Genomic DNA, 111,594 nt, shown 5'->3' on the forward strand with positions numbered 1-111,594 from the left:
TTTCTGTTGCCGCGATGGCGATGCCCCGGCCGATCGGTGGAGACGCCCTTCATCAACTCGTCCAGCAGCTCGTGCTTCCACCCGGTTGGCGGACCGCCTCTGCACCCGGGGCTGATCCATCACACTGTGATTGACTTGCGCGTGTGGCCATGGTCGTCCGTACGTCCGACCGAGTGTTGCCGTGACGTCAGGGACGGGCGCGGCCACCCGCCCGCGCAACCGCAAGCAGTTGATCATCGAAGCCGCCAGCCAGGTGTTCAGCGACCGGGGTTACCACGCGGCGTCCATGGAGGAGATCGCCGCCGGAGTGGGCATCACCGCGGCGGCCTTGTATCGGCACTTTCCGAACAAGTACGCACTGTTCGCCGAATGCGCGGACGGGATGGTGGAGAGACTCGTCGGGGCGCTCGACGGCGTTCCCCCCGAGGCTTCGCTGGCGGAGGTACTCAGCGCGCTCATCCGGGTGACGGTGGCGTACCGGACGTCGGGAGGCCTGTACCGGTGGGAGGCTCGATACTTGAACGATGCCGACCGCCGACGGGTCGGGGGCAAGTTCGCGCGGGTCGTCGAGCGGGTGACGGTGTCGGTGCGCCGCGAACACGCGCTGCCTTTGGAGGGGCTGCGTACTGTCGCGGCCCTCGGCGTCATCGGGTCCATCACGACGCATCACACCTCCATCGCTCAGCGTCGGCTCGAAGATCTACTCCTTTCCGCCGCGCTCCGGGCGGCGGCGACCGATCCGGCTTCGGGCGGGCGCGTGCGTTCCGCCGACCTGCCCGCCCAGCCCGTACCACGTACGCGACGGGCGGAGATCCTCGCGGCGGCCATCCCGCTGTTCGCTCGGGACGGATTCGCCAATGTCACGAACGGGCAGATCGCGAAGGCGGTCGGGCTGGCCCCTTCCGCGCTCTACCGGCACTATTCCGGCATGGTCGACATCTTGGTCGCAGCTTGCCTGCAGGCCGCCGGAATCCTGGCCCAGGCCGTCGACCAGAACCTGCACGATGTGGCCGACCCCCACGAAGCGGTGCTCGCGCTGGCGGCGACCTATGTGGCCTACAGCTTCGAGTACACCGCGCTGACCAGCGTCGCCAGCGCCGAGATCCCTGGCCTGCCGCCGGACGTACGCGAGCCACTTGCCCTCGCCCAGCGCGAACACATCACCGTCTGGGAACAGCAACTCCGCCTGGCCCGCCCCGACCTGGACCGGCGCCAGGCCCGAGTCCTGGTCCACGCAGGCCTCGGCGTAGTAGCCGAAGCCGGCCGTGCCCTCCGTTGGGAGGACACCCCCGACCACCGAAACGCCGTCACCGCCCTGATCGTAGGAGTCCTGGGCCTGTAATGGGACCCGCTGTCTGGGGCCGCCCGCTACCGGGCCACGTCGTCGGCGCTTCTCGGCTCCCCCATCATGCCCGTTCTTGATCACGTCCCAGGCGGGGTTGCCCGTCGGGGACATGGTGTGCGCGGAGTTCGACGGCGGGGTCGGGTCGCCGAGCTGCGAGACGTGCACGGTGGTCTTGGCGGGCAGCCTGTTCTGCAGCCAGTAGGCGTCGAAGTAGGAGTCGATGCCGCCCGGACGGGTGTCGCCGCGGTGCACGATGCAGTGCGTGCGGTCGCCGTCCTGGACGACCATGTGCGAACCCTTCAGGATCTTGTGCAGCTCCAGCGCGTCGGCGTACGGGGTGGCCGCGTCGTTGGTGGCCTGGAACAGCAGGATGTTCTTCGGCAGGTCCCGCGTGTGGCCGACCTTGACCGGTATGCCCGGCTTGGCGTGCCAGTACTTGCAGGGCGCGTTGTACCAGACGTTGAACCAGGCGTAGAACGGCGCCTTCCGGTCTACGCGGGCCGCGTCGGTGTGCCACTTCCGCCAGTTCAGCGGCCATTTCACGTCGGTGCACTGAATGGCGTGGTAGACGGCGAACTCGTTGTCGTCACTGCCGCCGGTGGTGTTGGCGCCGAAGGTGTCCAGGAAGGTGTCCAGGTCGCCGGACCGGTAGGCGGACAGGCCGACGGCGTAGCTGTGCCACACGGCCTGGCTGCGCCGGTACGCGGCATTCTGGATGGTGTCCACGAGCTCGGACGCGCCGACCGCGACGCCGTTCTTGACGATGGGCGCCTTGGCGAGCTCGGCCTCCAGGCCGTAGTAGAACTTCCGGACCGCCGCCTGGGTCCTGCCCAGGTGGTAGCGGTCGTCGTACTTGGCGATCCAGCCGAAGTAGTAGTCCATGTTCTCGTTGAACGCGACGTCCTGGGGCCGCTGGGCGTCGTACCAGACGTTGCCTGGGCCGACGTTGCCGTCGAGGACCATCTTGCCGACGCGCTCGGGGAACACCGTGGCGTAGACCTGGCCCAGGTAGGTGCCGTAAGAGCCGCCGTAGTAGTCCAGCTTCCGGTGGCCGAGTGCGGCACGGATCGTGTTCATGTCACGGACCGCGTCGATGGTCTTCATGTGATCGAGCAGGTCGACCTTGGAACCCTTGCCGTACTTACGGTCGCAGGCGTCCGCGTACGCCCGCGACCGCTTCAGCCAACTCGCCTCGAACTTGGCGTCCCCGTGGCCGTAGGCCGGCCGGGGAGCGTTGCTGTAGTCGGTGTCACAGCTGATCGCGGGCTTGCTGAAGCCGATGCCGCGCGGGTCGAACCCGATGACGTTGTAGGCCGCCTGCATCGGGGCCGAGTTCAGGGCGTAGAAGGCAGGGCCGAACAGGGCGCCCTCGCCGCCCGGGCCACCCGGGTTGACCACGATGTCGCCCTTGGCCTTGCCGGTGCCCTGGTGGGGGGTCCGGGTCAGCTGGAGCGTGATCTTCTGGCCGTTCGGGTGGGCGTAGTCCAGTGGGACCCGCAGCTCGGCGCACTGGATGATCGAGGAGACCTCGACCGGGCCGACGTGGTCGTAGGCTTTCGCGCCGTTCACGATGTCGCCGCTGCACGCATGCCACTTCAGGCTCGCGGGACGGAACGCGTCGGACGCGTCCGTGGCCGCGGATGCGCTTGTGGCGCCGGGTCCGGTGATGCCCAGAGCGGCCGTCGCGGCCGCGACGACAAGCTTCTTCACAAAACCCCCTTTTAGGTCGGACCGTCATTAGCGACAAAACGCTACGGCGCAGTGGCGACGACCGCCCATGTGGCTGGCAGGCCGGACCCGGGTGGGGTTAACCCCATCGGCACACGCCTTGGCACCGCAACGACAGGGAGCCGGGGTCACGCCTTCGTACGGGTGCGTCCCAGGCGGAGGGCGGAGACGAGGAAGAAGACGCCGCCGAGGAAGGCGTAGCCGGCCAGGTTGCTCAGAGAGGCGCCGTCCTCGCCCGCCTGGGCGACGAACGAGGCGCCGGCAAGGATGGAGATGGAGCCGCTGGCGATCATCGCCCACTGACCGCCGAGTTGGCGTCGGACGGCGCCGACGATGAGCTGGACGATGCCCGCGGTGACGGCCCAGGCACCCCAGACTCGCAGGACGGCGGGGATGCCGCAGGTGGCGGCGATGGCGAGGCCGATGCCGGTGAGGGCGCTGAGCGCGATGTTCACGTACAGGCCGCGCACCGGTCGGCCGTTCACCTGGGCGGACCTGATATCGATGACCGCGCACGCCACGTCGAACAGGGGGTAGATCACCAGCAGCGTGGCAGTGAGCGGGCCCAGTGTGTCGGCGGTTGCGAACAGAAGGACCGCCCATACAGCGGCGAACGCGAAGCGCAGGAGGTACAGCTTGCGCAGGACTGCGGGAGCGCTGGTGGGAGCGGTACCGGCGAGGGTGTCCACGGAAGTTCCTTTCAGTGACAGCGTGTTGGTGCCAGTCGGCTGGGTCATCGAGTGCTCCTCCATGGAGGTAGCCCCGACCTTTGAAGGAGAAAGAACGTTCGGTCTCGCTGTGTATCCAAGAGGACGGAGTCGGCGCCTGTCAAGACCGAACGTTCTCCCTCACTGGCGGGATAGTCTGGCCGCATGAGTGAGGGCACAGGAGGCGGTGGCACGTCGGCGGCGCGAGCGCGGCTGCTCAGCACGGCAACCAAAATCTTCTACGCGGAGGGGATCCACTCCGTCGGCATCGACCGGATCATCGCGGAGGCGCAGGTGACCCGCGCCACGCTGTACCGGCATTTCACGGGCAAGGAAGAGCTCGTCCTCGCCTACCTCGACCAGGCCGACCGGGGAATCCGGGCGGGGATCGAGGCCGCTCAGGCAGGCGAGCAGTCGGCAGCCGACACGGTCCGGGCGGTCGGCCGGTTCATCACTGAAAGCGTCCAGGGTCCCGGGTTCCGCGGCTGCGCATTCCTCAACGCGGCAGCCGAATACCCTGACCCGACCCACCCGATCCACCAAGCCGTCCTGGCCCACCGCCAGTGGTTCCTGGACACCGTCACCGAGGTGCTGGCGCAGGTCGGCGACGCTCCCGCCGACGAGGCCGGCCGGCATCTCGTCATGCTCCGGGACGGCGCCATGGCCGCCGGCTGCCTCTTCGACCCGAAACTGATCTCCGAGACCTTCCTGCTGGGCGTCGAAGGAATTCTGCGGGCACGCGGCGCCTGAGCGGCCTTATACGTCTTAGCGGACTCGGTGCCCCCTCAGCCCTCCCCGATCCCGCTCTGAAAGCGAAGCGGCCCCCGGTGAAGGGGGCCGCCCGTTTGGCTCATGACCGTCGCCACGGCAATGCCGTCATAGGACGATCCGGGCCCCCGACTGAGCGGTCGAAGCCGTCAGGAGCGGTTGTTCTCGCTGTGCTTGGCGGCCCCACCCGCGGCGGCGCCGACTGCAGCGCCGATGACAGCGCCACCGACCTGGCCGGTGAGGCCGGCACCGGCGACAGCACCGGTGATGGCGCCGTTCTTGGTACCGACCTTGGCCGCTCCGCGGACGGCCGCGTCCTTGGCCGCTCCCGCGGCCTTGCCCACAATGCCCATGAGAATCAACTCCGGCTCTTTCTTCTGTGCACCGCCTGAGCGGGACGCTCCTGGTTGTCCCAGGGCGTACTTAAGAGCGTCCGGAGCGCGGTCCGGTCGGCAAGGTCAGGGGCCGCCGTTCCAGGCATCAGTCATCGTCGGTGGCGGTCCAGCGTGTCTGGCGGGCGGAGGGCCGCGGAAGTGTGCCGTGGGCGAGGATCTGCTCGTGGATCTGGTCGAGGGCCAGGTGCAGCGGTGCGAGCAGGCCGGGGTCGAGTCCGTCGAAGAACATCTGCTTCACCAGGGCGGCGTGGCCCGGCGTGGCCCGGCGAAGCGCGTCCCCGCCCTGCGAGGTGAGCACGGCGTCGGTCGCCCGGGCGTCGGTGCTCGACGGGGGTCTGTCCTCGGCTTCGAGGCGGCCGGTGTGGTGGACGCGGTCGGCCCCTCGGTGAGCGACGTGCGGCCAGGCGACACGGTCGCGGTCTTCCTCCCCGAACTCGGTGGTTACGCTGGTCAGGTGCTGGCCCGCTACTGGGTGCGGGTGGCGCAGTCAGTCAGCACCCAGGACGCCGCGGCGCTGCCGGCCTCTGGTGAGGCGGCGGCGCGGGTCGTCGACGAGGTCGGCGTCGCCGCAGGTGAGACCGTGCTGATCGCCGGAGCGGCCGGATCGGTCGGGTTGATCGCCAGCCGGCTCGCCGTCGCCCGCGGCGCCCAGGTGCTCGCCGCGGTCCGCCCCGGTGACTTCGACCTTCTGACGAAGGCGGGCGCCACCCCGGTCGCCTACGGTCCCGAGATGGCGGCGAACGTCCGGGCGGTCGTCCCGTCGGTGGACGCGGTCATCGACGCCTCCGGCGCCGGGGTCCTCGGCGCCGCGGTCGAGCTGGCCGGCGGACCCGGCCGAGTGGTCACGCTGTCGGACCCGCACGCCGCCGACTTCGCGGTCCGGCTGTCCGGACCGGACGGCCCCCGCATCGCGGAACGGCTGCAGGCCGTCATGGCGCTGCTGGCCGCCGGGAAGCTGACACTGCGCTCGCAGACCGTCGCCCCGTTGGCGGACGCCGCGCAGGTCCACCGCGACCTGGAGAACGGCGGGCTGCGGACCAAGGTCCTGCTGTCCGCCCAGGCCTGAGACCTTCGGCCCTTCTTCCACACACAGATTCCAAGGAGAATGATCATGACCGACCAGGTCAAGCCCGTGCTCGAGCCCGTCGCCCAAGCGTTCGCCGATGCGAACTCCACGCCGCCGTTCCTGTTCCAGCTGCCGCCCGAGAAAGGGCGGAAGATCGCGGTGAAGGTGCAGACCGACCCCGTACCCACGGTGGCGCCCGCCGATGTCGAGGACATCGAGGTCGACGGGGGCCCGACCGGCAGCGTCCGGGTGCGCATCGTCCGCCCGGCCGGCGCAAGCGGCGTCCTGCCCGTCATCGTGTACGTGCACGGCCTGGGCTGGGTGTTCGGCGGCCCGGTGACCCACGACCGGCTGATCCGGGAGTTGGCCGCCGGGACCGGTGCCGCCGTGGTGTTCCCCGACTACGACCTCGCGCCGGAGGCGAAGTACCCGACCCAGATCGAGCAGGTCTACGCCGTCGCCGAGTGGGTCGCGGCCAACGGCGCGGACTACCGGCTCGACAGCTCGCGGATCGCCATCGCCGGGGATTCCGTCGGCGGCAACATGGCCACCGTCGCCACCATCCTGGCCAAGCAGCGCGGTGGCGTGCAGTTCGCCGGGCAACTGCTGTACTACCCGGTCACCAACGCCGACTTCGAGACCGGCTCCTACCATCAGTTCGCCAGCGGCTACTTCCTCGCCCGCGAGGGCATGCAGTGGTTCTGGGACCAGTACACCACCGACCCCGCTCAGCGGGCCGAGATCACCGCCTCGCCGCTCCGCGCCACCGGTGACGACCTCGCCGGTCTGCCCCAGGCCATGGTGATCGTGGCCGAGGCCGACGTACTGCGGGACGAGGGGGAGGCCTACGCGGCCAAGCTCCGCGCGGCCGGCGTGCCCGTCACCGCGATCCGGTACGGCGGGATCATCCACGACTTCGTCGGCCTCAACCCGCTGCGGCACACCTTCGCCGCCCAGGAGGCGATCCAGCAGGGCATCGCCTTCCTCTCCCGCGTGCTCGGCACCGACTGAGCCCGGCACCGGGCAGAACGCCAGGGCCGGTGTCCCACGGACACCAGCCCTTCGTGATGTTCGGTCTTGATCGCCCCGTCATGACAGGCCGGAGCCGAGCCTCTCAACCCTGCCCCTTTGAGCGGGTCTTTCACTCGTGCTCGTTGTGTTCGGGCCTACCGGTCACAACGCGGTCACAGGTTCTCGGACCGTGGCGTGACCGTCCGCTGCGTACAACGCTCACGACGTGAACTCCGAGCGAAGGAATCATCGTTTGTGAAACGTGCGACAACGGTCCGGCTCGCCGGTCTGGCCTGCCCGTGCGCTGACGATGACGCGCGTCATCCCAGTCCCACCGGACCTTCCTGCCCCGCAGGGGCAGGCCCTGACGGCTCGGCCGTGGTCAGAGCAGGTCGGCCAGCGCGGGCCTGAGCTCCGGGAAGGCGAACGTGAAACCCGCGCCGCTCAGGCGGGCGGGTACACAGCGTCGGCCGAGCAGCGCCAGCGCCGGGTCGGTTCGCAGCACCAGTGCGCCCAGCCGCAGCAGGGGCGTCGGGGTCGGTGGGGCCGGCGGGCGGTGCTGGAGCAGCCGCAGCGTCGCCATGAGCTCGTGGTTGCGGACCGGATGGGGGCTGGTCGCGTGGACGACGCCGGTCATCGACGGATCGTCCAGGCACCGGCGCACGATGGCGAGCAGGTCCGTGATGTGCAGCCAGCTGATCCACTGGCGGCCGGAGGCGATCCGGCCGCCGAGTCCCCAGCGCACCAGGCCGGTCCGGCGATCGAGCGCCGGGGTGTCGCGGTCGAAGACCACCGCCGTGCGCAGGATGACCTGACGGTCGGCGGCCGCGTCGGCGGCGGCCGCCTCCCAGTCCCGCGCCACGCCGACCATCTGCGGCGGCTCGTCGGCGGGCGGATGGTCTTCGGTGATCATCTCCTCACCGCCGTCGCCGTAGATCGCCAGCGTGCTCATCTGAACCCAGGCGATGGGCGGCTCGTCCAGGCGGGACGCCGCTTCGGCGAGGGCCCGGGTCGGCTGAACACGTGATCTGGTGAGCAGTTCGATGTTGGCCGGGGTGGGCCGGCGGTCCACGAGTTCGCCCGCCAGGTTCACGACGGCCGCGCCCGCCAGCTCCGCCGCCCACGAACCCGGGTTCGCGCCGTCCCAGCCGACCTGCCGACCGGGGCGACCCGGGTCGGCCGGGCGCGGCGAACGCGTCAGCACGACGACCTCATCACCGCGCGCGGTCAGGTCGGCGGCGATCCGTCGACCCAGCGCGCCGGATCCTCCGGCGAGTACGACCTTCATGAGAGCCCCCATTCGACGCGGCGACAGTCGCCACCGCGTGAGGGACCAAGTTAAGCGGTCGTGGACGCGGGTGCCGGTCCCCTGGCCGGGAACCGGCCGGGGGACCGGCCGCTCCGACCGGGCGCCGCGACTCGATGAACGATCGCCGGCCATCCGATCACCCCAGCTCGTCAGTCGCCCTGAGAACGACCACCTGCTCTCGCAGGTTTCCGAGACTCACGGATCGCTGGCGTTCGGTGCCCATAGAGCGCAGTGAATGCCAGTGATCACCGGCTGCTGACGCCCAGCACCGAGCGGACCACCCTCTCCGTGTCGCTCAAATTCTCCAGGACCAGTTCGGCGCCGGCGGCGCGGAGGGTGGCCTCGTCGCTGGCGCCGGTCGCCACGGCGACGACGCGGGCGCCGCCCTGGTGGCCGGCGAGCACGTCGTGCGGCGTGTCGCCGATGACGACCGTGTGCGCGGGGTCGAAGGAGTCGCCGTACTTGTCGGTGGCGCGTTTGCGGGCGATCCCGACCATCGGCGGGCGCCGGAGGTCGTCGAAGCCGAACGCCCCGACCTCGAGGTCCACGAAGGTGTGCAGGTCGAAGGCGCTGAGCTTGCCGAGGGCGATCGGCGACAGGTTGCCCGTGAGGACGGACTGTACGACCTCGGGCCGGGCCGCGAGCGCGGACAGCGCCTCGCGGGCGCCCGGCAGGGGCGCTCCCCTGCGTCCGATCTCGTCCGCGCGGTCGGCGAAGCCCGCCACGAGCGCGTCGTGGAAAGCCATCAGCAGGCTCTCGGTCGGCGTGATCCGGTGCAGGCGCAGCGTCTCGGTGATGATCGCGCGGTCGGTCTTGCCCGCCAGGTCCGCGAGGCGCTCCATGGCACGGCCGGTGACCTGGCGGAACACCGTCGCGTAGATCTCCGCGCTCAGTCCGCGGATCCGGACCAACGTGTGATCGACGTCCCACAGGACCAGAGTGCGCACGCCGGAATCGTAGATGCTCAGGTCGCCGCGCGGCGCTCGGCACGGAGGCGGAGGAGGTCGGCGGTCGCCTGGTCGGCGGGCAGGAACGCCTCCAGGTGAAGCTCGGCGAGCGTGACGTCCGTGGCGGTGGCGAACGACGTCAGCGTGGTGATCAGGCGCAGCTCGCCGTCCGCCGAGGCCAGGCGCATCGGTACGGCGAAGCCGAGGTGGTCCGGGCCGACCGGGGCGTCGGGCACGTATCCGGCCAGTTCGGCGACGAACTCGTCGAGGCGTGGGTCGGGGCTGCGGTGCGCCCGGGCATTGAGGCCCTGGATGACGTGCCGCCCCCACTCGGCGAAGTTCCGCACCCTGGGCGCCATCCCGTCCGGGTGCAGCATGAGCCGGAACATGTTCACCGGAGGCGTGAGCAGCTCGGGCGAGGCGCCCTCGGTGAACACCTCGACGGCGTCGTTGGCCGCGACCACCCGGCCGTGCGGTCCGACGACGAGCGCCGGATACGGCAGGTGGCCGTACAGGATCTGCTCCAGCGCCGTACGGACCGGGCGCAGGGCCTCCTCGTCGAAGCCGGACTCGCTGAAGACCGGTGCGTAGCCGGCCGCGGCGAGCAGGCCGTTGCGCTCCCGCAGCGACAGGCGGAGCGACTCGGCCAGCCGGATCACGATCGCGCGGCCCGGCTGGGATCGGCCGCTCTCGATGAAGCTCAGGTGGCGTTGCGTCGTGCCCGCCAGCACGGCGAGCTCCAGCTGGCTGATCCGGCGGACGCGTCGCCAGCGCCGCAGCTCCGCCCCGATGCCCGTCCGCTCGGTCGTAATGGTCACGAGGCAGTTCTATCGGGCGTTCCGCGCGCCGGCGATTCCCTGGGAGGAATTGCCGCGTGTCATGGCCGCTCCGCAGGATCACCCGACGGGGGCGGACCATGTCGCCCTACCGCAGGAGACTCCGAGAGGCGTTCGATGAAGAGCTATCACCTCGACATACCGGGCCGGGGCGTCGCCGGGTTGACCGTCCGGGACCATGCGCGGCCCCAGCCGGGGCGGGGGCAGGTGGTGGTCAGAGTGCGCGCGAGCGCGCTCGGCTACCGCGACCTGATGGTGCTGGCGGACGACTACCCGCTGCCGATCCGGCCGGGCGTCGTACCCGGCTGCGAGGGCGCCGGAGAGGTCGTGGCCGTCGGGGAGGATGTCGGCCGGGTCGCGCCGGGCGACCGCGTGGCGGCCACCGTCTTCCCCCGCTGGCTCGACGGCCCGTTCCGGCGCGACGACGCCGCGCAGCTCGGGACCATGATCGACGGCATGCTGACCGAGTACGCGGTGCTGAGCGAGGACGGCGTGGTCCCCATTCCGGAGCACCTGTCGTTCGAGGAGGCCGCGGCGCTGCCGCTGGCGGCCGTGACCGCGTGGAACGCCCTGACCACCGGAGGCGCGCCGCGTCCCGGCGAGACCGTTCTGACCCTGGGGTCGGGCGGGGTGTCGCTGTTCGTCCTGCAGTTCGCCAAGCTGGCCGGGGCTCGGGTGATCGTCACCACGTCGAGTGCCGCGAAGGCCGAGCGGCTGCGGGCGCTCGGGGCCGATGAGGTGATCGACCACCGGCGGAACCCCGAGTGGTCGGAGGAGGTACGGAGCCTGACCGGCGGCCGGGGGGCCGATCGCGTCGTCGACGCGACGGGCCCGCTGGAGCAGTCACTGAAGTCGGTCGCGGTCCGCGGTGAGGTGGCCTTCGTCGGCTACTGGCTCTCCGGCGCCGCTGGGGCCCGGCCCATCGACCCCGGGACGCTGTTCAAGGCGGCGGCGGTGCTGCGTCCGGTCGCCACCGGAAGCCGGGCGCACTTCCTCGAGCTGAACCGCGCGGTCGCGGCGCATCGGCTGCGTCCCGTCATCGACCGGGTCTTCCCGTTCGACCAGGTCCCCGAGGCCTTCGCCTACTGCGAGGCCGGCGGCGGCTTCGGCAAGGTGATCGTCGGCCACGGCTGACGTCGACGGCGGGCCGGGCGATCAGTCGTCGCCGGGGCAGCCTTCGTCGTCGGCGCCGGGCCTGACGCGCTCAAGGAGGCGTTGCAGGGTGGCGAGCTCGCCGGCGGTCAGGTCGGCGAAGAGCTCCGCCTCGACGGCGGCGACGGCGGTGTGGACATCGCCGACCAGCTCGGTGCCCCGGTCGCGGATCTCCACGATGTGGCGGCGCCGGTCGGCGGGGTCGCGTCGGCGTTCGGCGAGGCCGTCCTTCTCCAGGTCGTTGAGGATGGCGACGAGCACGCTGGGGTCGACGCCGAGCTCCTCGACGAGGGCCTGCTGTCCCCTCGGCCCCTCATCGGAGAGCAGCATGAGGACGTGGGCGTGCGCGGGCTTGAGGCCGTGCGCCGCCAGCGCCTCCTTGATCCGACCGCCGGCGAGCTGGCCTGAGTAGGCCAGGACCATGCCGGGACGGTTCGGAATCACAGCTCGATCATACAAGCGTTGAACGATCCATCATTCTAGATAGTTGAATGTTTTCAATCATCTGCTAGCGTCCATGCTCCCGTACCCTCAACCGTTGGGAGCTTTCATGTTCGTCGCCTATGCCATCGTCGGGGTGCTGCTGGCGATCATGTTGCTGGCATCCGCAGCGGCCAAGCTCACCAAGAACAAGCAGATCGTCGAGGGCCTCACCGGCATCGGCGTGCCGATCGGCATGTTCCCGTTCCTGGCCGCCTGCGAGATCGCCGGTGCGGCGGGGCTTGTGATCGGACTCTGGTACGGCCCGCTGGGCGTCGCCGCCGCGATCGGCGTCGTTCTCTACTTCGTCGGCGCCGTGGGCGCCCACCTGCGCAAGAGCGACTTCAAGGGCCTGCCCAACGCGCTGGTGATGCTGATCGCCGCGGCCGCGGTCCTCGTGCTGCGGGTGCTCTCGCTCTGACCGGACACCCCTAGCCGCGGCGTTCGGTGCACCAGCCGAGGAGGGCGAGGATGGGGAGGGCCGCGCCGAAGGCGGTCAGGGCGCCCCAGCCCCAGTCGTGGTAGGCGAACGACCCGAGCTGCGACCCCGCCGCCCCGCCGACGAAGAACGTCGCGATGTACGCGCTGTTCAGCCTGGCGCGGGCGGTGGCGTCCAGCGCGTAGACGGTGTGCTGGCCGAGGACCAGGGTCGTCTGCACGGCCATGTCGATGAGGACCGCCGCGAGGCCGAGCAGGATCACGTTGTGCCGGCCCAGCGCCGCGACGCCGAAGGACACGGCCGCGCCCGCCAGGCCGACGGCCGTCATCGGCCGGGTCAGCCCCCGGTCGGCCCAACGCCCGGCCCACGGTGCGATCAGCGCCCCGCCCGCGCCGACCAGGGCGAACAGTCCGACGCCGAGCTGGGAGTAGTGGAACGGCGGGCCGGTGAGGACGAAGGCGATCGTCGTCCAGAAGGCGCTGAACGCGCCGAACATCGCGGCCTGGTACAGCGCCCGCCGTCGCAGCGCCGGGTGGACGCGCACCAACTGGACGGTCGTGCGCAGCAGGCGACCGTACGACAGACCCGTCTTCGCGGGATGCGGCGGCAGGGTCGTACGGAGGACGAGCCCCAGCACGGCCATGAGAACGGCGGACGCGAAGTAGATGACGCGCCAGCCCGCGAGGTCGGCCAGCAGGCTGCTCAGCGCGCGGGAGAGCAGGATGCCGGCGAGGAGCCCGCTCACCACCCGGCCGACGATGCGGCCCCGCGTGGCGTCCGGCGCCAGGTCGGCGGCGAACGGGATGAGGATCTGGACGACGACCGAGGTCGCCCCGCTGGCGAGCGAGGCGACGAGGAGGACGGGGAACGCCGGGGCCGTCGCGGCGACGAGCAGGGCCGCACAGGTGATCCCCAGCAGCGTCGCGACGAGCCGCCGGTTCTCCAGGCGGTCGCCGAGGGGGACGAGGAAGAGCATTCCGGCCGCGTAACCGAGCTGGGTCACCGTGATCAGCGCCCCGGCGGCGACGCCGCCGATGTGGAACGAGCCGGTGAGCTCGGCCAGGAGGGGCTGGGCGTAGTACAGGTTGGCGACGGTCAGCCCGCACGACACCGCGAGCAGCAGCACCAGCCAGCCCGGCGGGCCGGACTCCGGCGTGGAGCGGGCGGGAGACGCCTCGGTGTCGGGAGAGGGGCGGAGAGACACGGAACCTCACATGCGGGGGACGGTCCGGGAGTTCCTGCAAAAGGTACCAGTTAAACCGGTTCCCCCGTTAGGGTGGGTCCATGACGACGACGAGCGTCCGGTTCCGCGAAGGAGCGGGCCGGCTGTGCCTGGACTTCATCCGCACCCTGCGGTACCGCGGGACGCCGACGGCGTCGGAGGAGCTGCCCGACGGCCCGGCCCTGGCCGCCTGGGTCCGGCAGTGCGGGCCCTGCTCCCTCGACGGCGTGGCCGACTCCACGCAGGCGGCCCGCGCCCGCGAGCTGCGCGAGGCGGTCCACGCGCTCGTCATCGCCGCCGTCCGTACGGGCGACCCGACGGCCTGCGGCGACGACGCGCGGCAGCACCTCAACCGGGCCGCCGCCGAGCCCGTTCCCGTACCCGTCCTGGACGCGTCCGGGGAGATCCGGTGGCGGGCGGACGACCCGGTCACGGCCACGCTCGCCCTGATCGCACGGGACGCGCTGGACCTCGTCACCTCGCCCGCCGTCACGCGCGTCCGCGAGTGCGCCGGCCCACGCTGCGGGGCGCTGTTCCTGGACGGCTCGCGGCCCGGCACCCGCCGCTGGTGCTCGATGGGGACGTGCGGCAACCGCGCGAAGAAGACGACTCAGCGCGCGCGGCGAAGGGGATCCGAAACCGAGGTTTGACCTCCTTCCTCCGGGAGATCACTTGGGCGTCTCGGGGGACGCGGATCAACCTCAGGAGGCACTCATCATGTTGGCCATCGTCGCGGCGATCTGCTTCGCGGTCGCTCTCATCGCCGACTGGCTCGGGGCCAGTTCGGACTTCTTCAACTACCCCACGCTGGACACGCTCGGGCTGCTGCTCCTCGCGCTGCACTTCGCCGGGTTCGGCGCCGGGTACGACTGGCGGGCGCGCGGCCGGTCCTGGCGGGGCAGGCGCCGCTGAGTCCGATCCTCCTTCCGGCACGGCGTCCCTGACGCCGTGCCGGGCTCGTCCCACGGGGCCCGCGGCGCGGATCGCCCACCGCGCCCCACAAAAAAGGCAAAGGTCGGCCGGTGCGGCACTAAACTGCATGGGGTGATCTTCAAGGCAGTAGGCGAGGGGCGCCCCTACCCGGAGCACCGGTTCAGCTCCCGGGACTGGGCGAACGTTCCCCCGCGCCAGGTCCGCCTCGACCAGTTGATCACCACCAAGGCCATCCTCGACCTGAACTCCCTGCTGGCCGAGGACTCCACCTTCTACGGCGACCTGTTCCCCCACGTCGTCCAGTGGCGCGGCCAGCTCTACCTCGAGGACGGCCTGCACCGGGCGCTGCGGGCGGCGCTGCACCAGCGTCTCGTCCTCCACGCCCGCGTCCTGGACATGGACGAGGGAACTGCTCAGTAGCAGGTCGCGCGGCCGGGGGTCCGCGTACACGGCACCGCGCTCCACAGCCGCGGCGTCGCCCACATGAACATCTTCGGGAACGCCTCCCGCCACGCCCCGTAGTTGTGCTGGCCCCCCTTGACGATCAGGAACGGCACGTCCGGCTGGTACCGCTTCACCAGGTCGACGAACGCCTGCGCCTGCACCAGGTCGACCTGCACCCCGCTGCCGGTCATCACCCAGAAGTGCGGCAGCCGGCGGTCGACCCCGGGCTTGGCCAGCACCTTCAGCGGGGAGTTCGCGTCGCGAAGCGCCTTGTTACCGCCGAACGGGTCCACCGGCTGCGGCAGCCGGTTGTGCCGCAGCGGCTCGTAGTAGCCGCTCAGTGAGGCCGCGATCCCGTACCGGTCGGGATGGCGCAGCGCGAGGTTGGCCGCGCAGTACCCGCCTTCGGAGAACCCGGCGATCTCCCACGCGGGACCGGGCGGCTGCACGCGCAGCCGGGCGGCGACGAGATCGGGGACGTCATAGGCGGTGTACGTCTCGTCCTGCTCGCCGCGCACCGTGTCCAGGCACTGCGTGGCCCGGTCCCGGCCGCCGCCGACGTCGGGGATGACGAGCACCGCGGGCTTGGCCTTCCCGGCCGCGATCAGCCCGCGGAACATGCCGGAGATCTTCAACCGGCCCTCGTAGTCACCCGGGTTGCCGGGGGCGCCGTGGATCAGCTCGATGACGGGGAACCGCTCCGCGGCGTACTGCCGCTGGAAGTACTGGGGCGGCAGGTAGATCATGCCCTGGCGGACGATGTGACTCTTCGCGCCGGTCAGCACGGTCTCCATGGCGAAGCCGTTCTTGCGCGCCTGCCGCTTCTTCACCGCCTCACCGAGCACCTGGTCCAGGCGGTCACCGAGGTCGGGCACCCGCGCGACGCTCGCCGGCGCCTGGTTGGTGAGGTCCCGCCACGCGTCGTCCCAGCTCTGGTAGTAGCCGTAGAACTTGTTCACCAGCGCCACGCCGAACAGCATCGCCGGGGCGAACGCGACCACTCCGGCGACCGCCTTCAGGGCGAGCATCCTGGTCTTGACCAGCCAGTAGAGCGCACCCATGAAGCCGATCACGAGCACGGTGAAGGTCAGGAAGCCTTGCGGACCGAACACGCCCCTCCCTACCCGTGGCCACCTCGCCAGGCCGGATGTCTCCGGTCAGTAAGCATGACGTCTGCGGCAACGCGATAGATCCCGCTGGAGGCGGGCCGAACACCAAGTTTCCTTTACCCGCTCACCATCGGCTCAGCCGCGCGTGGCCGATCTCCGCCACGCCTCCCGGCCGCGGGCGGTCACTCCCTCAGGACGTCACCCGGGCGGCGAGCAGGCCCAGCACGCCCTTGACGGCGTCCTCGAACGGCTCGACGGAGGCGGCCGCCCGGGCAAGCACATAGCCGCCCTGCAGCGTGGCGACGATCGCCGCCGCCGTGGCCACGGGATCGAGGTCGCTCGCCAGCTCGCCCCGCTCCCGCCCCTCCGCGAGAACCCGGCCCAGCCGGCGCCGCAGCCAGTCGAAGGTCTCCTCCAGCGGCTGCCGGAGCACCGCATCGGTGATCACGTCCGGATCCTGGGTCAGGCGCCCGACCGGGCACCCGCGCAGCACCGCCCGTTCGCGGAGCAGGTAGGCCTCGATGCGCTCGTACGCGGTGCCGGGCCCGGACAGCTCGCCCTCCGCCTTGGCCCGCATGTCCTCGGCGGTACGGCGCACGGCCGCCAGCGCGAGGTCCGGCTTGCCGGTGAAGTGGTGGTACATACTGCCCTGACCGACCCCGGCCCGCTGCTGGATCGCCCGCGGGCTCGTCCCGACATACCCGCGCTCCCACAGCAGCTCGCGCGTGCTCTCGATCAGACGTTCCCTGGTGTCCATGCGACCATCGTACAAACCAGTAGGTACAGGGGCTTCCGATCGAACCTCATGGCTGATAGATCTGCTCCAGATAGGTGATCCGCCCGTCCGCGCCGATCCGGATCTCGAAGCCGATGCGCGGCAGTTGGCTCTTGTTCCGCGCCAGAGCGGCCGCGAAGGTCGCCGGAGTCACCGAACTGCCGGCCGGCCCGCCCCCGTGCAACGGCACCGTCAGCAGAATCCGGGCATCAGGTCCCAACTCGAGGGTCGCCTGCGGGCCGGTGGCCGTGACCTTGAGGTACTCGGTGTACCCGTCGACGACATGCCTGACCTTGGCCGGCCGGTACGTCACCCGCGTATGACCGCCCGTGCTCTCCGCACTCACCATCACCCCGGTAAAGCTTCTCGGCCGCACAGACGGACTCGCCGCAGGCGAGGTTCGGTCGACCGACGGACCGACCGCCGAGCGATGACCGGACCGGCCGGAGCCGCAGCCACCGCACAGAACACCGACAAGCACCGCGAACGCCGCGAGCCGTAGATGGATGACGCGCACGGACCTCCTCGATCGTCCGAATGTCCGCCGTTGAGATCCCGTGATGAAGCCCCGGGTTCCACGAACCTTGATCACGATCGAATCACGCCGCGCCGCGCAGCCGCGCCTCGGGGGTCATCCCCCCGAAGGGGGCTGCCGAGCCCCCGCGGAGCGCGCGGCGAAGCCGCGCACCGGGGGGTCCGGGGGGTCGTCCCCCCGGAAGGAAGCGGAAAAGCGGGAAGGCGCCCCCCAAAGGGGGGCGCCGAACATGGCGGTGGAGGTGGGATTTGAACCCACGGATGAGTTGCCCCATCACACGCTTTCGAGGCGTGCGCCCTCGGCCACTAGGCGACTCCACCAAGAGGGCAGCCTACCGGAACTCGGACGGTCCTCGGTCACGTCGGGCGGTGAAGAACTCGGTGAGCAGCGCGGCGCACTCGTCGGCGAGGACGCCGGAGACGACCTCGGGGCGGTGGTTGAGCCGCCGGTCGCGTACGACGTCCCAGAGTGAGCCGACGGCACCGGCCTTGGGATCGTGGGCGCCGAAGACGATCCGGTCCAGTCTGGCGAGGACGGCGGCTCCGGCGCACATGGTGCAGGGCTCGAGGGTGACGACGAGGGTGCAGCCGGACAGGCGCCACTCGCCTCGGCGCGCGGCGGCCTGGCGGATGGCGACGATCTCCGCGTGCGCGGTGGGGTCGCCGGTGCGCTCTCGCTCGTTGTGGCCGGCGCCGATGGCCTGACCGTCGGGCGCGAGCACGACGGCGCCGACGGGCACGTCGGCGGCGGCCCGCCTCGCCTCCTTGAGCGCGAGCCTCATGGCCTCGGCCTCGTCCATCGTCGGGCCTCCGGCGTCCGTCACGGCCGCGGTCACCGCAGCCGGTCGTACTCCTCGGCGAACCCGGCCCCTTCGGCGATGACCGACAGCGCGTCGCCGGGGAGGGTGCGCTCGCCGAGTGCGGTCAGGGCCTCGGGGCTCGTTCCGAAGTCGGCGAGGAGCTCCGGGTCGCCGATCGGCTCCTCGCTCGTCGTCTCCGCGGGGGTGTCGAGTTGCTCGCTGAGCATCTCGGCCAGCTCGCTGCCCTGGGGTGCCCTGCCGTCTGAGAGGAAGACGCGGGGGTCCTCGCCGTCGTCGAGACGGACGACGGCGAACCACTCGTCCTCCTGCTCGACGAGGAGGACGACCGTGTCGGCCGCCGTCTCGACGACGGTCTCCCGCATGATGTCGGCGATGTCGTCAAGGCCGGTGACCTCGGTGAGGTCCGGCTCGGTCCCGATCCATCCGGCGTCGCTGCGCGCGAACACCCCGCAGAAGTACGGCACGGTTCCATTCTCTCCCGAAACCGGCGCTACTCGATCGCGCGCTCGAAGGCCGCGGCGAAGCCGAGTCGTTTGGCGATGCTCGACAGCATCTCGTCGGGATACAGGTCGAGGTCGCCGGAGAGGGCGCCGAGCTCCATCTCGTCCAGCCCCAGGTCCGCGAAGATCGACATGTCGCCCGCCGGGAGGACCTGGTCGAGTTCCTCGTCGTCGGGGATGTCGAGCTCGAGGAACTCGACGATCTGCCTCGCCAGCTCCCAGTCCACGGACGCGGTGACGTCGGAGAGGAAGACGATCACCTCGTCGCCGAGCACCCGTAGTGCCGCGAAGAAGTCGTCGCCGACCGCGACCAGTCCGACGGTGCCGCCCAGACTGGGCTGTTGCCTGAGGGCGTGGATCAGCCCCTCGAGGTCTTCCGTCAGTGCGATGGGAAGCTGCTCCACCTCCCACGCGTCGTCCTCGCGATAGACCACGACAGCGAAGTCCGCCGTGTCCAGTTCAGTCATCTTCACCCCACCCGCGCGCGTCCTGCTCGGGCATCTTGGCAGATGCAGGGGCCGAAGGATCGCGGCACGGGAAAACCCGGGTTCTGTCAGTTGGCTCGGAAGGTGCGCATGCGGACCGCCTCGCGGACGCGTTCATGGCGTGCTCGACGTGGGGTCACGCGCTTGCGGAGCTCCCGCGCCTCGGCCAGCTCGCGGAGGAAGACGGCCCTGCGGCGCAGTCGGTCACGGATCTCCTCGGGGCTCATTCGGTCGTCGGGGTTCGTCCCTTCGCTCATGGCCGGGTACGTTCCCAATGCTCAGACATCCATTCAGATACCGTTTCGGACATGAAGACCCTCGTCGTCGATCACCCCCTCGTCGCGCACAAGCTCACGACGCTCCGCGACGCGACCACCGACTCCCCCACCTTCCGCCGGCTCGCCGACGAGCTCGTCACCCTGCTCGCCTACGAGGCGACCCGTGACGTCCGCGTCGCCGATGTGACAGTCACCACACCCGTCGCCCAGGCCGAGGGCGTACGGCTGACGCGCCCGCAGCCTCTGGTCGTGCCGATCCTGCGCGCCGGCCTCGGGATGCTGGACGGGATGACGCGGCTGCTGCCGACCGCCGAGGTCGGTTTCCTGGGCATGGTCCGGAACGAGGGAACGCTCCAGGCGACGACGTACGCCACGCGGTTGCCGGACGACCTGTCGGGCCGGCAGTGCTACGTCCTGGACCCGATGCTGGCCACCGGCGGCACGCTGGCGGCGGCGATCCGGCTCCTCATGGGCCGGGGCGCCGACGACGTCACCGCGATCTGTCTGCTGGCGGCTCCAGAGGGCATCGCGCACATGGAGGAGAAGCTCGCGGACTGTCCGGTCCCGGTCCGTGTCGTCACCGCCGCGGTCGACTCTCACCTGAACGAGAAGGGCTTCATCGTGCCGGGCCTCGGCGACGCGGGGGACCGCCTGTACGGCGTGGTGTGAGCTCTCGACGCGCTCTCGACGCGCGGCTCTTTGCTACTGGATCGCTGCGTGGTGTACAAATTTAATGGGTCAGTGTGTCGGCCTTCGGGAGGCGGGGTTTCCTTGAAGAAGTACCTCACTCGGACGGGCGGGGCCTTGACGGGCTCGCGCTCGCCGAAGTCCGATGATGCGCCGCACATCCCCCGGAACGCACGCGGCGGCCCCGCGTCGGCGAGCGTTTCGGTGGCCGAATTCGTGACCGCGCTATGAGACTGGTGACGCCGGGCGATTCGGCGCCCGCATCCATCCACCGCTACCTCCTGCCGCACGAGCATCAAGTGATCACGGTTCGGCGCCATCCCGCGGTGCTGATGACCCCGATCGGCTTCGTGCTCGGCGGCCTCATCATCGCCGGCGTCCTCAGCAACCTGATGGCGAAGCAGGGCGGGGCCGTCGTCAGCTGGATCTGGTGGGCCTGGCTCCTGCTGCTCGCCTGGTTCGTCCTGAAGGTCGCCGAGTGGTCGGTCGACTACTTCGTGATAACGAACCAGCGCATGCTCCTGACCACGGGCCTGGTGACGCGTAAGGTGGCGATGATGCCGTTGTCCAAGGTCACCGACATGAGCTTCCAGCGGTCCATCACCGGGCGGATGCTCGGCTACGGGGAGTTCGTCCTGGAGTCCGCGGGGCAGGACCAGGCGTTCCGCGTCGTCAGCTTCCTCCCGTACCCCGAACAGCTCTATCTCGAGGTCTGCAGCATGATCTTTCCGAGCAAGGACGACGCTGACGACTGATTCGACCCACGACTTGACCAAAACTTATCCATGTTGTCCTTGTTGTTTGGGTTACTCTCCATGTGTGAGGTAGTGCACCCCACAAACAAGACGTAACCCATTACGGGTGAAGCCCTTCGGTAAGTGAGTCGAGATGCCGGGTCAAGGAAGCGTCGGTGAGCGGGTCCGTAACCTACGCCTGAGTAAACATCTATCTCAGGCGCAGCTTGCCGGGACGGAGCTGTCCGACAGTTACATCTCATTGATCGAGTCGGGGAAGCGCACCCCGACGCCCGCCGTGGTCCGGCTGCTCGCGAGCCGACTGGGCTGTCTCCCCGAGTACCTCTCCGAGGGCATCGAGCCGGAGGAGCGCCTCCACCTGCAGGTGCGCGTACGCCACGCGGAGCTCGCCCTGCTGGCCGGAGACGCCGACCAGGCGCTCAGATTGTTCACGGACATCCTCTCCGCCATCGACAACGACCCCGACCTGGCCAAGCGCGCCCGCTGGGGACAGGCCCGCGCGCTGGAGGCCCGGGGCGACGGCGAAGACGCGATCAAGGCGCTGGAGGAGCTTCGCGAGGAGGCCGCGCGCGACCGCGGCCGGGCTGGCTGGCTGCCGGTGATCGTGGTCCTCGCCCGGTGCTACCGCGCCGCCGGCGACCTCGGCCGTACGATCGCGCTCGGCGAGTCCGCGCTCGAGCGTCTCGCGGAGCTGGGCCTGTTCGGCGGCGAGGAGGCGGCCGAGGTCGGGCGCACGCTCATCGCCACCTACCTCGACCGCGGTGACACGGCGCAGGCGCGGGCGCTCGCCGATCGCCTGCTCGCCGCGTCCGAGTCGGACCCCAGCGTCATGATCACCGCGTACCGCAAGGCCAGCCAGCGCGCGCTGGATGAAGGCGCGGGCGGGGAGTCCCTCTACCTCGCCGACCAGGCCCTCGCGCTGCACGCGGGCGAGACCCTGGCCAGGGCGCAGGCCCGGCTCCGGGTGGCGTCGGCGCGCAGCCTGCTGCCGGGTGACGCCTCGGCGGAGTCCGCGGCCAAGGCGCTGGAGCTCCTGCGCGCGGCCGAGGAGTCGCTGAGCGGTGTCGACGCGGCCGAGTGCCTCATCGAGACCGCCCGGTCGAAGATGGTGCTCGGCGAGCCCGGTGCGGCGGTCACGATCGCCCAGCGGGTCCTGACCGAGCTGAGCGCCCACCCCGGCGGCTCGGTGACCGGCATCCGGGCCCGGCTCATGCTCGCCCAGGCGTTCGTGGCCACCGGGGACCGCGAGGAGGCGCTGGCCGCGCTGCACGCCACCGGGGACCAGCTCCGCATGCTCCCCCCGTCGCGCGCGACCGCACGGGTGTGGCGCGAGCTGGGCGACCTGTTCGGCGCCGCCGGCGACAGCGAGGCGATGATGGACGCCTACCGGACGGCGCTCGAGTCCGCCGGCCTGCGCTCCAGCCCGCAGCACTCCAGCGTCGTCGCCAACCTCGGCAGCCACTGACCCGGCGGGCCGGCCGATCCGAGCGGCCGGCCCACCCGCGGTCAGCCGGTGGTGACGAGGCCGACGCCGACGACCGCGATGACCAGGCCGACGCGCTGGACGCGCCGCAGCCGCTCCCCGTACACCACGCGGGCGAGCAGCACGGTGCTGGCCGGGTAGAGGGAGCTGAGGACACCGGCCACGCTGAGCGTGCCGGCCCGGGCGGCGAGGACGTACAGCGTGTTGCCGAGCATGTCGAGGCCGCCGGCCAGCAGGGCGATGCCGAACGTCCCGCGATCCCGGACCAGCGCACGCGGGCCGCGCCGGTTCACGGCGGCGACGATGACGACGACCAGCAGCCCCGACACCTTGGAGGCCGCCAGCGGCCAGAGGGTGCCGTCGTCGCCCAGCTTGAGGATCACGAAGAACAGACCGAAACTCGTCCCCGCGAGGGCGGCGAGGACCGGACCGCCGGTCAGCCGGACCGGCCCGGACCCGCGCTCGACGCTGACGAAGCAGATGGCCACGAGGCACAGGACGATCCCGGCGATCGTCGTGAGGCTGAGCCGGTCGCCGCGGGCCACGCCGACGACCGCGGGGAGGATCGCGGCCATCAGCCCGGACACCGGCGCGACGACGCTCATCGGCCCCATCGCCAGCGCCCGGTAGAAGACCAGCAGTCCGCCGCCGCCGGCGAGTCCGGCGGCCGCGCCCCAGGCGAGCGGCACGGCGTGCCAGTGCCCCGAGAAGACGGCCACGGGCAGCAGCAGGCACAGTCCGGCCGGGAGGCTGGCCAGCAGGACCCTCAGGTCGTCGGAACGACGGGTCGCCGCTCCTCCGCAGAAGTCACCCGCGCCGAACGCGATCGCGGAGGCGAGAGCCAGGAGGATGGTCACGGTTCGAGCAGGCGCGTGCGGATGACGACGTCGGGGGAGATCTCGGCGAGCATGCCGCTCAGCGCCTCGCCGGCCGCGCGCAGCCGGTCCAGCGGGTACGGCTCCAGCCGCTCCAGGATGAACAGGGCGTTCTTCGTGTCCTCGGTGATGCGGGTGCGGGTGCACTGGCGCCAGTTCCAGCGGCGGCAGGTCACGCCCGTGTCGTCCCGCCAGATGACCTCGCCGGACTCGGGGTGCTCGATGACGGCCTCGCCGTTCTTCATCGTGTCGAAGGGCTCGTCCCCGGTCGCGCGCACGAGCCGGGCCGGCCCGTCGTACGCGTCGAGGTCCTCGCCGCCGATGGGCAGCTCGAACCGGACGCTGACCACGTTGTAGGCGTCCACGACCCGGTTGATCTCCGGCAGGTCACCCCGGCGCAGCAGGGCGTCCACCGACGGCCGGGCCCGCTTGGGATTCACGCCGAACCCGCGGTAGGCCTCGCGCCAGGCCTCCACGTGGCCGCCGGCCACGTCGTCGGCCGGCGTGACGTCACCGGTACGGCCGTCCGAGGGCCCGTTCGCGAGCCCCTCCGCGGTCATCAGCAGGACCGCGAAGTCGGGACGCAAGGCCTGAACCGCCTCATCGATGACGATCTGGTCGAGCATCGGACAACTCCCTCTCCTTATCGGTCGGTTCAGCATACCGTGTGGTGCAATGAAATGACCCTCTAGGGTGTCCTCCGTGACGGACAAGGTCGGCGACGCGGTCGCCCGCACCGTACGCTCCCTCCGCGCGGCCCACGGCTGGAGCCTCGATCAGCTCGCCGCACGGGCGGGGGTGAGCAAGGGTGTCCTCGTCGCGCTCGAACAGGCCCGCGGCAACCCCAACCTCGGCACGCTCATCCGCGTGTCCGAGGCGCTCGGCGTCCCCCTCACCAGAATCGTGCAGGTGGAGGAGGAGCCGCCGATCCAGTTCTTCCCCGCCGACCGTCAGGTCGTCCTGTGGCAGGGGCCGTCCGGCGGCACCGGCACGCTCCTCGCCGGCAGCGACCCACGCCCCTCGGTCGAGCTCTGGCGCTGGGTGCTGCGCCCGGGCGAGTACCGCGACAGCGAACCGCACACCCCCGGCACCCGCGAGATCGTGACGGTGGACTCCGGGCGGCTCGCCCTGACCGTCGACGCCAGCCGTACGGAGATCGGAGCGGGCGACACGGCCGTCTTCCACGGTGACCGGCCGCACTCGTACGCCAATGAGGGCGACGACGACGTGCGCTTCGTCCTCGCCGTCATGGACCTGTGAGAGCGGCGGACGCTCAGCAGCGGCCGCCGACCGGCGGGGGCGCGGCGTCGAGTTCGGCCAGGTCCTCCTCGGTGAGGTCGACGCCCGCCGCCCGGGTGTTCTCGTACAGGTAGCGCTGCCGCCTGGTCCCCGGAATGGGGATGACGTGGCCGCCCTGGGCGAGCGTCCAGGCGATCGCGACCTGCGCCGGGGTGACCGCGTGCCGCGCGGCGACCTTCCGTACGACGTCGACGATGCGCAGGTTCTGCCGGAACGCGGTCGGCTGGAAGCGCGGGAGCCTCCGGCGCAGGTCGCTCTCCTCGAACTCGGCCGTCGCGACGGCGCCGGTGAGGAAGCCCCGGCCGAGCGGCGCGAACGGCACGAACGCCGCGCCGTTGGCGGCGCACCAGCCGACGACGTTCCCCTGGCCGTCCGCGCCGAGCGCGTCCCGGGTCCACAGCGACAACTCCGACTGGATCGCCGCCACGGGGTGGAGGCGGTGCGCCTCCTCGGCCTGCGCGACGGTCACCTCCGACAGGCCGAGGTACCGGACCTTGCCCTCGGCGACCAGGCCGGCCATGGCGCCCCACGTCTCGGCCAGCGGCACGTCCGGGTCGACGCGGTGCAGGTAGTACAGGTCGATGGCGTCGACGTTCAGGCGCCGCAGGCTCGCCACGGCGCCCGCGCGGACGTGCTCGGGCGTACCGTCACGGGTCGCCCGGCGCGTCTCCGGGTCCACGACCAGGCCCACTTTGGTGCCCACCACGACGAGGTCCCGGATCCCGCGCAGAGCCCGGCCGACGAGCGTCTCGTTGTGCCCGGCGCCGTAGACGTCGGCGGTGTCCAGGAACGTCACGCCCAGGTCCACGGCCTCCCTGACCAGCGCGACCGATCGGCGATCGTCCCGCTCGGACTCGCTGTACGCCCAGCTCATCCCCATGCAGCCGAGCCCGACCGCGCCCACCTTGCGGTCCGCGAATCTCCTCATCCCGGGTCCCTCCTGGGGTCAGGCCACGGCCTCCCGCGCGGGCGCGGCCGCGTCGGGCGCAGGGAGTCTCGGTATACCCGGGGCGCGCGGATTCGACGCCGAGGGCCGCGCGCGGGCGGGAGGCCCGGCCGTTACCTCCCACGTAATCGATCTTCCGACGGCGCACCGGCATTGTTAAGGCCATCGGATCCGACGGGGGTCGGATCCATGAGGGAGAGGGAACACCATGAGCGACATCAACGAGCTGGTCGGCCGCTACATCGACACCTGGAACGAGAAGGACCCCGCCGCCCGCCGCGCCGCGGTCGAGGGCCTCTGGACGGAGGACGGCACCTACGTGGACCCGCTGGCGGACGTGGCGGGCCACGACGGCATCGACGCGGTCATCGGCGCGGTGCAGGGACAGTTCCCCGACTTCGTCTTCCGGCTCGGCCCGACGGTCGACGCCCACCACAACCTGGCGCGCTTCACCTGGGAGCTCGGCCCGGAGGGCGCCGAGGCGATCGTGATCGGCTTCGACGTGGCGGTCATCGCCGAGGACGGCCGGATCCAGCACGTCCACGGCTTCCTGGACAAGGTCCCCGCCGTCTGACCGGGGCACGCGGCCGGCGCCGACGCGTCCGACGCGCATGCCATGGGCGACCTGCGGATCGCCTACGCTCTTCGAACATGCGCATTCTCGTGACCGGCGGCGCCGGGTTCATCGGCTCTCATCTGACGGACGCCTTCGTCGCGGGCGGTGACGAGGTCACCGTTCTCGACGACCTGTCCCGGGGCCGGCCGGGGCGTCTCGACCCGTCGATCGCCCTCCACAAGGTGAGCATCACGGACGCTCCGGCGCTGCGGGCCGTCGTCGAGAGCGTACGGCCCGAGCTGATCTGCCATCTCGCCGCGCAGATCGACGTACGGGTCTCGGTGGACGCCCCGGCCGACGACGCGGTCGTCAACGTCGTCGGCACCGTCAACGTGCTGGAGGCCGCCCGCGCGGTCGGCGCCCGGGTGCTGTTCGCCAGCACCGGCGGCGCGATCTACGGCGTGGACGCGCCGGTGCCGACGTCCGAAGACGTCCTGCCGGGCCCGGAGGCGCCGTACGGCACCGCGAAGTACTGCGCCGAGCAGTACCTCGGCCTGTACAACCGGCTGTACGGCACCCGGCACGCGGCACTGCGGCTCGCCAACGTCTACGGGCCCCGGCAGGACCCGGCGGGCGAGGCGGGAGTCGTCGGCATCTTCTGCGGGCGCGCGTTCCGCGGCGAGCGGCCGACGGTCTTCGGCGACGGCCACCAGACCCGCGACTACGTGTACGTCGGTGACGTCGCCGACGCGTTCGTCGCGGCCGCGCGTACGGACCGGCCGGGCGTCTGGAACGTCGGGACGGGCCATGAGACCAGCGTCCGCGAGCTGATCGACCTGCTCGGCCATGCCTCGGGCCGGGACCTGGACCCGGAGTACGCGCCGGCCCGCCCCGGCGAGCTGCAGCGCAGCGCGCTGGCGAACGACAGCGCGGCGCGCGACCTGGGCTGGACGCCCCGCACGACCGTCGCCGACGGCCTCGCGGCCGTCTACGCCTGGGTGGCGGACGGCTCCCCCGACCGCGCCGGCCGCTGACCGGTCAGGGGGGTGCCGCCAGGACGAAGATCCACCGGACGCCCCCCTATGGCGCGATCCGGTAGTGGTAGCCGTACGACCGGGTGAAGCCGACCCTCTCGTAGAGCCGCCGGGCCGCGTCGTTGTCCATCTCGACCTGGAGATACATCCGGTGCGCGCCCTGGCGGGCGGCCCAGCGGGCGCCCGCCCCGAGGATGGCGGCGCCGAGGCCCTGGCGCCGCCGCTCCGGATGGACGGCCATGCAGAAGGCACCCGCCCAGCCGGCGTCGGCCACGAACAGGCCCATGCCGGCGGGCCTTCCGTCCTGTACCGCGGCCGCGAACCCGGCCGGTGCGGCGATGCGCGAGATCACCTGCCGGCCGACCGCCACCGAGTCGGCGTGGCCGTCGAGTTCGGTGAAGACCGGCAGCCACGCCTCAGGGCTCTCGCCGATGCGGACTCGTGCCGCGGCGTCCTCTGTCGCGGCGACCACGTCCTCGGTGAACGCCGTGAGCACGGCCACCGGCGCCTCGAGCCGGTACCCGCGGTGGTCGAGCAGGGCGTCGACGCTCTCGAAGCCGGTGGGGATCTGCACGATGACCGGCCGGGAACGTTCCCGGTAGAAGCGCTCGACGTCGCGGACGGCCGGCTCCGCGCCGGTCGGCGGCGGCACGGCCGAGTTCGAGCGGCGCCGCCGGACATCCGAGGTGTGCCGTAGCAGCCAGCCCGCGCGTTCCTCGATGAACTCGGCCGGCCAGGCCGCGCGGGCCCGGCGTTCGACCAGGTCGACGACGGACGAGCGGCAGGCGTCCGCGATCGGCCCGACCAGGCCGGCGAGGAGGTCCTGATCCTCCGGCCGCGCGGGCTCGTACTCGGTGACGCCGAGACCGGCCACCTCGAACCGCCGGGCGAGGGCGCGCACCATCGCGAGCAGCCGGTCGGGGGTCAGCCCCCCTGGGGTGGGCAGACCGACGGAGCGGAAGACCGACGGGTCGAGGACGTCGAGGTCGATGTGCACGTACACGGCCGACGCGTCGCCGACCGCCTCGACGAGCGCCTCCGGGTCGCCGACGACGGGGATGCCGGCGGCGGTCGCGTACTCGTGTTCGGCCGGGTCGAGGTCCCGGACGCCGGCCAGCACGACCTGGCCCGGTTTCAGCGGGCGGTCGGGCACCAGGTCGGCGGGACCGTCGCCCAGCAGGGTGCGCAGGACCATGCCGTGGAAGGCGCCGGAGGGCGACGAGGCCGGCGTGTTGAGGTCGCCGTGCGCGTCGAACCAGACGACGGCGAGCCGGTCGCCGTACCGGCGTGCCGCCGCGGCGATCGGCTCGAGCTCGACGCCGCAGTCGCCGCCGAGTGTGACGGCGAACCGGCCGCCGGAACGCTCCAGGGCGGCGCGGATCCGCAGCGCGTTGCCGGAGAGTGCCGCCGCGCCCGCGCCGTCCGCGACCTCGACGCTCATCCGGTCGGCGGTGGGCAGGAGGTCGGCCAGGAGGCGGGCCCCGGCGCGGAGGCGGTGCGCCGTCGCGGAGGACGACCCCTGCCACTGCGGCACCTCGATCACCGTCGTCTCGGGCCGCGTCGGCTCATCGTTGTCCATCGGAGGCAATCCTAGGGAGCCGACCGGCGCCGGGCCGAGCGAGTTCCAGGATTGGCCCAATCGATTCCCGCCCTATTGGTCCTTACGACCGGCCATTGCGCTCCCTACGCTGACGGCGTGATCGATGTTGAGATGTGGTTCGACCCCAAGTGCCCGTGGGCGTGGATCGCCTCCCGCTGGCTGCTCGAAGTGGAGAAGGTGCGCGACGTCCGCGTGCGCTTCCACGTCATGAGCCTGGCGATGCTCAACGACGGCCGCGAGGGCCTCGAGGAGTGGTACGCGGAGTGGCTGCGGGACACGTGGGGCCCGGTGCGCGTGGCGATCGCGGCCGAGCAGAAGTACGGCGGCGAGGTGCTGCGCGACCTGTACACCGCGCTCGGCACCCGGATCCACCACGACAAGACCCCGGTCGGCCGCCCGCTGTACCTCGACGCGCTGGCCGAGGTGGGCCTGCCCGCGGACCTCGCCGACGCGGCCGATGTCACCGACTACGACGAGGCCCTGCGGGAGAGCCAGCACGCGGGCCTGGACCCGGTCGGGGAGGACCTCGGCACGCCGGCGATCCACGTACCCGGACCGAACGGCGAGCGGATCGCCTTCTTCGGGCCGGTCGTCAGTCCCATCCCCCGCGGTGAGGAGGCCGGGCGGCTGTGGGACGGCGTGCTCCTGGTGGCGGGGACCGACGGCTTCTTCGAGCTGAAGCGGGCGCGGACCCGCCGCCCGATCACCCGGTGACGGTGGCCGGACTCGCCCGGCGCGGCGGCGTCCCCGCGACGCGGCGATGCCCGGCGAACTCCGACAGGAACACCCCCTCGCCTCGGGTCTGCCCCGGCAGCCGCCGCCCGAGCTCGTGCACCCGGCCGAGGGGGAGCACACCGGTCACGTACGTGGTGTCGGATCGAACGGCCAGGTCGTACGGGGTCCCGGCCAGCTCCGCGAACGTGGCCAGCACCCCGCTGACGACGTCGGACGGCACCTCCAGTTCGAAGCGGACGACCGGCTCGTACACGTGGGTCCCGGCACGGCGCAGCGCCCGCTCCACCAGGCGAGACGTCAGCGTCCGGAAGTCACCGGCGGTGGTGACCGGGCTCGCGTAGCCCGAGTGCGTCAACGTGACCACGCAGTCCGTGACCTCCCAGCCGTACGGCCCGCGCAGCAGGGCGGCGCGCACGCTCTCCTCGATGGCGGCGTGGAACGCCGCGGGCAGCGATCCCGGCTCGACCTCCAAGCGGTACCGCACCCCGGCGCCCGCCGCGGCGGGCTCGATCCGGAGGCCGGCGGTCGCCCACACCTCGTGGTCGCCGTGCCGATCGATCTCGTGGACCGCCGCACCGACGCCGGCCGGCCGTTCGAGGTACACGATCCGCGTCTCCGCGAAGGCGACGGCGATGCCCTCCTGCTCCTCGAGCTGTGCCTTCAGCACCTCCTTCTGCACCTCCCCGTACAAGAGCACGGAGATCTCGCGGCTCCGGTCGTCGAAGCGGACGCCGACCAACGGGTCCTGCTCGGCGAGCCGCTGCAGCGCGGCGTGCAGCAGCGGACCGTCGGACGGCCGCACGCTGCGAACGACGGTCTCGAGGGCCGGCGGCGCGAACTGCGCCTCGCCCGGCTCGTCCCCGGGACCACCGCGTCGATCTCCGGGATGGGCGAGCCGGTCGCCGATCCTGACGTCCTTCAGGCCCCAGAGCTTCACGATGTCGCCCGCGCCCGCCCGGTCCGCCGGCGCCGCCCCGCCCTGGTCGAAGACCTCCAGCGCTGTGATCTTCCCCGGCCGTTCCTCCCACCCGGCGGCGTCCGACCGTCCGCCGACGCGGCGGTGCACACTGACGTGCTCCCGGACGCCGACGGACCCGGTACGGAGCCGCACGTACACGGTCTTCCGGCCGGAGGGGTCATGCTCGATCTTGAATACGGTGCCGGAGAGCGGTTCGTCCCGGCCGCCGCCGGCCGGCGGGAGGAACGCACGGATGCCGCGGACCAGGTCGGCGACGCCCACACCCGTCACGGCCGAACCGAAGAACACCGGATGCGCCGCCGCCCTGCCGGTCCGCTCGACCAGCCGCCGCCGGCAGTCCGCCGCGTCGACCCGGCCGTCGGCGCGGACGTAGGCCGCCAGGAACGCATCGTCGCCATCGGCCAGCACCTCCACCACCCGTTCGAGGTGCGGCGGATCCGCCGGGGCGTACGGCCGTACGGCGGCGTCACGGGTACCCAGGCCGGTGACCGTGCTCATCGGCACGGCGCCGGGCGTCAGCCGGCGAGCGATCTCCGCCAGCAGGTCGTCGTACCTGGCGCCGGTCCGATCGACCTTGTTGACGAAGATCAGTGTGGGAATGCGCAGCCTGGTCAGCACGCGCATGAGGATCCTGGTCTGCACCTGAACGCCCTCGACGGCCGACAGGACCAGCACCGCGCCGTCCAGGACCCGTACCGCTCGTTCGACCTCGGAGACGAAGTCGGAGTGGCCGGGAGTGTCGATCAGGTTGACCTTCAGGTCGTCGATGGTGAACGAGACCACCGCCGACCGGATGGTGATGCCGCGCCGCCGCTCCAGCTCCATGGAGTCGGTCTGGGTCGTGCCCCGATCGACGCTGCCGGGCTCGTCGATTACCCCCGCGTGGAACAGCAGCCGCTCGGTGAGCGTCGTCTTGCCCGCGTCAACATGCGCGAGCACCCCCAGGTTCAGGGTCGTCATAGGGTGTCGTCCTCGATGCCGCCGAGTGATCTTCCGTCGTGATGACCTCTGACCACTGGCGCATCGCAAGCCCCCTGACTCGTACGGACGACGGCGCCCGCACCGACGCCGATGCGGCCGGACACTAACAAGGGGAGCGGGAGACGGCAGCTCATTTTCCGGCGGCCGATCCGGCGCGCCGCGTCCCGGAGGATCTGCAGCTCCTCCGGGCGGCCTGCTCAGCTCAGCCGGGCGCGGGCGTACGCGGCCATCGCGTCACGCTGGAACTCGGCCAGACCCGCGGTGATCTTCTCGTAGTTCTCGCGGAACCTCGGGTCGTTCACGTACATCTCCCCGAGCTTGGTGAACGCGCACGCGTCCGGCTGCCAGAACCGGCTGACCGCGCGGTAGTTCCAGTCCACCTCGTCCAGGACGACGGGGTCGTCGGGCGCCGCGCCCGCGACCTTCAGCTCGGCCATCCGAACCATCTGCGCGGTCAGGTCCCGCTGCCAGGCCTCCGCCTCCTCCGGCGTGAACTCCTGAACGGCCTGCCGGCTCTGCTCGTACTGCTCCGGCCACCGCTCGCGGGCCTCGTCCTCGTACTGCGCGGAGTCCATCCCGGCGAACAGGTTCTCCGGCCGATTGATCTTCGGCGACACGGTGTCACCTCCTTCTCCCTCGAGTTCGGCGATGGTGCGGGCCACGGTGTCGGCGAGCACGCCGAGCCGCTGACGCTCGGCCAGCAGGCGGGCGTGGTGGCGGCGCAGCGCCGCGACCGTGCTCGGTTCCGAGTCGATCGCCTCGGCGATCTCGGCCAGGCCCACCCCCACCTCCCGGAGCACGAGGATCTGCTGCAGCCGCAGCAACTGCTCCTGCTCGTAGTAGCGGTAGCCGTTGTCCCCGACGTACGCCGGGGTGAGCAGGCCGATCCCGTCGTAGTGCCGGAGTGTCCGCGAGGTGACCCCCGACATGCGGGCCACCTGAGCGATCGACCAGGCCATGACCGTCCCATCCACCGGTGCGGCCGGACGTTCCGGCCACGACTCCGACGATAGGAGTTGACGTAACGTCAAGGTCAACCGCGATCAGACCGAGGGCACCTCCCAGATCACCTGGGCCGCGACCCGGCAGAGCCGCCAACCGTCGGGTGTACGGGCGGCCTCGAGCCGGTACCGCTCGCCGAGGACGCGCCGGTCCGTCGGGGACGCGAAGACGACGAGCAGGTTGGCGTCGATGGTGGCGCGGTCGCCGTCCACCTCGATGAGGGGGTTGGTGATGAAGTGCTGGGTCGCCACGTCGGCCGGGTGGTTCCGCCGTGCCTGCGCGGCGAGCGCGTCGATGCCGCGCACCGAGCCGCCCACCGTGTCGGCCGTCGCGTCCTCGGTGAAGACCGTACGCGCCTCGTCGAACCGTTTCTCGTCCAGCCACCGCCCCAGGCGAGTGACCAGGTCGATGAGCAGCGCGGGGTCGTTCTGTGCCATGACACACCTCATTCGTTGGCACTTCCAACATTGGTGAAGCCAACGATATCTCGGATCGTGGGCCGTGCCAACGGTTAGACTGCGGGCCATGCCGGTCGACGACACGACGCCCACGCGCCTGAAGGGCACCCCCAGCTGGCTGATCGGCCAGGCCGCGATGCACGGTCACCGGATCCTGACCGAGCGGTTCGCCGCCGCCGGCGCCCGGGGCTACCACTACCGGCTGCTCGCCGCCCTCCAGGAGTTCGGCCCGGCCAGCCAGGCCACGCTCGGCCGCTGCACGGCCATCGACCGCAGCGACGTCGTCGCGGCACTCAACGAGCTCGCCGCCAAGGGCCTGATCGAACGCTCACCCGACCCCGACGACCGCCGGCGCAACATCATCACGCTCACTCCGGCCGGCGCCGACCACCTCGACCACCTGACCGCCGCGCTGGCCGAGATCCAGGACGCCCTGCTCGCCCCGCTCTCAGCCCCCGAACGCGAGCAACTGACCCATCTCCTGGCCCGCGTCGTCGCCCACCACACCACCCGCCCCTGACCAGCCGCTACGCGCCGTCGAGCGAGACGGGGCGGCCGAATTCCCAGAGTTCCGCGACGTGGTACGCGAAGCGGTCATAGAGCCCGTCGTCCTGGCACCGCCGGATGTGCAGCATCGGGGAGTCGTGTCCGACGAGCCGCGCCAGATGCGGGGTGACGAGCATCTCCTCGTCGAATACGAAGACGCTCATGGCGATGTGGTCGTCGCTGAAACGAGCCTCGATGCCTGGAATTCCCGCCAGCTTGGACAGTTCGTCGAGCGTGACCCTGATACGCGTGCCGACCGTCAGCGGAACGGCCTCCGTCTCCTCACGGTGCCGGGTCACCTCACTCTCCGGATCTCCGATCAAGAATCGGATTGAACACCCGTTTTCGGCCTTGCGACGTAGGACGTTTCGCAGGCTCGGATGTTCCAGCCAGAGGAAGTAGTTCGTGTAGCCCGCAAAGGTCAGCTCGCTCGTTGCCTTCGTGATCAGACTGCGCCACACGGCTTTGGGGCACCCTGACCGGAAGGGGTACACGCTGACCACCTCCCGATCCGGCCCGGTCTTGACGGTGTTTCGGATGGCATCCGGCCAGAGCATGGACTCCTCAACTCCCAGGGCATCACAGGCAGCCCAGCGGTGACGGGGATGCGGTGTGCGCCCGGTGCGCCCAGAGGCCAATGCCGCCCAGATCGCCCGTGAACTGGAGCAGAAGTGTCCCGGATGGGTCGTCATCTGGTCGGCTTGGCGGCAGGCGTTCACCGCCTTCTCGGCCGTCACCGCAGAGGCTTTGGTGATCGATGACTCGTCGGCGTACCGGCTCCTGCAGCGCATTGGCGAGGCGCAGCGGACGCGTCCTCGCCTGGTTGTCCCGGCCGACTCCGGTCGGGGCGCGGGGCCGTCGGTTGCGGGAGGTGAGGGACCTGTGGCCGGCGGCCTCGTCAGGCCGCGTCGGGAGCGATGAACACTCCTCGAGGCGTACGGAAGGCTCGGTAACTGCGGCCTAAGAAGGGGCCAAAGCTCACAGATCGACACCGCGCGGGGGGCTTCTCCGAGCATTCGGAACGGTCTCGTCTGGCGCGCGACGGACAAGCGTCTCAAATCGTACGCCGGAGTGGCCATTTGTCTTCCACAGGTGTCTACTGAGGTGACAATTTTCTACTCTCAGTGGACGGCGCGGAACGCGACGCCTCAGGCAGGAGGGGACGGTCGAGGTGGCGTTACGACTTGGCGGGCTCCGTCATTCCCTCCGTGGCTGTGTGCCGCGCGGAGGGAGACGGAGGCCGCCTTGGCGTGATGCTCCTATCGCCCGGCGATCAGCTCGCCTTCGTGGCGCTCTTGGCCGTGGGCGGGCAGCGCGGCGTTTCGAAGGTCACGCCGTCGATGAAGTTGCCGAGGTTCGGTTGTCCACCCGCTGCCGACACCGACTCGAAGGAGAACCGTGTGATGGTCTGTCCCGGCGGGACGACGTACACCCCGGTGTAGTGGCGCCAGGCGGTGTTGCCGTCGGAGATGTCCGGGGAGGAGGCCCCGGTCGGGGTCTGCGCCACGGTCGAGCCGGGGGCGCCGATGAGCACCCGCATCACGTCGGTACCCAGGCGGCCTCGGTGGTACAGCGACCAGGTCAGCCGTGTTCCCGGCACGGTGGGCAGGTCCTGGTAGAGCGTGGAGACCTGGTTGGCGTTGAGTTCGGCGAACTGCTGCCCATCAGCTGATGGGACCCCGCTGAGGCCACTGCGCCAGAACTCCAGCAGGTGGTCGGTGGCGGTGGTGTGCCAGCCGATGGCCGGATTGGTCGAGGCGTCGGGGAGCATCTGGTACCCGGTCACGGGTGGTGCTTCGAAGCTGCCGTTGACCAGGTGGACCGGCGCGTCGGTGCACGGGACCGCGACGGTGACCTTGGCGGTGCTGGTTCCGCAGTCGGTGGTGATGGTGTAGGTGAAGGTGTCGGTGCCGACGAAGCCCGGAGCGGGTGTGTAAACGACGTTGCCGCCGGAGATCGTCGCGGTGCCGGCCTTGGGCTGGGTGACGCCGGTGATCGTCGGTGCGTTTCCGGTGTCGTTGGCCAGGACGGGCACGCTGACGGGTTTGCCCTGGGTGGTGGCGGTGTCGTCGGCGGCGTTGGTGGGCGAGATGGACTGCCCGTTCACGATCTGGATCGGTGGAGCGGGCGTGTTGGTGCCGAGCTGGCCCGGAGCGGAGTTGTTGCTCCAGATCCCGACCGGCCGGATGGTCATGCTGCGCCCGACGGTGCCTTGGCGGACCCGGAAGGTGATGACCTGCGGGGGCGCGTCGGCCTTGCCGCCCGGTGAGGGGATCGTCAGGGTGGTGCCGCTGATGGAGCCGGCCCCGGACTGGCCGACCACGTCGGCGCTGGCCAGCAGTGAGGACACGTCCCACGTGGTGCGGTACTGGGAGACCACCAACGGCCACTGGATCGTTTGGTGCCTCAGCGTGAGGGTGAAGGTGCTGCCCGGTGCGATCTGCCCGCCCCACAGGGACGGGGAGGTGGTGACCGAGATCGAGCCGCGGCCCAGCCGCATCCCGATGAAGTTCTTCCAGTAGTACTCGACGGGGTAGTTCGCCTGCCCCTGCCGGACGCAGGGCGCGTAGACGGTCCGCGTGACCGCGTGCCGCGCCCCAGCGGCGGCGTGCGCATCGACACCGGCCGCCACCTGCGCGCCCGCGGCCAGCAGCGCCGACAGGGCACAGGCCGACGCGGTGAACGCGGATCTGGATCGCTGTGACATCTGCATTGAACTCCCGCTCTGCCGTGAGGGATGTCCTCGTAGATCGACTTCACGGGCGACGCTACTCTCCGCGCCAAGATAGTTACGCTAAGCATCGGCGAGTCGATCTCCGTGTCGTACCCCGGGCGTGTCGCCTGCCGGCTGTGCGCCCGGCAAGCAGGCCGGTCCTGGCTTCCACAACCGGACGGTGGGCTCGTCAGGCCGGATTGAGGACGGTGATCGCTCGGCCGAGTGCGGTCTGGTCCTCCTCGGGTAGCCAGCGGGCGGCGTGGACCATGTGCAGCGCCGTCGCCAGGCGGACCCGGTCGTCGTCGGTGCCGAGGTCGCTCAGGTAAGCGGGCAGGATGAGGCCGAGCGCCTTGAGGTCGCGGCGGGCGCAGAGCCGGGACAGCAGGTCCGCCAGGAGGTCGTCGGCGGGGCGACGCGCCGGGCCGCCGGTCGAGCGCAGGCCCTCCGCGATCGCGAAGCGGTTCCAGTCGCCGTACTGGCCGGCCGGAACGTCATCGAGGCACGCGGCGGCGCGTTCGAAGTGGGCTCGCGCCTCGTCGATCCGGTCGAGGTCGCGGTACGCCGTGGCCAGGTTGAGGTGCAGGGACGTGTAGAAGCCGCGGACGCGTTCGTCGCCGACCCGGTCGGCTCGGGCGAGGCACTCGCGGTTCCAGTGGAGCGTGTCCTCGGGGGCCGGCTGATGGCGGGCCAGGTAGTGCGCCGCGACGCAGGCCTCGTAGTCGTCGGTGGCCGTCTCCCATGCCTGCTGGAAGAGGTCGCGCGCGTCGGCCGGCCTGCCCCCGGCCTCCGCGCGCATGCCCTCGGAGCACAGCCGTACGACCGGGTTCGCGGGATCCATCTCTCTCCTTCAGCCGAGGACGGGCATGACGAGGGTGGTGAAACCGCCTTGATCGGCGGAGCGGACGACGACCGGGCGCGTTGTGGAAGAGATCTCCAGCAGCACGTCGGGGCCCACGCTCGCCTCGACCGCCGGCAGCAGCACCTCAGGGGCGAAGGCGATCCGCACCGGCGGTCTCGTGTCGATCGCGGGGACCTCGGCCTCGGTCGTTCCACGGGAGACGACGAGCCGATGTCGCTCGTCGGTCCGGAGGATGACCGGCCCGCCCTCGTGGTCGGCGAGCACCGCACGGAGGGCGTCGCGATCCACGATCAGCCGGTGCCGGACCGCCGGAAGGTCGTCCAGGACGATCCGGTAGTCGGGGAACGTCCCGTCGACGGCGGGGAGCGACCGCTGCTCGCCGCCGCCGTGGACGCGGGCGCCCCGGTCGTCGACCTCGATGACGACCTCCGGCAGGCGTACGGCCCAGGACGCGATCTCCTTCATCGTGTCGGCGTCGACCAGCAGGTCACGCGGGGCGCTGGTGATGTCGTCAGGGCGCAACGCTCGGACGGCGAGCCGGTAGCGGTCGGTCGCCACCAGCCGTACCTCCTGGTCGGTGAGCTCGACGAGCACGCACCCCAGCACGGGGAACTCCGCCCGTACGGCGTCGCGGGCGACCGACGGCGCCACCTGCCGGACCGCGCCGGCCAGCTCCGCCCCGCCGACGCGGGCCGCCGCCCTCTCGCCATCACCGGAGAGATCGCGCAGGAGGCCGTCGATCGCGGCCTGGGCCGCCGCGGCGGTGTCCCGGGTCCGGCGCGCGTGCGCCGCCAGCACCGCGCGGGCCTCCTCCGGATCGCCGTCGAGCACCACCGACGCGTCGACCAGCGGCAGCCCGGCCTCGCGGAGCCGCCGTACGAGTACGGCGCGCGGCTCCTGGTCCGGGGCGTAGTACCGGTAGCCGGTCGCGCCGTCCACGTGGGCGGGCCGAAGGATGCCGCAGTCGTCGTAGAACCGCAGGGCGCTCGGCGTCAGTCCCACGCGGCGGGCGAAGGTCCCGATGCCGGCCAGCGCTTCGGTGTCGTCCATGCCGGACATCGTGGGCCTTCGAGCGGCTCGAAGGTCAAATCCCGGGTCAGTCGGCGGAGCCGGTCAGGCGCTCGTACGTCTCGATGGTGCGGACGAACATCGCGCGCTCGTCCGGGGACAGCGGGTCGAACGCCGCGCGCCAGGCCTTGGCCCCGCCGGCGAGCCAGCTCTCGATCGCGGCACGGGTCTCCGCGTCCTCGGTGAGGTCGACGATCGTACGCCGGGCGTCGGCCGGATCCGAGCGCCGGACCAGGACGCCCTGCTTGGTCAGGTCGCTGACCATCAGGCTGACGGTGGTCGGGGCGACCTGCAGGCGGGAGGCCAGCTCGCCGACCGCCATGGGCCCGTCGAACAGCAGGGACGACAGCAGGGACAGATGCCTGGGCGCCAGGTTGAAGGAGCGCAGCCGCTCGGGGATCGGTGTGCGCTTGAGCCTGGCGGCCAGCCGAGGCATCAGCAACAGCATGGCCCGTACCGCCTCGTCCGCGCGCAGGCCGGGCTCTGGGAGTTGCTCCGTTGACATCCCCGAGATCATCCCTATACGTTTGCGATCAAATCAGTTTTGCTTTCAAAGCAAAGCCTTCTCTTCGTCGCTTCACCGTACCCGGAAGGGGTCGCCCATGCCCGCTCCACGCCCCTCGCCCGACGCGTACAACCCGCACCGGTGGGCGGCCCTGGTGGTGACCATGGCGGCCACGGTCATGGACCTCGTCGACGGCACGGTGTTGCAGGTCGCGCTCCCGTCACTGCGCGGCGAGCTGCACGCGTCCTCCACCCAGCTCGAGTGGACCATGGCCGGCTACACCCTCGCCTTCGCCGCCGGAATGATCACCTCCTCCCGGCTCGGCGACCGCTACGGCCGCCTGAAGGTCTTCCAGGGCGGACTGGCCGCCTTCGTCGTCACCTCACTGCTCACCGGCCTGGCCACCGGCCCGGCGATGCTGGTGGTCACCCGGATCGCCCAGGGAGCGTCCGCCTCGCTGATGGTGCCGCAGGTCCTGTCCATGCTCCGCGTGGAGTTCCCGCCGGAAGAGCAGCAGAAGGCGGCCACGGTGTACGGGCTGACGTTCTCCATCGGCGGCGTCGGCGCCCCGTTGCTCGGAGGCGTCCTGCTGAACGCCGACCTGTTCGGCTGGGGCTGGCGGCCGATCTTCTTCGTCAACGTCCCCGTGGGCGTCGCCGCCTTCATCGGCACCGTGCTGCTGTGCCGTGATTCCCGGTCCGAGCACGCGACGGGCATCGACGTCCCCGGCATGCTGCTCGCCACGACCGGCCTGCTGGCGTTGCTCTATCCCTTGGTGGAGGGCCGCACCCTGGGCTGGCCGTGGTGGGCCTTCGCGATGATGGCGGCCTGCCCGCTGACGCTCTGGCTCTTCGTCCGGTACGAGCGGGCGGCCGTCGCACGGCGGGGCGGCGCACTGATCGACCCGGCGATGCTGCGCGAGCGGTCGGTCGTCGGCGGGCTGACCGTCGCGGTGTTGTTCTTCGCGGGCGCCGCCTACCCCGTGGTGCTCACCGTCCACCTGCAGAGCACCGTCGGGTTCTCCCCGCTGCACACCGCCGTGACGCTGGTTCCGGCCGCGGTCGGCGTGGGCCTGTTCTCTCCGTTCGCCACCAGGCTGCGGCGCCTCGGCCGGCCGCTGGCGATGACCGGCTGCCTGGTGCTGGCCACCGGAATGGGCCTGACCACCGCGACGGTCGTCCACTACGGCCGGGACCTGCACTCCTGGCAGCTCATTCCGGGACTGCTCGTCGGTGGGCTCGGTATGTCGATGGCCTCCGGAGTGCTGATCGCCACGGTCCTGGCCAAGACGCCGGGCCGGCACGTGGGCTCGGCCGCAGGGCTGGTGAACACCGCACTGCAGATCGGTGCCGCCTCGGGCGTGGCGCTGATCGGGACCGTCTACTTCGGGCTGCTCGACGGCGGTCATCCACCCGTCCGGTCGGCCGCCGTCGGCCTGCTGGTCGTCACCGGGCTCTACCTGCTCGCGGCGCCCATGACCCTGATCCTGCCCGCCGGGCGTCTGCACTTCACCGCGACTCGGCCGCAGCGGCCGTCGCCACGGGAGGCATCCGATGCCGGCTCAGGCGACCCGGCACCCGGTCCCGCCGCCTGACGGTCTGGCGGCGGAACCTCCGCGCTCACGACGGCGATCAATTTCTCTTCCCCCTATCGAACACTCACCGACGGAGGTCTCACTCCATGAACGCGACAGCCTCGAACACGAACCCGAACGTCCCGATCATCAGGGAGTTCCGTGCGAACAACGGGAAGGTCGGCGGGATGTTCGACGGCGTCCCCCTCCTGCTGCTGACCACGGCCGGCCGGAAGACGGGCAGGCCGCACACCACCCCCGTCGTCCACCTGCGCGACGGCGACCGGTACCTCGTGTTCGGCTCGAACGCCGGCCGGCCGCAACATTCCGACTGGTACGAGAACCTCCTGGTCAGCCCGCAGGCGACGATCGAACTCGGCACCGAGAAGGGCCACGTCCGTCCCTTCGCCGCCCGCGCCGTGGTCCTCGACGGCGACGAGCGGGACCACTGGTACGAGCGCCAGTGCGCCGTCAACCCGGCGTTCCGCCAGTACCAGGAGCAGACCACCCGGACCATCCCCGTGGTGGCCCTGCACCTCCTCGACCTGTCCGCCGACACGACGCGCGCCCGGCTGATCGGCGAGCAACTGGTGCGCCACCACGACGAACTCCGCGCCCAACTGCGCGACGTACGGGCACGGCTCGACGACCTCCTCACCGGCGAGCCGGGGTCCGCCGTCCCCGCTCCTCCGGCGGACCTGGCCGTCCAACTGCGCGGGCACTGCCTGACCTTCTGCCACGGCCTGCAGTTGCACCACACCCGCGAGAACGGCGCGTTCTCCGCCTTCGAGGACGAGTTCCCGCACCTGGTTCCCGTCATCGAACGGCTGCGCGCCGAGCACCACGTGATGGAGGAGGCGCTGGAGGACTTCGAGGCCCTGCTGCGGGAGGCGCCGTCCGGCGACGACGTCGCACGGTTCCGCGCCGAACTCGACCGCGTGGTCACCGGCCTGGAGGACCACTTCGCCTACGAGGAGGCGAACCTCCTTCCCGCGGTGGGCGCGACGCCTCCGGAGCGATGAGCTCCCCCGCTGTGATCATTTTTTCCAGGACTCCGAACAACCTTTGCTGACGCGGAGTCGTATAACCACTGACGGAGATGATCTTGGGCTGATCTGTGAAGGAGTGCTTCTATGCGTTCAGCTCGGCGCACGCGCCGTTTCGTCACCATCCTCGCCGCCGGAACGGCCTTGACCTGCGGTGCGTTGACCGGGACGGCGACCGCCGCCCCCACGCCCGGCGGTGGACCGGCCCACCCCGACCAGGCCGACAACGGCGTCTTCCCCGGCGACCAGGACGTCCTCAACACCGACACCTACAAGAAACTGCTCGCCCAGAAACGCTGACCGATCCGCGTGGCCGCCCGAACGAACTGGCCGTTGACCCTCTTTTGAAAAGCGTCGGCTGCTCTTAGCCTTGGCCGGGCAAGTGAGTGAAAGCGCTATGGCACGAGCGTCAGGATGACCGAGGGGCTTGGGCAATGGACCTGCCGACCAAGATCGCCGCATTCTGTCGTGAGCTCGGGGAAGGCCGGCTTCTGGAGATATCGCGCCGGCAGCAGGTCGAGGAGGTGTTCCGCGCCGCTGAGGAGGCCCTCAGGTCCGGCCGGATCGGCCCGGAGCTGGAGGCCGACCTTGACCAGCTCGACCAAGTGGTGGCCCAGGTTGAGGGACTGGGGCTGTACCCGGCCCCGTTACGGGCATACCAGCCGCTGCCCGGCCCGGTACGCCAGACCGGCGCACGGTGGTGGACGTGCCCGCTGGTGCAGTGCGCGGGCCGTGGCAGGGTGCGCCCTGGCCAGCAGGCGCCGACGTGTGCCGCTGCGGGCAGACCGCTCGTCGCAGGGCCACTGCCGGGATGATCGGCTTCCTGGGACAGATCGGCCAGAAGCTCGCCGACCGGTGGGTGGCCCTGGTCGCCATGCCCGGGCTGCTGTACGTCGTGGCCGTCACTGTCGCGGCCGTACTCGGCCAGGATCATGCGCTCAGCTATCCGGACTTGAGCCGGAAGCTCACGGCATGGGCCGCCGGCCCCACCCTGAAGTCGCCAGGCGGCGCGGCGATCCTCGTCGCGGTGGTACTGGTCGGCTCGGTCGGCGCAGGACTGGCCGCGACGGCAGGCGGTCGGGTCGTGGAAGCGACATGGACCTTGTCGGGCAGGCACGTGCCCGCCCGGTGGCTGGCCGGGTGGCGGCGGGACCGGTCCGCGCGCCTGAAGGAGATCGCGGACACCTCCGCCGATCCGGCCGTGGTGCGCCGGGCCATCGAGCGGGCCGACCGGATCTGTGTGATCGAGCCTGACTGCCCAACGTGGATAGGGGACCGGCTGCGCGCCTGCCATGTCCGGATCGACAAGGCCTACGGCCTCGATCTCCCGTCCGCCTGGCCGCGCTTGTGGCTGGTGTTCCCCGACGCCGTCCGGGCCGAGCTCGGCGCTGCCCGCGATGGGTTCAGCGCAGCCGCCAGGCTCGCCGCATGGTCCGTCCTGTACCTGTTGCTCGGCTTCTGGTGGTGGCCTGCCGTGCCGGTCGCCGTGGCCGCCGGAGCCACGGCGATGGTCAGGGGCCGCCTGGCCACGGGCAACCTCGCCGACCTCATCGAGGCGGCAGTGGATCTGCACGGTACGGATCTCGCCGCCCGCCTCGGCGACCGGCCTTCGGTGACGCCGGAGACCGGGGGACGGCTCACCACCCGGATGCGCAAGGACCGCTGGGACCCGGACTCGCCGTTGGCCGACTGACGCCGGCGGCGGCCGACTGCGCTGTCCCCTGGCCGACTGCTGCGGCGCGGCCGATAATCGGGGCGTGAGGAATCCGTTCCGCCGGCGGCGGGCGCAGGCCGGGCAACCGGCACGACCGCTGGTGCGCATAGAGCAGCCGTCACCGACTCGGCAGCCGTCCGCGTGGGCGGCCTTCGAGATTCTTCGGGCCGGGCAGTTGATGGAGTCGGCGGACGGTGACCGCACCGAGAACCTCCTGCACGCCCTGGACATCCTGGCGGGCGCGCGAACCGTCGCCGCGAACGGTGAAGACGCCGCGACGATAGGGCTGGCCATGGCGTTCACGGCCGACGCGCACATCGCCCTGGATCGGGACGCGGACGACCTGGAGAACGCGGTGGCCTGGTACACCGTGGCCGCTCACCAACTGCGGCACAGCAACCCGCGCGAGTACGTGTCCCGGCTGATCGACTTGAGCGAGGCCTACCGGGCACGGGTACACGACCTGCCGTGGCGGAACGCGGAGAAGGCGGTATCGGTGTTACGTGCCGCCATGGTCCGGGCCGCTAGGCATGGCTGGCCTGACCTGTGGGCAAGAGCCGCCCTCGGCCTGGGCGCGGCCTACGACGAGAGGATCGTGGGCGACCGCAAGCGGAACCGGTGGCACGCCATCCGGGTCTTACGCGGCGCGGTCGAAGGCTTCACCGCCCTTGGAAACGACGCACGCCAGGCACAGGCCCGCGTCGCGCTTGCCCAGGCGCTGCTGAATGGTGACCACATCACGGTTGCCGACTGCGACGAGGCGATCGCCGCCGCCTCCGCGGCGCTGGACTGGTACCGGCGCGGCGGCGACCTCTATCTGCAGGCGGTGAGCCAGTCGATCCTCGGTGGCGCGCTCACGCAGCGCGATTCCCCGGATGCCCCCGGCTTCGCCGCGGGGATCAGCCTGCTCGCCGAAGCAGCGCGGCTGCTGGCCGCCGATCCCGACCCTGGCGCTCGCCAGGCCGAGGCGTCCGCGCTCATCAGCCTGGGTCATGCCTGCACCGACCGGGCTGAAGCCGGGGATGCGGCCGAGGGGCAGCGCGGGGTCCAGGCCCTGTCACGTGCCCTGGAGATCTACGTCGAGCTCGGCCGTCCCGTGGAGTGCCGTGGCATCGGACTCGATCTCGGCCTGCTCCAGGCCCGTCACCTCGGGGACTGGACAGGCGCGACCAGGGCCTTCGAGGCCGCGGCCGAGGCACACGATGTGCTCTTGTCGTTGTCCCCGGACCAGGACACCAGGGTGCTGGAGTCGCCTCTCGGCCAGCGGGTGGCGGGCCTGCTCGCCTACGGCCACGCGGTGACCGGGAATCCCGGCGCGGCGGCCGTCGCGTTGGAGCGAGTCAGGGTACGGGCCGCCCGCCAGGTGATCGACATCCACAGGACGTGGGACCCGCAGTTCCCGGCGGTCCCACCCGTGCCGGCGGATGCCTGGCCGCTCACCGAGTTCCGTGCCCTGGTGACCCGGATCCGCACACTGGCCCCCGACTTCTTGCGACCGCCGGGGCTCGCCGACCTGCAAGCCGTCGCCGAGTCCGGCCCGCCCGTCGCCTACGTTGTGATCACCGAGTTCGGCAGCGCCTGGATCGTGCTGCATGAGCGCGCGGGCGTGCTCCTGGTGCCCGAGGTGACCTCGGAGGCGCTGCGGCAGATGCTCGTCAACGGCTACGTGCAGGGGCAGTTCTTCGGAGAGCCGGGCTTCGAGGATGCCCTGGCAGACTGTCTGGAGCGGCTCGGCGCACTGACCGGCCCGCTGCGCGCGTGGCTCGACGAGGCGGGGATAGGCGAGCTGGTCGTCATCCCGACCGGGTACGCGAACCTCGTCCCGCTGCATGTGGGCCTGGCAGGGGCCGACCGTACGATCACGTACGTGCCCTCGGCTGCGATGCTGCGGGACGCCCGGGAGAACGCCGCCGTAGCCTCCGGGCGGCCGGGCAGGCTCGTCGCCGCGGCGGTCACCGACGGCATACCGCCGCTGCCTTATGCCGACGCCGAGGTGCGGCAGGTCGCGACGCACTTCGATGACAGCGTGGTCCTCAGCCGGACCGGGGGCGGGGGCATCGAGTTCCTCGCCGCCGCGACCAGCGCTACGCATCTGCACATCGCCAGCCATGGCTACGCCAATGCCGCCCACCCAGAGTCCTCTTACCTCGCGCTGCCCGGCGGCGCCCGCCTCCACGTCGCCGACATCATCCGTCAGGCGGGCCGGCTGGCAGGTACCCGGCTGGCGGTCCTTTCCGCATGCCAGTCGGCCCTCACCATGAACCAACCTGACGAGTTGCTCACGCTGCCGACCGTGTTCGTCGTCGCCGGCGTCGGCGGGGTCATCGCCACTCTCTGGCCGGTCCCCGATCTCAGCACGGCACTGCTCATGGACCGGCTGTACGCCCGCATGACGGACGGCACCTCCCCTGCGTGCGCGCTACGGCAGGCCCAGGAAGACCTGGCCGCGATGACGCCCGAGGACGTGCTCCGCTTCCGGCAGGCGCACGGCTTCGGCCCGCAGGCCGGGGCGGGGCGATCCACGTCAGCGGCTTCGCGGGCCCGGACACCGGCGGATCCCACAGCGAGCCCGGCGGCTTCATCCACGCCTGGCCCGGGCCGATCGCCACGGCGACCGTTCGGGCATCCCTTCTACTGGGCCGGCTTCGTCTACATCGGCGCGTTATCCAGGTCTGTCATAGTCGAGCAGCCTCCTGGTGGCCGCGTCGAGGCCGTCCCGCCGACCGTCCGCGACGATCCGGTGAATGACGGCCAGCCCTTCGAGCGTTCTGGTGTCCCGCGTGTAAGCGGCCGCGTTGATCAACCGGTCGAAGAGATCGTCGACCTCGGGCCCGAGCAGTTCAGGGTGGCGTAGCAGCACGTTCCGGGCGTCCGCGGCCGTCTTGCTCTGCACGAACTCCACGATGATGTCGGCGAGGTCGTCGAGAGTCACGTCCACGCTCCTGTCTGTCACCGCGCCCGTACCGTGACAATAACCGGAAGGCGCCCGAGAAACAGGGGAAGATGTAGGGTCCGTCGGCCCACGAGCAATCACGGGTCGGGTGACCTGCGGTGTTTCGGTCGTGAGCGGCGTCAGGTTGTCGAGATTCCGCGTGATCATGAGCAATCGCGGCTGTCGGCGGTCGATACCTCGGGGTGATCCAGGGACCAGTCGTAAGCCTATTGGTTCATGATCCGGTTCTCCCAGGACCACACGGCGATTTCTACCCGGTTGCGGACGCCAAGTTTGTTCTGGATTCGGGTGATATGGGTCTTCACCGTGCTGAGCGAGATGAATAGTTCAGCGGCGATTTCCTGGTTGGTGCGTCCCTGGGCGATGCTGCGGGCGACGTCGAGTTCTCGTTCCGAGAGTTGGTCCCGGGCTACGGCGGCCGGGGGCCAGGTGGAAGCGAGCCGGCGGAGGAGGCGGACGGTGACTGACGGGGAGATCAGGGCGTCACCGGCGCCGGCGGCGCGGACGGCTTCGATGAGGAGTGCGGGTCCGGCGTCTTTGAGCAGGAAGCCCACCGCGCCGGCACACAGCGCGCCGTAGACGTATTCGTCGGTGTCGAAGGTGGTGACGATCACGACGCGGAGCGGGTCGGCGACGCCTGGGCCGGCCAGCGCGCGGGTGACCTCAATGCCGTCCAGGCCCGGCATGCGGATGTCGACGAGGCATACGTCCGGGCGGAGTGCCTGGGCGAGGGCTACGGCCTGGATGCCGTCTGCGGCCTCTGCGGCCACGGTGATGTCGGGCTGGCTTTCGAGGATCAGCCGGAAGCCGCTGCGGACCATGGCCTGATCGTCGGCCAGCAGGACCCGTAGGGTCACGGCCGGCCTGGCGCGGGGAGAGGCAGGCTGGCTTGGACCGCCCAGCCCGCTTCGGGCAGCGGCCCCGCGCGGAGCTTTCCGCCGAGCGCCTCGACGCGCTCTCGCATCCCGACGAGCCCGTAGCCGCCTCCTGGGCGAGAGTGTCGGGAGGCTGTGGTGGGGGCGTTGTCGGTCACCTCGACACTGACCTGCTGGGGGGCGTGGGTGACGGTAACGGTGACTGAGCGGGCGCCGGAAGCGTGGCGGGCGATGTTGGTCAGCGCTTCCTGCACGACCCGGTACATGGTGCTGGCCACCTCGGGCGGCCAGGCGGAGGTTGGTATGCCCGGGGGGAGCCGTAGATCGACAGCTGGGCCGTGTTCGGCGAATCGCTCCACGAGCTTGCTGATCGGTTCGGGTGTCGGCGGGACCGTGCTCATGTCGTCCGGATCGCGCAGCAGCCCGACAAGCTGCCGGATCGCGGCCAGCGTGTCAGTGCCGGTGGTCTCGATGTTGCCCAGCGCCGACCGTAGCGTCTCAGCGTGGTCGTTTCCGGCGAACCGGGCAGCCTGGGCCTGGACGACCATGCCGGTGACGTGGTGGGCGACCACGTCATGCAGTTCCCTGGCCAGCTCAAGGCGCTCCTCGTGCCGTACGGTCGCCAGCGTCTCATGGTGGAGGAAGTCGAGATAGCGGAGATAGAGGCCGACAGCCAGCGCGGCAGACCACAGGGTGGCTCCGGCCAACGCCCAATAGACCCGGTTGTCGAACAAGCCGTGGGGCCCGGCGGTCTCACTTATCCCGATCACGAGCGTGCCGGCAACGCCGACGATGGCGGCACGGCGCGGCGGCAGCGTTCGGACGGCCGCGGCGCCGAGTACGAGCATGCCGACGAGCCCGCCGCCGAACAGCGGTCCCGGGGGGATGGCCCCCAGCGTGATCGCGAGTCCGGCCCCGCCGAACAGGGCAAGGCCGGTCACCGCCGCCAGTGTCCGGTTCCGTCCGCGTAGCAGGGCGGTCGCGCAGATCACGATGCCGACACCGGGGCTGAACAACCAACCCCTGCCGGCTTTGGCGACCAGCAGTGCGTTGAGGGCGATCATCATGGCCATTGCCACGCCCAGCGCTACTTCGGCGCCTGTCCCGGCCCGCCGGGCTAGGGGCTTGAGCACGTCCATGTCGCAAGGTTACGGCCGCATGCCACCGCGGCCGTGTCGGTCGAAAGTACGAATCCGGGCCGCGCAGGAAGCAGACTTCCAGCCGATACCGTGACGGGCCCCGCGTGGCCAAAGTGGTCACGTGATCGCAGTTGACGGCCATTCAGCCGGGCGTTCACACCTGTTTGTCCGGTACCTCACCCAGGCCGCCGGGCATCCGCCGCCCGACCTGCCGGCGGTCACCGTCGTGCCAAGCGATCCGCTAACGAGCCACCGGGTCATCGCGACCGGACCACCCGAAGCCGGCGCGGTACCGGCCGGCCCCGCCATCGAAGACGGCTATGTCGCCCAGATCCGCGTCCGCCGTCCCCGCCATGTGCCAGAGAGGAACCCATGAGACGACAGAGCGTGCCTGCCACCGGCGTGGAGTTGATCCGGTTGGACGGCGTGACCAAACGGTACGGCAACGGGGCGGCGCCGGCGGTCGCGGACGTCGACCTGGCGGTGCATGCCGGCGAGGCGGTCGCGATAATGGGGCCGTCCGGCAGCGGTAAGTCGACGCTGCTCAACCTGATAGCGGCGATGGACCGGCCGACCACCGGCACGGTGCAGGTCGGCCGGGACCGCGTGGACAAGATGAACGAGACCGCCGCCGCCAAGTACCGGCGGCGCCAGGTCGGCATGATCTTCCAGTTCTTCAACCTGCTCGACGACATGACCGTCATGGACAACATCCTGCTGCCCGCCCAACTCGCCGGGGGCCGGTCGGACGCCGCGCGGCAGCGGGCCGACCAGTTGCTGGACAGGCTCCGGCTGAACCACCGCCGCGACGCCTACCCGGCGCGGCTGTCCGGCGGTGAGCGGCAGCGTGTGGCGATCGCCCGGGCCCTGATCAACCGGCCCGCGCTGCTGCTCGCCGACGAGCCGACCGGTGCGGTGGACACCAGGGCCGGAGAGGAGATCGGCGCACTGCTGCTGGATCTGAACTCGACCGGGCAGACGCTGATCCTGGTCACCCACAACCCGGAGCTGGCCGCCAGGTACGCGAGCCGGGTGATCTCTGTCGCCGACGGCCGGATCAGGTCGGACTCGGCAAACCCGGCAGGTCCCACGGGCGCGCCCGGCATGGGAGTCCAGCGATGACCGCGGTCCTCCGCACGGCCCTCAGCGGCCTGCGCGGACGCCGCCTGCAGGCACTGATCATCGGTGTCGTCATGCTGTCGGCCACCGCGACCTCGACGGTCGCGCTGGGGCTGCTCGCGGGCGCCCACGGCGCATTCGACCGCGCGTTCGCCGAACAGAACGGCGCCCACGTCACCGTCACCGTGAACGCCTCGGTCGCCGGCACCGACCAGCTTGCCGCGACGTCCCGGCTCTCAGGTGTGACGGCTGCATCGGGCCCGTTCGGCGAGGTCGAGGTGAATGCGCGGGTCACGGTTCCCGGAGTACCCGGCTCGTCGACGACGCCGCTCCGGATCGTCGGCCGGTCCGCCTCGAGCGGCCCGGTGGACGACATCACGCTGCTCGACGGCCACTGGCCGGACGGCGACGGGCAGATCGTCGTCGACCGAGGCAACGGGGTGTTCACCGGGTCGGCTCTCACCATCGGCTCACAGACGCTGACCGTGGTCGGTACCGCGAACTCGATCACCCACACCGCCGCCGGCTGGGTGACGCCATCCCAGATCGCCGCGCTCCGGAGCGTGGGGGGAACCGGGGAGGCTCAGATGCTCTACCGGTTCACCCACGCGGAGTCGCACTCCGCGGTCGCCGCCGACATCACCTCGGTACGGTCGGCGCTGCCGAGCGGCGCGGTGCTCGGCACCGCGTCCTATCTGGACGTTCGGCAGGCGGAACGGGCTGGGATCCAGCCGTGGGTGCCGTTCATCATCGCGTTCGGCGTGATCGCGCTGGTGATCTCGGTGCTGATCGTGGTGAACGTGGTGGCCGGTGCGGTGATCGCCGGAACCACCCGCATCGGTGTGCTCAAGGCGATCGGCTTCAGCCCGGCGCAGGTGGTCGCCTCGTACGCGCTGCTGGTGCTGGTTCCGGCGATGGTCGGCTGCGTCATCGGGGTCGTGGTCGGGAACCTGCTGGCGATACCCATGCTCGAGGTGAACGCGCACGTCTACCAGGTGGGGACGCTGAGCGTCCCGCTGTGGGTCGACGTCCTGGTTCCGCTGACGGCACTCGCGCTGACCGCGGTCGGCGGGGTCCTTCCCGCACTGCGGGCGGGCCGGATGAGCGCCATCCAGGCGATCGCCACCGGCCGTGCCCCCCGGCCGGTCCACGGCTTCTTCGCGCACCGGGCCGCGGCGCGACTGCGGTCACTCCCCCGGTCGATCACGCTCGGCCTGGCCGCGCCGGCCGCCCGGCCCGCCCGGACGGTGACGACCTGGGTGGTCATCGTGTTCGGCGCCGCGGCTGTGACGTTCGGCATCGGGCTGGGGGCAACGCTGATCCGGGTCGGCGACGACTCGCCCTACTCGCGCATGCCGGTGCAGGTGTCGGGCCGCACAGGCGGCCAGGCCCCCTCCCTGAGCGACGCGCAGCAGCACGCCGTCGCGACGGCGCTGAAAGCACAGGCCGGAACGCGGTACTACATGACTGAGACCGACGACGAGTTCAGCGTGCCCGGCGCGGCGCAGAAGGCGGCCGCCATCGCCTACGGCGACACCCCGTCCCTGAGCGGGATTCCGCTGATCTCCGGCCGCTGGTACTCCGCCTCCTCGGGAGCCGCGGAGGTGGACGTGAACACACTGTTCCTCACCGACACCGGCACCTCGGTCGGGTCGACGTACACACTGATCTCCGGCCGGCACCGGCTGACGGTCCAGATCGTGGGCGAGGTGTTCAAGACCGGCAGTCAGCCCGACCTGTACCTGAGTCCGGCCACGCTCTCCCGTTTCGACCCGGGTGCGCTGCCGCAGTACTTCGACGTGGCCCTCCAGTCCGGCACCAGCGCGCAAGCGTACGCCAACAACGTGTCGGCGGCGCTCGGCCACTCCTTCCGCGCCACCTCTTCCCAGGCTTCGACCACGCAGTTCCTCGCCGTGCTCACCTTGATCACGATGCTGACGATCCTGATCACCGTGGTCGCCGGCCTCGGCGTGCTGAACACCGTGGCGCTGCAGATCCGCGAGCGAGCTCACGACATCGGCGTGTACAAGGCGATCGGCATGACGCCGCGGCAGACCCTCCTCATGGTGGTGTGCTCGGTCGCCAGCGTCGGTCTGGTCGCCGGAATCGTCGGAGTCCCCGCCGGAGTCCTCCTGCACCATGCCGTGGTGCCGGTGATGGCGCACGCCGCGAACTCCGGGTACCCGCTGTCCCTGCTATCGGTGTACTCCCCGTGGGAGCTGATCCTGCTGGGACTCGCCGGGTTGGTCATCGCGATCGTCGGCGCGCTCGGCCCGGCCGGCTGGGCGGCGAAGGCCGGAACGGCATCCGCCCTGCGCGCCGAGTAGGGCAGCCGGCGCCCGGATTTGCTCGGACAGTGCTCATGATCTGCCGTCAGTGCTCACGAAAACGCGGACCCTACAGGAGACCTGGCTCAGTGGGCCATGTCGACGAAGCGGCTGTAGTGGCCCTGGAAGGCGACCGTCACGGTGGCGGTGGGGCCGTTACGGTGCTTGGCCACGATCAGGTCCGCCTCACCCGCCCGCGGGGACTCCTTCTCGTAGGCGTCCTCGCGGTGCAGCAGGATGACCATGTCCGCGTCCTGCTCGATGCTGTTGTGGAGAGCGATCCCATCCGCGACGAAATTATGGGTGCCAAGCACGGTCGCGTCGTAGACCTGCTGTTCGCCAAGGCTTTCTATACTGGCGATTTCATCCCAGAAGATGTCGTTGGTAGCGACCATCTCAAGGTCGGCGTCACCGAGAACGCCAGCGATCCGTTCAAGGCGCTCTCTGCCCGGCGCATGCTTCCGCAAGGTACTGCCACAGAACTGTGTGCCGATGGCTCTCGCGAACTCGCGATGGGTCATCTTTCGCTCCTCGAGCACGAGACGCACTCGATCCCAGACTTCCCGTGGGATTGTGTCGAGATTCGTGTTGCCCTTAATGGAGCGCAGCTTATGTTGTGCGAGCTCGGCCATCGCCGCCCGCTCCCCGTGGACACCGATCTCATCCAGGAAGCGGAGCTGGTTCTCGGCACCATAAATATGAAGTTGATATCCGGGACGATGATTGCCCTTGCGGACTTCTTTGATACGCGTCATGACGTTGAAGCGCAGCAGCAGACGCGAGACATCATCGATCAACCGGCGGCTGGTGGACGCATAGTAGATCCGCGCTTGGCCCGCATTGTCGTCCCACCAGACACAGCCGTCCGTTGCCCAGAGGTGGCGGAGGAAGGTTGCAAGCTGTCGCCTTGGCAAAGAGAAGATGCTGGCTGGAACGAATTTTTCATGGCTTCGTAGACCGAAGAGGCCCATCGCGTCCAGCCATGCAGCGATCGGATTACGTTTTCCATGAGTCAGGTGATAAGGGGCCGGAAGGCGCAGCGTCGTGCACCGCGCAGCCTCGCCCTGTTCACGCACTGCAGTTATTCCGAAGTGTTCTGCGGCTTCTGCCACAGCAGCGAGATTCGCCTCATCCCTACTTGCGTACCTGATCGGTTGACGCTTTACGAAGGACCCATCACCGATGAGATGAGCCAACAACCGGACTTCCGCTTCCGGCCGTGCCGTCTCTTCACGTGGAGCGGGCACATGCCTCGGCACACCCACCCGATCCCCAGGGCTCATGTCACGCAGCGCCTGCCATCCGCCGTACGTCAAGAAGGGATGGTTCGTGGTGGCCTTGACCTGGCGCCCGGACTTAAGCGTGACCCTGAAGACCTCTTTCGTACCGCTCGGGAAAGCATGGCTCAGATTACGACTCACCAAGCGAAGCTTGTCATCCAGGGACCACACCGGAACGTTCTTCTCTCCGGACGCCATGAGCTCGCCTAGTGAGACCTCGGCCCCCGAGTCAGCACGAAGAATCCGAGTGTCGGCGGTGAGGCAACCCGATTCGCGCAGATCGGACACCATGGGCTTCTTGTCGGTTCGCTGCTCTGGGCCACGGTTGAGCTGGGAGAGCGCGATGACCGGGACCTCGAGTTCCTTGGCGAGGAGCTTGAGCGACCGGGAGAACTCCGAGACCTCGACCTGGCGGCTCTCCACCCGCTTGCCGGACTGCATGAGCTGCAGGTAGTCGATGATGACCAAGCGCAGGTCGTGCTGCTGCTTCAGCCGCCGGCACTTGGCGCGGATCTCCATCATCGACATGTTCGGCGAGTCGTCGATGAACAGCGGCGCCTCGGCGACCTCGCTCATCCGCCGGGCCAGGCGCGTCCAGTCCTCGTCGTTCATCGAGCCGGACCGCATGGCGTGCAGCGCGACCCGCGCCTCGGCCGAGAGGAGCCGCATCGTGATCTCGTTGCGCCCCATCTCCAGCGAGAACACAACCGTCGCCAATTGGTGCTTAATTGCCGCAGCTCGGGCCAAATCTAGGGCGAGTGTACTTTTGCCAATGGCTGGACGAGCGGCAATGATGATCATTTGCCCGGAATGGAGGCCGTTGGTGAGGGCGTCGAGGTCGGTGAAGCCGGTGGGGACGCCGACCATCTGGCCGCCGCGGCTGCCGATCGCCTCGATCTCGTCCAGGGCGCCGGGCATGATGTCGCTGAGCGGCGCGTAGTCCTCGCCGGAACGCTTGTCGGCGATGGCGTAGACCTCGGCCTGGGCCCGGTCGAGGAGGGCGTCGGCGTCGGCGCCGTCGGTGCTGTAGCCGAGCTGGGCGATGCGGGTGCCGACCTCGACGAGCCGCCGCAGGACGGCCTTCTCCTGCACGATCTTGGCGTAATAGCCGGCGTTGGCCGCGGTGGGCACCGAGGCGACCAGGGTGTGGAGGTACGGCGCGTCGCCGATGCGGCTGAGCTCGCCACGCTTGAGCAGCTCGTCCTTGACGGTGATGGCGTCGACCGGGTCGCCCCGGCCGTACAGGTCGAGGATCCGGTCGAAGACGGTCTGGTGCGCCGGCCGGTAGAAGTCGCGGCTCTGGACCATCTCGATGACCTCGGCGATCGCCGTCTGGGACAGCAGCATGCTGCCCAGGACGCACTGCTCGGCGGCCAGGTCGTGCGGCGGGGTGCGCTCGAACTCCTGCTCGTGTGAGGGCATATCGGTGACGCTCATTCCGACACCCCCAACGGTCTCAGTCGCTCACGTCTTCCACGTCTATCCCACAGGTCTGACAGTCTGCGGCCGGTCGGGGAGGGAAGGCAAAATGATCTGTGGAGGGCGCTGTGGACCACCTGTGCATACACGCCGATTCGGCTGTGCACATCACCTGTGGATAACTTGTGGATACTCGGATCGACCATCCGAATCATCCCTCTGAACTGGGGATACTTCGTCCACCACCTGTGGGCACGAGAAAGTTCGGACGACGGTCATCCACAGGGTCGCCCACAGGAGCAGGTAAGCGTTAAGTCCCGTTTGCCGGTTACAGTGGCACATCATGACGTTCCGGCACCCCCATGACCGGGAGATCCTCCGCCTCGCGATCCCCGCGTTCGGCGCGCTCGTCGCCGAGCCGCTGTTCCTCCTCACCGACTCGGCGATCGTCGGTCATCTGGGGACGGTCTCCCTCGGCGCGCTCGGGATCGCCGGGCAGATCCTCGGCACGCTGGTGAACCTGTGCGTCTTCCTCGCGTACGGCACGACCGCGTCCGTCTCCCGCCAGGTGGGCGCCGGCAACCATCGCGCCGCCGTACGGCAGGGCGTGGACGGGATCTGGCTCGCCGCCCTCATCGGGATCGCGCTGATCGTCGTCGGGCGGCCGCTCGTCCCGGTGGTGGTCCGCGCGTTGGGCGCGTCGGCGGTCGTCGCGCCGCAGGCGGAGACGTACGTGCACATCAGCCTCCTCGGCGTCCCGGGCATGCTGATCGTGCTGGCCGGCACCGGGGTGCTGCGCGGGATGCAGGACACGAGGACGCCGCTGGTCGTCTCGGTGGGGATGTTCGTCGTCAACGCCGGGCTGAACGCGCTGTTCGTCCTGGTGCTCGGGGCGGGCATCGCGGGCTCGGCGTGGGGCACGGTCCTGGCGCAGACCGGCGGGGCCGCCGCCTATGTCGTCATGGTCCTGCGCGGCGCGCGGACGTACGGTGCGCCGCTCCGTCCCGACCTCGGCGGGCTGCGGGCGTCCGCGACGGCCGGCGTCGGCCTGCTGATCCGTACGCTCAGCCTGCGCGTCGTCCTCGTCGTCGCCACGATGGTCGCCGCCCGCCTCGGGGACCCGCAGATCGCCGCGCACCAGATCGCGGCGAACGTCTGGACGCTGATGGCGTTCGCCCTCGACGCCATCGCGATCGCCGGGCAGGCCATCACCGGGCGCCAGCTCGGCGCGGGCGACGTCGCGGCCGCGCGCGCCGCGACCCGCCGGATGGTCGCGTGGGGCGTCGCCTGCGGTGTGGTGTTCGCGCTCCTGCTGTTCGCGGTACGCCCCTGGCTGCCGGACATGTTCACGGCCGACGCCGCCGTACGGTCCCAGTTGCTCGGCGCGCTGGTGATCGTCGCCTTGCTGCAGCCGATCGCGGGGGTGGTCTTCGTGCTCGACGGCGTGCTCATCGGCGCGGGCGACATGGCGTACCTGGCGGTGGCGGGCGTGCTCCAGACGGCGGCGTTCCTGCCGGTGGCCTGGCTCGCGTACGCGCTGGGCGGCGGCCTGGTGTCGCTCTGGCTGGCGATGGGCGTGTGGATGGCCGCCCGGCTGGTCACGCTGGGCCTGCGGGCCCGTACCGACGCGTGGTCGGTCGCGGGCGCCGTCCGCGGCTAGCCCTCCCGGGCGGCCGTACGCGGCCGGGCCTGAGGGCGACCGTACGCGGGCGAACCTGTTGGGAGGCCGTGCGCGGGTGGATCTGAGGGAGGCCGTGCGCGGGCGATTCCGGCCGGCGGCCGTACACGGCTAGTCCTGGCGGGCGGTCGTCGGTGGCCGGTCCTCGTGGGCGGGGTCCGGTCCGCCGACGGCCGCCACCTGGGCGCGCATCCCGTCCAGCATCCGCTGCAGGCCGTACTCGAACAGGGCGTCGCGGTCGAGCGCCGCGGGTCCGGCGGCCGTGATGAGAGGGAACCGCTGCGGGTCGAAGTCGAGCCCGGCGTCGTCCTGGCGCTCCTGATCGTGCTGTTCGTCCAGCACGAACCCGACGACATAGTGGCCGAGGACGATCGTGGCCCGCAGGGCGTCCTCGGCGGTGAACCCGGCGTCGACCAAAAAGCCCAGCACGCGCTCGATGTGCGGCCAGGACCCGGGCGGCGGCCGGTTCCCGGACGCCAGCCGCGCGCCGTCGCGGTGCGCGAGCATCCCACGGCGCAGCGTCCGCATGCCCTCGGCGAGCCACTCGTCCCACGGCGCGCCGGCCGACGGCGGCTCGACCGTGATGCCGGCCTCCTCCCGGGCGAAGACGGTCAGGTGGTCGAGGAGGTCCTGCTTGTTCGTGAAGTGCCAGTAGAGGGCGGGTGCCTGGACGCCGAGCTCCTTGGCCAGTCTCCGCAGCGACAGCCCGTCCAGGCCGACCTCGTCGAGCAGCCGTAGGGCGGTACGCAGGACCGTCTCGCGTTCCAGTGCCATCGATCGCCTCCCGTTGACAACTTAACACCGTTCAAGTCATCCTTAACGCCGTTAAGGATTTAACACCGTTAAGGAGTGTGACGTGTCGTACGACGTGGTGATCGTCGGCGCCGGACCGATCGGCCTCTTCCTCGCCTGCGAGCTCCGGCTGCAGGGCGTCCGCACCGTCGTCCTGGAACGGCGGACCGAGATCGACCCCACCCTCAAGGCCGGTGCCGTCGCCGGGCGCGGCGCCGACGTCCTCATCCGCCGGGGCATCTCCGAGCTGCTCGGCGACCAGCCCACCATGGCCGACCTCATGGGCGGCGGGAAGCTCGGAGCCGAGAGCACGCAGGCGACCACCGCGAAGCCGGGCGCGCCACTCGTGGGGCACTTCGCCGGGCTGTGGATCCTGCGCGGCGGCTCACAGCCCGCCGGAATGCCGATCATCGCCGGCCAGCAGGTGCTCGAGGCCGCCCTCGAGAAGCACGCGACCGAGCTGGGCGCCGACCTGCGGCGCGGTCACGCTCTCACCGGCATCACCCAGGACGACACCGGCGTCTCGGTCGCCGCCGAAGGCCCCGAGGGGCCGTACGAACTGCGCACCGGGTGGCTCGTCGGCTGCGACGGGGGCCGCAGCGCCGTCCGGAAGCTCACCGGATTCGCCTTCCCCGGCGTCGACGGAGTGATCACCGGCCACCAGGCGATCGTCGAGGTCGACGACCCGGACTTCTTCCCGCTCGGCTGGCACCGCACCGAGCACGGCATGCTGGCGCGCGGGCCGTTCCCGCAGCGGGTCCTGGCCGTCGAGTTCGACGGTCCGCCCGTCGATCGTTCCGCGCCGGTCACCCGCGAGGAGCTGCAGGCATCACTGCGCCGCCTGTCCGGCACCGAGGTCACCGTCACCGCCGTGCACAGCGCCACCCGGTTCACCGACAACACCCGGCAGGCCGAGACGTACCGCGTCGGCCGGGTGCTGCTGGCCGGCGACGCCGCCCACGTGCATCCGCCGTTCGGCGGGCAGGGCATCGCGCTCGGCCTCGGCGACGCCGCGAACCTCGGCTGGAAGCTCGCCGCCGAGGTCTCCGGGTGGGCCCCGGACGGGCTGCTCGACACCTACACGACCGAACGGCACCCCGCCGCGGCCCGCGTCCTGCACAACACGCGGGCGCAGGTGGCGCTGCTGGCCCCCGGCCCGCGCGTCGACGCGCTGCGCGACGTCTTCACCGCCCTCGCCTCGACCGCGGAGGCCAACCGCCTGCTCACCGACCTCATGGGCGATCTCGACCTGCGGTACGACGTGGCCGCAGACCACCCGCTCGCGGGCCGGTACTGCCCCGACCTGGCCCTGACCGTCTCCGGTACGGCGACGAGCGTGGCCTGGCTGGCGCGGGGCGGTCGCCCGCTGCTGCTCGATCTCGACGACCGGCCCGGCGTACGGCACGCGGTGCGGCCGTGGGCCGGTCGCGTCGAGGCCGTGACGGCCCGTGCGGACGGCGCTCCGGCCGCCGCCGTGCTCGTACGCCCGGACGGGTACGTGGCCTGGGCCGGTGAGGATGTCGGTGGCCTGCGGGAGGCTTGCACCCGATGGTTCGGCGCGCCGCGCGAGTGACGAAGTACGGCGGAAATCCGCTCCCGTGTCGGCCCGGGGCGCTAGACTTCGAACATGTGTTCTACACAAGGGGAGCGTCTGGCTCACCTCACCCGAGCGATCGACGACCTGGCCGCCGAAGGCCTCGGCGGCCTTCCGCCGGACGCCTGGGCGGAGCGGGTGGCCGGCATCTGGGCCCTCGTCGAGGGGCTCGATCCCGAACTCGCCCGCCGCCGCGCCTGCTACTCGACCCTGGAGTCCTGAACGACGCCCGCGTGCGGACGTCGCCGTCCCGGCGTCCGCGCGCGGAGGCCTTACGCCGGACGCCCCACACGGGGACGCCCACCGCGGGAACCCCACCCGCAGACGCGGCACGCCGACCCACACACGGAGGCCTCGCCCTGAGCGCCCGCAGGCGGAGACACCGCCCCGCGCGTCCTGGCGCCGGTCGCCGGCGGCCGGAGGATCTACTCCTCGTGGCCGTGCAGCCGGCGGTGGTGGCGGGACGTCAGGCGACGTCGTGCGTCGGACGGCGGGTCGGGGTGCGGCGGATCGGGGTGCGGCGGATCGGCGTGCGACGCGGCGTCGTCGAGGGCCCGCGCCACCTCCGCACGCAGGCGTGGCAGCCGGCGGTAGAGCACGTCCCCCGGGCAGTCCGTGTCGTTGTAGTCGCGATGACCGATGATCGCCACGGAGGGATCGAGCCGGTAGGCCGTGCACAGCCAGAAGCAGACGCCGACCAGCGCGTCCCACAACCGGCCGGGCACGTCCTCCTTCTCGTACGTGCCCTCGTTCTCGATGCCGATCGTGTGGTCGTTGTGGTGCAGTGACTGGGCGCCGACGACGAGCCGGCCCTGCTGGATGGTCGGCAGGGAGCCCGCCCGTCCCTCCATGACGTGACCGCCACGGCTGATCGTCAGCTGCTCTCCGATGTCGTCCCAGCCCTGACTCTTCATGTGGTAGCGCTGGATCTGCCGGGAGAGCTCGAACGCGTGCGAACGGGACAGATCAGAAGCATTGGGCGAGGCGGTGTGGTGCACGATGATGTGGTCCGGCGCGCGGTCCAGCACCCGCGGTGGCCGCCTCGGCGGCACCGCGCCCCACTCCCTGCGCGTGTACACCTTCGGTGTCACGTCGGCGTTCGCCCACATCATCCCGCCGGCCATCATGACATCGGCGGCCACGATGCCCAGCATCCCCCGCAGCACATCCCGGCGCAGCGTCCCCTCACGCACGATCGCGGCCACCCCCCGTGGACGACTGATCGCTAAGCGTAGTGATCGCGACGCGGAATGCGAGGAGGCCGGATTGGGTGTTTCACGTGGAACGCCACCTGACACGCCCGGATACGGCGAAGGGCCGGGTCCCATCGGACCCGGCCCTTCACCTGCGCTGAAGCGACGTCAGCCGGCGAGAACCTCAAGGGAGATCTTGGCGCTCACCTCGGGGTGGAGGCGCACCGCCACCTCGTGAGAGCCGACCGTCTTGATCGGGTTCCGTACCTCGATGCGGCGCTTGTCCAGCTCCGGGCCACCGGACGCCTTGACGGCACCGGCGATGTCGGCCGGAGTCACCGCGCCGAACAGCCGACCGCTCTCACCGGCGCGCGTCCGCAGCCGGACCTTGAGCTTCTGCAGGTCCTTGCTGATCGCCTCGGCCTGCTCGACGCTGGCGATCTCGCGGGCCGCGCGGGCCTTGCGGATCGAGTCGATCTGCTTCTCCGCGCCGCGCGTCCACTGGATCCCGAAGCCGCGCGGGATCAGGTAGTTACGGCCGTAGCCGTCCTTGACCTCGACGACCTCGCCGGGAGCGCCGAGGCCGGCGACCTGCTGAGTCAGGATGAGCTTCATGACGAGTGACTCCTTTCTCAGCGGGCCGTGCTGGTGTACGGCAGCAGCGCCATCTCGCGCGCGTTCTTGATCGCGGTGGCGACGTCACGCTGGTGCTGGGTGCAGTTGCCCGTCACCCGGCGCGCGCGGATCTTGCCGCGGTCGGAGATGAACTTGCGCAGCAGCGCCGTGTCCTTGTAGTCGACGTAGGAGAGCTTCTCCTGGCAGAACAGGCAAACCTTCTTCTTCGGCTTGCGTGGTGCCGGTTTCGCCATCGTGGTGCTCCTTAGAAGAGAGCCCCGCTCACGCGGGAATGGTCGGTCGGATGATGAGTGATGCCCGTACGGGCTTAGAACGGCGGGTCGTCGGAGAAGCCGCCGCCCCCGGTCGCCCAGGGGTCGTCGGCCGGCGCGTTGCCGCCGCCGAAGCCGCCGCCTCCGCCGCCCGATCCGCCCTGACCGCCACCGAAGCCGCCGCCGCCCTGGCCGCCGCCGTAGCCGCCCTGGCCACCGCCGCCTCCGCCACCGCCGAAGCCGCCGCCTCCGCCGCCCGAGCGCTGGGACTTGTTCACCTTGGCGGTGGCGTTCCGCAGCGACGGGCCGACCTCGTCGGCCTCGAGCTCGAAGACGGTGCGCTTCTCACCCTCGCGGGTCTCGTACGACCGCTGCTTCAGGCGGCCCTGGACGATGACCCGCATGCCGCGCTGGAGGCTCTCGGCGACGTTCTCCGCCGCCTGCCGCCAGACGTTGCAGGTGAGGAAGAGGCTCTCGCCGTCCTTCCACTCGCCGGACTGCTGGTCGCGGAAGCGGGGGGTAGAGGCCACGCGGAAGGTCGCGACCGGCTGCCCGTTCGGGGTGAAGCGCAGTTCGGGATCGGCGACCAGGTTGCCGACGATCGTGATCTGGGTGTCGCCTGCTGCCATGCGGCTCTCCGGTTACAGATCGGTGCGTGTCGTGGGCTGACCGGGGAACGGTCAGTGGGCCTCGGGGCGGATGACCTTGGTGCGCAGGATGGACTCCTGCAGGTTCAGCTGCCGGTCGAGCTCTTTGACCGTGGCGGGCGTGGCCGTCAGGTCGATGACCGCGTAGATGCCTTCGGACTTCTTGGCGATGTCGTACGACAGGCGCCGGCGGCCCCAGACGTCGACCTTCTCCACGCTGCCACCGCCGTCCTTCACCACGGTGAGGAACTGGTCGAGCGACGGCTGGACCGTGCGCTCCTCGGTGTTCGGGTCGAGGATGACCATCACTTCGTAACGACGCATGCTGGTCCCAACCTCCTTTGGACTGGTGCGGTCACGGTCTCTCCGTGACAGGAGGGCTCTTGCGTCGCCCCGCGTCTCGGATGCGCGGGACCGACAAAGGCTATCAACAACCGGCAGCTCAATCGGCCGGAAGCCGGGGACCGGGACCCGCGCTAGCGGCCCCGGCGCCGGTCCAGCTCGGACATGATGTCGGCCATCCGCGACCGCATGCGGGCCGTCTGGGTCGTCAGCATGGACAACTCCTCGATGAGCTCGGCGTCGTCGATGGCGGCCAGGTCACGAGTGATCATCGTCATGGCATCCTCCATTCGAAACCACGTTCGACAATACCGCTGGGGACCGACAGAACGCTCGTCGCCCTGTACCCCCCGGACCAGGGTCTTGACCTGCCCGGCGGCAGGGAACGACTCTGGGAGGACACCACCCCGTGTAGGAGGTGACGAATCGTTATGTCACCACTGGCCATCCCGCGACGTCTGCTGGAACGGCAGACCCATCCCTTGGAGAACTCCCTCGCGCTCGTCACCGTGGCCGCCGGTCTCGCGACCTTCGTCCTCGGGGCCGTCCACGCGACGCACTTCGTCGCCGTGTGCCTGGGATTCGTGACGTTCCTCTTCGGCCTGTACTCCCAGTTGGTCTCCGCGACCACGGTCGAGCGCTGGCTGAACGTCCTGGGCATCGGCATGGCCTTCGTCGGCCTCGGCCTGGGTCTGTCGCATGGCGGCTTCACGGTCTGACCGGCCGAACCGGCCGAAGCGGTCGGAGCAGCCGATCCGCGGCGGTGGATTCTCGTCGGTCACCGTTCTGGTCGGACCGCGCGCGTAGGCTCGTCGCCATGCTGCGAATCGGAGCCCACGTCGACCGAACGGACCCGCTCGCCGCCGCGGCCGCGAAGAAGGCCGAGGTGGTCCAGTTCTTCCTCGGAGACCCGCAGGGCTGGAAGGCCCCCGTCCTGCCCGAGGGGTACGAGGCGATCCGCGACTCCGACGTCGACGTGTTCATCCACGCGCCGTACATCGTGAACGTCGCGTCGTCCAACAACCGCATCCGGATCCCGAGCCGCAAGATCCTCACCCAGCAGCTCGAGGCCGCCGCGAAGATCGGCGCGAAGGGTCTGATCGTGCACGGCGGGCACGTGCTGAAGAACGACGACCCGCAGAGCGGCTTCGACAACTGGCGCAAGGTCTTCGAGCGGATGGAGGACCGCCCGATCCCCGTCCTCATCGAGAACACCGCGGGCGGGGACAACGCCATGGCCCGCAAGCTGGACCGGATCGCCCGGCTGTGGGAGGCCCTCGACGGCTTCGACGTCGGGTTCTGCCTGGACACCTGCCACGCGCACGCGGCGGGTGAGGACCTGGTCGACGTGGTCGAGCGCGTCAAGGCCATCACCGGCCGGATCGACCTGGTGCACTGCAACGACAGCCGCGACGCGTTCGGCTCCGGCGCCGACCGGCACGCCAACCTCGGCGACGGCCGGATCGACCCGGAGCTGATCCTGGCCGTCGTACGGGCGGCCGGGGCGCCCGTGGTCGTGGAGACGCCCGGCGACGGGCAGGCCGCCGACATCGCCTGGCTCCGCGAGCACCTCTGACCCGCATCCCGTCCTCCAGGGCACGGAAGTTATCCACAGGCTGCGGACGGCGGCGCGCCATAGTGGGCCCCTGATTCGCCGGGCGTCGAGCGGCCGACTGTCCACAGGCTGTGGAAACCGGAGCGCGGCTCAGGCGTCGGGAAGCGCGTCGGGGAGCCCCACGGGTGCGTTCTCCCGGTCCTCCTCCGTCACCAGGATGAGGACCGCCAACGGCGTGGAGGTGTGCCGCCAGTGCTCGACGGCGGCGGTGAAGACCTCCAGCAGCGTCTGATGGACCGCCGGGTCGGCGCCCGCCAGCTCCCGCCAGTGGTCGTACATCACCAGGTAGCCGCAGTTCGCCGGCGCCCAGGACAGGTCCCGTAGGCCGTCCTGGAGGGCGTCCCAGTTGTGCCCGAAGTACGACGGCAGGAGGAACTCCTCGGCGCACCGCTCGAGGAGCGCCCGCTTGTCCCGTACATCGTGGACGTCGAGCCAGAAGACCCGCCGACCGGCGCGTTCGGCCTCGGCTGCGCCACGGGCGGCCTCCTTCCGGTCGACGGGCCAGGTGTACACGCCCGGTGGCCGGCGTCCGGTCAGGAGCTCCGCGATCATCACTCACCCATTCGCAGCGTTCGAAGGTCCGGCGGTCTGCCGCTCGCTGTACCTACCTTCGATGGTCCTCCGTACACCCGTCCGGCGTCAGCCCGCCCAGCCTCCGGAGTTGTAGGTCACCACCTCGGCCGTCATCAGCGGCACGAAGATGACGATCAGCACCACGTACGCCGGACGCCGGCACCGCCCGACCGCCAGCCACAGCGGCCACCACAGCAGCGTCGCCCGGCCGATCGACAGGTAGTACGCCGAGGTCAGCAGCGAGATCAGCGGCAGCCCGACGTACACGCTCTCCGCCCACTGCCGCCGCCACAACAGCCAGCAGGTCAGCGCGACGCCGACCGCCGCCGCGATCAGCTCCACCCGGAAGGCCGTCGTGAACTGGTCGTGCGTGCCGAAGGCCGCCTGCCACGTCGTCTCGAAGGAGGTCCACGGCCACACCGTCGAGCGCCCCCAGCCCGCCTCCTGCGCGTGCTGCCACGCCGACCAGTCGCCCGTACGACGCCAGAGGTACGCGGCGTAGCCCAGCACCGGAAGGAACGGCACCGCCAGCCACGGCGCCGACCGCCATCGCCGGTCGGCGGTCAGGAACTCCACGATCAACGCCGCGGCGAGGAAGAGCCCGGTCACCCGCACGCAGGACGCGCCCGCGGCGCACAGGACGGCGGCCGGCCACCGCCGCTGCCTGGCCAGCAGCCAGGCCGGCAGCGCGAACGCCAGGAAGAGGGTCTCGGAGTAACCGGCGAACAGGAACACGGCGTACGGGCTGACGAGCAGCGCGAACACCGCGCGCGGCCCCGCGCCGCTCAGGTGCGATCCGGCGTGCGCGCCGAGCCTGGGGTGTCCGGCGTGCGCCCCGCTCCCGCCGGCGTGTTCCCCGTCGGCGCCCGTCACGGCCTGCTCGCCGAGCCGGGCCAGCGCGACCGACGCCACCGCGCCGGCGACGAGGCTGACCAGCAGCGCCGACAGTTCCCAGTTCGGAATCAGCGGGTGGAGGATCCGCAGCACGAGCGGCAGGCCGGGGAAGAAGGCGGGCAGCCCGGCGTCCGGCGGGTGGGCGGGATTCCCCCGGTAGCCGTACTGGGCGATCTCCACGAAGTGGTCGACGTCCCACTGGGTCCACCGGCCGAGGAAGGAGTCGTGCAGGTCACCGTGCGACCACAGCGCCGAGGCGAGGAGCGAGATCCCCAGCACGGCCGCCCGCGTACCGAACCAGGCGCGCAGCGCGAGCCGGTCGCCGGTACGGAGCCGCGCCGCGCCGACGCCATCCGAGCGGCCTTCCTCGACCATGACTCAGGCGGGCCGGGGAACCCGGCGGCGCATCAGGACGAAGCGGTCCTCGGCGTCGTCCAGGACGCCGCCGGCCGGGTCGTCGGCGCCGCCGGCCCGTACGGTGTCGAGCCGGGGCACGAGGATGTCGATCACGACGAGCACCGCCAGCAGCAGGACGGTCAGGAACCGGGCCAGCAGCGCGATGAAGTAGACGCCGTCGCTGATGCCCGCCGCGGGGGCGTGTCCGGAGAGGACCGCGGACAGGGTGGCGGACAGCCCCACGCCGGGATGCTGCTTGGCACCGGCCATGAGGTACCACCAGATGCCGAAGAAGTAGACGATCTCCCCCGCCTGCCACAGCAGGAAGGCCGGGAGCTTGGGCCGGGCCAGCGCCACCAGCGGCAGCAGCCACAGGACGTACTGCGGCGACCAGACCTTGTTGGTCAGCAGGAACGCCGCGAGCGTCAGGAACAGCACCTGCGGCAGCCGGGGCCGGCGCGGGGCGAACAGCACGAGCAGCGCGATGCCCAGCGCGAGGATCACGAAGCCGGCCTCGCCCATGAGGTTCAGCGTCGACACCGTGTCGACCGACGACAGGCCCTTGCGCTCGGTCAGGAAGAAGATCGAGCCCCAGTCGACCGGGCGTTCCTGGTTGAACGTGTAGAACCGGCCCCAGCTGTCCCACGCCACCAGCATGATCGGCACGTTCACGACCAGCCAGGCGACGACCGTGCCGGCCAGCAGCCGGCCGAACTCCCGCCACCGGCCCGCGCGCAGGCACAGCAGGAACAGCGGGCCGAGGAAGACGAGGGGATAGAACTTCGCCGCGACCGCGAGGCCGAGCAGGACGCCCGCGACGCCGGGGCGACGGCGCGCCCAGGCCGCCAGCGCCAGCGCGGACAGGACCACGGCGAGCAGGTCCCAGTTGATGTACGCGGTGAGGAGGAGCGCGGGCGACGCGGCGACCATGAGCCCGACCCGGCGGCTCTGGCCGCCGGCGGCCAGCGCGGTCGCCAGCACGGTGACCACCGCGCACAGCACGAGCACCACCGCGGTCAGGTTGAAGAACCACATGCCGCGCGAGACGGCGTCATCCCCGCCGAACCAGCGCGCCGCCGTCGCGGCGACCTGCATGAACCCGCCGGTGAGCACGGGGTACTCCACCGGCTCGGGGATCTTGTCGAGGTACGGGACCTTCCCGTCGGCCAGGCCCCGCCCGAAGTACAGCGGATAGACGTCGGTGTAGCAGGCGTTGCGCACCGTCGGGATGAAGTCGAAGCCCACGTTCTTGCAGGGGACCTTCTGGAGGTACCCCAGCACCGAGACGGCCGCGGTCGTGGACACGAGCAGCGGCAGCACCTGCCGGAGGCCCGTACGGACACCGGCGGGGCCGGGGGAGTTCGCGGCTCCCCCGGCCCCATCGATCAGCTGTGACTCCGGCATGCCAGCAGGTTAATCCTTGAGCGGCCGGGCGGCCTGGCCCTGCACGTCCTGGGCGGTGTTGCCGTGCTTGCCGGGGGGACCACCCGGGTCCGTCGAGGGCGACGTGCAGTTCACGTCCCACGGCTTGCAGGTGGTGCCCGGACCCGGGCTTTGTGAGTGGTTCGGGCAGTCCGGCGTCGGGAATCGGTCGCAGTGCTTCGTGTCGTTCGGATTCGGCGTCTTGCGCGGCTTGCAGTCGTCGACCGCCGGGTCCTGGTCCGGCCGGCAGGTCGGCGTCATCGTCGGCGTCGGCGTCGTCGCCGTCGGGCTCGGCGTCGCGAACCGCTGGGTGTCGCCCTTGTAGACCGGCCCTTCGAAGTGCGTGACCGGCTTGTTCTCGAGCGCGCTGCTCATGAAGTCGTGCCAGATCCGGGCGGGGAAGTCACCACCGTTGACGTGCGAGAGGCCGCCGATGTTCTGCAGCGGAAGGAACTTGTGCTGCTTGTCGCGGTACCGCCACATGGCCACCGACGTGACGTACTGCTTCGGCGTGAACCCGACGAACCAGGCCGCCATGTTCTTGCTGGTCGTACCGGTCTTACCGGCGACCTCACGGCCGGGCAGCGCCGCGCGGTAGCCCGTACCCGGGTACTTCACGACCGACTGCATGGCGTACTGCGTGTCCCGCGCGACGTCCTTGGAGAACGCCTCGTGCTTGGTGACGTAGTGCTGCCACTTCTCCGGCTTGTAGGGGGCGCCCTTGGAGTCGAGCACCTTCCTGATGATGTGCGGCCGGATGTACTCGCCGTCGTTGGCGATCGTGGCGTAGCCGCCGGCCTGGGCCAGCGGGCTCATGTCGGCCTGACCGAGGAAGAAACCACCCTGGTTGAGCTGGTGCTTCATGCTGTCGGCGGGCAGCCCGGCCTTCTCGGCCAGATCGAACACGTCCTGCGAGCCGGCCTTGAAACCCAGCGGCACGTACACGGTGTTGTACGACATCTGGGTCGCCTTGATGAGGTCGACGACCTCGTTGGTGTTGCCCTCGTCGTTGACGACGGTCATCGCGCCGGATGTCCCCTTGGGGACGCTCTCGCCGTCGGTCGTGAAGTACTGCGGCGCCCTGGCGTCGAACATGCTCTTCAGCCCGATGCCGTTCTTGATCGCCGTCGCGAGCACGTAGGGCTTGAAGGAGGAGCCGACCTGGACGGTGGAGTAGAAGGCGTCGTCCTGCTGCCGTTTCGAGTAGTCGTGGCCGCCGTACGCCGCCAGGACCTCCCCGGTGTTCGGGTCGATCGTCACCAGGCCGGCCCGGGTGTCGCTCGGCAGTCCCTTGAGCTTCGGCTCGACGGCCGCGACGGCCTTGTCCTGCAGATCCTTGCGCCAGGTGGTGTAGATCTTCAGACCCTTGGTGTTGAGGTCCGTGTCGGTGAAGCCCATGGAGTTCCGCAGCACGTTGGTGATCCGCTGCAGGAGGTAGCCGTTCTGCCCGCGGTAGGCGCTGCTCGCCGTCTTCTTCACCTTGGGCAGGTGGTTCTGGTACTTGGCCAGGTCGGCGTCGGAGATGTTGCCCATCGTGCGCATGCCCTGGAGCACCCAGTTGTAGCGCTCCATGGTGTCGGTCCGCTGCTGGCCCTTGCTCGCGGGCGTGTAGTACCCGGGCTGCTTGATGTTCGAGGCGAGGATCGCGGCCTCGGGGACGGTGAGCTGCGACGCGCTGTGGCCGAACCAGATCTGCGCCGCGGTCTCGACGCTGTAGGCGCCGGTCATGTCCTTCGTCGGCGCGCCGAAGTAGATGGTGTTCAGGTAGTTCAGCAGGATCTGGTCCTTGCTGACCTGCTTGTTGACCTTCACCGCGATGAAGATCTCTTTGAACTTCCTGGTGAACGTGCGGTTCGGTGAGAGGTAGGCGTTCTTGACGTACTGCTGGGTGATCGTCGAACCGCCCTGCGTGTCGCCGCCCGAGACGTTGTTGTAGACCGCGCGGGCGATGCCCGTGGGCGAGATCGCCGCCTCGTGGTAGAACTTGCGGTCCTCTGCGGCCAGCGCGGCCGCCTGCATGGGCTTGCTCACCTTCGACAGGTCGGGCAGGATCTGGCGCGACGCGCCGATCCGGCCGAGGACCTGGGGGTTCTTCGCGCTGCCGCCCCAGTAGATCGTCGTGCCCTGCTCCTGGACATCCGCGTTGATCTTCGGCACCTTGACCATGGCGTACGCGACGCCGATCATGCAGATGCTCACGAGCGTGCCGATGCCGAAGACGGCGAGCCACAGCTTCCACGACAGAAGGCGGCGCCAGCCCTTCCGCTTCGCCTTCTTGCCGGAGCCGCGCCGCGTGCCGTCACCGTCGCCGGGACGCCGACGACCCGGGCCGCCACCGCCACCTGAGCCGCCAGGGCCACCGGGACCGCCCGGACGACCGGGACCGCCTGGGCCGCCGGGGTGTGGCCGGGTGGGAACCGCGGGGAGGTTCGACCCGTCAACCTGCGGCTGCGGCCGGGTCGGGGCAGGTCCGACAGACCCCGATCGACCGTACTCTGGCCCGTAATCGCTGCTGTAACTCACGCGACCTCGTTCACTGGGGTACGGCTTTTCAATCCGTCCGACAGTACTGTGTAGGCAAGTGAGCGGGGACCGCCTGCCGGGTGCACCACGCTGTCGCGCGGCTACTCTCGGACGCTCCGCCCCTGGTCAGGAGCGTTCTCTCCGTAGCCAAGGACGTACGACAGCGTCAGATGGTTCCAGGCACAACTTTGGCATACTTCAACCACATACACCCGGAATTCACCGAATTCCCGGGCCATCTCCTGGAGCTCGTCCGTCACCTTGACCCGCCCGGCGTAGCGGCCCAGCTCGTCCCCGTACACGTAGGTGACGTGGGTGAGCCGCTCCTTCCGGCAGACCGGGCAGGGCTGGTCGGTGGGCTCGCCGTGATACTTCGCGGCCCGCAGGAGGTACGGATGTGCGTCGCAGGCGTCCGCGACGGTCAGGCCGCCGGATGACAGCTCGGCCAACGTGGCCCGCCGGGCGAGCCCGTAGTCGACGACCAGTCGCTGGGACCACATGTCAGCAGACTACGACGACCCACAATCCTGCATTCGTGACATTCCGGACACTCTACGTACGTTCTTCCTGACCACGGCCGTAATTTCCGGGTCGGCCCGCGCTCCGGCTTGCCATGTTCGGAGGGGGACCGTATCTTCCTGATGTATCGAGTCGATACATTCGAGCGATACATCGAGTCGAGCGATGGAGTGGAGGGACCATGAGGAGCAAGGCCGGCGTACTGGAACTCGCCGTTCTCGGCCTGCTTCACGAGTCCCCCATGCACGGGTACGAGCTGCGCAAGCGGCTCAACACCCTGCTCGGCATGTTCCGCGCGTTCTCCTACGGCACGCTCTACCCCTGCCTCAAGGCGCTGCTCGAGCAGGGGTTGATCATGGAGGACGACGAGGAGCCCGCCGCGGTGCGACCGGGTGGCACCCGGCGCTCGAAGATCGTCTACAAGCTCACGGCCGAGGGGAAGGAGCGCCTTCAGGAGCTCCTCTCCGAGGCCGGGCCCGCGTCCTGGGAGGACGAGGGGTTCGGAGTACATTTCGCCTTCTTCGCCCACACCCGCGCCGACGTACGGCTACGGATCCTCGAAGGCCGGCGCAGCCGGCTCGAGGAGCGGCTGGAGAGCGTGCGCGTCGCACTGGCCCGTACGCGGGAGCGTGTCGACAACTACACGCTCGAGCTCCAGCAGCACGGGTTGGAGTCGGTCGAGCGCGAGGTCCGGTGGCTCAACGAGCTCATCGGCCGCGAACGCGCGCAGCAAGCAGATGAGAAGAACAACGGCTGAGGGCGCAAGGCGTCCCCCCGCACAAGAGAGCAAAGGAGCATCCGGATGGGTTCAGTGCGCGTGGCCATCGTCGGTGTCGGCAACTGCGCGAGCTCGCTCGTCCAGGGAGTCGAGTACTACAAGGACGCCTCGCCCGAGACTCGTGTCCCTGGTCTTATGCACGTACAGTTCGGCGACTACCACGTCGGCGACCTGGAGTTCGTGGCCGCCTTCGACGTCGACGCCAAGAAGGTCGGCCGCGACCTCTCCGAGGCGATCGTCGCCAGTGAGAACAACACCATCAAGATCTGCGACGTGCCGCCGTCCGGCGTCACCGTGCAGCGCGGCCACACCTTCGACGGCCTCGGCGAGTACTACCGCGAGATCATCGAAGAGTCGGACGACCAGCCGGTCGACGTCATCCAGGTGCTCAAGGACACCCAGGCCGACGTTCTCGTGTCCTACCTGCCGGTGGGCTCTGAGGAGGCGGACCGCTTCTACGCGCAGTGCGCCATCGACGCCGGCGTGGCCTTCGTCAACGCGCTGCCGGTCTTCATCGCCAGCGACCCGGAGTGGGCGCAGAAGTTCACCGACGCGGGCGTCCCGATCGTCGGTGACGACATCAAGTCCCAGGTCGGCGCCACCATCACCCACCGCGTGATGGCGAAGCTGTTCGAGGACCGCGGGGTCGAGCTGCTGCGCACGTACCAGCTCAACTTCGGCGGCAACATGGACTTCATGAACATGCTGGAGCGCAAGCGCCTCCAGTCGAAGAAGATCTCCAAGACGCAGTCGGTCACCTCGCAGATCCCGCACGAGATGGCCAAGGCCGACGTGCACATCGGCCCGTCCGACCACGTGCCGTGGCTCGACGACCGCAAGTGGGCGTACGTCCGCCTCGAGGGCCGCTCCTTCGGCGACACCCCGCTGAACCTGGAGTACAAGCTCGAGGTCTGGGACTCCCCGAACTCCGCGGGCGTCATCATCGACGCGGTCCGCGCCGCCAAGATCGCCAAGGACCGCGGCATCGGCGGCCCGATCCTGTCGGCGAGCTCCTACTTCATGAAGTCCCCGCCGGTGCAGTACAGCGACGACCAGGCCCGCGAGGCCGTGGAGTCCTTCATCCGCGGTGAGGTCGAGAGCTGAGCCGACGAGCGCTGAGCGAGAAGCACCGCCGGGCTCACGCGATGTAGTGAGCCGGGGGTGTCAGGTGAGGGGTCCGTGCGTCGTGGCGCACGGACCCCTCACCTTTTCGCCTGCTCAGAGCCGGACCCCGGATTTCGTCGCGGTTACGGTAAGCACATACTGTTACGTCGGCTCGGTCAGATGCCGGGGACTGCTCCCCGGTGCGAGGCTGGGCCGTGCAGGCGGACGACGGCCCCCGCCCAGGGCCGGTCGGGTCGCCTCCGGCGAAGGAGAAGGAAGAGGGTCACGAGCGCGGGAAGGTGACGCATAAGGGATACGTGCCGCAACGCCCGTATCACACCTAGTGAGGGTCCATCACGAGGTTGTCTCACCTACTGCACAGTTAAGTAACTCGTCCCAATCTTTACCGATCTGAGCTGGACAGCGACCGGGACACGAAGGTGTTCTCCCACGGGGACGTGTCGAGAACCCGGCATGCCTGCGAACAAAAGCATCACACCTAGCGCAACACGGCCGTAAGGCCGGATGGAGGGCGTTCATGACAGTCGAGAAGACGGGGTTGAAGGCAGCGGCCGCCATCGGCACGCTCGCCATCGCCCTCGCCGCCTGTGGCGGCGGGGGGAAGGGCGGCAGCTCCGATGAAGGAACGCCTCAAAAGGGCGGGACGCTGAAGATCGCAGGCTCGTCGGTGCCGGACCACATCGACCCCGCGAGCGCCTACAGCACGGTCAACCAGGGCTTCTCCCGCAACTGGGCGCTCACTCTCTTCACGAACAAGGCCTCGAACAACTTCAACGAGACCATCCCGAACTACCCGGACGCCGCGGCCGAGCTCCCCACCAAGGAGAACGGCGGCATCAGCGCGGACGGCAAGACCTACACGATCAAGCTGCGTGACGGTCTGAAGTGGAACACCAACCCGGTCCGCCCGGTCACGGCCGCCGACTTCGTTCGTGGTCTGAAGCGGACGTGCAACCCGGCGAGCCCTGCCGGTGCGCCGTACTACACGGACCTCATCACAGGCATGGCCGACTTCTGCAAGGGCTACGGCAAGGTCGACGCCAAGTCCGCCAAGGCGATGGGCGACTACCAGGAGAGCCACGACATCTCCGGCTACGTCGCCAAGGACGACAAGACCCTCGTCGTCACGCTGAAGCAGCCGGCCGGTGACTTCCTGAACATCATCGGCATGTCGTTCGCCTCGGCCGCGCCGAAGGAGTACGACAACTACGTCCCGGACAGCCCGGAGTTCCGGCAGCACACGGTCTCCGACGGCCCGTACCAGATGACGTCGTACAGCGACAAGAAGTTCATCCTGGAGCGCAACGCCAACTGGGACGCCGCCTCGGACAAGCTCCGCAAGGCGTACGTCGACCGCATCGAGGTCGACCTCGGCCAGGACTCTCCGGACCAGGTCCAGCAGCAGCTGGAGCAGGGCACGGCGGACCTCGCGTGGGACCAGCCGGTGCCGACCTCCGCGATCCCGCGCCTGGCGCAGGCCAAGGACAAGCGGTTCAGCCTGCAGGACAACCCGGGCGTCAACCCGTACATCGTCTTCAACACCCTGAGCCCCAACAACAAGGGCGCGCTGGGCAAGAAGGAGGTGCGGCAGGCGATCGAGTACGCGATCGACAAGGTCGCGATCGCCAAGAACTACGGCGGCATCAACGTGGCCCAGCCGGTCCGCTCCGCGGTCGCCCCGGGCAACGTCGGCTACGACGCGAACTACAACCCGTACCCGACCAACAACGACTCGGGTGACCCCGCCAAGTGCAAGCAGATGCTCTCGGCGGCCGGCTACGCGAACGGGCTCACGCTGAAGTTCCCGTACCGGACCAACAGCAACCACCCGCGCAACGCGCAGTCGATCCAGGCGAACCTGCAGGCCTGCGGGATCACCGTCCAGATGTCGCCGGACACCAACGGCAACTTCTACGGCACCACCCTGGTCACCCCGGCGGACGCCAAGGCCGGTAAGTGGGACATCGCCGCTCCGGGCTGGGGTCCGGACTGGTACGGCAACAACGGTCGTTCCGGCCTGCAGCCGCTGTTCGACGGCCGCATGTACGGCCCGAACTCCCCGGACTACGGCGGTTACAACAACGACCAGGTCAACAAGCTGATCGACCAGGCCAACCAGGCGCAGACCCAGGCCGACGCCCAGACGGCGTGGGCGCAGGTCAACAAGCTGGTCATGGACGATGCCGCCATCGTTCCGCTGATCACGCAGAAGTACTCGACCTACACGTCGGCGCGGATCCACAACACGCTGTTCCTCCCCGCCTTCCAGACCTACGACTACAGCCTGGTCTGGCTGGCCAAGAAGTAACCCACACCCCAATGAGACGGCCGGGTGCGCCCCGCACGAGGCGTGCCCGGCCGTCATCATGCCGGGACGATGTCCCTATCACGCACTCACTCTGGGTAATCTTCGATGGAACTCGCCCTGGCGCGTAACCCCTAACTCAGTTCTCGAAGGGGAGGACATGAGCCTTCTCGAGGTCACAGACCTAAAGGTCTCCTTCAACACCTCGGACGGCGTCGTACAAGCGGTTCGCGGAATGACCTTCAGCATCGACCGCGGCAAGACGCTCGGCATCGTCGGTGAATCCGGCTCCGGCAAGAGCGTCAGCACCCAGACCCTCATGGGTCTCACGCCGGGTGCCAAGGTCAGCGGCCAGGCCCTGTTCGAAGGCCAGAACCTGCTCTCGATGACCCCCGACCAGCTTCGCCGGATCCGTGGTCCGCAGATCTCCATGATCTTCCAGGATCCGCTGTCCAGCCTGCACCCGCTGTACAAGGTGGGCTGGCAGATCATCGAGATGATCCGGACCCACGAGCCGGACGTCTCCAAGGCCGCCGCGCGCAAGCGCGCGATCGAACTGCTCGGCATGGTCGGCATCCCGCAGCCGGACCGGCGGGTGGACGACTTCCCCCACCAGTTCTCCGGCGGCATGCGCCAGCGCGCGATGATCGCCATGGCGCTCGCGCTGAACCCGAAGCTCATCATCGCCGACGAGCCGACGACCGCCCTCGACGCGACCGTGCAGGCCCAGATCCTGGACCTGATGCTGCGCCTGCAGCGCGAGTTCGACACGGCGCTCATCATGATCACTCACGACCTCGGTGTCATCGCCGACCTGGCCGACGACGTCCTCGTGATGTACGCCGGCAAGCCGGTCGAGCACACCGACCGGCGGTCGCTGTACTACCGGTCCCACCACCCGTACACCGCCGGTCTGCTCCGGTCGATCCCGAGCGGCGCCGGCGGCCGCGGCGGCCGGTTGATCCCCATCGCGGGGCAGCCGCCGAGCCTCATCAACCCGCCTTCGGGATGCGCGTTCCATCCTCGTTGCCCGTACGTCATGGACACGTGCCGGGTCGACGAGCCACCGTTGCGAGAGGTGGCCGCGGGCCACGGGTCCGCGTGCTGGCTCCCCAAGGACGCGCTCGGTCTCAGTCCCGAGGCGGAGCAGTTGCGGGAGAGCGCCGTGGCAGCGGGCCGGAAGAAGGAGGGCGCGTGAGCGAGCGGAGCGAGCGAACCAATGAGCACAGCGCCTCTGGTCCCTCCCCCGACGGAGGAGGCCGCTTGACCGAGCGGAGCGAAGTGGGCGGAGATGTCCTCGTCAAGGTCGAGGGCGCCTACAAGCACTTCCCCATCAAACAGGGGATCATCTTCAAGCACGAGGTGGCGCGGGTCCACGCCGTCGACGGCGTCGACCTGGAGGTACGCCGCGGCGAGACCCTCGGCATCGTCGGGGAGAGCGGCTGCGGCAAGTCGACGCTGGCCCGCTGCATCACCGGCCTGCACCCGCTGACGAAGGGGCGGATCCTCTTCGAGGGCAAGGAGGTCGGCCCCACGCCGGACAAGGCGTTCCGGCGTGACGTTCAGATGATCTTCCAGGACCCGTACGGCTCGCTGAACCCGCGCCGCCGGGTCGGGTCGATCATCGGTGACCCGTTCGACATCCACGGGATCGCCGACGGCGCGGAGCGCAAGCGGCGGGTCCAGGAGCTGATGGAGCTCGTGGGTCTCAACCCCGAGCACTACAACCGGTTCCCGGCGGAGTTCTCCGGCGGTCAGCGGCAGCGCATCGGCGTCGCCCGTGCCCTTGCGCTCAGGCCGAAGCTGATCGTCTGTGACGAGCCCGTCTCGGCGCTGGACGTGTCGATCCAGGCGCAGGTGATCAACCTCCTGAAGGACCTGCAGGAGGAGCTCGGACTCACCTACATCTTCATCGCGCACGACCTGTCGGTGGTGGAGTACGTCTCCGATCGGGTCGCGGTCATGTACCTCGGCAAGATCGCCGAGAACGCCGAGGCCGAGGAGCTCTACGCCAAGCCCCGCCACCCGTACACCAACGCCCTGCTGTCGGCGGCGTCCATCGCCGACCCGGACGAGGCGGAGAAGCGCGAGCGGATCATCCTGACCGGTGACGTGCCGTCGCCGATCAAGCCGCCGCCCGCGTGCCGGTTCCACCCGCGCTGCCCGAAGGCGCAGGCGCTCTGCTCCACCGAGGAGCCGACCCTGATCGCGCACGAGGGCGACATCGCCGACCATCTGACGGCGTGCCACTTCCCCGTGCAGATCGGTGAGAACCTCGCCGAGGCGCAGGCCGGCATCGCCCAGGAGTCCACCGAGCCCACTCTGGGGGTGTCCGAATGAGTCTTACCGAGCTCAGCGCCGACGCCATTCCGGCCGACGTCGAACCGAGCGGCCGGCAGATCCAGGGGCGCAGCCCGTTCAAGCTCGCCATGAGCCGGCTGATGCACGACAAGGTGGCGGTCGTCTCCGCGGTCGTGCTGATCCTCATCATCGTGTTCGCGATCGCGGCTCCGCTGTTCGCCTCCTGGACGCACCACCCGTACGCCGCGCAGTACCCCGACCTCGCCCGCGACTCCTGGGGCCTGCCGAAGGGCCCGAGCAAGGACTTCTGGCTCGGTGCCGACCCGCTCGGGCGCGACGTGCTCGTCCGGGCCGCGTACGGCGCGCGGATCTCGCTGCTCGTCGGCATCTCCGCGACGATCCTGGCCACCCTCATCGGGGTCACGGTCGGCGTGCTCGCCGGTTACATCGGCGGCGCCGTCGACACCGTGCTGGCCCGCCTCATGGACGTCGTGCTGTCCTTCCCGTACCTCCTGGTCGCGATCGTGATCGCCACGACGTTCAAGCCGCACTCCACCTGGCTCAGCGTGACCATCACGATCGTCGTGATCGCGTTCTTCTCCTTCGCCGCCATGGCCCGCATCGTGCGCGGCCAGGTCATCTCGCTGAAGGAGAAGGAGTTCATCGAGGCGGCCCGGTCGCTGGGCGCCGGCCGGCTGCGGATCATGTTCGTCGACATCCTGCCGAACCTCGTCGCGCCGGTCACGGTGCTCGCGTCGCTGCTCGTCCCGACGGCCATCGTGTTCGAGGCGACGCTGTCGTTCCTCGGGGTCGGCATCCAGCCGCCGATGCCCAGCTGGGGCAGCATGCTGAACGACGCGGACTACCGGAGCTCGCTGTGGCTCCTGTTCGTGCCGGGCGGGCTGCTGCTGCTGACGACCCTCGCGTTCAACCTGCTCGGAGACGGCATCCGCGATGCGTTCGACCCGCGCAGCGAGCGTCTCATCGGAAAGTAGGTCCTGACGATGCTTCGATTCATCATTCGGCGGCTGCTGTTCGGGATCCTCGTCCTGTGGCTGGTCACCACCACCGTCTTCGGGCTGCTGCACATCTCTCCGACCCCGGTGGAGAAGATGATCGCCGGTCCGCGGGCGTCCGCCGCGACGGTCGCGCTGATCCGGCACAACCTGGGGCTCGACAAGCCCTTCCTGGTCCAGTACTGGAACTTCCTGAAGAACACCTTCACCGGTGACCTGGGCTACTCCTACGTCACCCAGGCGAAGGTCTCGTCGATCATCGCGGACCGCCTCCCGGCCACCCTCTGGCTGGTCGGCGGCGCGGCGGTCCTCTGGTTCGTCGGCGGCGTCACCACCGGCGTGCTCAGCGCGACCCGGGCCCGCAGCTTCCTCGACCGGGCGTCCACCGTGTTCGTGCTGATCGGCCTGTCGGTCCCGCCGTTCCTGATGGCGCTCCTGACGCTCCTGCTGTTCTTCACGAAGTTCGGCGACTGGGGCATCCACCTGTTCCAGCCGGGCCAGTACACCTCGCCGCTGGACGACCCGCAGCAGTTCCTGCAGCGCATGGTGCTGCCGTGGGTCGCGCTGGCGTTCATGCTGGTGGCGACGTACACCCGACTGACCCGCGGCTCGATGATGGACGTCCTCGGTGAGGACTACATCCGGACCGCGCGGGCCAAGGGCCTGTCCGAACGGCGGGTGATCTACCGCCACGGGCTGCGGGCGGCGCTGACGCCCGTCATCACCCAGTTCGGCGTCGACCTCGGCGCGTTGATCGGCTCGACGATCGTCACCGAGAAGGTGTTCGGTCTGCAGGGCATCGGCCAGCTCGTCTACAACTCGATCGTCAAGGGGGACACCCCGGTCATCCTGGGCGTGACGCTGCTGACGGCACTGTTCGTGGTCGTCGCCAACCTGATCGTCGACATCGGGTACTCCTTCCTCGACCCGCGCGTGCGCGTCGACTGACGGAGCTCGGCGGTCGGAACGGCCGGTCGTCCCCCGGGGGCGGCCGGCCGTTCGGCTGTTCTAGGCTTGGGCGGTGTCCTACACCGCCGACCTTCGCCTGGTCATCCGGGGTCAGGACTTCCGCCGTCTGTTCACGACACGCGTCGTCTCGGCACTGTCCGACGGCGTCTTCCAGGTGGGCCTCGCGGGCTACGTCCTGTTCTCCCCCGAGCAGCAGGCCACCGCCGTGGAGGCCGCCGCCACGGCCGCGGTACTGCTGCTGCCGTACTCCGTGCTCGGCCCGTTCGCCGGGGTCTTCATCGACCGGTGGCGGCGCCGGCAGATCCTCGTCCACGCCCCGCTCATCCGGGCCGTCGCCGTCGCCGTGACCGCGCTGCTGCTGGCGCGCGGCGAGGACGGCGTCCCGTTCTTCCTCGCCGCGCTCGTCGTGTTCGCGGTGAACCGATTCTTCCTGTCCGCGCTGTCGGCGGCACTGCCCCGCGTGGTCGGGGCGACGGAGCTCATCACCGCCAACGCCGTGTCGGTCACCTCCGGAACGATGATGACCTTCGCCGGCGCCGGGGTGGGGTACGTCCTGCGCGTCCTGTTCGGCGCCGGTCACTCCGGAACGGCCGCCGTCCTCCTCGCCTCCGCCGTCCTCTACGTCGTCACCGCGCTGGTCGCCAGACGCATGGGCCGCGACCGGCTGGGCCCGGACCGGAGCGAGCTTCGGGCGGACACCCGTGAGGCGCTCGGACAGGTGCTGCACGGCCTCGTCGAGGGCGCCCGGCACGTATGGGACCGGCGGCCGGCCGCGGCGGCGCTCGGCGCGATCGGCGCGCACCGGTTCCTGTACGGCATCACCACGATCATGACGGTGCTGCTGTTCCGCAACTACTTCGCGAGCAGCGCGGAGGCCGGTCTCGGCGGCTTCGCGGTCGTCCTCGTCGTGTCCGGGATCGGCTACTTCCTGGCGGCCGTGACGACCCCGCTCGTCACCGCGCGGATCCGCAAGGAGGCGTGGATCGCGGTCCAGCTCGCGTTCGCCGCCGTGGCCGAGGTGGTCCTCGCCGCGCCCTTCTCACCGGGACCGTTCATCCTGGGCTCCTTCGTCCTCGGCCTGGTCTCGCAGGGCGTGAAGCTCTGCGTGGACACGATCGTCCAGACCACCGTGGCCGACGCCTTCCGCGGCCGGGTCTTCGCCCTCTACGACATGCTCTTCAACGGCATGTACGTGGCCGGTTTCGCCGTCGCCGCCGCCCTCCTGCCCGCCAACGGCAAGTCCTACGGCGTCCTCGCCCTCATCGGCGTCGGCTACGCCCTCTCAGCCCTGATCTACTGGCTGTCCGCGAGAGGCACCGCGCAGGTCGCCACCTCCGCCAGCGGGTCGGCGAGTGCTTGATCCTTGGCGAACACCGCGCTCTACCGGCAACGTTCGCCAGGGATCAACGCCCGTCCTCAGCGAGAGGTGAAGACCGGGGTCCAGGAATCCCCCCGGTCCGTGTGGCGGTAGCCGGTGAGCGGCGTGATCGTCTTGCCGTCGACGCTCACCAGGACCAGTCGGTTGTAGAACTCGCCCTTGCCCATGCATGCCTTCGGCTTGCAGGCCACCGCGATCAGATGGCCGTCATCGGCCCACGCGCTCAGCTGCTCGACGGGCTGGACGCCGACCGTGCGCCCGCTCGCGGCGTCCTTCACGGTGGTGAGAGGGCCGGGGCCGGAGCCGGGATTCCCGGTGGCGACGTACCGGCCGTCCGGCGACAGCCCGGCATCCTGATCGCTGTCCGCCTCGTGGGGCGGTGCCGCCCGCGGCCTTCCCCGCAGGTCGTAGAAGGTCTTGGTGGGTACCGTGCCGGTCGGCGACCAGATCAACGCGCCTGATCGGCTCCAGCCGAGATCCTGCCTGACGTTGAAATTGTCCGTGTCCTGCGGAAGAGGGCGGAAGGAGCCTGTATGGCCGGTCTTCGCGTCGACGACATAGAAGCCGGTCCGGGTGCTGGATCGCGGCCCGGTGGGCAGGTCCGGACTCTGGGCATACGTCGTCACGAGGAGCCGCCGCCCGTCCGCGGACCAGGACAGGCCTCCGGCCCGGCGGCCGAGCGGGATCCAGCGGGTCACCTTCCGCGTGCGCGTGTCCAGCAGGCCGACCCGCGCGGCCGGCAGCGGGCCTTCGAGCACGGCCGCCTTCCGCAGGCCCGGTGCGACGGCCAGGTACGCCCATGGCGTCTCCCGGTACCCGCCGGACGCCGGGTCGTACAGGTACCACGTGCGCTGCGACGCGACCGCGAGGCCGTTCCCCGGCCGGTGCGTCACGTAGTAGGCGGACATCGCGATCCGTCCGGCGGCGACGAACCGTACGGGCGGGGAATGCGCCGGGTCGGCGTGCAGGCTGGTGTCCACCGGCCGCGTCGCGGGTCGCGGCGCCGGGCCCCGCTCGACCCCGGCCGTGACCGCCCCGGCCGCCACGAGCGCCGCGGCGCCGGTGGCCAGCGCGACCGTACGGACGCGCCGCCGGGTGCGACGGCGCAGCGCCCGCTCGGCCAGCCCGGCCGGCGCCGTGGCATCGGCCGACCATTCCGTCAGGGATCGCCCGATCAGCGTCTCGAGCTTCACTGGTGGACCTCCGTCATGCTTTCGACCGTGGCCAGTTCGGGGGCGAGTTGCCGTAGGCGGGCCAGGGACCGGTGTGTCGTGCTGCGTACGGTGCCGACGCCGCAGTCGAGGATCCGGGCCACCTCCGACTCGGACAGGTCCTCGAAGAAGCGGAGGACCAGGACCGCCCGCTGCCGGGCGGTGAGCCGCGCCATCGCCCGCCGTACGCTGAGTTTCAGGTCGACGGCGGCGGTGTCGTCGTCCCGCGCCGTCTCCGGCGGGAGCGCCACCTGCGTCTCGCGGCGCCGCCATCGGAGCCGCCACCAGCTGACCTGCTGGTGGTACATCACGCGCCGCACGTAGGCGTCGGGGTCATCGACCGTGCGCCAGCGGGCGGCCGTCTTCACGAGCGCGACCTGCAGCAGGTCCTCGGCCGACTGCCGGTCACCGCCGGTGAGCAGATAGGCGAGGCGCATCAGCGCGGGTGACCGCGCCACCACGAACTCGTGGAAATGTCGCTCCGCTGCGGCATCCATCGTCACCTCCGAAGTGCGTCGATCTCCTTAGACGCCTGCGGGGCGCGGCGGCTATGCCTGGCCGGGCGAAATCGGTATCGAGAAGATCGGCGCTCAGAACGCGTCCAGTTCCTCCTCCTCGTCGAGGGCGTGCCCGTCGTCGCCGGAGTGCAGGTCCGGTTCACGGCCGAGGGCCGACGCGACCAGGCCGAGGAGGCCGCGGAAGAGCCCGGGCCGGTCGGCCTCCGGCGGAGCGGGCGGCCGGTCGGCTTCCGGTGCGTCGGGGTGCGGTCCTCTCGGGGCCGCGGCGGTCACGGTAACCATCGTCACCTCCGAAGTGCGTCACCCTGGAGACGCCTCCGGACCGCCGCGGCTATGCCACCCGGATGATCTTTCCGGCCTCCGCGGCCGGTGATCAGCGGGTCGCCGCTCGCGCTCCCGCGAGCATCGCCCGGGTGATCCGTTCGATGTCCTCGGCGGTGCAGACGTACGGCGGCATCGTGTAGATCAGGTTGCGGAAGGGCCGCAGCCACACGCCCTGCGCCATGACGGCGTCCTGGACGGTGCCGACGTCGACGGGGTCGGTCAGCTCGATCACTCCGATCGCGCCGAGCACCCGGACGTCGACGACCCCGGGCACGTCCCAGGCGGGCCGCAGGCCGGCCGTGAGCAGCTTCTCGATCCCGGCCACCTCGGCCCGCCAGTCGCGCTGCCGCAGCAGTTCGATCGACGCGATGGCGACGGCGCAGGCGAGCGGGTTGGCCATGTACGTCGGGCCGTGCATCAGCGCGCCGGCCTCGCCGTCGCTGATGCCGCGGGCGACCCGGTCGGTGCACAGGGTGGCGGCCATGGTCAGGTAGCCGCCGGTGAGCGCCTTCCCAACGCACATGATGTCCGGGCTGATCCCGGCCCGTTCGCAGGCGAACAGCGTGCCGGTCCGGCCGAACCCGGTGGCGATCTCGTCGAGGATCAGCAGCACGTCGTGCCGGTCGGCGAGCTCACGCAGCAGGCGGACGTACGCCGGGTCGTAGAACCGCATGCCGCCCGCCCCCTGGACGACCGGTTCGACGATGATGGCGGCCAGCTCGTGGGCGTGGGCGGCGACGACGCTCTCCAGCTCCGCGGCGTACGTCGGCACGTACGCGGTCTCGTACGGTGCCGGGGGCATGGGCGCGAAGACGTGGGCGGGCAGCAGGTCCGCGAACAGGTGGTGCATGCCGCCGACCGGGTCGCAGACCGCCATCGCGCCGAAGGTGTCGCCGTGGTACCCGCCGCGCACGGTGCACAGCCGGGTCTTGCCCGTGCGGCCCCGCGACCGCTGGTACTGCAGGGCCATCTTGATCGCGACCTCGACGGAGACCGATCCCGAGTCGGCGAAGAACACCTTCGTGAGCGGCTCCGGCGTGCAGTCGACCAGCAGCTCCGCGAGGCGTACCGCCGGAGGGTGGGTGAGGCCGCCGAACATCACGTGGGCCATCGCGGCGAGCTGCCGGGTGAGGGCCGCGTCGAGGACGGGGTGGGCGTACCCGTGGATCGCCGCCCACCACGACGACATCCCGTCGACCAGCTCCCGGCCGTCGGCGAGGGTCAGGCGTACGCCCTGCGCCGCGACGACCGGGTGCACCGGCGTCGTCGCCGGCATGGGGGCGTACGGGTGCCAGATGTGCTCCCGGTCGAACGCGAGGAGTTCCTCAGGGCCCATGCGGCCCAATGATCGCATCCGGAGCGGCTCCGCGCGGGGATCTCAGCCCTGCTCGCGAGCCCACTCGCGGAGCGCCTCGGCCGCGGCCTCCTTGCCGATCGGACCGCGGTCGAGCCGCAGGTCGAGCAGGAACTTGTACGCCTTGCCGACGGCCGGGCCGGGCTGGATGCCGAGGATCTGCTGGATCTCGTTGCCGTCCAGTTCGGGCCGGATCTTGGAGAGCTCCTCCTGCTGCTGCAGGCGGGCGATCCGCGCCTCGAGCTGGTCGTACGTGCGGGCCAGCGCGGCGGCCTTGCGCCGGTTGCGGGTGGTGCAGTCGGCGCGGGTGAGCTTGTGCAGCCGCGGCAGCAGGTGCCCGGCGTCGCGGACGTAGCGGCGCACCGCCGAGTCGGTCCACTCGCCCGTGCCGTAGCCGTGGAAGCGCAGGTGCAGCTCGACGAGGCGGGAGACGTCGGCGACGACGTCCTTCGGGTACCGCAGCGCGGTGAGCCGACTCTTGGTCATCGCCGCGCCGACGACCTCGTGATGGTGGAAGGTCACGCGGCCGCCGTCGACGAACGAGCGCGTCTTCGGCTTGCCGATGTCATGCAGCAGCGCGGCCAGCCGCAGCACGAGGTCCGGGCCGTTCTCCTCCTGGGCGATCGCCTGCTCGAGCACGATCAGGGAATGCTCGTAGACGTCCTTGTGCCGGTGGTGCTCGTCGATCTCCAGCCGGAGCTTCGGGAGCTCGGGCAGCACCCGCTCGGCCAGGCCGGTGTCGACCAGCAGCGTGAGGCCGGCGCGCGGGTGGGCGCCGAGCAGCAGCTTGGACAGCTCGTCGCGGACCCGCTCTGCCGAGACGATCTCGATGCGGTCGGCCATCGCCTTCATCGCGGTCACGGTCTCGGGGGCGACGGTGAAGCCGAGCTGCGCGGCGAACCGCGCGGCGCGCATCATCCGCAGCGGGTCGTCGCCGAAGGAGTCCTCGGGGCGTCCGGGAGTCCGCATGACCTTCTGCCTCAGGTCCCGCAGGCCACCGAAGGGGTCCACGAACTCGTGCCCCGGCAGGCGCGCGGCCATGGCGTTCGCCGCGAAGTCGCGGCGGGCGAGGTCGCCCTCGAGGGAGGTGCCGTACGTCACCTCCGGCTTGCGCGAGTCGGGGTCGTAGGACTCGCTGCGGTACGTGGTGATCTCGAGCTGGTGGTCGCCCTTGCGCAGGCCGATCGTGCCGTACTCGATACCGATCGTCCAGACGGCGTCCGCCCAGCCCTCGACGATCTCCAGGACCCGGTCGGGATGAGCGTCGGTGGCGAAGTCGAGGTCGTTGACCGGACGGCCGAGCAGGGCGTCGCGCACCGGACCGCCGACGAGGGCGAGCTGGTGCCCCGCGTCCGCGAAGCGCCGGCCGAGGTCGTCGGCGAGGGGCGTCACGCGCCGCAGCAGGTCTCGGACTGCCGCGTGCTGGTCGGAGGTCACGTCATGGTCGTTCGGCACGGCAATCGAGCCTAAGTCCTCGCACGTGGCGGGCAAAACGCGAATCACCGCGCGGGTGATCCGCTAACAGCCGGAAATCGGGGTAAATCTCCCGAACAGGCACGGAGACCACGATGAAGGACGCACTTTCCATCCATCGGCTCCTGCTGGAGCGCCAGATGGCCCACGAGATCGTACGCCTGCCGAGACACATCGGCTCCGCGGACGATCTTCCCGAGGTGCTCGGCCTGCCGCCGTCCCGCTGCCTGTGCACACGGGTCTACCTCCCGTACGAACCCGGTCGCCTGTACACCGCGCACCATCCCCTCGTCGCGGTGATCGTGACGGCGGGGACCCGGCCCGCGCCGGCCGCCGTGGCCGACGCCCTCGGCGTCCCGGAGGTACGGCCGGCACCGGTCGACCTGGTGAACGAGGTCACCGACTACGCGGCAGAACTCGTGGCGCCACTGCTCCTGCCCGCCGAGGTCACCACGCTGGTGGACCAGCGGGCGGCGCACGGCGACGAGGTCGTCTACACCACCACGGGAGAGGCCTGGACGGCCCTGGGGATCCACACTCTCGATCTGTTCACACTCTGTGACGCGAAACCCACGCCGATCCCCTGCACGCACGCCCCCGAAGGCCCCGAGTCCTAGCGATCATTGACCGAGGACGTACGCGCGGCTACTACGATTGCGGCCGTGTCCCGCCCGCGCAGACCGAGTCGTCGGCCCGCCGGCCCGCCGGGCCGTCACCGCGAGGAGACGTCGGCGGGCGGCCTGGTCGTCGACACGGCAGACACCCCACGAGCCGCGTTGATCGCCAGGTACGACCGCGACGGCAGGCTCCTGTGGTCGCTGCCGAAGGGGCACCTCGAGGCCGACGAGACGATCGAGGAGGCGGCCGTGCGAGAGGTCGAGGAGGAGACCGGCATCCGCGGCCGGATCATCGCCCCGCTCGGCAGCGTCGACTATTGGTTCTCCGTCGACCGGAGACGGGTGCACAAGACCGTGCACCATCATCTGCTGATCGCCGTCGGAGGCGCCCTCTCGGACGGTGACGCGGAGGTCGCCGAGGTCGCCTGGGTACCGCTCGACGAGGTCGCCGGCCGTCTCGCCTACGCCGACGAACAGGCGCTCGTCGCCAAGGTGCCCGAGCTGCTCGCGGGCACCGCATGAAGCGGCTCCTCGCCTTCGTCATCCCGCTGGTGCTGACCGGAGCACCGGCGTTCGCCGCCACCCCGCCTCCGCACCCCGGGACCCGCACCACGCACACCGGCCACGCCGCGGCCCCCGAACGCGCCTCCCGCGCCCGGCAGCCCGCCGGCAAGCTGCCCGTCAACGTCGTCCTCGACTCGGTGACCCCGAGCTACCTGCAGCAGTCCTCTGAGACCCTGAGGCTGAAGGGCCAGGTGCAGAACCAGTCCGACAACGCCTACCAGCGGCTCACCCTCCGCCTCGTCTACTCCACGCAGAGGGTGGGCAGCCGCGGAGCGCTGCAGGCGTACGCCGACGGGAAGACCGCCGACCCGTCCCTGCTCGGCAAGGCACAGGTCGTGTCGGCGGCCGCGCAGCCGGGCGGCCATCAGCCGTGGGCGCTCGCACTGCCCGTCAGCCGGATGCACCTGCCCGGGTTCGGCGTCTACCCGATCGCCGTCGAGGCGGTGAACTCCGTCAACCAGGTCGTCGGCCGCCAGCGCACGCTCATCACCTACTTCCCGAAGTACACATTCGGCGCGAAGACTCGGGTCTCGTGGGTCTGGCCGGTGATCGACCAGCCGCACCGCGCCGACGACTCGACGTTCGTGGACGACCGGCTGGAACGCGCGCTGGGCGCCGGGGGGCGGCTGAACGACCTGGTGACGGCGGCGGCCTCGCCCTCGTACAAGGCGGTCAGCTGGCTCGTCGACCCCGCGCTGGTGGACGACGTCGCCCAGTTGGCGAACAAGGACGGCTACAGCCTCAAGGACGCCCACAAGCCGAAGAGCGCCACCGCGCAAGCCTGGCTGCAGACCCTGCGCAACTCCCTCGCCGGCAAGAACGTCATCGCCACGCCGTACGCCGACCCGGACGTCATGGCGCTGTCGCGCGCCGGTCTGGGACAGCACGTCAAGACGGCCGTCGACGCGGTGCCGTCCGCTCTCGGCCGGGCGAACATGCCCCTGGAGAACACGACGGTGGCGGTGCCACCGGACGGCGCCGCCGACCAGCGGACCCTGAACGATCTCGTCAAGGCCGGGGCCGGCACCATCCTGCTGAACAGCACCGTCCTGCCCAACCTGCAGGCGCAGAGCTACACCGCGAATCCCCAGACCACGAAGAAGATCAACGGCAAGAACGTCCGGCTCATCGCGTACGACGACACGATCAGCAAGGTCCTCGCCGCGGAGACCGACGAGCCGGGGGGAGCACTGCTCGCCGAGCAGCGGTTCCTCGCCGAGACGGCCATGATCACCAGTGAGCTGCCCGCCAACCCGCGGACCGTGGTCATCGTGCCGCCACGCCGCTGGAGCCCGGGCGCGACCTTCGCCAAGGACCTGCTGAAGTTCTCCGCGCACGCACCGTGGATGCGCATGGCCCCACTGGGCGCCGTCGCGAAGCAGCGGAAGTCGGAGCCGCGCACCTTCGTACCGCCGAAGAGCCAGAACGGCCTGTCGAAGCGCTACCTGAAGCCGGTGAAGGACCTCAGCCTGGAGGCATGGCGGTTCACCACGGTCTTCCAGCCCCCGGCGAGCGGGTTCACCCTCGGCGTCGCGCGGGCCGAATCGTCGGCGTGGGCCGACCAGACCCGGAGTGGACTGCGGCTGCGGCAGACGCTGGAGAGCCGGCTCCGCGCCGCCCAGGACAAGATCAAGGTGCTCAACGACCACTTCGACCTGGCAGGCAAGTCCGGGCAGGTGCCGATCACGGTCTCCAACGGGCTCGAGCACGGCACCGTGAAGATCAAACTGCGCGCCGTCTCGCAGAACGACACGCGGCTCCACGTCGAAGGCCCGGGGGAGAAACAGAGCGAGATCACGCTCGAGGCCGGCCACAAGGAGACGGTCAACCTCTACATGAAGGCGGCGGCCAACGGCCCCGCCTACGTCTACCTGGACCTGCTCGGCCCGGACGATAAGCCGTTCACGACGACCAGGGTGCTGACTGTCCGCGCGACCGCGTACGGGCGAACCGCGCTGCTCATCACCGGTATCTCGCTTGCCGTAGTCTGCGTCGGCGTCGGATATCGCGTGATACGGCGCCGAGGTGACGAAGCGGAGGACACGACGGGTGGCTGAGGCACAACCAGGTCCCGAGGCCGCGGTGACGCGGGTCGATCTTCCGGCGATCTCTCCCGAGGAGCCCGCCGAGGAGCCCGGCCGCCGCGGCGGAGTCAGCGGACTGCTCAAGTCCAGCGCCGTCATGGCCCTGGGCACGATCGCGTCCCGGCTCACCGGCTTCATCCGCACGGCCGTGCTCGTCATCGCGCTGGGCACCCATGCGCTCGGTGACGTCTACAACACCGCGAACACCTTCCCCAATGTCATCTACGACCTGCTCCTCGGCGGCGTGCTCACCGCAGTGCACGTCCCGATGCTGGTGCGCGCGCTGGAGAAGGACCGTAAGTACGGCGAGGAGTACGAAGCGCGCCTGCTGACCCTCGTCCTCGGCGCGCTGCTGGCGCTGACGGCGATCGCGATGGTCTGCGCGCCGCTGCTCGTCGACCTGTACGCCGGCTCGTACGACAAGCAGAAGCACGACCTGGCCGTCCTCTTCGCGCTGTTCTTCCTGCCGCAGATCTTCTTCTACGGCGTCGGCGCACTGGCCGGCGCGTCGCTCAACGCCCGGGGCAGCTTCGCCGCGCCGATGTGGACGCCGGTCCTCAACAACGTCGTCGTGATCGTGATCGGCGTCGCGTTCCTCTTCGTCGCCGGCCGGGGCGTCGGCCCGGCGAACATCACGCACACCGAGATCCTGCTGCTGGCGGGCGGCACCACGCTCGGCATCGTGATCCAGACGATCGCCATGTGGCCGTCCCTGCGGAAGGTCGGCTTCCGGTACCGGCCGCGGTTCGACTTCCGCCGCGAGGAGCTCGCGCCGGTCGGCGGCATGGCGCTGTGGACGCTGCTGTACGTCGCGATCCAGCAGGTCGGCTTCGTCGTCAACACGAACATCGCCAACGGCGCCGGTGACAAGGGCGCCCGCGAAGGCATCACGTACGGCGTCGGGCTCACGCCGTGGAGCAACGCGTACCTGCTGTTCCAGCTCCCGTACGCGATCGTCGGCGTCTCGGTGGTCACGGCGCTGCTGCCGCAGATGAGCCGGCACGCCTCCGAGCGACGGTACGACCTGGTCCGAGAGGACATGTCCTCCGCGCTGAACCTGTCGTCGGTGGTGATCGTGCCGTCCGCCGCGCTGCTGTTCGCGCTGGCGCCGGAGATGACCACGCTGTTCTTCGCGCACGGCTCCACGAAGATCTCCGACGCGCTGATGATCGGCAACGTGCTGCAGGCGTTCACGTTCGCGCTGGTGCCGTTCGCGATCTACCAGCTGCTGCTGCGGGTCTTCTACGCGCTCGCCGACACCCGCACGCCTGCCTTCATGGCCGTCTTCAACGTGGCGATCAGCATCACCCTCGGACTGATCGGCTACCACACGCTGCCCACGGACAAGATCGTGATGGGCATCTCGATCGCCCTGGGCGTGTCCTGGACGTTCGGCTGCTTCGTGGCGGCGTTCATCCTGCGCCGTCGGCTGAACGGCCTCGGCGCCCGGCACATCGTCACGTCGCATGTGAAGATCGCGGTCGCGACGGTCCCGGCGCTGTTGTTCGCGCTCGCCGTGCACCTGGTCAGTTTCAAGTTCTTCTACTACAACGTTCTGTCGTCGCTGGGCGTTCTCGTGATCGGCGGAGGCGGGGCAATGGTGCTGTACTTCCTGGTCGCGCGGCTTCTGCGGATCCCCGAGATGGAATCGCTGCAACGAACCATGATGGCCAGATTGCCCGGTCGTGGGGCGAGTTAGGAGGCGCTGCCCGTAAGGTGGGAGAGCGCGACTCGCGCCGGGTAGTAATCCATCGACGCTCCTCGAGCGTCCTACCATCGGGCGGGATTGTGATGAAGTCTTCCTCCGTCCATAAGGGAGCGAGGGAGGGTCGAAGGCGTAAGGGAGCCACGGCACTGATGATGGGATGCGACCACCTACGCCGGACGCCGCGTTGAGCACGTCCGTCATCGAACCCGGAACCCGCCTCGCCGGTCGGTACCGCCTGGACGACCGTGTCAGCGAAGCGGGCGGTTCCACATTCTGGAAGGCGACGGACGAGATCCTCGCCCGTTCGGTCGCCGTGCTCACCTTCGCGCCCGGCTTCCCTCGGGTGAACGACGTGGTGACCGCGGCCCGCGCCGCGAGCCGTCTCACCGACCCGCGCCTCACCCAGGTCTTCGACGCCGATGACAGCGGCGAGCGGGCGTACGTCGTCAGCGAGTGGGTCACCGGCGAGACCCTCGAGGACCTCCTCGCCCAGGGGCCCATGGAGTCCGACCGGGCCGCCGCCTTCCTGCTCGAGGCCGCCGAGGCGCTGACCTCCGCGCACGCCGCGGGCCTGGCCCACCTCTGCCTCACCCCGCACAATCTCGTCTGGACCAGCGGCGGCACCGTCAAGATCACCGGACTGGGCGTCGAGGCCGTCCTGTCCGGGGCGGAGTCCGACACGCCGGCACTGGACGACGTGCAGGGGCTCGGCGCCATGCTGTACGCCGCGCTCACCGGTCACTGGCCCGGCGGCGAGGGCACCGTCCTGCCGCCCGCGCCGACCGGTCCGGACGGACGACCGCTGCTGCCGAGCCAGGTCCGCGCGGGCATCCCGCACAACCTCGACGCGGTCGTCGGCCGGGCGTTGGGCCTGGCCGTCCACGGCGCTCCGGAGCGGTTCGACTCCCCCGCGGCCTTCGCCGACGCCCTCGCCAAGGTCCCCCGGTCCCCGCTGCCGTTCGTGCCGCTCGTCGGCTCGACGCCGCCGTCGGTCGTGTCACGGCCCGACAGCAACCCGGACGGTACGGCGAAGATGTCCGCCACGGCGGCCCAGCCGATCCCGCCGGTGCAGACCGTGCCGGACAGCGCCCGGATGCGCCCTCCGCAGCCACCACAGCGGCCGCAGCCGCCGCAGCACACGACCGGCGGTCACCGGGCCGGGGGCGGCCAGGGCGGCTCGTTCAACAAGCCTCTCGTGGCCGTCGTCGTCGTGGTCGTGCTCATCGTGGTCGCCGTCGGCGGCTGGGCCCTCTCCCAGATGAGCGACGGCAACGGCGACAAGAACGCCAAGGGCGGGACACAGACCAGCCCGGTACAGCCCCCGTCGCCGAAGGTGAGCGAGCTCAAGGTGGATCATGTCCTCCTGGACAACGATCCCCCGCACGAGGACACGACCGCGCCCAGGGATCTCGACAAGGCCACCGACAAGAGCAAGTCGAGTTACTGGTCCACGCAGCACTACTACGGCGCCGACTTCGGCGGGCAGCGTTCAGGCATCGGCCTCGTCCTCGACATGGGCAAGACCGTGACGGTCGACAAGGTCACCGTGAGCATGCCGGACGGATCTCCCGGCCGAGTCGAACTCCACGTCGGGGACTCCGCCAAGGCCTCGGGCTCCAGCACGCAGGACACCGGTGACGCGGTCGGGACCTTCACCCTGAAGGGGAAGCAGGCCAAAGGCCAGTACGTCATCTTGTGGTTCACCAAGCTGCCCCGTGCCGGCATGTTCCAAATCAAGGTGAAAGACGTCACCGTGTACGGAGCGGGCTGAGCCGCCCCGGCGGTGATTACGCTTCCGAAACACGAACAGCCGTCGCGTCACGGCTCCGATCGGAGTACCTCAGAACGGATCGGGGTGATCCGGTCACAGGGGGCGTGACGGTACCGGTACGGCTACCATCGTGAGCGTGTTGATGCCCCCCTGCACCATGCAATCCCCGGTGCGCCGGAAACGGCGCCGGGAAAGCAAGGGGGGCTCAGGGGGAACACGCTGGGCGAGGCGGTACACCATCGGCGGGGTCGCCGGTTACGGAGCGGGCTGACGAAAATGGCGGTCATACGCGGGGGACATTCGATCGAGGCCGTTCCGGACAAAGAGCTGCTGTCGCGGCACGCGAATGGCGACCCGTACGCGTTCTCCGAGCTCGTACAGCGGCACCGCGACCGCATGTGGGCGGTCGCGCTTCGCACGCTCGGCGACCACGAGGAGGCTGCTGACGCCCTCCAGGACGCCTTCCTGTCGGCGTACCGCGCGGCCGGCCGGTTCCGCGGTGACGCGGCCGTCACGACCTGGCTGCACCGCATCGTCGTCAACGCCTGCCTCGACCGGATACGCCGGCGCTCCATCCGGCCGGTCGTGCCGATGGGCGACGACGCCACGCTCGACTCCGTCGCGCCGAAGAACTCCGACCCCACCTCCACCCACGAGCTGTCGCTCGACGTGAACGAGGCGCTGCAGCGCATACCCTTCGAACAGCGGGCGGCGCTCGTACTGGTCGACATGATGGGGTACGCCGTCGACGAGGCCGCCAGGGTCCTGGAGGTCCCGCCGGGCACCATCAAGAGCCGGTGCGCACGCGGCCGCGCCCGTCTCGCACCGCTTCTCGGGCACCTACGGAACCAGGGACGCGGCTCGGGCGTCGAATCTGCGGAGGAAGGAGGTGGCACATCCGCGTGACTGCCGCACACCTTGACTACGAAGCGCTGGCCGACCTCGCCGAGGGGATTCTCGACGATGCCACGGCCACATCCGCAGAACAACACCTGACCGAGTGCGCCGAATGTCGTGATCGGGCCACTGAGGTCGCGGACGTGTCCCGCGTTCTCGCGGAGGCACCCACCCCGCCGATGCCCGCACACCTGGTCGAGCGCCTCGACGCGGCGATCGCCGCCGAGGCGGCGTCCCACGTGCCGGTGCATCGGCACGCCCGGCGATTTCAGTTCCTCGCCGCGGCGGCGGCCGCGGTGGTGGTCGTCGGCGGTGGGGGAGTCATCGCCCGCACTGTCCTGGAGAACGGCGACTCCAACAGCGCGACGGTCTCCCAGCGACCGGTGGAGGATCCCTCTCGTCCGCGTACGGGAGGCGCCCGGGCCCAGCCTCGGCCGGCCCGGTCCGTTCCGTTCACCGCCGTACGGAGCGGGACTCGCTACACCTCGGCCCAGCTCGAGTCGCAGGTCGCCTCGGCACTGTCCACGTCGACCGCCGACCGCGCGCTGAACGCGGTGACCCCCGGGTCGTTGGCGGACTGCGTCGGCCGGGTGAGCGGCGGGAAGGCCCCGCTGCTCGTCGACTCGGCCACCTACGAGGGCCGTCCGGCGACGGTGATCGCGCTGCCGGGTGCCGATGCCGGGCATGCCGACGTCTGGATCGTCGGAGCGAAGTGCTCCGCCGATGACCCGGACCTGATCGCGCACCGGCAGATCACCCGCTGATCCTGGCGCGTCGCAGGCCGCATCGCCCTCGTGCTCGCCGGGCGGTGCGGCCTGCGACGTGTACGCGCGGGATGACCTGCGCGTGTGCATGAGCGGGAATCTCCGCGCCCTAGGATCGGTTTAGGCCACTGCGAGCGGAGGCGACCGGACGAACGGGACCGGGCCCGGCTTCGCGGACGCGATCAGAGAGAGGCACTGTGGTGAGCGACGTCCGGAACGTGATCATCATCGGTTCGGGGCCGGCGGGGTACTCCGCAGCGATCTACGCGGCCCGAGGGGACCTCAGACCACTGGTCTTCGAAGGCTCGGTGACCGCCGGTGGCGCGCTGATGAACACCACCGACGTGGAGAACTTCCCGGGCTTCCCCGACGGCATCGTCGGCCCTGACCTGATGGACAACCTGCGCAAGCAGGCGGAGCGCTTCGGCGCCGAGCTGGTCGCCGACGACGTGACCGAGGTCGACCTGAAGGCCACGCCCAAGGTCGTCAAGGTCGGCGACGAGACCCACCTGGCCAAGGCGGTCGTGATCGCCACCGGGTCCAAGTACCGCGAGCTCGGCCTGCCGAAGGAGAAGCAGCTCTCGGGCCGTGGCGTCTCCTGGTGCGCCACCTGCGACGGCTTCTTCTTCCGCGACAAGGACATCGCGGTGGTCGGCGGCGGCGACTCCGCCATGGAAGAGGCGATCTTCCTCACCCGGTTCGCCCGGTCGGTCACCATCATCCACCGGCGTGACAAGCTCCGGGCCAGCCGGATCATGCAGGACCGCGCGTTCGCGAACGAGAAGATCAAGTTCGCGTGGAACAGCGAGGTCGCCGAGATCCTCGGCGACGAGAAGCTGACCGGCGTGAAGCTTCGCGACGTGGACACCGGCGAGGAGCGCACCCTCGAGCTGTCCGGACTGTTCATCGCGATCGGCCACGAGCCGCGCACGGAGCTGTTCGCCGACCAGCTCGAGCTGGACGAGGAGGAGTACCTCCGCGTCGCGGCGCCGACGACCCACACGAACATCCCCGGCGTCTTCGGAGCCGGTGACGTCGTCGACCACCGCTACCGCCAGGCGATCACCGCGGCCGGCACCGGTGCCGCGGCGGCCATCGACGCGGAGCGCTGGCTGCAGGACGAGGGACTCGCGGAGCTGACGCCGCAGGATTTCTCCTCCGTTCCCAAAATCGGCGCCTGATCCCGGATTTTCCCGGCCTCCCGCGGCCTGGACGGCGGTGGCCCCGTGCGAAAGCACGGGGCCACCGCCATTTCATGCCCCTAGCCTGCGGAAACTCGCCACAGCCCCGCTGGCGGGCGATCGCCGCCGTCCTGGTGTGATGGGGCCGATCCGGGGGGTTGATCGCCTCAGCGCCCTCTCAGGCCCCATTATGCCCATCTGGCGCTGGGCAGGCTCTCCGATCTGCTCCATGGGCCGCTGCCGGGCGAGTTGATCTGCAATCGGGCGGCGTGTCGCCTTGCGCACCGCCGTCTCATCCGCATTTCGATGATCATCATGGCGTCGGCGTCGGCGTCGGCGTCGGCCGCCCACGCCCCAAGGCGGCGTGTTCACACCACGGTGGACGGTTCTGGTCACCGCGCTATGGGATGGACGCCTCACCGACCGCCGCCAGCAACTCGATGGGAAATTCCGGATCGCCTTGCCCGACGGTGACCGCGACCCACCGGGTGGCGTCCGGCTGTCGCCAGACGAGCATCTCGCCGCTGAGCTGACACAACGAGCTGATCGGTTCCGGAACCGGGTCCTCACTCCACAGGTAGGGCTCCAGATCGATCGCCTCGGGTCCGCCCCAGCGCGCCGTCAGCGCCGCTACCAGCGCCTGGAAAGCGGCGTCGATCTCTTTCTCGGCCGCTTCAACGGTCTCTTCACTACGGTCCTCCCAAAAGCCCTGGCTGGCCCGTAGGACGCGCACGTGGTAGCCCGGTCCGCTGGCACCGTCTCCTTGTTGCGTCTCGTTCGGCGGAAAAGGAAGGGCGAGCAGACCGCCGACGATGGACTCCAAATCCTGCGTTGCCACGCCAAGAGACTAAACAGCCGGTGAAGGTATGTGGTCACCGCACTAGGTCATCGACTCGCCGGCGGCCGGCCGCGCGCGAGCTCCCGGTCGACCGAGTCCGTCCCCGCGGGCGTACCTCGGCATGACCGATGGCTGCGGCCAGGCCGTCGCGCAGTCCGGCGAGGACCGCCTGTATAGGTGGGCGGCCTGGCTGCCGACGGCGGACGGTCGCCACACGGCGCTCGGCGTATCCACCTCGGCCACGCCGGCGCTAGGCGGCGAGCACTGGATGTCGGATGTGGGCGTGGGCACCGGGCGGCGGCTGCTGCAGCGCGCTCGTCGATCGGCCGGCCCCGCGCAGCGCTCGGCGGGGCCGCCCTCGCCTCGCCGTCAGGAGCGGGTGGCGGGCCTGAGACGCCGTCAGACGGGTCGGAGGGCGCCTTCCGGGGACATGGAGCCGAGGAGCCGTTCTAGGGCGACCTCGACGTCCTCCCGCCAGGAAATGGCGGACTTGAGCTCGAGCCGCAGGCGCGGGAACCGGTGGTGCGGCCGCACGGTCTTGAAACCGACCGCCAGCATGTACTCGGCCGGCAGGACGCAGCCGGGCTTCTCCCACTTGAGATCGCCGAACGCCTCGATCGCCCGAATACCCCGCCGGGTCAGGTCCTTGGCCATCCCCTGGACGAGCATCCGCCCGAGCCCGCCGCCCTGGAACTCGGGCAGGATGTACGCGGTCATCAGGAGAGCGGCGTCCGCGCTCGCGGGGCTCGTCGGGAAGGCGACGGAACGCGGCACGTACAGCGGCGGCGCGAACAGGACGTAGCCCGCGGGCACTCCGTCGACGTACACGATCTTGCCGCAGCTCCCCCATTCGAGGAGCGTGGCGGAGATCCACGCCTCCTTCTCCAGCTCCGTGTTACCGCAGTCCTCGGCTCGCTGTTTGCTCACCGGATCGAGCTCCCAGAACACGCAGCTGCGACACCGCGATGGCAGATCATCAAGATTGTCGAGCGTGATATTCACCAGACGACGCGACACCGGCCAGGCCCCCTTCTCGGGCGGAGCGCCTTCATTCCCCGAGACCTATTCCCGCTCAGCAGGAGCTTAGAGCTACGGTTCGATCCACCGCTGCCGGAACGGATGGCCGGTGTTTCACGTGAAACCATCCGTCCGGACGGAGCTATGCGGGTGGGTGATTGCCCGGCGTCATCGCGTCGACGATCCGCTCGAGGTCCTCGAGCGTGGCGAACTCCACCACGATCTTTCCCTTGCGCTGGCCGACGTCGACGCGCACCTTGGTCTCGTAGAGCTCCGAGAGCTCGGAGGCGAGCTCCCTGATACGAGGGTTCTCCGGCCCGCTCGGCGCCTTGCGCCGGGTCGCCTTCTTCGTCTCCCCGCCCTCTCCCAGGGTGATCAGCTCTTCGACGGCCCGGACCGAGAGGCCCTCTTCGACGATCCGCTTCGCCAGGTACTCCTGCTGTTCGGCGCTCTCCAGGCCGAGGAGCGCTCGCGCGTGGCCGGCGCTGAGGACCCCGGCGGCGACGCGCCGCTGGACGACGGGCGGCAGGTTCAGCAGCCGCAGGGTGTTGGTGATGTGCGGCCGGGAACGCCCGATCCGGGCGGCCAGCTCCTCGTGCGTCGCGCCGAAGTCGTCGAGCAGCTGTCGGTACGCGGCGGCCTCCTCCAGCGCGTTGAGCTGCTGCCGGTGGAGGTTCTCCATGAGGGCGTCGCGCAGCAGGTCGTCGTCGCCGGTGTCCCGGACGATCGCCGGGATCTTCTCCAGCTCCGCCAGCTTGGAAGCGCGTAGCCGCCGCTCGCCCATGATGAGCTCGTAGCGGTTCGGGCCGACCTCGCGGACGACGACCGGCTGGAGCAGGCCCACGATTTTGATCGAGGCGGCGAGCTCCTCCAACGCCACTTCGTCGAACGTGCTCCGTGGCTGCCGCGGGTTCGGAGTGATCTCCGCGAGCGACAGCTCGGCGAAGTGCGCGCCCGCCACCGCCTGCGGCTGGGGCGCACCGTCGAGCGGACCCGAGTCGGCGGCCCCGGTCGGCGGCGACGCCGGCTGTGCGGGCGCCGTCGGGATCAACGAGCCCAGTCCCTTACCCAGACCCCGGCGTGGCTGGCTCACTTCGTACCTTCCTCAGCACTGCGTCCCTGTGAAGCATCACCCATCGCGACCGAGGCCCTAACGCGCCCCGGTGCCCTGCGGCTCGTCATTCGCCGGCCTCCGCGCCCCGGTAGGCCATCTCACGGGCCGCCTCCGTGTAAGCCAGCGCACCGCTGGAACTCGGGTCGTAGGTCAGCACCGACTCGCCGTAGCTGGGCGCTTCGGAGACCCGGACGCTCCGGGGGATGACCGTGCTCAGGACGAGCTCCCCGAAGTGGCTCCGCACCTCGTCCGCGACCTGTGCCGCCAGCCGGGTCCGCGCGTCGTACATCGTCAGGAGGATCGTCGACACGGCGAGGTTCGGATTGAGGTGCTGCCTGACGAGGTCCACCGTGTGCAGGAGCTGCGTGAGCCCCTCCAGGGCGTAGTACTCCGTCTGGATCGGGATGAGCAGCTCGTCGGCGCCCGTCAGGGCGTTGACGGTGAGCAGGCCGAGCGACGGCGGGCAGTCGATGAGGACGTAGTCGAACTTGCCGGTGTCGTACGCCTCCAGCGCGCGGCGCAACCGGCCCTCTCGCGCCACCATCGGTACGAGGTCGACCTCAGCGCCCGCGAGATGCAAGGTGGCCGGCGCGCAGTAGAGATTCGGCAGCCCTTCGGCCGGAACGACGATGTCCTCGAACGGCCCGCCTTCAAGGATGACGTGATACACGGACGGGATGTCCGCGTGATGCTCGACGCCCAGTGCGGTCGACGCGTTCCCCTGAGGGTCGAGGTCGATCACCAGCACCCGTGAGCCGTGCATCGCCAACGCGGCCGCCAAGTTCACGGTGCTGGTCGTCTTGCCGACGCCGCCCTTCTGGTTGGCGATCGTGATGATGCGGCACTTAGGCGGTCTCGGCCACTCCTTCTCATCCCGCTTGGCAACCGCCTTGAACGCGGCCGCAGTCGCCCGCACCATCGGCCGCGCTGTTTCACGTGAAACATCGGCCGACTTAAGCGCCTCACTTACCAACTTCGACTCCCCATGGACCGGGACACGTTGCGACGTCTCATTGACAGGATCGGCAGCGGACGGGGCTTCCGTGACGGCTTCCCGGACCGCCTGCCCCTCGGACTCGGAGACAGTGGCCGCCTCGGAAGGCGCCGCCGGCGAGGCCGGCGTCTCCGGGGGCGCGGCGGCCGGTGCTGCCGCCGCCGGCACCGGGGCCGCCTGCGGCGCCGTGGCCGATGCCACCGACGCCGGCCCGGCCTGAGCGGGAGGAGCCACGGCCGACGATGCGGCGGAGGACGCCGCCGTCGTGGTCGGCGCCGCCGGCGGCCCCGGATCCCCGGTCACCGCCGTGGACGGAGGCGCGACCGCCGACGCGCCCGGCCAGCCGAGTCCCGACGATTGTCGTGGAGACGCTCCCGCGCGGTCCGGCCAGCCCAAGCCCTCTGCTGTCGTCAAGGCTCGTCACCTCTTCCGTTCGCCGCGCCGGCGCCCGCCGCGACGAGAACTCGTCCGTCTCCCCGAAGGCTGCGGAGCCTTGCCGGCGACAACACGGACGATCGTCGTCGGAGGCTCGACTTTACCGTGACCCACCTGGAGGACCTCTGCGTCGCGAACGCCGAATTCACTCAGAATCGCGCTCGCCTGCTCGAGTTCCGCCGCCGCGCGCTCACCCTTCAGCGCCAGCAGCTCACCACCCGGCCGCAGCAGAGGCAGCGCCCAGCCCGCCAGCCGCTCCAGCGGCGCCACCGCGCGCGCCGTGACGACGTCGACGGCGAACTCGTCGGCGGCCTCCTCCGCCCGGGCCCGGCGTACCTCGACGTTCGGCAGCCCGAGAAGGTCGACGCACTCCTGCAGGAACACGGTCCGGCGAAGGAGCGGTTCGAGGAGCGTCACCGACAGGTCCGGACGGGCGATGGCCAGCACGAGTCCCGGCAGCCCGGCGCCCGAGCCGATGTCGACGACGGTCGCGTCGGCCGGGATCACCTCCGCCATCACGGCGCAGTTGAGCAGGTGCCGCTCCCACAGGCGATCGACCTCCCGCGGCCCGATAAGCCCGCGTTCGACTCCGGGACCGGCGAGGAACTCGGCGTATCTCTCGGCGGAAGGCAGCGCGTCGGCGAAGATCTCGCGAGCGATCGACGGCGCAGGAAGTAGTGCCATGGCTAGCGGCTCAGAAACTTGGTATGGGTCCCCACAGTGATGGAATGCTTCCACATCGCATGGCCTCCCGGAAACGCCGACCCGCGCGGCCAGGCCCGCGTCCGCCACGTCGGCCCTACCCGCGAACCCGACAGAGGCCGCGAACCGCCCTCGATGGCCGTGTTCAAGAGCGCGGCGGAGGCCGCAAAGCGCTTCCCGTGGCCGTACTCGCGAACGCGGCGAAGCCACCAGAGCGCTCCCGGTGGCCGTGCTCGCGAGCTCGGCTGAACCGCCAGAGCGCTCCCGGTGGCCCCGGACGCCCGCCCGGCGCGTGGCCGTACCCCACGCACGGCGATCGGGGCATTCTGTCCGATAGTGGGAGGAACAGGCGTTTCACCGGTCGACCCACCCTCCCCACAAGGAAATCTCGGCCCTGTGCATATCTCCCGTGGGTCGGGTACGACTCCCGCTGGCCGATCCATCCCCGGAAGGAGCCGTCTCAGATGGGCATCGGAACAGGCCTGGCGTTCATCGCGATCGGAGCGATCCTCGCCTTCGCCTTCAATTTCCACGTCAGCGGGATCGACATCCAGATGATCGGATGGATCCTGATGTTCGTCGGCGCCGCGTGGCTGGCCATCACGTTCGCCTACACGCGTCCGCGTCGCCGCCGGCAGGTCGCGCAGATCGTCGAGGACGATCCGGTCTTCGTGACCCGGGAGGAGGAGCGGCCCACGGTCGTCGTCCAGGAGCCTGCGCAGCGCGCGGAGTCGCCGGTTCGCCCGCGGCCGGTTTCGGGAGGTCGCAACGTCACGAGGTATGAGCCGGAATAAGCCGACACGATCCGCCGTGGGCTGACCGGCCACACCGTCAGAACGAGCAACGGCCCCGCCACTCCCTGAGTGGCGGGGCCGTTCTGCTCACGGTCGGCGCGACGGGTCGGTGCCCGCTCGGCCGTGCGGCGGCGGTCGTCCGGGTTATTCGGCGTAGACGACGACGTACCGGTTGGGCTCCTCGCCCTCCGACTCGCTGCGCAGCCCCAGGGCGGCGATCGTGTCGTGGACGACCTTGCGCTCGAACGGCGTCATCGGCGACAGGGCCTTCGGCTCGCCGGTGCGCTTCACCTCTTCACCGACCTCGGTGCCGAGCTTGGACAGCTCCGACCGGCGGCGCTCGCGGAAGCCGCCGACGTCGAGCATGAGCCGGCTCCGCTCGCCCGTGCGGCGGTGCACCGCCAGGCGGGTCAGCTCCTGGAGGGCCTCCAGCACCTCGCCCTTGCGTCCGACCAGCTCGTCCAGGGTGGCGCCGACGACGGACACCAGGGCCCGCTCGCCCTCGACGTCCATGTCGATGTCGCCGTCGAGGTCGGCGATGTCCAGCAGGCCCTCGATGTAATCCGCCGCGATTTCGCCTTCCTGCTCGAGCGCCTTGATGTCGACCTTCACGGTCTCCGCGGTCTCGGCTTCGGCTTGGCTCACTCCGGGCTCCTCTTGCGTGCTGCGGCTGGACTGGGAAATCACGCTATCGCTTCCGCTTGCTCCGCGACTGGCGTGTCGGCTGGTGGCGTTCGACCTTCGGCGTGTCGTCCACCGGCTCCTCCGCCGCGGCCTCCTCCTTGTTCTTCGCCTTACCCACGAGCGCGCTGCCGGTCGCGGGCTTCACCGCACCGTTCTTGACGGCGGTACGGGAGGTCTTCGCGGCGCCGGCCTTGGCGGTCCCGGCCTTGGCCCCGGCGGCCGGCTTGGCACCCGGCTTGGCGGTGGCGGCGGTGCCGTTGCCCTGAGCGTCGGGCGTCGGCATCGGGTACTTCTTGTACACGTAGTGCGACTGGGCCAGAGTCCAGGAGTTGGTGGTGACCCAGTAGATCAGAACGCCCAGCGGCAGCGTGAGGCCGAAGAGTCCGAACAGCGGCGAGAGGTACACCAGGTACTTCTGCGACGCCATCATCGGGTTGTCGGCGGTCATCGTCTGCATCGACCGGCCGACGCTGGACTTCATCGTGAAGAAGGTGGTGGTCGAGCTGATCACCACGGCCAGGCCGGTGACGACCATCGCGCCCACGTGTCCGCTGGAGAAGGCGTCCTTGAACGTCGACGGGATGTGCGCGCCGAAGATGTGGGCGTGCTGAGCGCTGGCGATCAGATCGGCCGAGATGCCGTACTTCGACTGGCCCGGCTTGGTCGTGGAGATCGCGCGCAGCACGTTGTACAGCGAGATGAAGATGGGGAACTGCACCACCAGCGGAAGGCACCCGGACAGCGGGTTGGCGCCCGCCTCCTGGTAGAGCTTCATCATCTCCTGGTTGAGGCGCTGCTTGTCCTTCTTGTACTTCTTGCGCAGCGCCTGGACCTGCGGCTGCAGTTCCTGCATCTTGCGGGACGCGTGGATCTGCTTCACGAACAGCGGGAAGATGATGATCCGCATGAGGACGGTCAGCAGGAAGATCGACAGGCCCCACGCCCATCCGCTGTCCGCCGGGAAGATCAGGCTCAGGCCGGCGTGGATCTGTACGATCACCCACGCTACGGCCTCGAACAGCGGACTGAGGAAGCTGAGACTCACCGGCTGGCTCCTATGTGCTCTCCGAAACAGTGCCGCTCTCGCGCGGCGTGAGGTCTTGTGGTGCTCGGCCCTTCCGCGGCGGGACGGGGTCGTATCCGCCGGCGTGGAAGGGGTGGCAGCGGGCGATTCGACGCACCGCGAGCCAGCCTCCGCGGAGGGCGCCGTGGGTGCGAAGCGCCTCTAGGGCGTAGGCGCTGCAGGTCGGCTGGTAGCGGCAGACCGGGCCGAGAAGCGGGCTGATGAACCGACGATAGAAGACGATGGGCACTATCAGGGCCCGAGCCGCGAGCGTCGGCTTGTCCGTCATGTCCGCCTCTTGACCTGTCGCCGCAGGAGCCGGTCGAGTGCCGCGTCGAGATCCGCGGCGAGTTCCTCGTGGCGTGCGGTCGCCGCCTTCGCGTTGGCCCGCACGACAAGCAGGCTACCCGGTGCGAGCCGATGCAGGTGTTCTCGCGCGATATGCCGGAGTCTGCGACGAACCTTGTTGCGGACGACCGCGACACCGACCTGGCGGCCGACGGTGAAACCGATTCGGGCGGGTTCGTCGACGTCATCCCGGAACTGCAGGTGCAGAACGAGATTAGGCCGTCCGGCACGATCGCCGCGCCGAACGGCCGAGGTGAACTCTTCTCGCCGCCGCATCCGGTGTCCGGACGGCAGCACAGCCGCCGCTGCTCAGACCGCGACTTGGGCGCGGCCCTTGCGGCGGCGCGACGACAGGATCGCGCGCCCCGCCCGGGTGCGCATGCGAAGCCGGAAGCCGTGCTTCTTGTGCCGGCGACGGTTGTTCGGCTGGTACGTACGCTTGCTCACTCGAGACTCCAGTGGGGTGCTGCGGTCAATGTGCTGATGTCGCATCGGGCGCCGTGACTCGCGGACATGCGAGGGACCGGCGACCTGCGGGCGCGCAGCACCGCCGTCGATGCGACTCGACCGTCGTACGTTACGTTCTGCGCCGCCCTCCGGTCAAACCGAACACACATATCCCCAATGACGCCGGGGCTTGTGCACAAGTTGTGGACAACCCTGTGGATGACGCGTGAGAGAGTGTTCGTCTGACGTTTCGCGGGAGGACTAACGCCCACTACCGGGGCGCCGGCCGCTTCGAGGGAGGGAACCAGGATATGGACGGGCTGGATCTTGCGCTCGTGTGGACGAGGGCCCTGGAGGCCCTGCCCGCCGATCTGCCCCCGCAGCATCGCGCCTGGCTCTCCATGACCCGGCCGCTGGCCCTGGTCGAGGATACGGCGCTGCTCGCGACGCCGAACGAGTTCGCCAAAGAGGTGCTGGAGAACCGCCTCCACCCGTTCATCACCGAGGTGCTGTCCGCCCAGCTCGGCCGGGAGATCCGGGTGGTGGTCACGGTGCAGCCGGACCCGTCGCCTTCCGCCGAGCGCCAGGTTCCCGCGGAGCCGGAGACCGATCACGAGCAGCCGTCCCACGGCTCCGGCGGCTACCGCCTCGAAGGTCCACGGTTCTCCACCGCGCCGCAGCGCGGACCGGCCGGCGACCCCGGCCCGTACGGTGATCCGGGCGCCGGTCCGTACGGCGACCCGGGCCCGGGCTCGTACGGCGACTCGAACGCCCCGGCCTCCGCCGGACCGAACATCGGCGGGTACGGCGACCCGGGCGCCGCCGGTCCGGGAGCGGGCGGATATGGCGACCCGGGCGTCCCCGGTCCGGGAGTGGGCGGATACGGGGACCGAGGGCCCGGCTCGTACGGCGGCGACCAGTACGGCGGTGATCGGTACGGCTCCGACCGGTACCGCCCGGACCAGCAGTACGGCGGCGGCGACCCGTATCGCGGCGAGACCTACCGCGACCAGTACGGCGCGCCGGGCGGTCCAGGCGGCCCGTACCCGCAGGACCAGCAGCGCCGCCCCGACCAGCAGGGCCTGCCGAACGTTCCGGGCCGGCGCGACCCCTTCGTGCCGACCCCCGGCTCGGTGCCCGGTGGCGGCTGGCAGTCCCGGCCGTCGTCGGACCCGGCCGAGAAGACGAGTGAGCCCGCGCGGCTGAACCCGAAGTACACCTTCGACACGTTCGTCATCGGCTCGTCCAACCGGTTCGCGCACGCGGCGGCCGTGGCGGTGGCAGAGGCTCCGGCCAAGGCGTACAACCCGCTGTTCATCTACGGGGACTCCGGCCTGGGCAAGACGCACATGCTGCACGCCATCGGCCACTACGCGCAGAGCCTGTTCAACGGGGCGCGGGTGCGGTACGTCAGCTCCGAGGAGTTCACCAACGACTTCATCAACGCGATCCGGGACGGCAAGGCCGACAACTTCCGCCGCCGCTACCGGGACGTCGACATCCTCCTCGTCGACGACATCCAGTTCCTGGAGAACAAGGAGCAGACGCAGGAGGAGTTCTTCCACACCTTCAACACCCTCCACAACGCGAACAAGCAGATCGTGATCTCCAGCGACCGCGCGCCCAAGCAGTTGGTGACGCTGGAGGACCGGCTCCGCAACCGCTTCGAGTGGGGGTTGATCACGGACGTGCAGCCGCCCGAGCTGGAGACCCGCATCGCGATCCTGCGCAAGAAGGCGGTGCAGGAGGGCCTGGTCGCGCCGCCGGAGGTGCTGGAGTACATCGCCTCGAAGATCTCGACGAACATCCGGGAGCTGGAGGGGGCGCTGATCCGCGTGACGGCGTTCGCCAGCCTGAACCGCCAGTCGGTGGACCTGCAGCTCGCCGAGATCGTGCTGAAGGACCTCATCCCCAACGACAGCGGCCCCGAGATCACCGCGGCGACGATCATGGCGCAGACGGCGACGTACTTCGGGATCGACATGGAGCAGCTGTGCGGGCCGTCGCGCTCGCGGGTGCTGGTGACCGCCCGGCAGATCGCGATGTACCTGTGCCGGGAGCTCACCGACCTGTCGCTGCCGAAGATCGGGCAGCAGTTCGGCGGCCGCGACCATACGACGGTCATGCACGCGGAGAAGAAGATCCGCAAGCTGATGGCGGAGAAGCGGCCGATCTACAACCAGGTCACCGAGCTGACGAACCGCATCAAGCAGCAGGCCCGCAACGGGGGGGCGTGAGTTGTCCCCAGCGGTCGTCCACCGGGCGCCTCGCTTGTCCCCAGCGGTCCACAGGCGTCCACAGGAGATGCACAGGGGTTATCCCGAGATCGTGGATTACACAGGGTGGGGAAAAACCTGTGGATGGATGACGGTGGACAACCCTGTGGAACAGGGGGGTGAATCGGTGGATGAGATGGGGACGGACGGTGGACGAGGTGGGGATGGATTCTCGTCATCCCCAGCCATCCACTGGATCCACAGGGGTGATGCACACCCGCAGTGGATACGAAAACGGGGTCTGACCTGCGGAGACTAGGCTTCTCCACAGTATCCACGGTCCCTATGACGATGACTCTCCTTGTATCTACAAAGAAAGAAAGTCAAAACGTAGAGGGGCATGCGGGCCCACCGGCCCGCCCCGTACGGTTTCTTAAGTTCCACCACACAAGGTGATCAAAACCTCAGGAGACGGTCCAAAGTGAAGTTCCGCATCGAGAGAGACGTTCTCGCCGACGCCGTTGCCTGGACCGCGCGTTCGCTGCCGGTCCGGCCGCCCGTGCCGGTCCTGGCCGGGATGCTCATCGAGGCCGGCGACCAACTGAAGCTGTCCTCGTTCGACTACGAGGTCTCGGCGCAGATGACGATGGACATCGACGCCGACGAGCCGGGCACCGCGCTGGTGTCGGGCCGGCTGCTCGCCGAGATCTGCCGCAGCCTGCCCGCCGCCCCCGTCGAGATCACCACCGACGGGGCCAAGGTCACGCTGAAGTGCGGCTCGGCGAAGTTCACACTCCTCACCATGCCTGTGGAGGACTACCCGAGCCTCCCGGCGATGCCGCCGGCCGCGGGCACCATCGGCAGCGACGCGTTCGCCGCCGCCGTCTCCCAGGTCGCGATCGCCGCGGGCCGCGACGACACCCTCCCCATGCTCACCGGTGTGCGTGTGGAGATCGAGGGCGAGACCGTGACCCTGGCCTCCACCGACCGGTACCGTCTCGCGGTCCGTACGCTCCGCTGGCAGCCGGAGCGGCCCGACATCTCCGCGGTCGCCCTCGTGCCCGCCAAGACGCTCTCGGACACCGCCAAGTCCCTCACCTCGGGCGCGGAGGTCTCGATCGCGCTGGCGGCCGGTGGCAGCGGCGAGGGCATGATCGGCTTCGAGGGCGGCGGCCGCCGTACGACGACCCGCCTGCTCGACGCGGAGTTCGTGAAGTACCAGTCGCTGTGGCCGAAGGAGACCTCGGCCGTGGCGGAGATCCAGACGGGTCCGTTCGCCGAGGCCGTGAAGCGCGTGGGCCTGGTCGCGGAGAAGAACACCCCCGTCCGCCTGTCGTTCCGGCAGGACGAGGTCGTGCTCGAGGCGGGCAGCGGCGACGATGCACAGGCTGTGGAAGTTCTGGGCGCGTCGCTGGACGGTCAGGACATCGACATCGCGTTCAACCCGAACTTCCTGCTCGACGGCCTCAGCGCGATCGGGTCGGACGTCGCCCGGCTGGCCATGACGACCTCGACGAAGCCCGCGGTCATCACCGGTAAGCCCGCCGACGACGGCGATCCGGACTACCGCTATCTGATCATGCCCATCCGGCTGTCAAGCTGAATCTCAGGGGTAACTAGGCTCAGACGGACACAGAGCGCCATCTGAGGAGATGTTCATGGAACTCGGGATGATCGGGCTCGGCCGCATGGGCGGCAATATGGCCAAGCGGATCAAGCAGGCCGGGCACACGGTCGTCGGCTATGACCGTGACCCGGCGGTCAGCGACGTCGGCTCGCTGGAGGAGCTCGTCCAGCGGCTGAGCGCCCCACGGGCGGTATGGGTCATGGTCCCCGCCGGCGGCCCGACCCGGGAGACGGTCGACCGGCTCGGCGAGCTGCTCGAGGCGGGCGACGTCGTGATCGACGGCGGGAACTCGTACTACCAGGACGACCAGAAGCACGCGGAGCTGCTGGCCGAGCGCGGCATCGGCTTCGTCGACGCCGGCGTCAGCGGCGGCGTCTGGGGCCTGCAGAACGGCTACGCGCTGATGGTCGGCGGCAGCGACGAGAACGTCAAGCAGCTCATGCCGATCTTCGAGGCGCTCAAGCCCGAGGGCGAGTACGGCTTCGTGCACGCGGGCGCCGTCGGGGCCGGGCACTTCGCCAAGATGGTCCACAACGGCATCGAGTACGGCATGATGCAGGCCTTCGCGGAGGGCTGGGAGCTGCTCGAGGCCAGCGGCGTCGTCAACAACGTCCCGGAGACCTTCCGCAGCTGGCGCGAGGGCACGGTCATCCGGTCCTGGCTGCTCGACCTGGCCGACCGCGCGCTGAAGGAGGACCCGGAGCTGGCCCACCTCAAGGGTTATGCACAGGACTCCGGCGAGGGCCGGTGGACGGTGCAGGCGGCCGTGGACCTCGCGGTGCCGCTGCCCGTCATCACCGCGTCGCTGTTCGCGCGGTTCGCCTCGCGGCAGGACGACTCGCCGGCGATGAAGATGATCGCCGCGCTGCGCAACCAGTTCGGCGGCCACGCGGTGGAGACGCTGAAGGGCGCCGACTCCCCCGGCGCGGACGTCGCCCCGCCGCAGTCCTGAGCCCCGTCGTGGTCCCACGGGTCGCCGAGGCCCTGTGGACGGGCGCGGCCCCGCGCCCCGGTGCTCCGGGGCGTGTCCGTCCCCGGTCATCCACAGGGCTGTGGAAAATTCGGCCCGTTCTGGGGACGGCGGTTCTGGAGCCCTGGTAGCGACCGGGGTCTCCCCGCGGTGCCGGGACGACCGTGTCGTCCAGGCCGCACCCGTGCCCGGCGGGGCCGGTGTGCGGCCGGGCAGCGGGGAGCGTCCACAGGGCCTACCCTCGTCTGGGTGTACGTCGCCCACCTCGCGCTGCAGGACTTCCGGTCGTACGAGTCCGCGGAGATCGCCCTCGACCCGGGGATCAGCGCCTTCCTGGGCCCGAACGGCCAGGGCAAGACGAACCTCGTCGAGGCGATCGGCTACGTCGCGCTGCACGGCAGCCATCGCGTGTCCACAGACGCACCGCTGGTCAGGCACGGCGCGCCGCGCGCGATCGTACGGGCCGGGGTCGTCCGGGACGAGCGCAAGGCGTTGATCGAGCTGGAGATCAATCCGGGCCGGGCCAACCGCGCCCGGCTGAACCGGTCGCCCGTCCAGCGCCCCCGCGAGGTGCTGGGGATGCTGCGGACCGTCCTGTTCGCGCCCGAGGACCTGGTCCTGGTCAAGGGCGATCCCGGGGAGCGCCGCCGGTTCCTCGACGAGCTGCTGACCGTGCGCGCCCCGCGGTTCGCGGCGGTGCGCTCGGACTACGACCGTGTCCTCAAGCAGCGCAACGCCCTGTTGAAATCCGCCGCCCAGCACCGCCGGGCGCCCGGTCCGGAGGTGCTGAGCACCCTCGACGTGTGGGACACCCACCTCGCGCGTACGGGCGCCGAGCTCCTCGGCGCCCGTCTCGAGCTGGTCGCGGCGCTCGGCCCGCTGGTCGCCAAGGCGTACGCCGCGCTGGCCCCCGGCGGCGCGGCCGACCTGGAGTACCGCGCGTCCGCGTCTCTACCGGAGTTGTCCACAGACCGTGCACAACTCGCCGAGGCCCTGTTGACGGGCATGGCGGAGTCGCGCAAGAACGAGCTCGAGCGGGGGGTGAGCCTGGTCGGCCCGCACCGGGACGAGCTGATGCTCAAGCTCGGCGACCTGCCGGCGCGCGGCTACGCCAGCCACGGCGAGTCCTGGTCGTTCGCGCTCGCGCTGCGCCTCGCGTCGTACGAGCTGCTGCGCGCCGACGGCGACGACCCGGTGCTGATCCTGGACGACGTCTTCGCCGAGCTCGACTCCGGGCGCCGTACCCGGCTGGCCGATCTGGTGGCCCAGGCCGAACAGGTGCTGATCACCGCGGCGGTCCCCGAAGACGTACCCGAACGGCTCAGCGGCGCGACGTACGAGGTCGCGAGTGGGGAGGTCACCCGTGTCCGATGACCAGCGAGATCCACAGCCTGTGGAAAAACCGAAGTCGGGGATCGAGCTGGCCCGGGAGGCCCTCGCGCAGGCCAAGGCCGACGCGAAGGCGCGCGGCGCCCAGCCCGGGCAGACGCGGAAGAAGCGTGCGCCGCGCGGCGGCCGGGAGGGCGGCCGGCGCGGCGGCGACCCGACGGCGTTCGGCCCGGCCATCCGGGAGCTCCTCGCAGCCCGCGGCTGGCAGGAGCGCGCCGCGGTCGGCGGCGTGTTCGGGCGCTGGCCGCAGATCGTGGGGCCGGAGCTGGCCGAGCACACCGAGCCGCAGACGTTCGAGGACGGGATCCTCGTCGTGGCGGCCGACTCGAACACCTGGGCGGCGCAGCTGCGCCTGCTGTCCGGACCGCTGGTGAAGCGGCTCAACGAGGAGCTCGGGCACGGCACCGTCCAGCGGGTGAAGGTCATCGGCCCCTCGTCGGGGCCGCGCGGGACGGGCCGGCTGCGGGTGACCGGCGGCCGCCGCCGTACCCCGTGAGGCGCCGTTGTCCACAGGCTGTGGGCGTGGGCTTGCGCGGCCGGGGGTGATTCGTTTTCGTCGTCCGTACGCCTCGTGACCCCCCGGGACCGGTAGGGGGACTTCCGGGCGACTCTGTTCGTCGCTTGTGCGGGCTGAGAACGCCCTACATGGCCCAAGAACGGGTCCGGGACGGATAGAATGGAGGCCGGATACAGGACACGATCGCCGTTGCGGGCCGCCCGTGGATCGGGCGCCCTGCTTGTGTATACGGGGAGCTGCGCGGCGCGTGTCCTCCGGCAGGAGGATCTCCACTTGGCGTACGACGCTAGCTCGATCACTGTCCTAGAAGGCCTTGAGGCGGTTCGCAAGCGCCCGGGCATGTACATCGGTTCCACCGGAGAGCGCGGTCTCCACCACCTCGTCTACGAGATCGTGGACAACTCGGTCGACGAGGCGCTGGCGGGCTACGCCGACACCATCGAGGTGACGCTGCTGCCCGACGGCGGCGTCCGGGTCCAGGACAACGGCCGCGGCATCCCCGTCGGCGAGCACCCGGTGGAGAAGCGACCGGCCATCGAGTTGGTCCTCACCACGCTGCACGCGGGCGGCAAGTTCGACAGCAAGTCGTACGCCGTCTCCGGTGGTCTGCACGGTGTGGGCTCGGCCGTGGTGAACGCCCTGTCCACCCGGCTGGACGCCGAGGTGCGCACCGACGGTCACGTGTGGCGGCAGTCCTACACCTGGCAGGGCGCCGAGGGTCCGCTGCAGAAGGGCGAGCCGACCGACGAGACCGGCACCACGATCACCTTCTGGCCGGACGGGTCGATCTTCGAGACGCTCGAGTGGAACTTCGAGACGCTCAGCCGGCGCATGCAGGAGATGGCGTTCCTCAACCGGGGCCTGTCCATCACCCTGCGCGACGAGCGGCCGGAGCACATCAACGGCGAGCCGCGCGTGGTCGCGTACCGCTACGAGGGCGGCATCGAGGACTTCGTCCGCTACATCAACGCGAAGAAGGAGACCGTCCACCAGTCGGTCATCGCGTTCAGCGAGGAGACCGACGGCATGTCGGTCGAGGTCGCGATGCAGTGGAGCGGGGCGTACTCCGAGTCCGTGCACACCTTCGCCAACACGATCAACACGGCGGAGGGCGGCACGCACGAGGAGGGCTTCCGCGCCGCGCTGACGACCGTCGTCAACAAGTACGCGCGCGAGCAGAAGCTCCTGCGCGAGGGCAAGGACGACAACCTCGCCGGTGAGGACGTCCGCGAGGGCCTCACGGCGATCATCTCGATCAAGCTGGCCGACCCGCAGTTCGAGGGCCAGACCAAGACCAAGCTCGGCAACACCGAGGCGCGGTCCTTCGTGCAGCGCGCGATGTACGAGAACTTCCGCGACTGGCTGGACCGCAACCCCGGTGAGGCCAAGGAGGTCGTCAACAAGGCCACGCAGGCGGCCCGCGCCCGGATCGCCGCCCGGCAGGCGCGCGACCTGACGCGCCGCAAGAGCCTGCTGGAGTCGACCTCGCTGCCCGGCAAGCTGTCGGACTGCCAGTCGACCGACCCGGCCAAGTGCGAGATCTACGTCGTGGAGGGCGACTCGGCGGGCGGCTCGGCCAAGGGCGGCCGCGACGCCATGCACCAGGCGATCCTCCCGATCCGCGGCAAGATCCTCAACGTGGAGAAGGCCCGCATCGACCGGGTCCTGAAGAACAACGAGGTCCAGGCGATGATCACCGCCCTGGGCACCGGCATCCACGACGAGTTCGACATCGAGAAGCTGCGGTACCACAAGATCATCCTGATGGCCGACGCCGACGTCGACGGCCAGCACATCCGCACGCTGCTGCTGACCCTGCTGTTCCGCTTCATGAAGCCGCTCGTCGAGGCCGGCCACGTCTACCTCGCCCAGCCGCCGCTCTACAAGATCAAGTGGGACGCGCGGGGCAACGACTCGGACTACGCCTACTCCGACCGTGAACGCGACGCGGTCATCGAGGCGGGCATCGCGGGCGGCAAGCGGGACCCGCGCCCGCGCGACGGCGTGCAGCGGTTCAAGGGCCTCGGCGAGATGAACGCCAACGAGCTGTGGGACACCACGATGGACCCGGCCAACCGCGTTCTGCTCCAGGTCACGCTCGACGACGCCGCCCAGGCCGACGAGCTGTTCACGGTTCTCATGGGCGAGGACGTCGAGGCGCGGCGCTCGTTCATCCAGCGCAACGCCAAGGACGTGCGCTTCCTCGACATCTGACCGGCGCTCGGGCACCGGGCCGATCCCCGGTGCCGCCCGGCCATTGACTCAACAGCGGAAGAGGTTCTCAGGTGACGGACGTTACCTTGCCGCCGGAAGGCCCGGCCGACCGGATCGAACCGGTCGACATCCAGGTCGAGATGCAGCGCAGCTATCTCGACTACGCGATGTCGGTCATCGTCTCGCGGGCGCTGCCCGAGGTGCGCGACGGCCTCAAGCCCGTGCACCGGCGCGTGCTGTACGCGATGTACGACGGCGGGTACCGGCCCGACCGCGGCTACTTCAAGTGCGCCCGCGTCGTCGGTGACGTCATGGGTAACTACCACCCCCACGGCGACGCCTCGATCTACGACACCGTCGTACGCCTCGCGCAGCCGTGGGCGATGCGGTACCCCCTGGTCGACGGCAACGGCAACTTCGGCTCGCCGGGCAACGACCCGGCCGCGGCCATGCGGTACACCGAGTGCCGGATGGCGCCGCTGGCCATGGAGATGCTGCGGGACATCGAGAAGGAGACCGTCGACTTCTCGCCGAACTACGACGGGCGCTCCCAGGAGCCCGAGGTCCTGCCCAGCCGCTTCCCGAACCTCCTCGTCAACGGCTCGGCCGGCATCGCGGTCGGTATGGCCACCAACATCCCGCCGCACAACCTGCGCGAGGTCACGGCCGGCGTCGAGTGGTACCTCGACAACTTCGAGGCCACCGACGAGGCGCTCCTCGACGCGCTGATCGAGCGGATCAAGGGCCCGGACTTCCCGACCCACGGCCTGATCGTCGGCCGCCGCGGCATCGAGGAGGCCTACCGTACGGGCCGCGGCCTCATCACGATGCGGGCGGTCGTCGAGGTCGAGGAGATCCAGGGTCGTACGTGCCTGGTCGTCACCGAGCTGCCGTATCAGGTCAACCCCGACAACCTCGCGCTGAAGATCGCCGAGCAGGTCAAGGAAGGCAAGATCAGCGGCGTCGCCGACGTACGGGACGAGACCTCCGGCCGTACCG

Annotated in this window: 113 protein-coding genes, 1 tRNA gene and 1 pseudogene (1 of these 115 only partly in view); 55 read left to right on the plus strand and 60 right to left on the minus strand. The window is 70.2% G+C overall.

Translation table 11 applies throughout. From position 1 onward, the window contains the following. Window positions 1-181 precede the first annotated feature (181 nt). Window positions 182-1,342: a TetR/AcrR family transcriptional regulator gene (locus tag ABD978_RS44120; protein ID WP_425550827.1), complete on the plus strand. Its 1,161-nt coding sequence runs from the start codon at window positions 182-184 to the stop codon at window positions 1,340-1,342. 183 nt (window positions 1,343-1,525) lie between these two features. On the opposite strand, the pseudogene ABD978_RS44125 reads toward ABD978_RS44120, so the two are convergent. Continuing rightward, window positions 1,526-3,055, minus strand: a pseudogene (locus tag ABD978_RS44125) (alpha/beta fold hydrolase); the annotation flags it as partial. A 146-nt stretch (window positions 3,056-3,201) separates the two neighbouring features. Then, window positions 3,202-3,810, minus strand: coding sequence for a hypothetical protein (locus ABD978_RS39580; RefSeq protein ID WP_345366098.1), 609 nt, complete (start codon window positions 3,808-3,810; stop codon window positions 3,202-3,204). A gap of 135 nt (window positions 3,811-3,945) precedes the next feature. Between ABD978_RS39580 and ABD978_RS39585 the strand changes: the two genes are divergently transcribed. After that, on the plus strand, window positions 3,946-4,530 hold the full coding sequence (locus ABD978_RS39585; RefSeq protein WP_345366100.1) for a TetR/AcrR family transcriptional regulator: 585 nt from the start codon (window positions 3,946-3,948) through the stop codon (window positions 4,528-4,530). A 167-nt stretch (window positions 4,531-4,697) separates the two neighbouring features. Here ABD978_RS39585 and ABD978_RS39590 read toward each other — a convergent pair whose 3' ends face one another. After that, on the minus strand, window positions 4,698-4,901 hold the full coding sequence (locus tag ABD978_RS39590; RefSeq protein ID WP_345366102.1) for a glycine zipper domain-containing protein: 204 nt from the start codon (window positions 4,899-4,901) through the stop codon (window positions 4,698-4,700). A gap of 127 nt (window positions 4,902-5,028) precedes the next feature. Next, window positions 5,029-5,241, minus strand: coding sequence for a hypothetical protein (locus ABD978_RS39595; protein ID WP_345366104.1), 213 nt, complete (start codon window positions 5,239-5,241; stop codon window positions 5,029-5,031). Between the two features lie 63 nt (window positions 5,242-5,304). On the opposite strand from ABD978_RS39595, the gene ABD978_RS39600 reads away from it, so the two are divergent. Further along, the gene (locus tag ABD978_RS39600; RefSeq protein WP_345366106.1) at window positions 5,305-6,009 is read left to right on the plus strand and encodes a zinc-binding dehydrogenase; all 705 of its coding nucleotides are present in this window, start codon (window positions 5,305-5,307) and stop codon (window positions 6,007-6,009) included. 45 nt (window positions 6,010-6,054) lie between these two features. After that, complete coding sequence (locus ABD978_RS39605) at window positions 6,055-7,020, plus strand: alpha/beta hydrolase fold domain-containing protein (protein ID WP_345366108.1); 966 nt, start codon at window positions 6,055-6,057, stop codon at window positions 7,018-7,020. A 382-nt stretch (window positions 7,021-7,402) separates the two neighbouring features. Here the strand turns inward: ABD978_RS39605 and ABD978_RS39610 are convergent, their stop codons facing one another. From ABD978_RS39610 to ABD978_RS39620, 3 genes are all read right to left on the minus strand, one after another. Beyond that, a complete protein-coding gene (locus tag ABD978_RS39610; protein WP_345366110.1) occupies window positions 7,403-8,308 on the minus strand; it encodes an epimerase in 906 nt (301 codons plus the stop codon). Between the two features lie 266 nt (window positions 8,309-8,574). Further along, window positions 8,575-9,276, minus strand: coding sequence for an HAD family hydrolase (locus ABD978_RS39615; RefSeq protein ID WP_345366112.1), 702 nt, complete (start codon window positions 9,274-9,276; stop codon window positions 8,575-8,577). Window positions 9,277-9,293: 17 nt separating this feature from the next. Then, on the minus strand, window positions 9,294-10,094 hold the full coding sequence (locus ABD978_RS39620) for an MmyB family transcriptional regulator (RefSeq protein WP_345366114.1): 801 nt from the start codon (window positions 10,092-10,094) through the stop codon (window positions 9,294-9,296). A gap of 135 nt (window positions 10,095-10,229) precedes the next feature. Here ABD978_RS39620 and ABD978_RS39625 point away from each other — a divergent pair, with 135 nt between their 5' ends. Further along, the gene (locus ABD978_RS39625) at window positions 10,230-11,246 is read left to right on the plus strand and encodes a zinc-dependent alcohol dehydrogenase family protein (protein ID WP_345366116.1); all 1,017 of its coding nucleotides are present in this window, start codon (window positions 10,230-10,232) and stop codon (window positions 11,244-11,246) included. A gap of 21 nt (window positions 11,247-11,267) precedes the next feature. Here ABD978_RS39625 and ABD978_RS39630 read toward each other — a convergent pair whose 3' ends face one another. Next, window positions 11,268-11,708 carry a MarR family winged helix-turn-helix transcriptional regulator gene (locus ABD978_RS39630; protein ID WP_345366118.1) on the minus strand — a complete coding sequence of 147 codons (441 nt, stop codon included), beginning with the start codon at window positions 11,706-11,708 and terminating at the stop codon, window positions 11,268-11,270. Between the two features lie 94 nt (window positions 11,709-11,802). On the opposite strand from ABD978_RS39630, the gene ABD978_RS39635 reads away from it, so the two are divergent. Further along, on the plus strand, window positions 11,803-12,165 hold the full coding sequence (locus ABD978_RS39635) for a DoxX family protein (RefSeq protein ID WP_345366121.1): 363 nt from the start codon (window positions 11,803-11,805) through the stop codon (window positions 12,163-12,165). Window positions 12,166-12,175: 10 nt separating this feature from the next. On the opposite strand, the gene ABD978_RS39640 is transcribed toward ABD978_RS39635, so the two are convergent. Next, window positions 12,176-13,387 (minus strand): MFS transporter, encoded by a 1,212-nt coding sequence (locus ABD978_RS39640; protein WP_345366123.1) that lies wholly within the window; start codon window positions 13,385-13,387, stop codon window positions 12,176-12,178. Between the two features lie 80 nt (window positions 13,388-13,467). On the opposite strand from ABD978_RS39640, the gene ABD978_RS39645 reads away from it, so the two are divergent. From ABD978_RS39645 to ABD978_RS39655, 3 genes are all read left to right on the plus strand, one after another. Further along, on the plus strand, window positions 13,468-14,055 hold the full coding sequence (locus tag ABD978_RS39645; RefSeq protein ID WP_345366125.1) for a CGNR zinc finger domain-containing protein: 588 nt from the start codon (window positions 13,468-13,470) through the stop codon (window positions 14,053-14,055). Window positions 14,056-14,122: 67 nt separating this feature from the next. Beyond that, window positions 14,123-14,317 (plus strand): hypothetical protein, encoded by a 195-nt coding sequence (locus ABD978_RS39650; RefSeq protein ID WP_345366127.1) that lies wholly within the window; start codon window positions 14,123-14,125, stop codon window positions 14,315-14,317. Window positions 14,318-14,449: 132 nt separating this feature from the next. Further along, window positions 14,450-14,758: a type II toxin-antitoxin system VapB family antitoxin gene (locus tag ABD978_RS39655; RefSeq protein WP_345366129.1), complete on the plus strand. Its 309-nt coding sequence runs from the start codon at window positions 14,450-14,452 to the stop codon at window positions 14,756-14,758. Here the strand turns inward: ABD978_RS39655 and ABD978_RS39660 are convergent. The 8 genes from ABD978_RS39660 to ABD978_RS39695 all read right to left on the minus strand — a co-directional run bounded on the left by ABD978_RS39660 (window position 14,752) and on the right by ABD978_RS39695 (window position 19,263). After that, on the minus strand, window positions 14,752-15,894 hold the full coding sequence (locus ABD978_RS39660; protein ID WP_345366132.1) for an alpha/beta hydrolase: 1,143 nt from the start codon (window positions 15,892-15,894) through the stop codon (window positions 14,752-14,754). The two genes, ABD978_RS39655 and ABD978_RS39660, sit on opposite strands and share 7 nt — an antisense overlap. 187 nt (window positions 15,895-16,081) lie before the next feature. After that, on the minus strand, window positions 16,082-16,648 hold the full coding sequence (locus tag ABD978_RS39665; RefSeq protein WP_345366134.1) for a TetR/AcrR family transcriptional regulator: 567 nt from the start codon (window positions 16,646-16,648) through the stop codon (window positions 16,082-16,084). A gap of 46 nt (window positions 16,649-16,694) precedes the next feature. Beyond that, window positions 16,695-17,183 carry a hypothetical protein gene (locus ABD978_RS39670; RefSeq protein WP_345366136.1) on the minus strand — a complete coding sequence of 163 codons (489 nt, stop codon included), beginning with the start codon at window positions 17,181-17,183 and terminating at the stop codon, window positions 16,695-16,697. A 248-nt stretch (window positions 17,184-17,431) separates the two neighbouring features. Further along, window positions 17,432-17,521 (minus strand) — tRNA-Ser (locus ABD978_RS39675). A gap of 11 nt (window positions 17,522-17,532) precedes the next feature. Next, a complete protein-coding gene (tadA, locus tag ABD978_RS39680) occupies window positions 17,533-18,000 on the minus strand; it encodes a tRNA adenosine(34) deaminase TadA (RefSeq protein ID WP_345367412.1) in 468 nt (155 codons plus the stop codon). A 32-nt stretch (window positions 18,001-18,032) separates the two neighbouring features. Further along, window positions 18,033-18,485 (minus strand): tRNA adenosine deaminase-associated protein, encoded by a 453-nt coding sequence (locus ABD978_RS39685; RefSeq protein ID WP_345366138.1) that lies wholly within the window; start codon window positions 18,483-18,485, stop codon window positions 18,033-18,035. A 26-nt stretch (window positions 18,486-18,511) separates the two neighbouring features. Continuing rightward, complete coding sequence (locus ABD978_RS39690) at window positions 18,512-18,988, minus strand: tRNA adenosine deaminase-associated protein (RefSeq protein ID WP_345366140.1); 477 nt, start codon at window positions 18,986-18,988, stop codon at window positions 18,512-18,514. 86 nt (window positions 18,989-19,074) lie between these two features. Further along, complete coding sequence (locus ABD978_RS39695) at window positions 19,075-19,263, minus strand: hypothetical protein (RefSeq protein WP_345366142.1); 189 nt, start codon at window positions 19,261-19,263, stop codon at window positions 19,075-19,077. Between the two features lie 51 nt (window positions 19,264-19,314). Between ABD978_RS39695 and upp the strand changes: the two genes are divergently transcribed. From upp to ABD978_RS39710, 3 genes are all read left to right on the plus strand, one after another. Beyond that, a complete protein-coding gene (gene upp / locus ABD978_RS39700; RefSeq protein ID WP_345366144.1) occupies window positions 19,315-19,953 on the plus strand; it encodes a uracil phosphoribosyltransferase in 639 nt (212 codons plus the stop codon). A gap of 245 nt (window positions 19,954-20,198) precedes the next feature. After that, window positions 20,199-20,726, plus strand: coding sequence for a PH domain-containing protein (locus ABD978_RS39705; protein ID WP_345366146.1), 528 nt, complete (start codon window positions 20,199-20,201; stop codon window positions 20,724-20,726). A 133-nt stretch (window positions 20,727-20,859) separates the two neighbouring features. Next, window positions 20,860-22,191 (plus strand): helix-turn-helix domain-containing protein, encoded by a 1,332-nt coding sequence (locus ABD978_RS39710; protein WP_345366148.1) that lies wholly within the window; start codon window positions 20,860-20,862, stop codon window positions 22,189-22,191. A 41-nt stretch (window positions 22,192-22,232) separates the two neighbouring features. On the opposite strand, the gene ABD978_RS39715 is transcribed toward ABD978_RS39710, so the two are convergent. Further along, window positions 22,233-23,066 carry an EamA family transporter gene (locus ABD978_RS39715; protein ID WP_345366150.1) on the minus strand — a complete coding sequence of 278 codons (834 nt, stop codon included), beginning with the start codon at window positions 23,064-23,066 and terminating at the stop codon, window positions 22,233-22,235. Next, a complete protein-coding gene (locus ABD978_RS39720; protein ID WP_345366152.1) occupies window positions 23,063-23,710 on the minus strand; it encodes a B3/B4 domain-containing protein in 648 nt (215 codons plus the stop codon). Before ABD978_RS39720 ends, ABD978_RS39715 begins: the two co-directional genes overlap by 4 nt. Before the next feature lie 76 nt (window positions 23,711-23,786). Here ABD978_RS39720 and ABD978_RS39725 point away from each other — a divergent pair, with 76 nt between their 5' ends. Next, complete coding sequence (locus tag ABD978_RS39725; protein WP_345366154.1) at window positions 23,787-24,344, plus strand: helix-turn-helix domain-containing protein; 558 nt, start codon at window positions 23,787-23,789, stop codon at window positions 24,342-24,344. 13 nt (window positions 24,345-24,357) lie between these two features. Here the strand turns inward: ABD978_RS39725 and ABD978_RS39730 are convergent, their stop codons facing one another. Next, on the minus strand, window positions 24,358-25,311 hold the full coding sequence (locus ABD978_RS39730; protein WP_345366156.1) for an aldo/keto reductase: 954 nt from the start codon (window positions 25,309-25,311) through the stop codon (window positions 24,358-24,360). A gap of 226 nt (window positions 25,312-25,537) precedes the next feature. Here ABD978_RS39730 and ABD978_RS39735 point away from each other — a divergent pair, with 226 nt between their 5' ends. Further along, on the plus strand, window positions 25,538-25,903 hold the full coding sequence (locus ABD978_RS39735) for a nuclear transport factor 2 family protein (protein ID WP_345366158.1): 366 nt from the start codon (window positions 25,538-25,540) through the stop codon (window positions 25,901-25,903). Between the two features lie 77 nt (window positions 25,904-25,980). Continuing rightward, window positions 25,981-26,919, plus strand: a complete 939-nt coding sequence (locus ABD978_RS39740) for an NAD-dependent epimerase/dehydratase family protein (RefSeq protein WP_345366160.1) — start codon at window positions 25,981-25,983, stop codon at window positions 26,917-26,919. 46 nt (window positions 26,920-26,965) lie between these two features. Here ABD978_RS39740 and ABD978_RS39745 read toward each other — a convergent pair whose 3' ends face one another. Continuing rightward, a complete protein-coding gene (locus tag ABD978_RS39745; RefSeq protein ID WP_345366162.1) occupies window positions 26,966-28,498 on the minus strand; it encodes a GNAT family N-acetyltransferase in 1,533 nt (510 codons plus the stop codon). A gap of 132 nt (window positions 28,499-28,630) precedes the next feature. Here ABD978_RS39745 and ABD978_RS39750 point away from each other — a divergent pair, with 132 nt between their 5' ends. Continuing rightward, window positions 28,631-29,233 (plus strand): mycothiol-dependent nitroreductase Rv2466c family protein, encoded by a 603-nt coding sequence (locus ABD978_RS39750; protein WP_345367414.1) that lies wholly within the window; start codon window positions 28,631-28,633, stop codon window positions 29,231-29,233. On the opposite strand, the gene ABD978_RS39755 is transcribed toward ABD978_RS39750, so the two are convergent. The 3 genes from ABD978_RS39755 to ABD978_RS39765 all read right to left on the minus strand — a co-directional run bounded on the left by ABD978_RS39755 (window position 29,223) and on the right by ABD978_RS39765 (window position 32,653). After that, window positions 29,223-31,193, minus strand: coding sequence for a GTP-binding protein (locus tag ABD978_RS39755; RefSeq protein ID WP_345366164.1), 1,971 nt, complete (start codon window positions 31,191-31,193; stop codon window positions 29,223-29,225). The two genes, ABD978_RS39750 and ABD978_RS39755, sit on opposite strands and share 11 nt — an antisense overlap. 218 nt (window positions 31,194-31,411) lie before the next feature. After that, complete coding sequence (locus tag ABD978_RS39760) at window positions 31,412-32,173, minus strand: MerR family transcriptional regulator (RefSeq protein ID WP_345366166.1); 762 nt, start codon at window positions 32,171-32,173, stop codon at window positions 31,412-31,414. Between the two features lie 84 nt (window positions 32,174-32,257). Next, window positions 32,258-32,653, minus strand: coding sequence for a nuclear transport factor 2 family protein (locus tag ABD978_RS39765; protein ID WP_345366168.1), 396 nt, complete (start codon window positions 32,651-32,653; stop codon window positions 32,258-32,260). A gap of 88 nt (window positions 32,654-32,741) precedes the next feature. Here ABD978_RS39765 and ABD978_RS39770 point away from each other — a divergent pair, with 88 nt between their 5' ends. Next, window positions 32,742-33,194: a MarR family winged helix-turn-helix transcriptional regulator gene (locus ABD978_RS39770; RefSeq protein WP_345366170.1), complete on the plus strand. Its 453-nt coding sequence runs from the start codon at window positions 32,742-32,744 to the stop codon at window positions 33,192-33,194. Window positions 33,195-33,201: 7 nt separating this feature from the next. On the opposite strand, the gene ABD978_RS39775 is transcribed toward ABD978_RS39770, so the two are convergent. From ABD978_RS39775 to ABD978_RS39795, 5 genes are all read right to left on the minus strand, one after another. Continuing rightward, window positions 33,202-33,957 carry a hypothetical protein gene (locus tag ABD978_RS39775; protein ID WP_345366172.1) on the minus strand — a complete coding sequence of 252 codons (756 nt, stop codon included), beginning with the start codon at window positions 33,955-33,957 and terminating at the stop codon, window positions 33,202-33,204. 536 nt (window positions 33,958-34,493) lie between these two features. Further along, window positions 34,494-35,927, minus strand: a complete 1,434-nt coding sequence (locus ABD978_RS39780; protein ID WP_345366174.1) for an Ig-like domain-containing protein — start codon at window positions 35,925-35,927, stop codon at window positions 34,494-34,496. Between the two features lie 196 nt (window positions 35,928-36,123). Next, the gene (locus ABD978_RS39785; RefSeq protein ID WP_345366176.1) at window positions 36,124-36,774 is read right to left on the minus strand and encodes a hypothetical protein; all 651 of its coding nucleotides are present in this window, start codon (window positions 36,772-36,774) and stop codon (window positions 36,124-36,126) included. A gap of 9 nt (window positions 36,775-36,783) precedes the next feature. Continuing rightward, window positions 36,784-37,845: a DNA polymerase III subunit beta family protein gene (locus tag ABD978_RS39790; RefSeq protein WP_345366178.1), complete on the minus strand. Its 1,062-nt coding sequence runs from the start codon at window positions 37,843-37,845 to the stop codon at window positions 36,784-36,786. Between the two features lie 46 nt (window positions 37,846-37,891). Then, entirely contained in the window at window positions 37,892-38,368 is a 477-nt protein-coding gene (locus ABD978_RS39795) for a MarR family winged helix-turn-helix transcriptional regulator (RefSeq protein ID WP_345366180.1), read from the minus strand. A gap of 97 nt (window positions 38,369-38,465) precedes the next feature. On the opposite strand from ABD978_RS39795, the gene ABD978_RS39800 reads away from it, so the two are divergent. The 3 genes from ABD978_RS39800 to ABD978_RS39810 all read left to right on the plus strand — a co-directional run bounded on the left by ABD978_RS39800 (window position 38,466) and on the right by ABD978_RS39810 (window position 41,287). Next, on the plus strand, window positions 38,466-39,962 hold the full coding sequence (locus tag ABD978_RS39800) for an MFS transporter (protein ID WP_345366182.1): 1,497 nt from the start codon (window positions 38,466-38,468) through the stop codon (window positions 39,960-39,962). Window positions 39,963-40,048: 86 nt separating this feature from the next. Next, a complete protein-coding gene (locus ABD978_RS39805; RefSeq protein ID WP_345366184.1) occupies window positions 40,049-40,963 on the plus strand; it encodes a nitroreductase/quinone reductase family protein in 915 nt (304 codons plus the stop codon). Window positions 40,964-41,074: 111 nt separating this feature from the next. Next, complete coding sequence (locus ABD978_RS39810) at window positions 41,075-41,287, plus strand: hypothetical protein (RefSeq protein WP_345366186.1); 213 nt, start codon at window positions 41,075-41,077, stop codon at window positions 41,285-41,287. A 95-nt stretch (window positions 41,288-41,382) separates the two neighbouring features. Here ABD978_RS39810 and ABD978_RS39815 read toward each other — a convergent pair whose 3' ends face one another. Continuing rightward, entirely contained in the window at window positions 41,383-41,592 is a 210-nt protein-coding gene (locus tag ABD978_RS39815) for a hypothetical protein (protein WP_345366188.1), read from the minus strand. A gap of 206 nt (window positions 41,593-41,798) precedes the next feature. Between ABD978_RS39815 and ABD978_RS39820 the strand changes: the two genes are divergently transcribed. Both ABD978_RS39820 and ABD978_RS39825 read left to right on the plus strand, forming a co-directional pair. Next, a complete protein-coding gene (locus ABD978_RS39820) occupies window positions 41,799-42,680 on the plus strand; it encodes a hypothetical protein (RefSeq protein ID WP_345366190.1) in 882 nt (293 codons plus the stop codon). A 64-nt stretch (window positions 42,681-42,744) separates the two neighbouring features. Continuing rightward, on the plus strand, window positions 42,745-45,555 hold the full coding sequence (locus ABD978_RS39825; RefSeq protein ID WP_345366192.1) for a CHAT domain-containing protein: 2,811 nt from the start codon (window positions 42,745-42,747) through the stop codon (window positions 45,553-45,555). 305 nt (window positions 45,556-45,860) lie between these two features. Here ABD978_RS39825 and ABD978_RS39830 read toward each other — a convergent pair whose 3' ends face one another. Together ABD978_RS39830 and ABD978_RS39835 are read right to left on the minus strand one after the other, a co-directional pair. After that, window positions 45,861-46,511: a response regulator gene (locus ABD978_RS39830; protein WP_345366194.1), complete on the minus strand. Its 651-nt coding sequence runs from the start codon at window positions 46,509-46,511 to the stop codon at window positions 45,861-45,863. Next, complete coding sequence (locus ABD978_RS39835) at window positions 46,508-47,668, minus strand: sensor histidine kinase (RefSeq protein WP_345366196.1); 1,161 nt, start codon at window positions 47,666-47,668, stop codon at window positions 46,508-46,510. Before ABD978_RS39835 ends, ABD978_RS39830 begins: the two co-directional genes overlap by 4 nt. 121 nt (window positions 47,669-47,789) lie before the next feature. On the opposite strand from ABD978_RS39835, the gene ABD978_RS39840 reads away from it, so the two are divergent. The 3 genes from ABD978_RS39840 to ABD978_RS39850 are packed head-to-tail and all read left to right on the plus strand — an operon-like array spanning window position 47,790 to window position 51,114. Further along, a complete protein-coding gene (locus ABD978_RS39840; RefSeq protein ID WP_345366198.1) occupies window positions 47,790-48,044 on the plus strand; it encodes a hypothetical protein in 255 nt (84 codons plus the stop codon). Then, window positions 48,041-48,790, plus strand: a complete 750-nt coding sequence (locus tag ABD978_RS39845) for an ABC transporter ATP-binding protein (RefSeq protein ID WP_345366200.1) — start codon at window positions 48,041-48,043, stop codon at window positions 48,788-48,790. Before ABD978_RS39840 ends, ABD978_RS39845 begins: the two co-directional genes overlap by 4 nt. Then, window positions 48,787-51,114, plus strand: a complete 2,328-nt coding sequence (locus tag ABD978_RS39850) for an ABC transporter permease (protein ID WP_345366202.1) — start codon at window positions 48,787-48,789, stop codon at window positions 51,112-51,114. Before ABD978_RS39845 ends, ABD978_RS39850 begins: the two co-directional genes overlap by 4 nt. Window positions 51,115-51,200: 86 nt before the next feature. On the opposite strand, the gene ABD978_RS39855 is transcribed toward ABD978_RS39850, so the two are convergent. After that, the gene (locus tag ABD978_RS39855) at window positions 51,201-53,831 is read right to left on the minus strand and encodes a replicative DNA helicase (protein WP_345366204.1); all 2,631 of its coding nucleotides are present in this window, start codon (window positions 53,829-53,831) and stop codon (window positions 51,201-51,203) included. Window positions 53,832-54,156: 325 nt separating this feature from the next. On the opposite strand from ABD978_RS39855, the gene ABD978_RS39860 reads away from it, so the two are divergent. Beyond that, a complete protein-coding gene (locus ABD978_RS39860; protein ID WP_345366206.1) occupies window positions 54,157-55,473 on the plus strand; it encodes an MATE family efflux transporter in 1,317 nt (438 codons plus the stop codon). 129 nt (window positions 55,474-55,602) lie between these two features. On the opposite strand, the gene ABD978_RS39865 is transcribed toward ABD978_RS39860, so the two are convergent. Continuing rightward, the gene (locus ABD978_RS39865; RefSeq protein WP_345366208.1) at window positions 55,603-56,265 is read right to left on the minus strand and encodes a TetR/AcrR family transcriptional regulator C-terminal domain-containing protein; all 663 of its coding nucleotides are present in this window, start codon (window positions 56,263-56,265) and stop codon (window positions 55,603-55,605) included. Window positions 56,266-56,347: 82 nt separating this feature from the next. On the opposite strand from ABD978_RS39865, the gene ABD978_RS39870 reads away from it, so the two are divergent. Beyond that, entirely contained in the window at window positions 56,348-57,856 is a 1,509-nt protein-coding gene (locus ABD978_RS39870; protein ID WP_345366210.1) for an FAD-dependent monooxygenase, read from the plus strand. Between the two features lie 54 nt (window positions 57,857-57,910). After that, window positions 57,911-58,099, plus strand: coding sequence for a hypothetical protein (locus tag ABD978_RS39875; RefSeq protein ID WP_345366212.1), 189 nt, complete (start codon window positions 57,911-57,913; stop codon window positions 58,097-58,099). Between the two features lie 203 nt (window positions 58,100-58,302). On the opposite strand, the gene ABD978_RS39880 is transcribed toward ABD978_RS39875, so the two are convergent. From ABD978_RS39880 to ABD978_RS39905, 6 genes are all read right to left on the minus strand, one after another. Then, window positions 58,303-59,070 carry a peptidoglycan recognition protein family protein gene (locus tag ABD978_RS39880; RefSeq protein WP_345366214.1) on the minus strand — a complete coding sequence of 256 codons (768 nt, stop codon included), beginning with the start codon at window positions 59,068-59,070 and terminating at the stop codon, window positions 58,303-58,305. A gap of 168 nt (window positions 59,071-59,238) precedes the next feature. Beyond that, window positions 59,239-59,685 carry a 50S ribosomal protein L9 gene (gene rplI / locus ABD978_RS39885; protein WP_345366216.1) on the minus strand — a complete coding sequence of 149 codons (447 nt, stop codon included), beginning with the start codon at window positions 59,683-59,685 and terminating at the stop codon, window positions 59,239-59,241. 17 nt (window positions 59,686-59,702) lie between these two features. After that, complete coding sequence (gene rpsR, locus ABD978_RS39890; protein ID WP_252781265.1) at window positions 59,703-59,939, minus strand: 30S ribosomal protein S18; 237 nt, start codon at window positions 59,937-59,939, stop codon at window positions 59,703-59,705. Window positions 59,940-60,013: 74 nt separating this feature from the next. Continuing rightward, a complete protein-coding gene (locus tag ABD978_RS39895; protein ID WP_345366219.1) occupies window positions 60,014-60,586 on the minus strand; it encodes a single-stranded DNA-binding protein in 573 nt (190 codons plus the stop codon). 51 nt (window positions 60,587-60,637) lie between these two features. Then, the gene (rpsF, locus tag ABD978_RS39900; protein ID WP_345366221.1) at window positions 60,638-60,928 is read right to left on the minus strand and encodes a 30S ribosomal protein S6; all 291 of its coding nucleotides are present in this window, start codon (window positions 60,926-60,928) and stop codon (window positions 60,638-60,640) included. A 152-nt stretch (window positions 60,929-61,080) separates the two neighbouring features. Further along, window positions 61,081-61,224, minus strand: a complete 144-nt coding sequence (locus ABD978_RS39905) for a hypothetical protein (RefSeq protein WP_345366223.1) — start codon at window positions 61,222-61,224, stop codon at window positions 61,081-61,083. 153 nt (window positions 61,225-61,377) lie between these two features. Between ABD978_RS39905 and ABD978_RS39910 the strand changes: the two genes are divergently transcribed. After that, window positions 61,378-61,665: a hypothetical protein gene (locus ABD978_RS39910; RefSeq protein WP_345366225.1), complete on the plus strand. Its 288-nt coding sequence runs from the start codon at window positions 61,378-61,380 to the stop codon at window positions 61,663-61,665. A 98-nt stretch (window positions 61,666-61,763) separates the two neighbouring features. Next, window positions 61,764-62,522, plus strand: a complete 759-nt coding sequence (locus tag ABD978_RS39915; protein WP_345366228.1) for a deoxyribonuclease IV — start codon at window positions 61,764-61,766, stop codon at window positions 62,520-62,522. 129 nt (window positions 62,523-62,651) lie between these two features. On the opposite strand, the gene ABD978_RS39920 is transcribed toward ABD978_RS39915, so the two are convergent. From ABD978_RS39920 to ABD978_RS39940, 5 genes are all read right to left on the minus strand, one after another. Further along, entirely contained in the window at window positions 62,652-63,113 is a 462-nt protein-coding gene (locus tag ABD978_RS39920) for a barstar family protein (protein WP_345366230.1), read from the minus strand. Window positions 63,114-63,200: 87 nt separating this feature from the next. After that, window positions 63,201-64,403, minus strand: coding sequence for a glycosyltransferase family protein (locus ABD978_RS39925; RefSeq protein ID WP_345366232.1), 1,203 nt, complete (start codon window positions 64,401-64,403; stop codon window positions 63,201-63,203). A gap of 3 nt (window positions 64,404-64,406) precedes the next feature. Next, entirely contained in the window at window positions 64,407-65,828 is a 1,422-nt protein-coding gene (locus ABD978_RS39930; protein ID WP_345366234.1) for a glycosyltransferase family 87 protein, read from the minus strand. 9 nt (window positions 65,829-65,837) lie between these two features. After that, the gene (locus ABD978_RS39935; RefSeq protein ID WP_345366236.1) at window positions 65,838-68,045 is read right to left on the minus strand and encodes a transglycosylase domain-containing protein; all 2,208 of its coding nucleotides are present in this window, start codon (window positions 68,043-68,045) and stop codon (window positions 65,838-65,840) included. 425 nt (window positions 68,046-68,470) lie between these two features. After that, window positions 68,471-68,869: a DUF5318 family protein gene (locus ABD978_RS39940; RefSeq protein WP_345366238.1), complete on the minus strand. Its 399-nt coding sequence runs from the start codon at window positions 68,867-68,869 to the stop codon at window positions 68,471-68,473. 200 nt (window positions 68,870-69,069) lie between these two features. On the opposite strand from ABD978_RS39940, the gene ABD978_RS39945 reads away from it, so the two are divergent. From ABD978_RS39945 to ABD978_RS39980, 8 genes are all read left to right on the plus strand, one after another. Further along, window positions 69,070-69,645, plus strand: a complete 576-nt coding sequence (locus ABD978_RS39945) for a PadR family transcriptional regulator (RefSeq protein ID WP_345366240.1) — start codon at window positions 69,070-69,072, stop codon at window positions 69,643-69,645. 45 nt (window positions 69,646-69,690) lie between these two features. Next, on the plus strand, window positions 69,691-70,770 hold the full coding sequence (locus ABD978_RS39950; protein ID WP_345366243.1) for an inositol-3-phosphate synthase: 1,080 nt from the start codon (window positions 69,691-69,693) through the stop codon (window positions 70,768-70,770). A gap of 538 nt (window positions 70,771-71,308) precedes the next feature. Then, entirely contained in the window at window positions 71,309-73,099 is a 1,791-nt protein-coding gene (locus ABD978_RS39955; protein WP_345366245.1) for an ABC transporter substrate-binding protein, read from the plus strand. Between the two features lie 157 nt (window positions 73,100-73,256). Continuing rightward, window positions 73,257-74,294 carry an ABC transporter ATP-binding protein gene (locus ABD978_RS39960; RefSeq protein ID WP_345366247.1) on the plus strand — a complete coding sequence of 346 codons (1,038 nt, stop codon included), beginning with the start codon at window positions 73,257-73,259 and terminating at the stop codon, window positions 74,292-74,294. Window positions 74,295-74,359: 65 nt separating this feature from the next. After that, a complete protein-coding gene (locus ABD978_RS39965; protein ID WP_345366249.1) occupies window positions 74,360-75,436 on the plus strand; it encodes an ABC transporter ATP-binding protein in 1,077 nt (358 codons plus the stop codon). Then, window positions 75,433-76,392 (plus strand): ABC transporter permease, encoded by a 960-nt coding sequence (locus ABD978_RS39970; RefSeq protein ID WP_345366251.1) that lies wholly within the window; start codon window positions 75,433-75,435, stop codon window positions 76,390-76,392. Before ABD978_RS39965 ends, ABD978_RS39970 begins: the two co-directional genes overlap by 4 nt. Window positions 76,393-76,401: 9 nt before the next feature. Next, window positions 76,402-77,361, plus strand: a complete 960-nt coding sequence (locus ABD978_RS39975) for an ABC transporter permease (protein ID WP_345366253.1) — start codon at window positions 76,402-76,404, stop codon at window positions 77,359-77,361. Window positions 77,362-77,434: 73 nt separating this feature from the next. Further along, the gene (locus tag ABD978_RS39980) at window positions 77,435-78,742 is read left to right on the plus strand and encodes an MFS transporter (protein ID WP_345366255.1); all 1,308 of its coding nucleotides are present in this window, start codon (window positions 77,435-77,437) and stop codon (window positions 78,740-78,742) included. Window positions 78,743-78,798: 56 nt separating this feature from the next. Here the strand turns inward: ABD978_RS39980 and ABD978_RS39985 are convergent, their stop codons facing one another. The 5 genes from ABD978_RS39985 to ABD978_RS40005 all read right to left on the minus strand — a co-directional run bounded on the left by ABD978_RS39985 (window position 78,799) and on the right by ABD978_RS40005 (window position 83,622). Continuing rightward, window positions 78,799-79,953 carry a hypothetical protein gene (locus tag ABD978_RS39985; RefSeq protein WP_345366257.1) on the minus strand — a complete coding sequence of 385 codons (1,155 nt, stop codon included), beginning with the start codon at window positions 79,951-79,953 and terminating at the stop codon, window positions 78,799-78,801. Further along, window positions 79,950-80,468 carry a SigE family RNA polymerase sigma factor gene (locus ABD978_RS39990; RefSeq protein ID WP_345366259.1) on the minus strand — a complete coding sequence of 173 codons (519 nt, stop codon included), beginning with the start codon at window positions 80,466-80,468 and terminating at the stop codon, window positions 79,950-79,952. Before ABD978_RS39990 ends, ABD978_RS39985 begins: the two co-directional genes overlap by 4 nt. A gap of 93 nt (window positions 80,469-80,561) precedes the next feature. After that, window positions 80,562-80,762, minus strand: coding sequence for a hypothetical protein (locus tag ABD978_RS39995; protein ID WP_345366261.1), 201 nt, complete (start codon window positions 80,760-80,762; stop codon window positions 80,562-80,564). Window positions 80,763-80,862: 100 nt separating this feature from the next. After that, on the minus strand, window positions 80,863-82,149 hold the full coding sequence (locus tag ABD978_RS40000; protein ID WP_345366263.1) for an adenosylmethionine--8-amino-7-oxononanoate transaminase: 1,287 nt from the start codon (window positions 82,147-82,149) through the stop codon (window positions 80,863-80,865). Window positions 82,150-82,191: 42 nt separating this feature from the next. Next, the gene (locus ABD978_RS40005) at window positions 82,192-83,622 is read right to left on the minus strand and encodes a CCA tRNA nucleotidyltransferase (protein WP_425550818.1); all 1,431 of its coding nucleotides are present in this window, start codon (window positions 83,620-83,622) and stop codon (window positions 82,192-82,194) included. A 113-nt stretch (window positions 83,623-83,735) separates the two neighbouring features. Between ABD978_RS40005 and ABD978_RS40010 the strand changes: the two genes are divergently transcribed. The 8 genes from ABD978_RS40010 (at window position 83,736) to trxB (ending at window position 93,226) form a co-directional block, all read left to right on the plus strand. Then, a complete protein-coding gene (locus tag ABD978_RS40010; protein ID WP_345366265.1) occupies window positions 83,736-84,257 on the plus strand; it encodes an aminoacyl-tRNA deacylase in 522 nt (173 codons plus the stop codon). Between the two features lie 45 nt (window positions 84,258-84,302). After that, window positions 84,303-84,779, plus strand: a complete 477-nt coding sequence (locus ABD978_RS40015; protein ID WP_345366267.1) for an NUDIX domain-containing protein — start codon at window positions 84,303-84,305, stop codon at window positions 84,777-84,779. Then, entirely contained in the window at window positions 84,776-86,878 is a 2,103-nt protein-coding gene (locus ABD978_RS40020; protein WP_345366269.1) for a DUF6049 family protein, read from the plus strand. The genes ABD978_RS40015 and ABD978_RS40020 overlap by 4 nt, the downstream gene beginning before the upstream one ends. Next, complete coding sequence (murJ, locus tag ABD978_RS40025) at window positions 86,871-88,604, plus strand: murein biosynthesis integral membrane protein MurJ (protein WP_345366271.1); 1,734 nt, start codon at window positions 86,871-86,873, stop codon at window positions 88,602-88,604. Before ABD978_RS40020 ends, murJ begins: the two co-directional genes overlap by 8 nt. A 166-nt stretch (window positions 88,605-88,770) precedes the next feature. Then, window positions 88,771-90,384: a protein kinase family protein gene (locus ABD978_RS40030; RefSeq protein ID WP_345366273.1), complete on the plus strand. Its 1,614-nt coding sequence runs from the start codon at window positions 88,771-88,773 to the stop codon at window positions 90,382-90,384. Between the two features lie 276 nt (window positions 90,385-90,660). Next, window positions 90,661-91,290, plus strand: a complete 630-nt coding sequence (sigM, locus tag ABD978_RS40035) for an RNA polymerase sigma factor SigM (protein ID WP_345366275.1) — start codon at window positions 90,661-90,663, stop codon at window positions 91,288-91,290. Beyond that, window positions 91,287-92,045, plus strand: coding sequence for an anti-sigma factor (locus tag ABD978_RS40040; protein ID WP_345366277.1), 759 nt, complete (start codon window positions 91,287-91,289; stop codon window positions 92,043-92,045). Before sigM ends, ABD978_RS40040 begins: the two co-directional genes overlap by 4 nt. 200 nt (window positions 92,046-92,245) lie before the next feature. Next, window positions 92,246-93,226 (plus strand): thioredoxin-disulfide reductase, encoded by a 981-nt coding sequence (trxB, locus tag ABD978_RS40045; protein WP_345366279.1) that lies wholly within the window; start codon window positions 92,246-92,248, stop codon window positions 93,224-93,226. A 400-nt stretch (window positions 93,227-93,626) separates the two neighbouring features. Here the strand turns inward: trxB and ABD978_RS40050 are convergent, their stop codons facing one another. The 4 genes from ABD978_RS40050 to ABD978_RS40065 form a co-directional block, all read right to left on the minus strand. After that, the gene (locus tag ABD978_RS40050) at window positions 93,627-94,064 is read right to left on the minus strand and encodes a hypothetical protein (RefSeq protein WP_345366281.1); all 438 of its coding nucleotides are present in this window, start codon (window positions 94,062-94,064) and stop codon (window positions 93,627-93,629) included. Window positions 94,065-94,463: 399 nt separating this feature from the next. Beyond that, entirely contained in the window at window positions 94,464-94,991 is a 528-nt protein-coding gene (locus ABD978_RS40055; RefSeq protein WP_425550819.1) for a GNAT family N-acetyltransferase, read from the minus strand. 232 nt (window positions 94,992-95,223) lie between these two features. Further along, window positions 95,224-96,174: a ParB/RepB/Spo0J family partition protein gene (locus ABD978_RS40060; RefSeq protein WP_345366285.1), complete on the minus strand. Its 951-nt coding sequence runs from the start codon at window positions 96,172-96,174 to the stop codon at window positions 95,224-95,226. Between the two features lie 85 nt (window positions 96,175-96,259). Beyond that, window positions 96,260-97,114 (minus strand): ParA family protein, encoded by an 855-nt coding sequence (locus ABD978_RS40065; RefSeq protein ID WP_345366287.1) that lies wholly within the window; start codon window positions 97,112-97,114, stop codon window positions 96,260-96,262. Window positions 97,115-97,238: 124 nt separating this feature from the next. Here ABD978_RS40065 and ABD978_RS40070 point away from each other — a divergent pair, with 124 nt between their 5' ends. Further along, window positions 97,239-97,409 (plus strand): hypothetical protein, encoded by a 171-nt coding sequence (locus tag ABD978_RS40070; protein WP_345366289.1) that lies wholly within the window; start codon window positions 97,239-97,241, stop codon window positions 97,407-97,409. Window positions 97,410-97,609: 200 nt separating this feature from the next. Here the strand turns inward: ABD978_RS40070 and rsmG are convergent, their stop codons facing one another. Continuing rightward, window positions 97,610-98,308: a 16S rRNA (guanine(527)-N(7))-methyltransferase RsmG gene (gene rsmG / locus ABD978_RS40075; protein ID WP_345366291.1), complete on the minus strand. Its 699-nt coding sequence runs from the start codon at window positions 98,306-98,308 to the stop codon at window positions 97,610-97,612. A 482-nt stretch (window positions 98,309-98,790) separates the two neighbouring features. Between rsmG and ABD978_RS40080 the strand changes: the two genes are divergently transcribed. Continuing rightward, window positions 98,791-99,120 carry a DUF6458 family protein gene (locus tag ABD978_RS40080; protein ID WP_345366293.1) on the plus strand — a complete coding sequence of 110 codons (330 nt, stop codon included), beginning with the start codon at window positions 98,791-98,793 and terminating at the stop codon, window positions 99,118-99,120. Window positions 99,121-99,264: 144 nt separating this feature from the next. Here the strand turns inward: ABD978_RS40080 and ABD978_RS40085 are convergent, their stop codons facing one another. The 5 genes from ABD978_RS40085 to rpmH are packed head-to-tail and all read right to left on the minus strand — an operon-like array spanning window position 99,265 to window position 101,662. Continuing rightward, window positions 99,265-99,765, minus strand: a complete 501-nt coding sequence (locus tag ABD978_RS40085) for a Jag family protein (RefSeq protein WP_345366295.1) — start codon at window positions 99,763-99,765, stop codon at window positions 99,265-99,267. A gap of 43 nt (window positions 99,766-99,808) precedes the next feature. After that, window positions 99,809-100,849 (minus strand): membrane protein insertase YidC, encoded by a 1,041-nt coding sequence (gene yidC, locus ABD978_RS40090; protein WP_345366297.1) that lies wholly within the window; start codon window positions 100,847-100,849, stop codon window positions 99,809-99,811. Between the two features lie 10 nt (window positions 100,850-100,859). Further along, on the minus strand, window positions 100,860-101,156 hold the full coding sequence (gene yidD / locus ABD978_RS40095) for a membrane protein insertion efficiency factor YidD (RefSeq protein WP_345366299.1): 297 nt from the start codon (window positions 101,154-101,156) through the stop codon (window positions 100,860-100,862). Continuing rightward, window positions 101,153-101,491: a ribonuclease P protein component gene (gene rnpA / locus ABD978_RS40100; RefSeq protein WP_345367418.1), complete on the minus strand. Its 339-nt coding sequence runs from the start codon at window positions 101,489-101,491 to the stop codon at window positions 101,153-101,155. Before rnpA ends, yidD begins: the two co-directional genes overlap by 4 nt. A gap of 33 nt (window positions 101,492-101,524) precedes the next feature. Further along, window positions 101,525-101,662, minus strand: coding sequence for a 50S ribosomal protein L34 (gene rpmH, locus ABD978_RS40105; protein ID WP_252781307.1), 138 nt, complete (start codon window positions 101,660-101,662; stop codon window positions 101,525-101,527). 311 nt (window positions 101,663-101,973) lie between these two features. Here rpmH and dnaA point away from each other — a divergent pair, with 311 nt between their 5' ends. The 7 genes from dnaA to gyrA form a co-directional block, all read left to right on the plus strand. Continuing rightward, complete coding sequence (gene dnaA / locus ABD978_RS40110; protein ID WP_345366303.1) at window positions 101,974-103,899, plus strand: chromosomal replication initiator protein DnaA; 1,926 nt, start codon at window positions 101,974-101,976, stop codon at window positions 103,897-103,899. Window positions 103,900-104,359: 460 nt separating this feature from the next. After that, window positions 104,360-105,481, plus strand: a complete 1,122-nt coding sequence (dnaN, locus tag ABD978_RS40115) for a DNA polymerase III subunit beta (RefSeq protein WP_345366305.1) — start codon at window positions 104,360-104,362, stop codon at window positions 105,479-105,481. 55 nt (window positions 105,482-105,536) lie between these two features. Next, window positions 105,537-106,457, plus strand: coding sequence for a phosphogluconate dehydrogenase (NAD(+)-dependent, decarboxylating) (gene gnd / locus ABD978_RS40120; protein ID WP_345366307.1), 921 nt, complete (start codon window positions 105,537-105,539; stop codon window positions 106,455-106,457). A 267-nt stretch (window positions 106,458-106,724) separates the two neighbouring features. Further along, on the plus strand, window positions 106,725-107,849 hold the full coding sequence (recF, locus tag ABD978_RS40125; protein WP_345366309.1) for a DNA replication/repair protein RecF: 1,125 nt from the start codon (window positions 106,725-106,727) through the stop codon (window positions 107,847-107,849). Between the two features lie 19 nt (window positions 107,850-107,868). Beyond that, window positions 107,869-108,360 carry a DciA family protein gene (locus tag ABD978_RS40130; RefSeq protein WP_345366311.1) on the plus strand — a complete coding sequence of 164 codons (492 nt, stop codon included), beginning with the start codon at window positions 107,869-107,871 and terminating at the stop codon, window positions 108,358-108,360. Window positions 108,361-108,654: 294 nt separating this feature from the next. Beyond that, window positions 108,655-110,595, plus strand: coding sequence for a DNA topoisomerase (ATP-hydrolyzing) subunit B (gene gyrB, locus ABD978_RS40135; RefSeq protein ID WP_345366313.1), 1,941 nt, complete (start codon window positions 108,655-108,657; stop codon window positions 110,593-110,595). Window positions 110,596-110,666: 71 nt separating this feature from the next. After that, on the plus strand, window positions 110,667-111,594 hold the start of the coding sequence (gene gyrA / locus ABD978_RS40140; RefSeq protein ID WP_345366315.1) for a DNA gyrase subunit A. The gene runs 1,589 nt beyond the window's last position; only the first 928 of its 2,517 coding nucleotides appear in the window; the start codon lies at window positions 110,667-110,669; the stop codon falls past the right edge of the window.

This window comes from Actinoallomurus liliacearum, assembly GCF_039542035.1.
GTDB classification, from domain to species: domain Bacteria; phylum Actinomycetota; class Actinomycetes; order Streptosporangiales; family Streptosporangiaceae; genus Actinoallomurus; species Actinoallomurus liliacearum.

Excerpts from the sequence above, each read along its gene's own strand:
- ABD978_RS39580 (WP_345366098.1), bottom strand. The coding sequence starts at position 3,810 with ATGACCCAGCCGACTGGCACCAACACGCTGTCACTGAAAGGAACTTCC.
- ABD978_RS39585 (WP_345366100.1), top strand. The coding sequence starts at position 3,946 with ATGAGTGAGGGCACAGGAGGCGGTGGCACGTCGGCGGCGCGAGCGCGG.
- ABD978_RS39590 (WP_345366102.1), bottom strand. The coding sequence starts at position 4,901 with ATGGGCATTGTGGGCAAGGCCGCGGGAGCGGCCAAGGACGCGGCCGTC.
- ABD978_RS39605 (WP_345366108.1), top strand. The coding sequence starts at position 6,055 with ATGACCGACCAGGTCAAGCCCGTGCTCGAGCCCGTCGCCCAAGCGTTC.
- ABD978_RS39610 (WP_345366110.1), bottom strand. The coding sequence starts at position 8,308 with ATGAAGGTCGTACTCGCCGGAGGATCCGGCGCGCTGGGTCGACGGATC.
- ABD978_RS39625 (WP_345366116.1), top strand. The coding sequence starts at position 10,230 with ATGAAGAGCTATCACCTCGACATACCGGGCCGGGGCGTCGCCGGGTTG.
- ABD978_RS39645 (WP_345366125.1), top strand. The coding sequence starts at position 13,468 with ATGACGACGACGAGCGTCCGGTTCCGCGAAGGAGCGGGCCGGCTGTGC.
- ABD978_RS39650 (WP_345366127.1), top strand. The coding sequence starts at position 14,123 with ATGTTGGCCATCGTCGCGGCGATCTGCTTCGCGGTCGCTCTCATCGCC.
- ABD978_RS39665 (WP_345366134.1), bottom strand. The coding sequence starts at position 16,648 with ATGGACACCAGGGAACGTCTGATCGAGAGCACGCGCGAGCTGCTGTGG.
- tadA (WP_345367412.1), bottom strand. The coding sequence starts at position 18,000 with ATGGACGAGGCCGAGGCCATGAGGCTCGCGCTCAAGGAGGCGAGGCGG.
- ABD978_RS39690 (WP_345366140.1), bottom strand. The coding sequence starts at position 18,988 with ATGACTGAACTGGACACGGCGGACTTCGCTGTCGTGGTCTATCGCGAG.
- ABD978_RS39695 (WP_345366142.1), bottom strand. The coding sequence starts at position 19,263 with ATGAGCGAAGGGACGAACCCCGACGACCGAATGAGCCCCGAGGAGATC.
- upp (WP_345366144.1), top strand. The coding sequence starts at position 19,315 with ATGAAGACCCTCGTCGTCGATCACCCCCTCGTCGCGCACAAGCTCACG.
- ABD978_RS39705 (WP_345366146.1), top strand. The coding sequence starts at position 20,199 with ATGAGACTGGTGACGCCGGGCGATTCGGCGCCCGCATCCATCCACCGC.
- ABD978_RS39710 (WP_345366148.1), top strand. The coding sequence starts at position 20,860 with ATGCCGGGTCAAGGAAGCGTCGGTGAGCGGGTCCGTAACCTACGCCTG.
- ABD978_RS39720 (WP_345366152.1), bottom strand. The coding sequence starts at position 23,710 with ATGCTCGACCAGATCGTCATCGATGAGGCGGTTCAGGCCTTGCGTCCC.
- ABD978_RS39730 (WP_345366156.1), bottom strand. The coding sequence starts at position 25,311 with ATGAGGAGATTCGCGGACCGCAAGGTGGGCGCGGTCGGGCTCGGCTGC.
- ABD978_RS39735 (WP_345366158.1), top strand. The coding sequence starts at position 25,538 with ATGAGCGACATCAACGAGCTGGTCGGCCGCTACATCGACACCTGGAAC.
- ABD978_RS39740 (WP_345366160.1), top strand. The coding sequence starts at position 25,981 with ATGCGCATTCTCGTGACCGGCGGCGCCGGGTTCATCGGCTCTCATCTG.
- ABD978_RS39745 (WP_345366162.1), bottom strand. The coding sequence starts at position 28,498 with ATGGACAACGATGAGCCGACGCGGCCCGAGACGACGGTGATCGAGGTG.
- ABD978_RS39750 (WP_345367414.1), top strand. The coding sequence starts at position 28,631 with ATGTGGTTCGACCCCAAGTGCCCGTGGGCGTGGATCGCCTCCCGCTGG.
- ABD978_RS39755 (WP_345366164.1), bottom strand. The coding sequence starts at position 31,193 with ATGACGACCCTGAACCTGGGGGTGCTCGCGCATGTTGACGCGGGCAAG.
- ABD978_RS39760 (WP_345366166.1), bottom strand. The coding sequence starts at position 32,173 with ATGGCCTGGTCGATCGCTCAGGTGGCCCGCATGTCGGGGGTCACCTCG.
- ABD978_RS39765 (WP_345366168.1), bottom strand. The coding sequence starts at position 32,653 with ATGGCACAGAACGACCCCGCGCTGCTCATCGACCTGGTCACTCGCCTG.
- ABD978_RS39770 (WP_345366170.1), top strand. The coding sequence starts at position 32,742 with ATGCCGGTCGACGACACGACGCCCACGCGCCTGAAGGGCACCCCCAGC.
- ABD978_RS39780 (WP_345366174.1), bottom strand. The coding sequence starts at position 35,927 with ATGTCACAGCGATCCAGATCCGCGTTCACCGCGTCGGCCTGTGCCCTG.
- ABD978_RS39785 (WP_345366176.1), bottom strand. The coding sequence starts at position 36,774 with ATGGATCCCGCGAACCCGGTCGTACGGCTGTGCTCCGAGGGCATGCGC.
- ABD978_RS39790 (WP_345366178.1), bottom strand. The coding sequence starts at position 37,845 with ATGGACGACACCGAAGCGCTGGCCGGCATCGGGACCTTCGCCCGCCGC.
- ABD978_RS39795 (WP_345366180.1), bottom strand. The coding sequence starts at position 38,368 with ATGTCAACGGAGCAACTCCCAGAGCCCGGCCTGCGCGCGGACGAGGCG.
- ABD978_RS39800 (WP_345366182.1), top strand. The coding sequence starts at position 38,466 with ATGCCCGCTCCACGCCCCTCGCCCGACGCGTACAACCCGCACCGGTGG.
- ABD978_RS39805 (WP_345366184.1), top strand. The coding sequence starts at position 40,049 with ATGAACGCGACAGCCTCGAACACGAACCCGAACGTCCCGATCATCAGG.
- ABD978_RS39810 (WP_345366186.1), top strand. The coding sequence starts at position 41,075 with ATGCGTTCAGCTCGGCGCACGCGCCGTTTCGTCACCATCCTCGCCGCC.
- ABD978_RS39820 (WP_345366190.1), top strand. The coding sequence starts at position 41,799 with ATGATCGGCTTCCTGGGACAGATCGGCCAGAAGCTCGCCGACCGGTGG.
- ABD978_RS39835 (WP_345366196.1), bottom strand. The coding sequence starts at position 47,668 with ATGGACGTGCTCAAGCCCCTAGCCCGGCGGGCCGGGACAGGCGCCGAA.
- ABD978_RS39845 (WP_345366200.1), top strand. The coding sequence starts at position 48,041 with ATGAGACGACAGAGCGTGCCTGCCACCGGCGTGGAGTTGATCCGGTTG.
- ABD978_RS39850 (WP_345366202.1), top strand. The coding sequence starts at position 48,787 with ATGACCGCGGTCCTCCGCACGGCCCTCAGCGGCCTGCGCGGACGCCGC.
- ABD978_RS39855 (WP_345366204.1), bottom strand. The coding sequence starts at position 53,831 with ATGAGCGTCACCGATATGCCCTCACACGAGCAGGAGTTCGAGCGCACC.
- ABD978_RS39860 (WP_345366206.1), top strand. The coding sequence starts at position 54,157 with ATGACGTTCCGGCACCCCCATGACCGGGAGATCCTCCGCCTCGCGATC.
- ABD978_RS39865 (WP_345366208.1), bottom strand. The coding sequence starts at position 56,265 with ATGGCACTGGAACGCGAGACGGTCCTGCGTACCGCCCTACGGCTGCTC.
- ABD978_RS39875 (WP_345366212.1), top strand. The coding sequence starts at position 57,911 with ATGTGTTCTACACAAGGGGAGCGTCTGGCTCACCTCACCCGAGCGATC.
- rplI (WP_345366216.1), bottom strand. The coding sequence starts at position 59,685 with ATGAAGCTCATCCTGACTCAGCAGGTCGCCGGCCTCGGCGCTCCCGGC.
- rpsR (WP_252781265.1), bottom strand. The coding sequence starts at position 59,939 with ATGGCGAAACCGGCACCACGCAAGCCGAAGAAGAAGGTTTGCCTGTTC.
- ABD978_RS39895 (WP_345366219.1), bottom strand. The coding sequence starts at position 60,586 with ATGGCAGCAGGCGACACCCAGATCACGATCGTCGGCAACCTGGTCGCC.
- rpsF (WP_345366221.1), bottom strand. The coding sequence starts at position 60,928 with ATGCGTCGTTACGAAGTGATGGTCATCCTCGACCCGAACACCGAGGAG.
- ABD978_RS39905 (WP_345366223.1), bottom strand. The coding sequence starts at position 61,224 with ATGACGATGATCACTCGTGACCTGGCCGCCATCGACGACGCCGAGCTC.
- ABD978_RS39910 (WP_345366225.1), top strand. The coding sequence starts at position 61,378 with ATGTCACCACTGGCCATCCCGCGACGTCTGCTGGAACGGCAGACCCAT.
- ABD978_RS39915 (WP_345366228.1), top strand. The coding sequence starts at position 61,764 with ATGCTGCGAATCGGAGCCCACGTCGACCGAACGGACCCGCTCGCCGCC.
- ABD978_RS39920 (WP_345366230.1), bottom strand. The coding sequence starts at position 63,113 with ATGATCGCGGAGCTCCTGACCGGACGCCGGCCACCGGGCGTGTACACC.
- ABD978_RS39925 (WP_345366232.1), bottom strand. The coding sequence starts at position 64,403 with ATGGTCGAGGAAGGCCGCTCGGATGGCGTCGGCGCGGCGCGGCTCCGT.
- ABD978_RS39930 (WP_345366234.1), bottom strand. The coding sequence starts at position 65,828 with ATGCCGGAGTCACAGCTGATCGATGGGGCCGGGGGAGCCGCGAACTCC.
- ABD978_RS39940 (WP_345366238.1), bottom strand. The coding sequence starts at position 68,869 with ATGTGGTCCCAGCGACTGGTCGTCGACTACGGGCTCGCCCGGCGGGCC.
- ABD978_RS39945 (WP_345366240.1), top strand. The coding sequence starts at position 69,070 with ATGAGGAGCAAGGCCGGCGTACTGGAACTCGCCGTTCTCGGCCTGCTT.
- ABD978_RS39950 (WP_345366243.1), top strand. The coding sequence starts at position 69,691 with ATGGGTTCAGTGCGCGTGGCCATCGTCGGTGTCGGCAACTGCGCGAGC.
- ABD978_RS39955 (WP_345366245.1), top strand. The coding sequence starts at position 71,309 with ATGACAGTCGAGAAGACGGGGTTGAAGGCAGCGGCCGCCATCGGCACG.
- ABD978_RS39960 (WP_345366247.1), top strand. The coding sequence starts at position 73,257 with ATGAGCCTTCTCGAGGTCACAGACCTAAAGGTCTCCTTCAACACCTCG.
- ABD978_RS39970 (WP_345366251.1), top strand. The coding sequence starts at position 75,433 with ATGAGTCTTACCGAGCTCAGCGCCGACGCCATTCCGGCCGACGTCGAA.
- ABD978_RS39975 (WP_345366253.1), top strand. The coding sequence starts at position 76,402 with ATGCTTCGATTCATCATTCGGCGGCTGCTGTTCGGGATCCTCGTCCTG.
- ABD978_RS39990 (WP_345366259.1), bottom strand. The coding sequence starts at position 80,468 with ATGGATGCCGCAGCGGAGCGACATTTCCACGAGTTCGTGGTGGCGCGG.
- ABD978_RS40000 (WP_345366263.1), bottom strand. The coding sequence starts at position 82,149 with ATGGGCCCTGAGGAACTCCTCGCGTTCGACCGGGAGCACATCTGGCAC.
- ABD978_RS40010 (WP_345366265.1), top strand. The coding sequence starts at position 83,736 with ATGAAGGACGCACTTTCCATCCATCGGCTCCTGCTGGAGCGCCAGATG.
- ABD978_RS40020 (WP_345366269.1), top strand. The coding sequence starts at position 84,776 with ATGAAGCGGCTCCTCGCCTTCGTCATCCCGCTGGTGCTGACCGGAGCA.
- ABD978_RS40030 (WP_345366273.1), top strand. The coding sequence starts at position 88,771 with ATGCGACCACCTACGCCGGACGCCGCGTTGAGCACGTCCGTCATCGAA.
- sigM (WP_345366275.1), top strand. The coding sequence starts at position 90,661 with ATGGCGGTCATACGCGGGGGACATTCGATCGAGGCCGTTCCGGACAAA.
- ABD978_RS40065 (WP_345366287.1), bottom strand. The coding sequence starts at position 97,114 with ATGGTGCGGGCGACTGCGGCCGCGTTCAAGGCGGTTGCCAAGCGGGAT.
- rsmG (WP_345366291.1), bottom strand. The coding sequence starts at position 98,308 with ATGGCACTACTTCCTGCGCCGTCGATCGCTCGCGAGATCTTCGCCGAC.
- ABD978_RS40080 (WP_345366293.1), top strand. The coding sequence starts at position 98,791 with ATGGGCATCGGAACAGGCCTGGCGTTCATCGCGATCGGAGCGATCCTC.
- yidD (WP_345366299.1), bottom strand. The coding sequence starts at position 101,156 with ATGACGGACAAGCCGACGCTCGCGGCTCGGGCCCTGATAGTGCCCATC.
- rnpA (WP_345367418.1), bottom strand. The coding sequence starts at position 101,491 with ATGCGGCGGCGAGAAGAGTTCACCTCGGCCGTTCGGCGCGGCGATCGT.
- dnaA (WP_345366303.1), top strand. The coding sequence starts at position 101,974 with ATGGACGGGCTGGATCTTGCGCTCGTGTGGACGAGGGCCCTGGAGGCC.
- gnd (WP_345366307.1), top strand. The coding sequence starts at position 105,537 with ATGGAACTCGGGATGATCGGGCTCGGCCGCATGGGCGGCAATATGGCC.